Source organism: Pseudomonas sp. ASL7 (assembly GCF_056680375.1).
In genome coordinates, this window is sequence record NZ_CM155279.1 from 3,845,001 (window position 1) to 3,959,190 (window position 114,190).

The window sequence follows — 114,190 nt, forward strand, 5'->3', positions numbered from 1 at the left end:
ATTCTACAGCAGCCTCTGTTGCTGTCAAGCGGTTATTTTCCGAAGCTTTCAAAGTTTCCTTTGTAACTTCAACCACTTGCGCTTTCGATCTCTCGTTAGCGGGAGGCGAATTCTACAGCGTTACTCGCTGCTGTCAACACCTCTTTTTCAACTCCTTTCGCGCTTCGATGACCTGAAGCAACTTGCTGCCGAAAACTGCGTAACTCATTGTTTACCAAGGAGTTTTCCGTTTCGACTGCGCCGGAAGTGGGGCGAATTATAGACGTCTGGAATCTGCCGTCAACCCTTAATTACGCCTTTGTTGCGGAAGGTGTCTTTTTAGCCAATAAACGCGGGATTCGACGGGTAATTGCAGGGATACGCAGTATCAACAGTAATGCCCCGATAGAGGCATAGGCTACCCACTCCTTCAGATCCGCACGCACGATCCACAACATATGCAGTAGTCCAAGCCCGAGAATCAAATAGGCCAGACGGTGGAGCTTCTTCCAACGAACACCTAAACGCCGCTGACTATAGCGATTGGAAGTCGCCGCGAGCGCTAGCAAACATAGAAACCCCAGCGCACCAACGATAATGTATGGGCGTTTGCGCAGCTCGACGCCTAGCTGCGACCAATCAAAGCCAAGAATGAACGCCGTATAACTGCTCAGATGCAAAACGACATAAGCAAAGCACCACAAGCCCAGTTGTCGTCGAACAGCAATCCACCCCGCCCAACCCGTAAGTTTCTGCAACGGCGTCATGCTTAGCGTAACGAGCAAAAGAACCAACGTCCCCAACCCCAACCGGTCAACCAACACCTTGCCCGGATCAGGCCCAAGCGCATTTGCCCAGGCTTGGTACAACCAAAGCAGCGGCCAAACTGCTGCAGAAATGAAAACGCCGATACGCCAGAACGAATACCGCATCAGTAGTTCTTCCGAAGATCGAGACCTGTATATAGAGAAGCGACTTCATCCGAGTAGCCATTGAACATCTGGGTGTCTCGCACATTGGGCTTGAACAGGCCACTCGGCAAACGCCGCTCCCGAGCCTGAGTCCAGCGCGGGTGATCGACTGTCGGATTCACGTTCGCATAAAAGCCATATTCGTCCGCAGCAATACTCTGCCAGGTGGTTTTCGGCTGCTCGCTGACCAGACTGATCCGAACGATGGATTTGACGCTCTTGAAGCCATACTTCCACGGCGCCACCAAACGTAGAGGTGCGCCGTTTTGATTAGGTAATTCTCGCCCGTACATGCCCACCGCAAGAATTGCCAACGGGTTCATCGCCTCATCCAAACGCAGCCCTTCTACATAAGGCCAGTCGATCAAGGCAAAACCGGAGCGTTGCCCCGGCATGGTCTTGGGATCTTGCAGGGTCTCGAAGCGAATAAATTTCGCCTTAGAGGTCGGCTCGACGACATTCAGCAAGGCTGAGACAGGAAATCCGATCCATGGAATGACCATCGACCACGCTTCCACACAACGAAGGCGATAAACCCGCTCCTCCAACTGATAAGGCTTCATGAAGTCCTCCAGTGCGTACCGCCCCGGCTTACCCACTTCCCCATCAATCACCACGCTCCATGGTTCAGTTTTCAGCGCGCCGGCATTGGCCGCCGGATCGCCTTTATCAGTGCCGAACTCATAGAAGTTGTTGTAATGGGTCGCATCGTTGAATGGCGTGATCGCCTCATCCTTGACGTTGACCGCCCCCCATTTGACAGAAGGAAGTTTCTCGGCAAACCAGGAAGGTACGTTGCCAGCCTCGACATCCGCATATCGTGCGGAATCTTCAGCACTGGCCCAACGCGGCAAACTGCTCACAGTCAAACCGGCAACGGCAGCACCGAGTACATGACGGCGAGATAGATAGAAGGATTCAGGCGTGATGTCCGACTCATGACAGTCAGACGCCTTGGGAATTTTGATCAGCATGGCAACTCCGCAGCATTGGAGGACAGTGCACCAATAGACTGCGGAGTATGAGGGAAATCAGGTCACTCGGCGTTTTTACGCCGACGAAGACGTAACAGATATTGAACCGGGCCAGAAGCCGCATACGCGAGGAAAACCAGAAGCAGAATGCGCGGCGGATCACTGAATACGACGGCAAACACCAACACGACAGCCAGGATTGCCACGAAAGGTACGCGCCCTTTCAGATCCAGTTCCTTGAAGCTGTTGTACTTGATGTTACTGACCATCAGCATGCCGGCAGCCGCGACCATCAGTGCGACCAGGAAGGACATCTTGGACCCCTGGATCCCGTAATCGCTGAACGCCCAGACGATACCTGCAACCACGCCAGCAGCAGCCGGACTGGCCAGACCAATGAAGTAACGCTTGTCCGCGGTACCTACCTGAGTATTGAACCGCGCCAGGCGCAATGCCGCGCCAGCGACATAGATGAAAGCAACCATCCAGCCGACTTTGCCCATATCGCCCAAGGCCCAGCCAAATGCCAGCAATGCCGGCGCGACACCAAAGGCGACCATGTCCGACAGCGAATCGTATTCCGCACCGAAGGCGCTCTGGGTATTCGTCATACGGGCAACACGACCATCAAGGCCGTCGAGCACCATGGCGACAAAAATCGCGATGGCGGCAAAAGCAAAATACTTGCTTGCGCCAATTGAATCACCGGCACTCAAGGCGCTTTGTGCGCTCATCGAGTTGATGATGGAGTAAAACCCTGCGAACAGGTTCGCAGTGGTGAACAGATTCGGCAGAAGATAGATACCACGATGCCGGACTTTACGGCCTTCAGCGTCGTGCCCTTCTTCGATATGTTCATCGATGGGCAGCAGACTTTCGGCGTCAGAAGCCTGGTTTGGCTCTTCGGGACGTTCGCTCATGGACATTACCTTGCAACGGGGTGGAAAGTTTCGACAGGTGTCTGGGACGACGGTTCGGCCACAAACGCTGCAGCTTTATACCAGAACGACCGGCCAAACGAAAAAACGCGGCCTAGGCCGCGTCTTCCGTACAAGTGCGTGACTTAGTTTTTGGCTTTGTCGACGATCTTGTTGGCACCGATCCACGGCATCATGGAGCGCAGTTGCTCGCCGATGATTTCGATACCGTGAGCGGCGTTGTTACGACGCTTGGCGGTCATCGAAGGGTAGCCGGTAGCGCCTTCGCTGATGAACATCTTGGCGTATTCGCCGTCCTGAATACGTTTCAGGGCGTTACGCATGGCCTGACGGGACTCGGCGTTAATCACTTCCGGACCTGTCACGTACTCGCCGTACTCAGCGTTGTTGGAGATCGAGTAGTTCATGTTGGCGATACCGCCTTCGTACATGAGGTCAACGATCAGCTTCAGTTCGTGCAGGCATTCGAAGTAGGCCATTTCCGGCGCGTAGCCAGCTTCAACCAGAGTTTCGAAACCGGCTTTAACCAGCTCAACGGTACCGCCGCACAGAACGGCTTGTTCGCCGAACAGGTCGGTTTCGGTCTCGTCCTTGAAGGTGGTTTCGATGATGCCGGTACGACCGCCACCGACGCCAGCTGCGTAGGACAGTGCAACGTTTTTGGCGTTGCCGGAAGCATCCTGATAGATAGCGATCAGGTCAGGAATACCGCCGCCTTTGACGAACTCGGAACGCACGGTGTGACCCGGTGCTTTCGGCGCGATCATGATCACGTCGAGGTCAGAGCGCGGAACGACCTGGTTGTAATGGATCGCGAAGCCGTGGGAGAAGGCCAGAGTGGCGCCTTTCTTGATGTTCGGCTCGATTTCATTTTTGTACAGAGCAGACTGGAACTCATCCGGGGTCAGGATCATGACCAGGTCGGCAGCAGCCACTGCAGAAGCAACGTCGGTCACTTTCAGGCCGTGAGCTTCGGCTTTGGCAACAGTGGCCGAACCTTTACGCAGACCAACCGTAACGTCAACGCCGGAGTCTTTCAGGTTGCACGCTTGAGCGTGGCCTTGGGAACCGTAACCAATGATGGCAACTTTCTTGCCCTGGATGATCGACAGGTCGCAGTCTTTTTCGTAATAAACTTTCATGAAATTCCCCTATATATCCAGGCCGTTCAGGCCATTCGCTAATTTGGTTTAGATGCTGAGTACTTTGTCGCCGCGGGCAATACCGGTTACGCCGCTACGGACGGTTTCCAGAATCGAGGCGGTGCCAATGGACTGAATGAAGCTGTCGAGCTTGTCGCTGGTACCGGTCAGTTGAACGGTATACACGCTAGCGCTGACATCGACGATCTGCCCACGGTAAATATCGGTAGTGCGTTTGATCTCGGCGCGCTGGGCGCCGGTAGCCTTGACCTTGACCAGCATCAGCTCGCGCTCGATGTGAGCACTTTCCGACAGGTCGACCAATTTGACCACTTCGATCAGCTTGTTCAGGTTCTTGGTGATCTGCTCGATGACTTCATCGTGGCCGACAGTGGTCAACGTCAGACGCGACAGAGTCGGGTCTTCGGTTGGCGCCACGGTCAGGCTTTCGATGTTGTAGTTGCGCTGCGAGAACAGGCCGACTACACGAGACAGGGCGCCGGGTTCGTTTTCCAGAAGCAAGGAAATAATGTGCCGCATGATTAAGTACGCTCCGTCTTGCTCAGCCACATATCACGCATGGAGCCGTCTTTGATCTGCATCGGGTAGACGTGCTCGCCGGCATCGACTTTGATGTCGATGAACACCAGGCGATCCTTCATGGCGAATGCCTCTTCCATCATCGGCTTCAAATCCTTCAAGTCCGTGATGCGCATACCGACGTGACCATAGGCCTCGGCCAACTTGACGAAGTCCGGCAACGATTCCATGTAGGAGTGCGAGTGACGTGCGCCGTAGCTCATGTCCTGCCACTGACGGACCATGCCAAGCACGCCGTTATTGAGCAGGATGATCTTTACCGGCAAATCATGCTGCAGGCAAGTCGACAGCTCCTGGATATTCATCTGGATGCTGCCTTCACCGGTCACACACGCCACATCTGCGTCCGGGAAGTTCAGTTTCACGCCCATTGCTGCCGGGAAACCGAAGCCCATCGTGCCCAGGCCACCGGAGTTGATCCAGCGATTCGGCTTGTTGAAGCGGTAGTACTGCGCCGCGAACATTTGGTGCTGCCCAACGTCGGAAGTCACATAGGCATCGCCCTTGGTCACTTCGTGCAGGGTTTCAATCACGGTCTGTGGCTTGATGATGCTGCCGTCACCCTTGTTGTAAGGGAACATGTCACGATCACCGCGCCACTCTTCAACTTGCTTCCACCAGGCAGCAACCGAGTCCTTGTTAGGGGTCTCGCCGATTTCTTTGAAGGTAGCGACCATTTCGGTCAATACACTTTCCACCGGGCCTACGATAGGAACGTCAGCCTTGATGGTCTTGGAGATCGAAGCCGGGTCGATATCGATGTGGATGATCTTGGCGCTTGGGCAGAACTTCGATGCACCGTTGATAACACGGTCATCGAAGCGCGCGCCAACAGCCAGGATCACGTCCGCATGGTGCATCGCCAGGTTGGCGGTGTAGCTGCCGTGCATACCGAGCATGCCGAGGAACTGGCGGTCGCTGCCCGGATAGGCGCCAAGGCCCATCAAGGTATTGGTGACCGGCGCGTTCAGCAGTTGCGCCAATTCGGTCAACGGCGCGGAGCCGTTACCCAGAATGACGCCGCCGCCGGCATAGATGATCGGCCGCTTGGCCGCCAACAGCATTTCCACGGCCTTGCGGATCTGGCCCGAGTGGCCACGAACCGCCGGGCTGTAGGAACGCAGCTTGGCTTTTTTCGGGAAGATGTATTCGAACTTCTCGGCCGGGTTGGTCATGTCTTTTGGAATGTCGACAACGACAGGACCAGGTCGACCGGACTGCGCCAGGTAGAAGGCCTTTTTCATGACTTCCGGGATTTCCGAAGCATGCTTGATCATGAAACTGTGTTTCACGATCGGCCGGGAGATACCGATCATGTCGGTTTCCTGGAACGCATCGGTACCGACCATCATGCTTGGCACTTGGGCGGTCAGGATCACCATTGGGATCGAGTCCATGTACGCCGTGGCAATACCGGTGATGACATTGGTCGCGCCAGGACCGGAAGTCACCAGTACGACGCCAGCCTTGCCGGTGGCACGCGCATAGCCGTCAGCCATATGAGTGGCTGCCTGCTCATGGCGAACGAGGATATGTTGAACAGCTGGTTCTTTGAACAGAGCATCGTAGATATGCAATGCGGCACCGCCCGGGTACCCATAGATATACTTGACGCCTTCGTCACGCAAAAAGCGGACGATCATCTCACCGCCAGATAAAAGCTCCACGTTGTTCACCTCTAAAACGCCAGAATACCGCCCACATAAAAGAGGACGGGTCTTAATAGGTTTACTTCTCAGCAGAGCATGAGCGACGGTGGTCGCCGACTACGTCAGCACTGACTGAGCAAGTATTGGGATCGTCCCAAGTGTTGCGGGCCTTTCCCACCCAGCGCGAGGTAACGCGTTGCGGGTGTAACAGGTCGGCGCGGGTGTGCGCCTCATGATCTGCTGAGTGGGTCTGCTTTTGGCAGTCCCTCTACAGCGGACTTTGGATTCTTCTGTTTCGTCCTCTGCAAGTCAAGTCGTCTATGTGCTTTATTGAAGTAAGCACATGAGAAAGCAAGAAAACCCCCCTAAACATCAACTGTGTTAGCTTCAATTGCGCAACTCATGGCAAGGAAATGACATGCGAAGGCTGTTCATGATCAGTCTGCTCATCAGCCCGTGGTGCATGGCGGGGCAGATTTATAAATGGGTCGACACGCAGGGCGTCACCCACTTCGGCGCACAACCGCCGCAAGACCAGGAAGCGACAACGATGACGATGCCCTCCTCACCTGTCGACAAACCGGCCACGCTGCCACGCAGCAACGCCATCGGTGATCAACAGACCATCGACAACACTGTGAAAAAGCAGGTCGCCGAGCAGCAAGCCCAGCTAAAGGTATTTTGCGAGCAGGCTCGAACAAACCTGGCACAACTGCAGAACAATCCGCGACTACGGGAGGATGTCGATGGTGAGATGCGCCGCCTGACCGACCCGCAACGTCAGGAGCGCACCACCGAAGCACAGAAACGGATTGCGGATAACTGCGTACAACAAAACGGAGTCAGCGGGAGGCAGTGATCAGCAGGTCGAACTCTTTGAGTAGAACCTGCAAGTACCGATCCTTGCCCTGGACATTACGGGCAGCGAAGACCATTTCGGCCATCTCCTGAATCCCGGAGGCATTGGGCAGCGGCAAATCCTGTTCGAGGATCATCTTCATGCGCGGCAGGAAGATCCACTGCAGCCACTGTTCGAAATCCAGCGTATCGACCGAAAACGGCTCGACGCTGGAAAGCGCTTCAGCGGAGGGTGAGACCTCGTCCCACCAGCCCTGAACGCGCAGTTCACGTTCAATCAACAGCAACTGCTCGGCGATCTTCGGAAAACGAGAGTCCATCACAGCGAAACCTTGGCCTTCTGACGGGCCAGCGCAGCACCGGCGGAATCACCTTGTTTCTCGCGTGCCTGGGCGATCAATCCCCACAGGCTGGCTTGAAGATCCGGACGACCATTGGCCAACGTCAGACCACGTTGGGCGAACTGTTCGGCCTGTGCCGCATCGCCTTGCGCCATGCGTACCTGCGCCAGGCGATAGAGCACTTGTGGCTCACGCGGCGCAACCCGCTGAGCGCGCTCGAGGCTGGAAGAAGCACCGTTGAGGTCACCACTGGCCTGTTGTTGCTGAGCGGTGGTCAGCAGTGCCAAAACCGGACCGTCCAGCTGCTCATCCGCAGACAGGCCACCACCGGTATTGGCCGAAGGGATCCCGCTGGGTGTCGACGGCATGCTATAGCTGCCTTGATTGATCGGTGCAGCCTGAACGGGTGACGAGTCGATCGGTGACGTGTCAACCGGACCCGGCGTAATCGGGCCAGGCGTGATCGGCGCAGTGCTGATCGGCGTCGAGGTCACGGCGCCGCCACCCGGAACCATCACCACCACACCGCTATCCCCCTGTGGAATCGCCTGCGTCTGGGCCTGCACGGGACGTTTCACTGTCGTCTGACGGAACCCGCCATTCGTCGAAATCCGCTCACTGTTGGAAACGGCGCTGCCGGAATCTACAACCGGAATCGAACCGCGCTGTACGGTGGAGCAACCGCTGAGCAAAGCCACGGCGGTAACCGCTGGAATCAACCACTTGTTCACTTGAAACCCTCTTTGCTTAATTCAACCAGCCCTTGACCCAATCCATCACCGTTTCACCGGAAGCAGGGCTTGCGCCACCACAAGCGGCGCCGGGAGGCGGTTCACTGCCGCGAATATACGGCATCTGCACGGCGCCTGGGCAGTTGGCCTCAGAACCTTGTCCGGTACGGGAATCGACCCATGCCTGAACAATGTTGTCTGGCTGCGGCATGTCCAGTGGCAGCGGATCGGCCTTGCGCATAAAACTGGTCCAGACCTGTAGCGCACCGGTGGCCCCGGTAAATGGTGTCTTGCCGTTGTCATCGCGACCCAGCCAGACCACGGCCAGCAAATCCTGACTGAAACCTGCGAACCAGCTGTCTCGCGAATCGTTACTGGTACCGGTCTTGCCGGCCAGCGTCAGGGTCTTCGGCAACACGTTATAAACCGAGCTGCCGGTACCTTCACGCATAACCCGCTGCATCGCGCTCTGGATCAGGTAAATGGACGCCGGATCGAAACGCTGCTGAATCTGGAACGGGTAACGCTTGAGCGGCTCACCTTCGGCGGTCAACACGCTACGGATCCCGCGCATTGGCGTATTGAAACCACCGTTGGCGAGCGTCTGGTACATGGTCGCCACTTCAATCGGGGTCATTCCACCGGCCCCCAGCAACATCGACGGGAATGCCGGGAACTCTCGAGTTATGCCCAGGCGCCCCAGCGTCTTCAGGACATTCGGCACGCCCACCGCTAACCCGAGACGGGCGGTCGACAGGTTGTAGGAATGTGCCAGGCCCTGGTAAAGGAAAACGGTGCCATGGGAACGACGATCATAGTTCTGCGGTTTCCAGACCTGACCATCCGCGCCTTTGACCGAAAAAGATTCGTCCGACAGCCAACTGGTCAAGGTGTACTGACTCGGTTTCTCTAGGGCCGTCAGATAAACCGCCGGCTTGATCAACGAACCGACTGGTCGTACAGCATCCAGTGCACGGTTGAATCCGGCATAACTCGCCTGGCGACTGCCGATCATGGCCTGGACTTCGCCGGTTTCCGGGTTGGTCACGACCATGGCTGCTTCGACATCATCGGAGCCTTTGCGTCCGGCCAGACGTTTGAAGGTGTCGTTGACCGACGCTTCGGCTTTCATCTGCAGGATCGGGTCGAAGCTGGTGAAGATACGCAGGCCTTCTTCGGTCAAGTCTTCATCGCGATAGTCTTCGCGCAACTGACGCTTGACCAGGTCGAGGAAGCCCGGGAACGAGCTATCCGCCAGACTGCCACGCGTGGTCACGCCCAACGGCATCTTCTTCGCGGCGTCGACTTGCTCAGGCGTGGCAACGCCCTGCTCTTGCAACACGTCGAGCACCAGGTTACGCCGTTCAAGAGCACGTTCGGGGTAGCGACGCGGATTGTAGGAGGACGGCCCTTTGACCATGCCCACCAGTAACGCGACTTGATGCAGTTTCAGCTCCGACAGCGGCTGACTGAAGAAGAACTGACTGGCCAGGCCGAAACCATGCACCGCACGCTGACCGTCCTGGCCGATGAATACTTCATTGAGGTACGCCTCAAGAATCTCGCGCTTGTCGTAATGCAACTCAAGCAGCAACGCCATCATCGCTTCGGTGAGTTTGCGGGTCAGACTGCGTTCGTTGGTCAGGTAGAAGTTTTTGACCAACTGTTGGGTCAGCGTACTCCCCCCCTGACGCATGCGGCCGGACGAGCCATTGACCCAGATCGCGCGCGCAATCGACTTCGGTGAAACCCCGAAGTGGTGATAGTAGTCGCGGTCTTCGACGGCTATGAGGGTGTCGAGTAAATAAGGCGGCACCTGATCGATCTTGATCAAGATCCGGTCTTCAAGGTTTTTCGGGTACAGGCCACCAATCAGCAGCGGCTCCAGGCGCACGACAGAAAGCTTTGAGCCGTTGGTCGCCGACAGCTCGGCCACGTAGTCGCCGGAGAATCGCACCCGCACCGGTTGCGCTTGCTCCATACCTTCATAAAACTGGAAACCACGGGTGTTGAGGTCAACGGTATTGCCGTTGACCGAGGCGGCGCCGGGGCCGTTGGCCACGCTTTCGCGACGATAGCCAAGGGCATCGAGTTCGGTCAGAAAGTCGTCTTTGCTTAGCTTTTGTCCGACGAACAGCTCGAGCGGGCGCGCATACACCTTGGCCGGGATGGTCCAGCGCTTGCCAGAGAACTTCTCCTGGACGATGGCGTCGAGGTAGACCGCAAATCCGGCGAGCACCACAAGGCCGACCAGACTGAGTTTAAGGGCCCAGCCCAGCCAGGGGCGCAGGCCCTTGGAAGGTGGTTTTTTGGGGGTGCGTGGGGATCGGGTACGAGTCATGGCGGCGGATTATACGCACTTTATTCAGACTCAACAGGCGCCTGCCGAGGTTTGCGTCGGACGGACTTGCAGCCATAATGACGACCTTGAATTTTCCCAGACTATGAAGGATCGCCTGTGAGCCAGTCACTGATCGCTGCCCTGCAAAACCCTGCCCTCTACCCGCATCCTGTGGACGGGTTCCAGGTCATCGAGACCCATATCTCCTGGGTCATCCTCACAGGCCCCTTTGCTTATAAAGTGAAGAAGCCGGTGAATTTCGGCTTTCTCGACTTCACCAGCCTCGACGCTCGCAAGCATTTTTGTGGCGAGGAGCTGCGTCTGAACCAACGTCTGACCCATGATTTGTACCTCGAAGTGTTGCCGATCACCGGTAGCGCCGAGGCACCGCAATTGGGTGGTGATGGCCCGGTCGTTGATTACGCCCTGAAAATGCGTCAGTTCCCACAGAGCCAACTGCTGAGCACATTGCAGGCCAACGGCGAATTAACCACCGCGCACATCGACGAGATGGCCGAACAGATTGCCCGGTTCCACCTCACCGCACCGAAAGTGCCGGCCGATCACGAAGCCGGCACCCCGGACAGCGTGATGGCGCCGGTCCGGCAGAACTTCGACCAGATCCGCCCATTCCTCAGCGACAAGGCCGATCTGCTGCAACTCGATGCGCTGCAAGCCTGGGCCGAAAGCAGCTTTGAACGCCTCAAGCCGCTGTTCGCCCAACGTAAGGCTGACGGCTTCATCCGTGAATGCCATGGCGACATCCATTTGGGTAACGCCACCGTGATCGATGGCAAGGTCGTGATCTTCGACTGCATCGAGTTCAACGAGCCGTTCCGCTTCACCGATGTTTATGCCGACACCGGCTTCCTGGCGATGGACCTGGAAGACCGTGGCCTGAAAAGCCTGGCACGCCGCTTCATCAGCCAATACCTGGAGTTGACCGGTGACTACCAGGGTCTTGAGTTACTGAACTTCTATAAAGCCTACCGCGCACTGGTTCGCGCCAAAGTCAGCCTGTTCAGCATGCCCGCCGAGGCCGACCCGGTGCAACGCGCCACAACCCTGCGCCAGTACCGCAACTACGCCAACCTGGCAGAAAGCTACAGCACCATTCCTTCGCGCTTCATGGCTATCACCCACGGTGTTTCCGCCGTCGGCAAAAGCCACGTTGCCATGCGCCTCGTGGAAGCGCTGGGCGCCATCCGCCTGCGCTCTGACGTAGAACGCAAACGCCTGTTCGGCGAGCAAACCGTCGCGAACGACCCGCAAGCCGGCATCTACAGTGCCGACGCCAGCGCCGCGACCTACACCCGCCTGCATGAAATCGCAGCCGTGATACTGCGCGCGGGCTTCCCGGTAGTAGTCGATGCCACCTACCTCAAACGCGACCAGCGCGACGGCGCAGCGAAAATTGCCGAGGCCACCGGCGCACCGTTCCTGATCCTCGATTGCAATGCACCACAAGCGGTGATCGAGGCTTGGCTGGCCCTGCGTCAGGCAGACAAAAAGGATCCGTCCGATGCCAACCTGGCCGTTATCAAGGCCCAGCAAGCGAATCGTGAAGCGCTGACGCCAGCAGAGATCCTCTGCAGCAAACGTGTGCAGACCAATGAAAGCGGAACCCTCGATACTGTCGTGGCACAGATCCGTCAACGCCTGCCAGGCCTCTAAGAAAGTATTTCAGTCGTGAAGCCTCAGGCGGCTTCACGACTGTCAAATAGTGGCACTATACTGGCGTCATAAAACCAACAGGTGATGCGACATGAGCCAGCCGAAACTTCTCGACACCCCGCTTTATGCCTTGCTGCACAAAGACGACATCACAGGCTTTAACAAGGAACGCCCTGTAGATGGGCCTATCGACATGGTCGGTGGCGACTTCCGTGGGCTGGACCTTCGCGAATTGAATGCTGATGGCGTTGACTTTTCCGATGCCTATTTCCGCTCCGCCGATTTGCGCGGCATCGACTTCAGTCACTCGATTCTGGAAGGCGCAAGCCTGGCTCACGCGCAAATCTCCGGCGCCTACTTTCCGCCAGAGCTGAGTGCCGACGAGATTCTGATGTCGATGAATTTCGGCACACGCCTGCGATATCGCACCCGCTAAAAGCGACCCGTAACGGACAAGTCCGGCGCGCCTGCTCCGCGCTGGACTCTGCGCATTTTTCACCTGAAAGCTGATTCCCGTCCCCTCTGCCTACCCTGTTCATGAACGTTCCCGACGCATCACGGCTTTGCCTCTTAGAAGCGTTTGCGTCGAAACCAACCAAACAATCACGCTTTTCCTACTGATGGCTACACTCCTGAGAAGCTCGCCCACGCTCCGTTCGGCCGTCGCAAGGAGGCTTGATGAATGATGAACTGCAGCACTTGAAGAATCTTGGCAAGACGTCTGCGCAGTGGCTGCATGCCGTGGGCATTCACAGTGCTTCGGACTTGCGTCGCCTGGGGGCGGTGGATGCTTATCGGGCCGTGCGCACGCGCGGGTTTCGAGCATCCAAGGTGTTGTTGTATGCGATCGAAGGCGCGCTGATGGATGTGCATTGGAACGACATCCCCGCCGAGCGCAAGGAAGCCCTGAACAAACAGTTGGACGCTATTTCGTCACGCCACAAGAATTAAACGGGATCGGCTGAACAACCAGATCATTCAGCTCGTTACCCGCAACCAGAGGGTTAAGTCCAATAATTACGGCTTCTGCAGCGAATTGACGGCGCATTTCAAATAAGCCAAAAATCAGCAGTTGACTTGATAATGAGAATCGATATTATTACCGCAACTGGTCGCGAGACTGGTCGATATTTGAAAAGCCCTTGGTTCGGACGCTCAGATATCTCCTCATCAGGCTAATCACGGTTATTTGACCCGGCTCTTGCCGGGTCTTTTTTTGCCCGAGGAAAAGTTATCTTCTTACTTGCCGAACTGCTTGCGCATCTGCGCGCAGTAATCCTGCGCCGGCGTCGAAGGTGTGTACCAAACGTAATCGGCCATGGCTGCCGTGACCTCGCTGCCCTGCTGCGCCAGCATCAACACTGCCGGCGCTTGCGACGCCCCCAGATCCAGCACATGGATCGGCACGCCGACATCTTTTCGCGCATGGTAAGCGCCGGCAAACAGCAAAGAAGGCATGGGGGCCGCGAGCAGACGCTCAGCCATACGCCGATCACGCTGCTGCTGGACCGCCAACATCGCTGGCATTTGTGATTGGGGCAGCAGGCCGCAATGGGACTCACTGACTTGCTTCAGCAATTCGTCCCTGACTGAAGCGCTGTTAGAGCGCGAGCCGCTCAGCGCTGGCGGCTTGGCGTAGACGGTACGGACTTCAAGGGTGTCGAGGTTGGCCGCCAACAGCGGGTACGGCTGAGTCAACGCGAAACGCATGATCGGCCCGTACAAATCCCAGTCCCAACCAGATTGCCAGGCTAATGCACCGGGTAAATCCACCGGTGGTGTCGAAGTGAGACGAACATCATCGACTCGCCGCTGTTGATCCGGCGTGAGCATCTCCAACAGCAGACTGCCTTGGGGTCGCTGCTCAGCCAATGCCTTCAACAACCACAATTGCACTTCATGGTGGTCACGATTGTCATGCTGTTCCCCCACGATCAGCCGCGAAGACTGGGCCAACCGGCCAACCAGTTCCTGTGCCGTCAGTGCCTGCCCGCTGCGCAAGTCCAGAATCTGGCCTGCCACCGGTGGCGGCGCGGACAGGTGCTGGCAAGCACTCAACAACAGCAAGACCAGCATCAAAATCCCTCGCATGGACTCCCCCTCAAAAATTCAGCGGGCGATGATCAGCGGATGCCCGCGCTCCGGGTGCCGCTGTACCAGCACTTCCAGCCCGAACACCGCTTTGAGCGGTTCCGGACGCAACACCTGCTCTGGCGTATCGAGTGCCACCGAACGTCCACCTTCGAGCAACAACAGGCGATCACAATAGCGCGCCGCAAGGTTCAGATCATGCAGGATCACCAGCACTGCCGCGCCACGATCGGCGAACTCGCGCACCGCTTGCAAGGTGATGTGCTGATGCAACGGGTCGAGCATCGACGTCGGTTCATCGAGCAACAACGTCTGCCCCGCCTCACCCGGCCACAACTGCGCAAGCACTCGCGCCAGATGTACCCGCTGACGCTCGCCACCCGACAAGGCCAGATAACTGCGGCCACACAAGTGCCCGGCATCGGCGGCCTGCAATGCAGCCGCGACAATTTCGTCATCGCGGGCTTGACCGCTTTGATAAGGCAAACGGCCCATGCCGACCACTTCTTCCACGCGAAACGCAAAATCCAGCGTCGACACCTGCGGCAACACGGCCAATCGCCGGGCTCGATCTGCCCCGTTCCAACGACTCAACTCGCGCTCATCGAGCCAGACACTGCCTTGATCTGCCTTCAATTCTCCGCACAAGGCACCCAGCAAGGTGCTTTTGCCGGCGCCGTTAGGGCCCAATACGCCAAGGACTTCACCCGGCTTCAGCTCCAGCGTGATACCTGTCAGAACCGTCTTTGTGCCCCGACGGATTTGCAGATTCTGCGTGCGCAACATCAGGCGCGCCTCCGTAGCAACAAAAACAGGAAGAACGGTGCGCCGATAAACGCCGTGACAATCCCGATCGGCAACTCCGCCGGGGCCAGCGCCAGGCGCGCGACCAGATCGGCGAACAACAAGAGACTGGCCCCGGCCAACACCGACGCCGGCAACAACACCCGATGATCGGGGCCCGCCAGCAATCGCACCAAATGAGGCACCACCAGTCCGACAAAACCGATCATTCCCGCTGCCGCCACCGCCGCGCCGACGCCCAGCGCCGTGCAGAACACCAATTCGCGCTTGAGTCCTTCAACGTTGACACCCAGGTGACCGGCCTCCGATTCGCCCAACAACAAGGCGTTCAAGGCCCTGGCCCGGCGCGGCAACCACAGCGCCATACCGGCGGTCACCAGCAACAGCGGCCATAACCGCGAATAGCTGGCACCGTTAAGACTGCCCAGGTTCCAGAACGTCAGTGTGCGAAGCGTCGCGTCATCCGCCAGGTAGGTGAACAGTCCTACCGTCGAACCGGCCAAAGCCGTCAACGCGATACCCGCCAACAGCATGGTCGCGACGTTCGTCTGGCCATTACTGCGCCCCAACCGATAGACCAACGCCGTTACACCCAAGCCGCCGAGAAACGCGCACACCGACAATAAATAAGGTCCGAACGATTCAGGCAAGCCGCCAAACACTGAGCCGCCGACAATCGCAATCGCCGCCCCCAAAGCCGCGCCACTGGAGACGCCCACCAGCCCCGGATCGGCTAGCGGATTACGAAACAACCCCTGCATCGCTACGCCAGACAGCGCCAGCACACCGCCAACCGCCAAACCCAGCAAGGTTCGCGGCAAGCGAATCTGCCCCAGGATCAGTTCAGCCTGCTCCAGCCCGTCGGGCGCAATGGGCAGGCCGACCATGCGCAACGCTGCACGCAAGGTGTCGAGCAACGGCAGGCTGACCGGCCCCAACGCCAACGACAACCAGGTCGCCACCAAACACAGCAGGCTCAGACCAATGAACAACGCACGAGGCTTAACCAGAATGGTCATAGGGCGGTATTGCAATGCGGGTACTCAGGTGCATAAACAGCTTCCTTAAAGGTTTTCCCGCGCATCGAGATGACAGGCCCAGTATCCTTGGTTTCTGACACCTGCTCCCCCGCAGGAAAGAGTGTACATTTGATAATTACTTGCATTTAAACGCCAAGCTCGGACCACGAGCCACGGAACTTGAGGATAGACATGAAGTTGCTTTGTACGGGTGCCGAATTAGCTGATGACAGCAGCCGCGGTTTCGACATCGACGGACAAAAGCTGTTGGCCGTGCGCCGGGGCGGTCAGGTCTATATCTACCTCAACCGCTGCCCGCACCGAGGTGTCGGGCTGGAGTGGACGCCCGACCGGTTTCTTGACCCCAGCAACAGCCTGATCCAGTGCGCGACCCACGGCGCGTTGTTTCTGATCGAGGACGGCGAATGTGTCGCCGGCCCATGCGCCGGGCAATCGCTGACCCGCGTTCCTTGCCACGAAGACGAGCAAGGAATCTGGATCAACCATTAGATCAACACCTCAAGACGCCGATCGACCACCATTTCTTCGTGGCTCAACTGCACGCCATAGGCCAGCACTTCAACGCCGCATGCCACCGCCTCACGCAAGGCTGCCGCGTAAGCTGAGTCGATTTCCTCTGCGGGTCGCACTGCATCGATGCCGCTGAGGTTTACGCAATACAACTGCACGGCGCGAATCCCGCCCCGTGCCAAATGCGCGAGTTCGCGCAAATGCTTGGCCCCGCGCTGCGTGACGGCGTCGGGAAACGCCGCCACCGCTGAAGCATCGAAGCCCAGGGTTACGCTTTTGACTTCTACATAGGCCGGCCCACTCGGGTAGTCGAGACGAAAATCAATGCGGCTGCTTTCCTGACCGTAAGCCACTTCGCGTTTCAACTCGGTAAAGCCGTTCAGCTCAGTGATGACGCCTCCCCGCAGAGCCTCTTCGATCAAGCCGTTGGCACGTCCGGTATTCACGCAAAACAGCCGTCCTTGAGGGGTTTCGCCGACTTCCCAAGTGCCGGGCAATTTGCGCTTGGGGTCATCGGAGCGACTGAACCAGACCTGCCCGCCCTCGACCTGGCAATTGAGCATCGAGCCGGTGTTAGGGCAGTGGATGGTCAGCAACTCGCCGCTAACGGTTTCGATATCGGCGAGAAAACGCTTGTAACGTCGGATCAAGCGACCTTCTTCGAGAGGAGGATGAAAGCGCATCAGCCTTGCCAGCTCTTCAAGCCGCGAGCAATTCTCTCAACGGCTTCCTGCAATCGTGGAAGGCTTTGGGTATAGGCAAAGCGCACGTGATGCCCGGCCTGATAGCGACCGAAGTCCAGGCCCGGGGTAATCGCCACGTGCTCGGTTTCGAGAAAATGTCGGCAGAACGCGAAGGCATCGCCGCCGAACTTGCTGATATCAGCATACAAATAGAACGCGCCTTCCGGTTCCACCGCGATGTTGAATCCCAGCTCACGCAGGGCGGGCAACAGGAAATCCCGACGACGCCCGAACTCGGCCCGACGCTCTTCGAGAATGCTGATCGTCGCGGGCTCGAAACAGGCCAACGCAGCGTGCTGAGCCATGCTCGGGGCGCTTATGTAGAGGTTCTGGGCAAGTTTTTCCAACTCTCCAACCGCCGCCTCCGGGGCCACGAGCCAACCGAGCCGCCACCCGGTCATGCCGAAATACTTAGAGAAACTATTGAGTACAAAAGCGCTGTCATCGACTTCCAGCACGCTGGCCGCCTCGGTGCCGTACGTCAGGCCGTGATAAATCTCGTCCACCACCAAATGGCCGTGGCGCTCCTTGATGGCGCCAGACAGTGCGGCCAATTCGTCGCGGGTCAGAATCGTCCCGGTCGGATTCGCTGGCGACGCCACTAGAGCGCCAACACTGTCGTGATCCCAATGGCGGGCCACCAGGTCCGGGGTCAACTGATAGCGCACGTCCGGACCGACAGGTACAAGCTGCGCCGCGCCTTCGACCAGCCGCAGGAAATGACGATTGCAGGGGTAACCCGGGTCCGCCAGCAGCCAATGTTTGCCGGGGTCCACCAGCAAGGCACTGGCCAGCAGCAACGCGCCAGAACCGCCAGGCGTGATGAGGATGCGCTGCGGATCGATGTTCAACCCATAACGCTGCTGATAGAAGCCCGAAATCGCTTCGCGCAACTCGGGAATGCCACGTGCGGCGGTGTAACGGGTCTTGCCCGCCGTCAGCGCGGCCTGGCCGGCCTGGATGATGGGCTCGGCGGTGGTGAAGTCCGGCTCGCCGATTTCCAGGTGGATCACGTCGTGACCCGCCGCTTGCAATTCATTGGCCCGCGCCAGCAATGCCATGACATGAAATGGTTCGATCGCGCGACTGCGGGCACTGTAGTGCTGGGCCATGGGTCTTCCTTCAACAGGAGAAAAAAGCCGATTCTACCCAAGCGCAGGAACGAGCGAGAACCTAAAGCGGTCAGAGCCGTTATAACCCTGACCACAAACGACTCAAACGAGTGCTCCAGGTTTGACTAAAATCATTAATTGATCAGGTCTCCATCGCCACCAGACAAGGCTTTGCAATCATTTGCAAGCCCCTCGGGCCACTACCTCGACATCCGGGAGTAGCGCGGTCCGATTTGATCTGGTAAGTTCGCCCGCTTGCAGCCGCAGGGCCGGCAGGTGTCGGTGATGGAGCAATCCTGCGCAATGGATTACAAGAGTAGAGGCGGTCTATTTCATGTCCACCCAAGCAAAGCAGCAAAACCAGTCGATCAGCGGCTTCGAACCCTATAAAGAAGTAAAGGGCGAGGAGTACATGGGCAAGCCCATGCGCGCTCACTTCACCAAGATCCTGAACAAGTGGAAACAGGACTTGATGCAGGAAGTCGACCGTACGGTTGATCACATGAAAGACGAAGCGGCCAACTTCCCGGACCCGGCAGACCGTGCCAGCCAGGAAGAAGAATTCAGCCTTGAGCTGCGTGCCCGCGATCGCGAACGCAAGTTGATCAAGAAAATCGACAAGACGCTGCAGCTGATCGAAGACGAAGAGTATGGCTGGTGCGAGTCGTGCGGCGTCGAAATCGGGGTCAAGCGCCTTGAAGCCCGCCCTACCGCCGACATGTGCGTTGACTGCAAGACCCTGGCGGAAATCAAGGAAAAACAAGTCGGCAAGTAACATCGACTTGAACGAAGAACGGAGCGTGCGAACGCTCCGTTTTTGTTTCTGACATTTGCTGATATCTGTTGTGTCTATAAAATCGCCATCACTGTAGGAGCGAGCTTGCTCGCGATGAACCCGAGAACGCCGCGGGGTATCAGGCTTGCAGCGTTATCGTTGACGACCTTCGCGAGCAAGCTCGCTCCTACAGTTGTCTGGCGCAAGCCTGGAAAAAGTAACATTGCCTTCATGACCACCATCGTCTCCCCCACCTACATCGGGCGCTTCGCCCCCACGCCCAGTGGACATCTGCATTTCGGTTCGCTGGTCGCAGCGCTGGCCTCGTACCTCGACGCACGCGCCGTGGGCGGTCGTTGGTTGGTGCGCATGGAAGATCTCGATCCTCCACGGGAAGAGCCCGGCGCTCAGGCGGCTATTCTCAAGGCACTGGAAAGCTATGGTTTCGAGTGGGACGGCGAGATGATTCGCCAGAGCGACCGGCACGATGCCTACGCCGAAGTCCTCAATCGCCTGTTCAATCATGGCCTGGCCTACGCCTGCACCTGTTCGCGCAAACAGCTCGAGCCCTATCACGGCATTTATCCGGGGCTGTGCCGCAATGCCGGTCATGGCACTGAAAACGCGGCGATTCGCCTGCGGGTGCCCGAGCTGGAATACCATTTCATCGACCGGGTCCAGGGCGAGTATCGCCAGCACCTGGGTCGAGAGGTCGGCGATTTCGTGATTCGCCGCCGCGACAGGCTCTACGCCTATCAATTGGCGGTGGTGCTGGACGATGCCTGGCAAGGCATCACTGACATTGTCCGTGGCGCCGACTTGCTCGACTCCACGCCGCGCCAGCTCTACCTGCAAGAATTGCTCGGCCTGCCGCAGCCGCGATATTTGCACATCCCGCTGATTACCCAGCCCGATGGCAACAAGCTCGGTAAATCCTACCGTTCGCCGCCACTGACCGAAGACCAGGCCACGCCTTTGCTGCTGCGCGCATTGCGTGCACTCGGGCAGAATCCGGGCGCCGAACTGACTTACGCAACACCGCAAGAAGTGCTGAACTGGGGCATTGCCCACTGGGATGCGTTGCTGATCCCCCGCACACTGAACCTGCCCGAAGCGCAACTGCAGTGAACATGCTTGCAGTGGCGCGCCCATCCGTTACCATCGCCGCACGTTTTCGGGCACGCGCATAAAAAGAGAGGCCGGGATGTACATCTATCGCTTGGTCCTGCTCCTGGTAGTGGGGATTTACCTGTTCTCCCCGGCCATCATGGATTGGTGGATCGACGCCACTGGCGCCTGGTATCGCCCTTATCTGCTCTGGCTGATTCTGATCGTCGTGACCTTCATCCTGCAGAGCCAAAAAGATGCCGATGAGCTTTAGCCTGACCCAGATGATCCTGATCAGCGCCGCGTACCTGGCGGTGCTGTTCGGCGTAGCCTGGATCAGTGAACGGGGCATGATCCCCCGGGCGATCATTCGCCACCCCCTGACGTACACCCTGTCGCTGGGTGTTTACGCCAGTGCCTGGGCGTTTTACGGCACGGTGGGGCTGGCTTATCAATATGGCTATGGCTTCCTGTCCAGCTACCTCGGGGTTTCCGGGGCATTTCTGCTGGCGCCGGTTTTGCTGTATCCGATTCTGAAGATCACCCGTACGTATCAGCTGTCGTCCCTGGCTGACCTGTTCGCGTTTCGATTCCGCAGCACCTGGGCTGGCGCACTGACCACGATCTTCATGTTGATCGGCGTACTGCCGTTGCTGGCCCTGCAAATTCAAGCCGTCGCCGACTCCATCGGCATTCTCACCCGTGAACCCGTGCAACATCGCGTGGCCCTGAGCTTTTGCGCGCTGATTACACTGTTCACGATTTTCTTCGGTTCCCGCCACATCGCTACCCGCGAGAAACACGAAGGCCTGGTGTTCGCGATTGCCTTCGAATCGGTGATCAAACTGATCGCCATCGGCGGGGTCGGCCTGTATGCCCTTTATGGCGTGTTCGACGGCCCGCAACAGCTGGAAGTCTGGCTGTTGCAAAACCAGACAGCCCTCGCTGCCCTGCACACACCGTTGCAGGAAGGCCCATGGCGCACGCTGTTGCTGGTGTTCTTCGCTTCCGCGATCGTGATGCCGCACATGTACCACATGACGTTCACCGAAAACCTCAACCCGCGCTCGCTGGTCAGTGCGAGCTGGGGCTTGCCGCTGTTCCTGCTGCTGATGAGTCTGGCAGTGCCGCTGATTCTCTGGGCCGGCCTGAAGCTGGGTGCCACCACCAATCCGGAATATTTCACCCTGGGTGTTGGCATCGCCGCCAACAGCAAGGCCCTGGCGCTCTTGGCCTATGTCGGTGGACTGTCGGCAGCCAGCGGCCTGATCATCGTGACCACCCTGGCATTGTCCGGCATGGCGCTGAACCACTTGGTGCTGCCGCTTTATCAGCCCCCGGCCGAAGGCAATATCTACCGCTGGTTGAAGTGGACCCGCCGGGCGCTGATCGTCGCGATCATCATGGCCGGCTACGGCTTCTATCTGCTGCTGGGCGCCGAACAGGATTTGGCTAACCTGGGGATCGTCGCCTTCGTCGCCACCCTGCAATTTTTACCCGGCGTGTTGTCTGTCCTGTATTGGCCGACCGCCAACCGCCGAGGCTTCATCGCCGGGTTGCTGGCGGGGATTCTGGTATGGCTGGTGACCATGCTACTGCCGCTGGTGAGCAATCTGCAGGGCTTCTATATTCCACTGCTGAACATGATCTACGTGCTGGACGACACCAGTTGGCACATGGCGGCGATCGCATCGCTGGCCGCCAACGTGCTGATGTTCACCCTGATCTCGCTGTTCACCAATGCCAGCACCGAAGAAGCCAGCGCCGCCGAAGCCTGCGCAGTGGATAACGTGCGTCGCCCGCAACGCCGCGAATTGCACGCGGCATCGCCACAGGAATTCGCCACGCAACTGGCTAAACCTTTGGGCGCCAAGGCTGCTCAGAAAGAAGTCGAACAGGCCTTGCGTGATCTTTATCTGCCATTCGACGAGCGTCGGCCTTACGCCTTGCGCCGTTTGCGCGACCGGATCGAAGCCAACCTCTCCGGCCTTATGGGGCCGAGCGTGGCCCAGGACATGGTGGAGACGTTCCTGCCGTACAAGGCGGGCGGCGAAAACTACGTGACTGAAGACATCCACTTCATCGAAAGTCGCCTTGAAGACTACCACTCACGCCTCACCGGCCTGGCTGCCGAACTTGACGCCCTGCGCCGCTATCACCGCCAGACCCTGCAGGAATTGCCGATGGGCGTGTGCTCGCTGGCCAAGGATCAGGAAATCCTCATGTGGAACAAAGCCATGGAGGAATTGACCGGAATTGCCGCGCAACGCGTGGTCGGCTCGCGCCTGAGCACCATTGCCGATCCGTGGAAAGAACTGCTGCAAGGTTTCATCAACCTGCCGGACGAACACTTGCACAAACAGCACTTGGCCCTCGATGGCCAGACCCGCTGGCTGAACCTGCACAAAGCAGCGATCGATGAACCGCTTGCACCGGGCAATAGCGGCTTGGTGTTGCTGGTGGAAGACCTGACCGAAACGCAGATGCTCGAAGACAAACTGGTGCACTCCGAGCGGCTGGCCAGCATTGGCCGACTCGCCGCCGGCGTAGCCCATGAAATCGGCAACCCGATCACCGGCATCGCTTGCCTCGCGCAAAACCTGCGCGAAGAGCGCGAAGAAGACAGCGAACTCAAGGAAATCAGCGGACAGATCCTCGAGCAGACAAAACGCGTATCGCGCATCGTTCAATCGCTGATGAGTTTCGCCCACGCGGGCAGTCATCAGCACAGTGATGAGCCCGTCTGTCTGGCGGAGGTGGCCCAGGATGCCATCGGCCTGCTGGCCCTGAACCGACGCAATTTCGAAGTGCAGTTCTACAACCTGTGCGACCCCGATCACTGGGTCGAAGGCGATCCGCAGCGCCTCGCCCAAGTGTTGATCAACCTGCTCTCAAACGCCCGTGATGCCTCGCCTCCCGGCAGTGCAGTGCGCGTCAAAAGCGAAGCCGGCGAGCACACCGTCGACCTGATCGTGGAAGACGAAGGCAGCGGCATTCCGAAGAACATCATGGATAGATTGTTCGAACCTTTCTTCACCACCAAGGACCCCGGCGAAGGCACCGGTCTGGGCCTTGCACTGGTCTATTCCATCGTTGAAGAGCATTATGGACAAATCACCATCGACAGCCCGGCTGATGTTCAAAGCCAACGCGGCACCCGTATCCGGGTGACCTTGCCGCGTCATGTCGAAGCGACGTCCGCTGTGAACTGAGACCGTCGAGAGTATCGAATCAATGCCGCACATTTTGATCGTCGAAGACGAAACAATTATCCGCTCCGCCTTGCGCCGCCTGCTGGAACGTAACCAGTACCAGGTCAGCGAAGCCGGTTCAGTGCAGGAAGCACAAGAACGCTTCACTATTCCCACGTTCGACCTGATCGTCAGCGACCTGCGCCTGCCTGGCGCACCGGGTACCGAGCTGATCAAGCTCGGCCAGGGCACGCCGGTGCTGATCATGACCAGCTACGCAAGCCTGCGTTCTGCCGTCGACTCCATGAAGATGGGCGCGGTGGATTACATCGCCAAGCCTTTCGATCACGACGAAATGCTCCAGGCCGTCGCGCGAATCCTTCGTGACCGGCAATCGGTGCCAGCCAGTGGCGAACCGCTCACTGGCAAAGCGGCCAATGGCGCGGCGAAGCCGGGTGTCGATAACAGCAACGGCGAAATCGGCATCATCGGCTCCTGCCCTCCGATGCAGGACCTGTACAGCAAGATCCGCAAAGTCGCACCGACCGATTCCAATGTCCTGATCCAGGGCGAATCCGGCACCGGTAAAGAGCTGGTGGCGCGCGCCCTGCACAACCTGTCCAAACGCGCCAAGGCGCCGATGATTTCGGTGAACTGCGCGGCCATTCCGGAAAGCCTGATCGAGTCCGAACTGTTCGGCCACGAAAAGGGCGCGTTCACGGGCGCCAGCGCCGGGCGTGCAGGCTTGGTGGAAGCTGCGGACGGCGGCACCTTGTTCCTCGACGAAATCGGCGAACTGCCACTGGAAGCCCAGGCTCGCCTGCTGCGCGTGCTGCAGGAAGGTGAAATTCGCCGGGTCGGCTCGGTTCAGTCGCAGAAAGTCGATGTACGCCTGATTGCCGCCACTCACCGGGACCTCAAGAGCCTGGCGAAGATCGGTCAGTTCCGTGAAGACCTTTATTACCGTCTCCACGTTATCGCCCTGAAACTGCCGGCCTTGCGCGAGCGTGGTGCCGACGTCAACGAAATTGCCAATGCCTTCCTGGCGCGACAAAGCGCGCGGGTGAACCGCACCGACCTGAAGTTTGCCCCGGATGCCGAGCAGGCGATTCGTCATTACACCTGGCCGGGGAACGTTCGTGAGCTGGAGAACGCCGTCGAGCGCGCCGTCATCCTGTGCGAGAGCCCGGAGATTTCCGCCGAGCTGCTGGGTATCGACATCGAACTGAGCGATCTGGAAGACGACGACTTCATCGGCCTGGCGCCGCAACAGGGCACCAACGCCGGCAACACCAGCCATGAACCGACCGAAGACCTGTCGCTGGAAGACTACTTCCAGCACTTCGTACTCGAACATCAGGACCACATGACCGAAACCGAGCTCGCACGCAAACTCGGGGTCAGTCGCAAATGCCTGTGGGAGCGCCGTCAACGCCTGGGCATTCCACGGCGCAAGACCGGGGTGGCCAGCGAGAGCTGAACCGCGCCTGTCTGACCCGTGGGTAACACGTGACATTGTGAAAAAACTGTTACCTCAGCTTTTTCACGTAACAGAAGCCGGGGCTTACGGTAACGAAGCCCCGGCTTTTTTTGGCCCTCAGCAAGGCCAGCAAACGACCTAACCCCTTGTTTTATTGGGGTTTGCAAAAGTTGGCACGCACCCTGCTATATGTTTAGTACAAGAACAATAACAAGCAATGTACAAGACAATAAAAATAAGACGTATCGACTCACGCACAATAAAAACAAGACGGCGAGAGGCGCAGCTAACTGATTCTTTTGGAGAGGCGTTGTATTTGGGGCTTGCCCCACGACCAGGCCGAGAACAACAAAAAACTGTCTTAAGACAGAGCCTGAACTGGTTGGATCGCAAGATCACTGCAGCACAGCGACCAAAGCAATCCGTTTGCTCTTGGCTCCCGATTGGGAGGGTCATGAAGGAAAAGCTTCATGACGTGGGCACTTAACAAAAACAAAAAGCCCGAAACCAATAATAAAAATAGAGCATGCAACTACTTCTTGGGGAGCTTCGGCTCCCCTTGTGGTTTCTGCGGTTCGCAAAACCTGCTTATCTGTAGGAGCGAGCTTGCTCGCGAAAGACGTGAACGATAATGCGTAAAACCAGATGCCCTGCGCTTCCAGTGGTTTTTTCGCGAGCAAGCTCGCTCCTACAGCTTGCGACTCACAGCTCATATCTGCTGTGTCCTACACCATCCCCCGACTAAATGCTAGAATCCCCGCCCATCATGCGGTCATTCTTCGTTATGGCCGAACATTCCTTCAAACAGTGCATCCCATGCTGAAGAAGCTGTTCCAGTCATTCCGTTCTCCCAAGCGTCATACGCAACACATTCGCAGTACGCCTGAAGTGCTCAACAGCGGCCAACATTCGCTGCAAAAGGCACAATTCAGCCGTTATGCGGTGAACATCGTCGAACGCCTGCAGAACGCCGGTTACCAGGCTTATCTGGTGGGCGGTTGCGTGCGCGACATGCTGTTGGGCATCACGCCAAAAGATTTCGACGTCGCCACCAGCGCCACACCTGAACAGGTTCGAGCCGAATTCCGCAACGCGCGGATCATCGGCCGCCGCTTCAAGTTGGTGCACATCCACTTTGGCCGCGAAATCATTGAAGTCGCGACCTTTCGCGCCAATCACCCGCAAAACGATGAAGAGGAAGACAGCAACCAGTCTTCTCGCAACGAGAGTGGGCGCATCCTGCGTGATAACGTCTACGGCACGCTGGAAGAAGACGCGCAACGTCGCGACTTCACCATCAACGCCCTGTATTACGATCCGGTCAGCGAGCGCATTCTCGACTACGCCAACGGCGTGCACGACATCCGCAATCACCTGATCCGGTTGATCGGCGATCCGAAGCAACGTTACCAGGAAGACCCGGTACGGATGTTGCGGGCGGTGCGTTTTGCCGCCAAGCTGAATTTCGGTATCGAAAAGCACAGCGCCCTGCCGATCCGCGAACTGGCACCGATGCTGCGCGAGATCCCATCGGCACGCCTGTTCGAGGAAGTGCTCAAGCTGTTCCTCTCCGGCCATGCCGCAGACACCTTCGAGATGTTGGTGGACCTGCAATTGTTCGATCCGCTGTTCCCGGCCAGTGCCGAGGCGCTGGAATACAACCCGACGTACACCCACACTCTGATCAGCGAAGCCCTGATCAATACTGACTTGCGGATCAAGCAGAACAAACCGGTGACCCCGGCGTTCCTGTTCGCGGCCCTGCTCTGGCCTGCCTTGCCGGCTCGGGTGCTGCGTCTGCAAGAACGCGGCATGCCGCCGATTCCAGCGATGCAGGAAGCGGCGCACGAACTGATTGCCGAACAATGCCAGCGCATTGCGATCCCAAAACGCTTCACCATGCCGATCCGCGAAATCTGGGACATGCAGGAGCGTCTGCCACGCCGCAGCGGCAAGCGTGCCGACCTGTTGCTGGACAACCCACGGTTCCGCGCCGGCTATGACTTCCTGCTGCTGCGCGAAAGCGCGGGCGAGCAGACCGATGGCCTGGGCGAATGGTGGACGGATTACCAGGATGCCAACGACAGCGAGCGTCGCGACATGATCCGCGACCTCAGCGGTAAGGAAGACGGCACTGGCGCGCCACGCAAACGTCGTCGCAGTGGTGGCGCCAAGCGCAAACGCGCAGCCGGCGCACCGAGTGCTACGGGCGAATAATCCATGGAGCGCATCTACATCGGCATGGGCAGCAATCTGGCTGACCCCGCCGAACAATTGCGCAGCGCCGTCGAGGCGCTGGCCCGCTTGCCGCAGACCGAACTGGTCGGGGTTTCCGCGTTTTATCAAAGCGACTCGCTGCTGCCTGGCCAACCGCGCTATACCAACGCGGTCGCTGCGCTCGACAGCACGCTGGCTCCGCTGGAGCTGCTTGATGCATTGCAAGCCATCGAGAACGAACAGGGCCGCGAACGCCTTCAGCGCTGGGGGCCACGCACGCTTGATCTCGATATTGTGTTGTTTGGTGACCGGCTGATCGACGAGCCCCGCCTCAAGGTTCCTCACTACCACCTGCAGGAACGCGCCTTCGTGCTGTATCCGCTGGCCGAACTGGCACCTGTGGAGTTGCGGCTGGCTGATGGTCGCCGCCTGAAGGAATTACTCGCAGCCTGCCCGTTCGTCGGCCTGGAGCGCCTCACTCCGGCTTAACGCAAATCCCCTGTGGGAGCGAGCCTGCTCGCGATAGCGATCTTGCAGTCACCATCATCGTTACATAGCAGACCGCCATCGCGAGCAAGCTCGCTCCCACACAGGGTTTTGTGTCGAACACAAGATCGGCATCTGCTGAAACGCATCAGTTACCCCGGTAACACACCACGCGTAACAATGCGGTAACACACACAATTGACTTCCAGAGGTCTCCTCACGACTATAGGCGTCCCGCTGCCGCCAACACGGCGTTGAAGGGCGCGATCCAGGCCTTAAAAGCGCGACAACAGACCGTGCGCCTGTATTTAACGAAGAATCACGCGCGTTACTCGCAGTAGTTTTCATAGCGCCTGAATGAGGAACTTTTCATGCCAGCCATCACCCTGACCACCCTGCAAGGTATCAAGCAAAAAGGTGAAAAAATCACCATGCTGACCTGCTATGACGCAACCTTCGCCCATGCCTGCAACGAGGCTGGTGTCGAAGTGCTGCTGGTGGGCGACTCTCTCGGCATGGTTTTGCAAGGTCACGACAGCACCCTGCCGGTCACGACCGCTGAGATGGCTTACCACGTGGCAGCCGTCAAACGCGGCAATACTGACGCGTTGATCCTCGCCGACCTTCCGTTCATGGCCTATGCCACCACCGAACAAGCCATGACCAACAGTGCCCTGTTGATGCAGGCCGGTGCGCATATGGTCAAGATTGAAGGCGCACTTTGGCTGGCGGACTCGATCCGCCTGCTGGCCGAGCGCGGTATTCCGGTGTGCGTGCACATGGGCCTGACGCCGCAATCGGTGAACATCCTCGGCGGCTATAAAGTCCAGGGCCGCAATGAAAACCAGGCGCGGCAAATGCGTGCCGACGCAATCTCCCTGGAACAGGCCGGCGCTGCGATGCTGTTGCTCGAGTGCGTGCCCAGCGAACTGGCCGAAGAGATCACCCAGGCGGTAAAAATCCCGGTGATTGGAATCGGCGCCGGCAACGCTACTGACGGCCAGGTACTGGTCTTGCACGACATGCTCGGCCTGTCCATCACCGGGCGCGTACCGAAATTCGTAAAAAACTTCATGGCGGGCCAGGAAAGCATTCACGCGGCTTTGAGTGCCTACGTCACTGAAGTCAAAGCCGCGACTTTCCCAGGCATCGAACACGGATTTTCTGCATGAATACCGTAAAAACCGTACGCGAACTGCGGGCCGCCGTGGCCCGAGCCCGCGGCGAAGGCAAACGCATCGGCTTTGTGCCGACCATGGGCAACCTGCACAGCGGCCACGTCGCGCTGATTACCAAAGCCACCCAACGGGTGGATTTCGTGGTCGCGAGCATTTTCGTCAACCCGCTTCAGTTTGGCGTCGGCGAAGACCTCGACAAGTACCCGCGAACCCTCGCTGCCGATCAGGAGAAACTGCTCCAGGCCGGTTGCCACTTGCTGTTTGCACCATCCGTCGAAGAAATGTACCCCGACGGCATGGCCGGCCAGACCCGCGTCAGCGTGCCGCAACTGTCCGAAGGCCTGTGCGGCGCCAGCCGTCCGGGGCACTTCGAAGGTGTGGCGACGGTGGTCAGCAAGCTGTTCAACATGGTCCAGCCGGACCTGGCGATCTTCGGCCAGAAAGACTTCCAGCAACTGGCCGTGATCCGCGCCCTGGTGCATGACCTCAACATGCCCATCCAGATCATCGGCGAACCGACAGTGCGTGCGCCCGATGGCCTCGCACTGTCGTCGCGCAATGGCTTCCTCAGCGAAGAGCAGCGTGCTGTTGCGCCAGCTGTGTATCGGACTCTCACCCAGATGGCCGATGCCATCAAACAGGGTGAGCGCGATTATCCGGCGTTGATCGGCGCGCAAATCAAGCAGCTTGAAACGGCTGGCTTGCGTCCGGATTACCTGGAAATCCGTCATGCCCTGACATTGCGTCCGGCGACGGCGGAGGATCGGGATCTGGTGATTCTGGTGGCGGCGTTCCTGGGCACCACGCGGTTGATCGACAACCTGCACCTGAATCTCGACACCCCGAGCTAAACATTACAAGACCTTGTGGGAGCGAGACCGGCTTGCCGGCGAAAGCGGTGGATCAGTCGGCATCAATGCTGAATACACACCGCCATCGCGAGCAGGCTCGCTCCTACACTCGACCTGCTTCAGTTTCCACAACTCGATTCGACCTGGGGGAAATACTCATGCACGCCATCATGCTCAAGGCCAAGCTGCATCGCGCCGAAGTCACCCACGCTGTACTTGATTACGAAGGTTCTTGTGCCATCGACGGCGACTGGCTGGACCTGTCCGGCATCCGTGAATACGAACAAATCCAGATCTACAACGTCGACAACGGCGAACGCTTCACCACCTATGCCATTCGTGGCGAAGCAGGCTCGCGGATGATTTCGGTCAATGGTGCAGCCGCGCACAAGGCCAAGGTCGGCGATCGTGTGATCATCTGCGCTTACGCTCACTACAGCGAAGCCGAGCTGCTCAACTTCAAGCCTCGCATGCTCTATATGGCACCGGGTAACGAGTTGAGCCACACCAGCAATGCCATCCCGGTGCAGGTCGCCTGATCTGCACCTGCACCGTTTGTCGGACCGTTCCCTGCTTTATGTATAAAAAAGTACCGGGAACGGGTCAGACAAAGCCAAGACAGATTGCAGTGCGAGGTTTACTGTATTCGCCCTGTGTCATCAAATCGTGTCGACGCAGTTAACCGGACGCCCACCCGCAGCGCTCCGGGATTTTTCGTGTTCAAAAGGCCGTTCAAGTAAAAAGGAAACCCGCAGCGATGGCGTATTACCGCACCCCTCACGATGTGACCGCTCTGCCCGCCTGGCAAGCGTTGAATGACCACCGCCAAGCCATGCAGGATTTCAGCATGCGTGAAGCGTTCAATGCCGATCCGCAGCGCTTTACTCAATTCACTCTCAGCAGTTGCGGCTTGTTCCTCGATTATTCGAAAAACCTGATCAACGCCGAGACCCGCAACTTGCTGGTGGGCCTGGCCAACGAAGTCGACCTCGCGGGCGCGATCAAATCGCTGTTCGAAGGCGAAATCGTCAATTCGTCAGAAGGACGCCCGGCCCTGCACACCGCCCTGCGCCGCCCTGTCGGCGACAAGCTGTCGGTCAACGGCGTCAACGTGATGCCGGAAGTACACAAAGTACTGAACCAGATCACCGACCTTGTAGGCCGAATCCACGATGGCCTGTGGCGTGGTTACAGCGAGAAGCCGATCACTGACGTGGTGAACATCGGCATCGGTGGTTCATTCCTCGGCCCCGAACTGGTCTCCGAAGCACTGCTGTCCTATGCCCAGAAAGGCGTGCGCTGCCATTACCTGGCGAACATCGACGGCAGTGAGTTCCACGAACTGACCATGAAGCTGCGCGCCGAGACCACGCTGTTCATCGTCTCGTCGAAGTCCTTCAATACCCTCGAAACCCTGAAGAATGCCCAGGCCGCTCGTGCCTGGTACCTGGCTCAGGGCGGTTCCGAGGCCGAGCTGTATCGCCACTTCATCGCGGTGTCGAGCAACAATGCTGCGGCCGTGGCCTTTGGTATCCGCGAAGAAAACATCTTCCCGATGTGGGACTGGGTCGGCGGGCGTTACTCGCTGTGGTCGGCCATCGGCCTGCCCATCGCCCTGGCCATCGGCATGTCGAACTTCAAGGAGCTGCTGTCCGGCGCCTACACCATGGACCAGCATTTCCAGAGCGCGCCGTTCGAGCAGAACATGCCGGTGCTGCTGGCCTTGCTCGGCGTCTGGTACGGTAACTTCTGGGGCGCGCAGAGCCACGCGATCCTGCCGTACGACCACTACCTGCGCAACATCACCAAGCACTTGCAACAGCTGGACATGGAGTCCAACGGCAAGAGCGTGCGTCAGGACGGCACGCAGGTTTCCACTGAGACCGGCCCTGTGATCTGGGGCGGCGTGGGTTGCAACGGTCAGCACGCGTATCACCAATTGCTGCACCAGGGCACTCAACTGATCCCGGCCGACTTTATCGTGCCGATTGTCAGCTTCAACCCGGTGTCCGACCACCACCAGTGGCTGTACGCCAACTGCCTGTCCCAAAGCCAGGCGCTGATGCTCGGCAAGACCCGCGCCGAGGCCGAAGCCGAGCTGCGCGACAAGGGCATGAGCGAAGAAGACGTACAGAAACTTGCGCCGCACAAGGTGATCCCGGGCAACCGTCCGAGCAACACCCTGGTGGTCGAGCGCATCAGCCCGCGTCGTCTCGGTGCACTGGTGGCGATGTACGAACATAAAGTCTTCGTGCAAAGCGTGATCTGGGGCATCAATGCCTTCGACCAGTGGGGCGTGGAGTTGGGTAAAGAGCTGGGCAAAGGCGTCTACAACCGCCTGGTCGGCAGCGAAGAAACCCCGGCGGAAGATGCATCCACCCAGGGCCTGATCAACTACTTCCGCGGCCGTCACCGCGGTTAAGTCACTCCGGACCCGATCCCTGTGGGAGCGAGCTTGCTCGCGATGGCGGTTTGTCCTTCAACATTGCTGTTGACTGATACGACGCTATCGCGAGCAAGTCGAATCGTCGCTCCCACATTGGTTCTATGTACACCTTGAACTCAATATTCGCAGGGCGCATCTTTATCCTTGTCGCAAAACCAAGCATAAGGAACCGTCATGTTCGATATCAGCACGTTCCCCAAAGCCGATGCCGTCCGCCGGGCTGCACACTTGAGTCAAGACGACTACCAGCGCCTGTACCGTCAATCCGTCGAGCATCCCAGCACTTTCTGGGCCGAACAGGCGACCCGCTTCCTCGACTGGAGCACGCCGTGGACTACCGTCCAGCGCTATAACCTGAAAACCGGTGAAGCGAGCTGGTTCGCCGGCGGAAAATTGAACGTCAGTTACAACTGCATTGACCGTCACCTGGAACAACGCGGCGATCAAGTCGCCATCATCTGGGAAGGCGACAACCCGGTCGAATCCACCCAAATCACTTACAAAAAACTCCATCACAATGTTTGTCGCCTGGCCAACGTACTCAAAAGCCGTGGCGTGAAAAAAGGTGACCGGGTGTGCATCTACATGCCGATGATCCCCGAAGCCGCCTACGCCATGCTCGCCTGCACACGCATTGGTGCCGTGCATTCGGTCGTGTTTGGCGGTTTTTCCCCGGATTCTCTGCGCGACCGGATCCTCGACGCCGACTGCCGCACCGTAATCACCGCCGATGAAGGCGTGCGCGGCGCAAGATTCGTGTCGCTCAAACAGAACGTCGACAAGGCGCTGCAAAGTTGCCCGGGCGTGAGCACCGTGATCGTGGTCGAACGCACCCAAGGCGAGATTAATTGGGTCGAAGGCCGGGACCTCTGGTATCACCAGGCACTGCGCGACGTCAGTGACGATTGCCCGCCCGAACCGATGGACGCCGAAGATCCGCTGTTCATCCTCTATACCTCAGGCAGCACTGGCAAACCCAAAGGCGTGCTGCACACCACGGGCGGCTATCTGCTGCAAGCGGCGATGACCTTCAAATACGTGCTCGACTACCGCGACGGCGAAGTGTTCTGGTGCACCGCCGACGTCGGCTGGGTCACCGGCCACAGTTACATCGTCTATGGCCCGCTGGCCAATGGCGCGACCACACTGATCTTCGAAGGCGTGCCGAGCTACCCGACCAGTTCGCGCTTCTGGCAAGTGATCGACAAGCACCATGTGAACATTTTCTACACCGCCCCCACCGCTCTGCGTGCCCTGATGCGTGAGGGCGCCGAACCGTTGAAGGAAACCTCTCGCGAGAGCCTCAGGTTGCTCGGCAGTGTCGGTGAGCCCATCAACCCTGAAGCGTGGGATTGGTACTTCAACGTGGTCGGGGAACAGCGATGCCCCATCGTCGACACCTGGTGGCAGACCGAAACCGGCGGCATCATGCTCAGCCCTTTGGTCAGCGCCACAAGGATCAAACCCGGCTGCGCCACCCAGCCGATGTTCGGTGTGCAACCGGTGCTGCTCGACGAGACGGGCAAGGAAATCAAGGGCGCCGGCAGTGGCGTGCTGGCGATAAAATCCAGTTGGCCGGCACAGATCCGTAGTGTCTACGGCGACCCGCAACGGATGATCGACACCTACTTCAAGCCCTACCCCGGCTATTATTTCACCGGTGATGGTGCGCGGCGCGACGAGGATGGTGATTACTGGATCACCGGGCGCATCGATGACGTGATCAACGTCTCCGGGCATCGCATCGGCACCGCCGAAGTGGAAAGCGCCCTGGTGCTCCACGACAGCATCGCCGAGGCCGCTGTGGTCGGTTACCCTCATGACATCAAAGGCCAGGGCATCTACGCCTTCGTCACCCCCATGAACGGCACCGAGCCTGACGACGAATTGAAGAAAGAACTGCTGGCACACGTCAGTAAGGAAATCGGCAGCTTCGCCAAGCCGGACCTGATCCAGTGGGCACCAGCCTTGCCGAAAACCCGTTCGGGCAAGATCATGCGGCGGATTCTGCGCAAGATCGCCTGCAATGAACTGGATAGCTTGGGCGACACCTCGACCCTGGCTGATCCGAGCGTGGTTCAGGGGCTGATCGAAAAACGCCTTAACCAGTAACGTACCGCTGTCTGTAGGAGCAAGCTCGCTCCGGGCGGCGTTCCGACGATGAACTCGGGCGCGCCGCGTATATTCAGGAAACATGCGTTATCGTTAACGCCCATCGCGAGCGAGCTCGCTCCTACAGAGTTGCCATGGAATTTATCCGCACCCGCATCGAAACCCAAATCATGAGCCTGACCGGCCTGTCCCTGGGCAAGCTTGACCTGGAAAACCCCAAGGGCGATCCCGGCCTGTTCGGGCCGGATTCGGTAAGCTGGCAAGTCCACGGCGACTTCAGCAGCATGCTCATCGGCGGCATCAGTGCCCTGATGCTGCAAGCGTTGCACCCACTGGCCCTGGCCGGTGTCTGGGACCATTCGAATTTTCGCGAGGACATGCTCGGCCGGTTGCGCCGCACCGGGCAGTTCATCTCCGGCACAACATTCGGCTCGCGCAAAGATGCCGACTGGCTGATCGAGAAAGTCCGCACCATCCACCTGCAAGTGACCGGCACGGCACCTGATGGCCGGTCCTATGCCGCCAGCGATCCCGAACTGTTGACCTGGGTGCACGTCGCTGAGGTCAGCAACTTCCTCGCCGCGCACCTGCGTTACCGGAATCCGCAGCTGTCGCCGGCCGATCAGGACCGCTACTACGGTGAAATCGCGCTGGTCGCCGAACGTCTCGGCGCTCGCGAAGTGCCTCGCTCACGACAGGAAATATCCGACTACCTTGAGCGCCTTCGTCCACAGTTACTGTGCGACGAACGCAGTCGGGAGGTGTTGCGCCTGTTGTTGAATGCACCGTCCCCCAGCCGTCTGGCCAAGCCATTTGGCGGGTTGATGATGAAGGCCGGAATCGACCTGTTGCCGGACTGGGCCAGTGACATGCTCGGCATCAACCAGAGCCCGCTGCAACGCAAGCTGATCCGCGCCAGCGTTAACCGCAGCGCGCCGATGCTGCGCTGGGCCGTGCGTAACGGTTCGGTGCATCGGGCGAAGCGGCGGATGGGGTTGCTGACCTGAAAAAAGCTTAAGAGCTTCGCGAGCAGGCTCGCTCCCACAAAGTCAGTGCAATACTGTGGGAGCGAGCCTGCTCGCGATAGCAGCACCTCGGTTTAGTGCCAAGCTGTTAAACTCCCGCGCCAAATTCCCTCCTGCAAGGCGCCCAGCATGTCTTCCTTGAATCAGGCGCTGCGCGCCGCCCTTGAACATCGCCAGGACCTGCTTGCCGAACTGCATCAGCAAGGCACCGATTGCTATCGCCTGTTTCATGGCAGCCAGGAAGGCGCCGGTGGCCTGACCATCGACCGCTACGGCCCGCAGCTGCTGGTACAAAGCTTTCACCAGTCCCTGGAGCGTGATGAGCTGCTGCAATTGCACGAGGCAATAAATCAGCATCTGAGCCTCGACACCCTGCTGGTGTACAACGACCGTTCCCGGGGCAACTCACGCATCGACCGCGAAGACACCGTCTACCGCGCTGACGAAGCCGCCCTGCAAGACCTGATCGGTCACGAGTGGGGCCTGAATTACCGGGTTCGCGGCCGCCACCCTGGCCAGGACCCGCTGCTGTTCCTCGACTTGCGCAATACCCGCGGCTGGGTCAAGGATCACAGCCAGAACAAAAGCGTGCTGAACCTGTTCGCCTACACCTGCGGCGTCGGCCTCAGTGCAGCGGCGGGTGGCGCGCGCGAGGTGTGCAATCTGGACTTCGCCGAGGGCAATCTGGCGGTCGGTCGCGAAAACGGCCTGCTCAACCCGCAGCTGCCGACCATGCAGTTCATCCAGTCCGACTACTTCCCGGCGATCCGCCAGTTGGCCGGCCTGCCCATCAGTCAGCGCCGTGGACAGAAACTGCCGAGCTATCAACGTCTGGACCAACGTCAGTACGACCTGGTGCTGCTGGATCCTCCGGCTTGGGCCAAGAGCGCGTTCGGTACTGTCGACTTGCTGCGCGACTACCAGAGCCTGCTGAAACCGGCCCTGCTGACCACCGCCGACAATGGGGTGCTGATCTGCTGCAACAACCTGGCAAAAGTCAGCATGGACGACTGGCGCGAGCAGGTTTTGCGTTGTGCCGAGAAAGCCGGGCGGCCGGTGCGTGAATGGACCGTGATGAAACCGGGTGCCGACTTCCCGTCCATGGACCAGCAGCCGCCGCTGAAAACCCTGATCCTGCAACTCTGAAAAACAACCCCAAAATCAGATTAATCCGATAAAGCCGGATCACTTCGGAACCGGATTCGCGTGCCATACTCCAACGCACTCCGATTCAGACAGATGAAGCCGCACATGCCCAAAGGATTGATTCGCGCTATCGGCGCCTTGTTGACTGCTCTGGCCCTCTACAGCCTGCTGGGATTTCTGATTTTGCCGGGCATCGCTTTGCGGGTTGCCAACCAACAACTGGCCAACTACGCCACGGTGCCCGCCCACATCCAGCGGATCGAACTCAATCCGTTCAGCCTTGAAGTGACGCTGTGGGGCCTGATCATCGGCGAGCCGGGCGAGGAGCAGGTCGGCTTCGAACGCCTGTATGCCAACCTGCAAATCGACAGCCTCTGGACCAAGGCCCTGCACCTGTCCGATATCGAACTGGACAAACCCAAGACCGAAGTTCTCTTTGACAAAGAAGGCAAACTCAACCTGCTTGGTTTGTTCAAACTACCCGCCAGCGAGCCGACCCCGGCCGACCCGAACGCCAAACCGTTCCCGCTGCGTGTAGAGCGGATCAATCTGGCGGGAGGCTCAGTGCATTTCAAGGATGAACGCCCCAGCGAACCCATTGAGTTCCTCTACGACAAACTCGATTTTGAACTGAAAAATCTCAGCACCCTGCCCGACGACAGCGCCGACATGACGCTGGTGGCCAACGGCCCGGGAGGAGGACAGCTCGACTGGAGCGGCAACTTCAGCCTGATCCCGATCGCCTCCGAAGGTAAGGTGAAGATCAGCGACGGCAAAATGAAATCCTTTTGGCCCTACGTGCGCGATGCTTTGCCATTAGAGCTCGAAGATGGCGTCATCAGCCTCAGCACCGACTACAAGCTGAGTCTGGACAAGCAAACCGAACTGCTGCTGAGTAACGTCGCCGTGACCGTGGCGCCCTTCGCGATCAAGGCGCCGGATGGTCGACCGCTGGTGAAACTCGAACGACTGGAAGTCAGCGACACCACGGTGGACCTGACCAGGCAGCAAGTGGTGGTCGGTAAAATCCGCAGCAACAGACTGGAAACCTGGGCGGCCCTCGAAGCCGACGGGCAACTCGACTGGCAAAAACTGTTCGCCAGCCAACCGTCCAAACCAGCTGCCAAGGCCAACGCCGAGCCGGTCAAAACCCCGGCGGCGGCCGACTCACCGAAACAGCCCGCGGCACCGAGCAAGCCTTGGCAGGTGTTGCTCAAAGACGTGCAACTGCGCAATTACCAAGTGCACCTGGCTGACCGCAAGGCACAACCCGCAGTCGCGCTGGAAGTGGGCCCGCTGAACCTGGACCTGCAAAATTTCGACAGCCTCAATGGTTCGCCTTTTAACCTCAAGCTCGATACGGGCCTGGGCAAGCAAGGCAAGATCACGGCAGACGGCGTAGTCAATCTCGCCCCGGTCAGCGCCCAGTTAAAAGTGCAGACCAAGGACATCGACCTGCGGATTGCCCAATCCTACATCACCCCTTTCATTCGCCTCGAATTGCGTAGCGGCATGCTTGGCAGTGATCTGGCGGTCGATCTGAAAAGCACCGAGCCGCTGGCGTTCAGCGTCACCGGCCGCGCCCAGGTCGATCAACTGCATACCCTGGACACCCTTAAAGCCCGCGACTTCCTCAAGTGGCAGCAGTTGGTGCTTGAAGGCCTGAACTATCAGCACGGCGACAGCCTGTCGATCGACAAGGTCAACCTGTTCCAGCCGTATGCGCGCTTCATGATCAACGATGACCGCACCACCAACATCAGTGACTTACTGATTCCGCAAGCCCCCGACACTGGCGCCAAGACTGACGCCGCCAAACCGGACGCGAGCAAGGGCAAGCCTCTGGGTATTCATATCGGTGGCATTGCCATCAACGATGGCTCGGCCAATTTCGCCGACTTCAGCCTGACCCCGAACTTTGCCACCGCTATCCAGCAGCTCAATGGCCAGATCGGTACCATCGACAGCCGTCAGGCAAAACCGGCCAGTGTCGATATCAAGGGCAAAGTCGACCGTTATGCACCGGTGACCATCAAAGGCGCCGTCAACCCGTTCGACCCATTGGCCAGCCTCGACATCGCCACCAGTTTCAAACGCGTTGAACTGACCACCCTGACCCCCTATTCCGGCAAGTTCGCCGGTTACCGCATTCGCAAGGGTCGACTCAATCTCGACGTGCATTACCTGATCACCAAGGGCCAGCTCAAGGCCGAAAACAAAGTGGTGATCGAGCAGTTGCAACTGGGTGAGAAAGTCGACAGTCCGGACGCCGTGAGCCTGCCGTTGAAACTGGCGGTCGCGTTGCTCAAGGACAGCGACGGCAAAATCTCCATCGAATTGCCAGTGACCGGTGACCTGAACAACCCGCAGTTCAGCGTTATGCCTATCATCTGGCAGACCCTGCGCAACCTGATCGTAAAAGCCGTCTCGGCGCCCTTCAAAATGATCGGCGGGCTGGTCAGTGGCGGCGGTTCGGAAGATTTGGGCAGCGTGTCGTTCGCCCCAGGCTCAAGCGATCTGAGCAAGGAAGCTGAAGGCGCACTGAACAAACTGTCCAGTGCGCTCAAGGAACGTCCAGCCTTGCGCCTGGAAATTGAAGGTACTGCTTCCGCCAGCAGCGACGGTCCATTGATTGCCGAGCAACGGCTTGAGCGCGAATACCAATACAACTACTACAAAATGCTCCAGCATCGTGGCGACAAGGTGCCCGCGCAGGCGTCCCAGCTGGCAGTGCCGGATAACGAGAAAGGCCCGCTCCTGGAAGGCATTTACCGCACGCGTCTGGAGACTCAGCCGCCCGCCGAATGGAAGAGTTTGGGCAAGGAAGAACGCGTGGCGAAAATGCGCGCAGACGTGATCAAGTTCTGGAGTTCCAGCGACGTTCTCTTACGCCAGCTGGGACAGGACCGCGCTAGCGCCATCAAGGACTATCTGGTGAGCAAAGGTCAGTTGGCCGATGAACGCGTGTACTTCATCGACGCCAACCTTGGCAAAGCTGAAAGTGACGGCCGGGTCGTTACGCCGATGCATTTGGATGCAGAGTGATAATCAGGCAATTGCTTGGCGACCGGTCCAGCGAAGTTCGCAATTAAATGCCGCGCCAATCCATGTAGGAGCGAGCTTGCTCGCGATGGACTAGAACGCGCCGGGTTGATTCAGAAAGCACGTATTATCGTTAGCCTCCATCGCGAGCAAGCTCGCTCCTACATGGATTGGTGTTGCCCAAAATAGAACAGACCCCGACACGAATGCCGGGGCCTGTAATGGCCAGATTCTTATGGCCTTTCGCATGAACTCTCCAGAGGCAGCAGGTGTATGACTTCGCCCACCTGCCGCGCCTTCTCCCGGTCCAGGCGAGAAGCTTGCCTTACTCGGCTTTCAGGCCGTCAGCGGAGACCGCTTTGACGCCTTTGATTTTTTTGGTGATGTTCACTGCGGTGGTTTTCTGTGCTTCAGTGATAGCGACAGTCGACGACAGCGATACAACACCTTTGTTGGTTTCGACTTTGATGTCGGTACCAGGAATGCCTTTTTCGGTGACCAGGTCACTTTTTACTTTGGTGGTAATCCAGGTGTCGGAAGTAGCTTCCGTGGCCTTGGTCATTTCACCTGCGGCCAATGTCATCGGGCCCTGGGTGGTTTGAGTCTGTGCAAATGCAACGTTGGCCATGGTCAGGGTCAACGCGGTTGCAGTAGCGGCAGCGATAGCGAACTTCTTCATACGAGTAACTCCTGTTTTTCCATAAAGTCTGCTGCGTGTCTTGTCAGCAGGGTTACCAGAGATATTGCGAACGCTGTGCCAACGTTGAAACAACCAATAATTATTTAAAATTCAAATACTTACAAAAACAGGTAATTTTCAGAATCATGCAAAATGCATGACTTGGACATTCTCTACATGCAAGTTGCGGGTTTTGTTGCAGGCCTAAGGCCATGAATTGTCGGGACTTTTCTGACGCTTCGCTTTGTTATAAAAAAAACCGCACCTGAGTGCGGTTTTTTGACAAATCATCCGAATATCAAACGCCCTTACAACCTTTAGGCGCGTAATCCTGCGCAACAGTTGTAGTACATACCCAACCCTTCTCTGGATCGCGATTCAAGGTAATTGCCAATCCCAGTACGGGGCTTGGCGCATTTTCGATCTTGCACGCGATAGAGCCGACCCCTGTAGCCGCCACTCCTGTGACGGTAAAGGTGCAATTGCTGGAAGCAGCAGCACCCGCGGGTGCGATGGTACCGACGGTGGGCACAGTGCCCTCATTCATCAGATCTTCATATGGCACTTTCATCGCCGATATTTCGGCCAGTCCCGCCGTTACCTTGGCCCTGGCCTGATATTTGGAATACATCGGCAACGCAAACGTCGCCAGAATCCCGATGATCGCCACCACGATCAACAGTTCGATAAGCGTAAACCCTTTCTGAGTACTCATAGACAAGCTCCATGCATGAGTCGAAATCTCATGATCTGAATGAACCGCAGCACAGCCCATGCCAAGCCGTGCGCCCCCTGCTGACTCGGCGCAAGACTCACTCCGTGCCCTTTGCTACTCCCAGTATCCGCACTATCTGACACTTTTTGTCACCTCGACCCTGCAGGTTTGGCTCAGCGCCTTGACTAGGCTATAAGTCATGAACGGTCTGCGTCCGGTGATCATGGCCGAAGGCAATTCATTGAAAATCGATACCCAGATGCGCAAGGACGGCTTCAAGGACCTGCGTACTTCAGGCCTGCTCAAGGCGCTGCAAGGCATTACCAGCCTTGAAGAAATCAACCGGGTCACCAAGGACTGAACATGGCGGTCAAAGCAGTAAAAATCAGTGTCTATGCCTGGGAAGGCACGGACCGCAAAGGCTCGAAAATGACCGGCGAACTGAGCGGTCAAAACCCGGCGCTGATCAAGGCGCAACTGCGCAAGCAAGGCATAAACCCTGGCAAGGTGCGTAAAAAATCTTCCTCGATTTTCAGCAAGAGCAAACGCATCAAGGCTCAGGACATTGCTCTGTTCACTCGGCAAATGGCGACCATGATGAAAGCCGGCGTGCCGTTGTTGCAGTCGTTCGACATCATCGGTGAAGGCTTCGATAACCCGGCGATGCGCAAACTGGTAGACGAGCTGAAACAGGAAGTCGCGGCGGGTAACAGCTTCGCTGCCGCCCTGCGCAAAAAACCGCAGTATTTCGATGAGCTGTACTGCAACCTGGTGGATGCCGGCGAACAGGCCGGTGCCCTGGATACCCTGCTGGAACGGGTCGCCACCTACAAGGAAAAGAGCGAAAGCCTCAAGGCCAAGATCAAGAAAGCCATGACCTACCCTCTGGCCGTGGTGTTCGTCGCGATCATTGTGACCGCGATTCTGCTGGTCAAGGTGGTGCCGCAGTTCGAGTCGGTGTTCAAAGGGTTTGGCGCCGAACTGCCGGCTTTCACCGTGATGGTCATCGGCCTGTCGCAATTCATGCAAGCCTGGTGGTGGGCGCTGCTCGGCGGACTCATCGCCGGGATCTTTGGCGTGCGGCACGCCTTCAGAACGTCGCAGGCTTTTCGGGACTGGACGGACACCTGGCTGCTGAAACTGCCGTTGATCGGCACGCTGATGTACAAGTCCGCCGTGGCCCGATATGCCCGCACATTGTCGACTACCTTTGCCGCCGGCGTGCCGCTGGTGGAAGCCCTCGAATCGGTGGCCGGAGCGACTGGTAACATCGTGTTCAAGCGTGCCGTGCTGCGAATCAAGCAGGACGTGTCCACCGGCATGCAGCTGAACTTCTCCATGCGCGCCTCCGGCATCTTCCCGAACATGGCGATTCAGATGACCGCCATTGGCGAAGAATCTGGCGCACTGGACGACATGCTCGACAAGGTCGCGAGTTTCTACGAGGCCGAAGTCGATAATATGGTCGATAACCTCACCAGCCTGATGGAGCCGTTCATCATGGTGGTGCTGGGTGTTATCGTCGGGGGCCTGGTCGTTGCGATGTACCTTCCCATCTTTCAACTCGGCTCAGCGATCTGACATGCCCTTGAACGAAATTCTGGCGCTCTATCCACAAGCCTTCGTCGTCATCGCCTTGGTGGCTGGCCTGCTGATTGGCAGCTTCCTCAATGTCGTGATCTGGCGCCTGCCGAAAATGCTCGATCAGGAATGGCGCCAGCAGGCCAATGACATTCTGGGCTTGCCAACGCAAACCCCGCAGCCAACCTATAACCTGGTGCTGCCCCACTCCCAATGCCCGCACTGTGGCCACCGGATACGCGCCTGGGAAAACATTCCCGTCATCAGTTATGTGTTTCTACGTGGACTCTGTTCAAGTTGCACCACCCCCATCAGTACACGTTACCCGTTGACCGAACTGACCTGCGGGCTGCTGTCAGCGTTTATTGCCTGGCACTTCGGCTTCGGATGGCCGGCCTGTATGGCGCTGGTCCTCAGTTGGGGTCTGTTGGCCATGAGCCTGATCGATGCCGAGCATCAACTGCTACCGGATGTCCTGGTGCTGCCGCTGATTTGGCTGGGACTGATCGTCAACAGTTTCGAGCTGTTCGTGCCTCTGCATGAGGCCTTGTGGGGCGCGATTGCCGGCTACATGACGCTCTGGTCGGTGTTCTGGCTGTTCAAGCTGATCACCGGCAAGGACGGCATGGGTTACGGTGATTTCAAGTTGCTGGCGTTGTTCGGCGCCTGGGGTGGCTGGCAGATTTTGCCGCTGACCATCCTCTTGTCGTCCATCGCAGGCGCGGTTATCGGCTTGATTTTGCTGCGCGTTCGCCATACGAAAACCTCAACACCGATCCCGTTCGGTCCCTATCTGGCGATTGCCGGCTGGATTGCCTTGCTCTGGGGTGGTCAAATAACCGACTTCTATTGGCAGTCTGTCGGTTTGAAATGAATACCCCTGTGGAAAAACCCTGGATTCTCGGCCTCACCGGCGGCATCGGCAGCGGCAAAAGCGCCGCGGCGCAGCACTTCATCGACCTGGGTGTGCACGTGGTGGACGCCGATCACGCCGCTCGTTGGGTGGTGGAACCGGGGCGCCCCGCGCTGGTAAAGATCGCCGAACACTTTGGCCCTGGCGTGCTGCAAGCCGACGGGCAACTGGATCGCGCGGCGCTGCGCAAGCTGATCTTCGAGGTGCCGGATGAACGCCGCTGGCTCGAAGCATTACTGCATCCGCTGATCGGCGAGGAAATCAACCAACATCTGGCGCTGGCAAAATCACCTTATGCGATTCTGGTTTCGCCGCTGCTGATCGAATCCGGGCAATACGCCATGACTCAACGGGTCCTGGTGATTGATGCCCCCGAGCAGTTACAGATCGAGCGCACCCTGCAGCGTGACCAGACCAGCGAACAACAGGTTCAGGCGATTCTCAAGGTGCAATCCAGCCGCCAGGATCGTGTGAGCCATGCCGACGATGTCGTGGTCAACGACCGCGACCTCGCCTGGCTGCACAGCGAGGTCGAACGCCTGCATCACTTTTACCTTACTTTGCGTGGAGGCCAGTCATGAGCCAACCCCCTGTCGTCGAATGCCCAACCTGCGGCGCCCCTGTTGAATGGAGCGCCACCAGCACCTACCGGCCCTTCTGTTCGGACCGCTGCAAACTGATCGACCTGGGCGCCTGGGCGTCTGAAGAACACAAGATTCCGGTCAGCCCGGATGCCGAGGATGAACTGTTCAGCGAAGACTTCGACCCGCGCCACTGATCCATGCAGACGTCGACGATTTCAGGCCTGAGATGGATCAAGACTTGGGATCGTCGTCTTTCCACGGTGCCGAAAGGTAGCGCGTGCGGTTGAATGTCTCCAGCCACTCGGGACTGAATACCACCAGTGCGCTGACGATCATGCCGTTGATAAAGGCCTCCGGAAAAATCAGCAGCCACAGATAACCGATAAAGTCTTCCAGCCAGTACGGCATCTCGAAACGCTCGTCGAACCACAGCAACCACAGCGCCAGCAGCAGACACAGCAAGGCCGATAGCGCCGCCGCCAGGAAACCGGAAACGAAGATATACACAAAGGGATTACGCGGTTGCGCTCGCTCCACCAACATCGCGCAACACTCGGTGACCAGCACCGGCAGCAGGATCAACAGTGATCCATTGACGCCCACGGCAGCCAGATCCTGACGGCCGAGCAGCACCAGGCCCGTCTGCGCAACCAGCCCGCCGACAATCGCCAACGGCCAGTCCAGCAGCAAGGTCACCGCCGTCATGCCGATAAAGTGGTACGAGACGCCTGTATCGAAATCACGTCGTACCAGCCACAGGGTGAACAACGCGAACACCGTGCCGAACAGCAAATGCTGACGCCGGCTGTCGGTGAACAGTTCGACCCAAGGTGCGCGCCAGATGGCCCAGACAATCACAGGTACATAAATCAACCAGCCGACCGTTAATGTCTGCGGTAACAGCAGCTCTGCGCCAATCATGGCCCGGCCTTCTCCAGCGCCTCCCGCAATTGCGCGGCCGTAGCGTATTCATGCTGATCCACCAATTGGCCATCCTTGAGCTGCAACCACAGCACTTTATCCACAGCCCCCGGATAGCGTGGCGCCACACGACCATCACGATCAAGCATCACCCGATAGGAATAGGCGCGCATGGTTGGCACCGCGAACATTTTCGCAACCAGCCGCGGCATGCGCTGAATGTCTGCGACAAATACCGCATGGCGCGCTTCCAGATAGCCTTTTGGCTGGCCTTGAAGCGCGGCATCGACCAACTTGGCGCCATCCATGCTGCGCGCCACCAGTAAGGTCTGCGTGTGGCTGTCGAGGCTGTAGGCCTGATCGAACTGATCAAGTAACGTCCAGGGTGCCAATCGCTCACCGACCTCTAGCGCCTGGACCCACAGGGGCAAAAGACTGAGCAGCAACAGCGGCCAATATTTCACGTTCAACTCCTTGTTCAATCGCTTACGCACAGTGGCTATCAGTCTACACCGCCCGTTCTGACTGCCCAGTGACGACCTTTACCGGTAAACGATTTCAGCTTGTCGCAGTTGAACTTGATGAATAAAGTCTGTCGCTCTGTCGGCGAACCCTCATCATCGCTGGATCATGTTCTAGCCGAACCTGCATCGCGTCGATTACCGCCTCATTTTCCCAGCGTTTCACACGGCGCTCCTTACCCGTCGTACATTGCTTTTGCATTGAGCAGGACTGGCAGCCCGAGAAGTAGTAACAATGCAATAACATGCCGTCTTCCATCGACGAATTCCGCTTGGTCAGTAACTGCCCCGCAGGGCATCGATACTCGTCCGACGCAATGAGATAGATGAAATCCTGTTTGCCGAATCTGCCTTCGCCTTTGCTGCCAGATGTCAGGGATTTCAATGATCAGGCGGCCCCGCCCGCTTCCCACTGGCGGTGCTCCCTACGGCGAGCTGGAAATGGCTTCACCGAGGCGTGTTATCGATGGTCAAGCTCACCCGATTGGCCCGGCAGTACAGCTCGGAGCAGTGGACGGGGCGGCCATACTGGTCGTAGGCGGTTTTGCTGATGCGAAACAACGGCTCGCCGAGTTCGCAGCCCAGCCACTTGGCTTCGGCCTTTGTGGCGGTGTACACGTCTATGACCTTGCGGTCGCTGCGCACGTAGGTCTCGTAGTCTTCATGAAGTAGCTGATAGGTGGAGTGCCCAGGCTGGTAACGCTGGTCAAATTCCGGGTAGCGAGCCAAGGGGATGTAGGAATAGTCGATGAACAGGGGCTCGTCTTCCAGGTACATCACCCGCACCAGCTTGAACAGGCGCCCGCCTTGGGGCACGTCGAGCCGGAGCTGGTAGTCGTCCGCCGGTATCAACTCCTGCTTGATCACCGCTTCGCGGGTGTTCTTGCCCTGTGCAATGCCAAAATCGGTGAAGCCACTGACCGTGAGCAGAGCATTTTCTACCTTGCGTCCTTGCACGAAGGTACCTTTGCCCTGCAACCGGGTGAGTACGCCATCTTTCACCAGGTCGGTGATGGCCTTGCGCACAGTGATGCGACTCACGCTATACAGTTCACACAGTTCGGGCTCGGTGGGGATCTGCCCGTCCACCGGGTACACGCCCTGCTCGATTGCCTCTAGTATCCGCTGGCGGACCACCGCATAGAGGCGCTGGGACGAATTGCGCTGCAAGCCGGGCATGGACCATCCTTGTTGAATAACGAACACGGCAGCCAGTATAAGGGCAGCCGCCTGCGCCGCCAGCTTTTCTCCGCCCGGCGTTTAGCCCCAGGCGCCTTGGCACTGCAAGGTCAATGCCGCGCCGAAGGCACCCTGCTCCATGGCCTGTTGAACGCTAAAGCCACGGGCTACCGCGCATAGAAAGCCGGCAATAAACGCGTCGCCAGCGCCCATGGTGTCGACGATGCCCACGGGTATCGCGCACTGGTGATAAAACTGTTGTCCGTCATAGGCAAGGCTGCCGTCGGCGCCGAGGGTGGCGATCACCGTGCCTGCCCCCATGTTCGTCACTTCGCGCAAGCGGCCTCGCAGCTCAGGGGTGTCCTCGCACGCCGAGGCGAAGGCATAATCCAGGCTTGGTGGCAGCTCGCGCCACAGTGGGCTATCCCATTTGTCGGCGAAGTCAAAACTGATGATTTTACCCCGGGCCTTGAGCGCGGACAGGTAAGGCTCCACATGGCCCCAGATGCCCGCGTGTACCATTTCGAACTGCCCAATCCAGGCCAGATCTTCATCGCTCAGATAAAAAGCGCTCATTACCCCTTCCACATAATCCCCGAGCACGCGATCGCTCCCGCGCAACTCCACAAAGGTTCGCGCGGTGCTGCCGGGCTTGCTATGCATGTGGCTTACGTCCACGCCTTTAGCGGCCAACTCACGGCGCAATTGCTGGCCGTAGGCGTCCTCGCCCACCCAACCGATGTAGGCCGGGCTCACTCCATGGCGGGCACTATGCACAGCAACGTTGACCGCGTTACCCCCGCAAAAACCTCGGCCAAGCGCCGGGTATACGTCAATGCAGTTGTCGCCAACAGTAACCAGGCTTTTCATGACTATTCCCCAAAGTGGAAGATTCAGGGCGACCCAGGCCGCCCTGCCACACTCAGTACTCCACTCGGCCGCCGTAATAGCGGCGGTCGTCAGGGTTGTGGTCTTTATAGATAGAGAGGTAGTAACACAGCCACTCCATCGGCACGAACATCAGAAACGGCGCCAGCCAGGGGTGCAGGCCGTGGCTGATCTCGGCGTAGTCCACTACGATCACCGCATCGGTGTATTGCTTCACAAAGCGGATGGCCCGCTCGGTGGTATGCCGACTCTCATCGGTGCCAAGCAAAAACAGAAACGGCACGCCTGGCTCTACCACTTCCAGCGGGCCGTGACGGAACTCGCCGCTTTCGAACACGCTGCCGTGGGTCCAGGTGAATTCCATCAGGGTGACAATGCCTTCTTTGTAAGCCAACGGCCGCAGGGGGCCAGCGGCCACGGTGTAGATCATCGGCCAAGCCGAGGCGCGCTCGCCCAGCGCCCGGCCTTTTTCTTCCCAGCCACGTACCAGCTCGCCCAATGCGGTAGGCAGTTGCTCAAGCTCTCGGGCGATTCGGGCTACATCCGGGTGCGGGACGGGCTCCAGCCGCCTAATCATTTCCAGCGCCACGGTGTAGCACAGCAGGAGGTGAATCTCCCAGATGCAATCCGCCTCGTAGGCCACTACATGCTCAGCCACTTCCACAATGGGGCTGTCCGCCCGTTTGGTGAAAGCGGCGGTCAAGGCCCCGCGCTCGCCGGCTAGGCGCAAGGCCTGGATTACCTCTTCGGTCTTGCCATAGTCGGACACGCCGATCACCGCGCAGCGCTCATCCAGCCGATGGGGCGTGTTGTCGCAGAACTCCCACCCCGAATAGGCCATGCACTGCAAACCAGAGTAACGGTCCACCAGATGCTTCGCGGTTTGCGCGGCGTTCAGCGGCGAGCCACAGGCCACGAAGTAGAAGCGGTCCACACCACGGGCGAGCATCTGCTCGACAATGGCCTTGACCTTAGGTACATCCACTGCCAGCACTTTCTGGACTTCCTGAACCATGTTCTCGGTTACCAGAAAATCCACCGTGCTTTTATCGATATCCAGCATGTTGTTGTCTCCAGGGGGAATCAGGTCGGTTGTGCTTCCAGGGCGGCAAGGCGCTTGTTGCGTCGTTCCCAGTAGGCGTAGGCAGGCAGGCCTGTAGCGATCACGACAAGCGCGCACACCAGGCCCGGGACGGGTGCCCACACAAATGTGGACGCCACCAGGATCAGGCTCGACGCTAAGGCCAGGAAGGTCATCAGGCCGAAGGCCGGGGTTCGCCACAGGGGGTTGTAGTCGGGCTGGCGACGGCACCAGATGATGGAGCCAAAGGTGAGGGTGTTCTTGAAACACATAACCAGGGTGAAGTAGCCCAGCAAGGCGGTGAGGTCAGAGGCGTAGATGAACACGATACCCAGCGCGCACTGCAGGACGATGGAGTAATCCGGCGTTCGGAAGCGCGGGTGTACATGGGCGAAGCATTTGAAGAAGAGGTTGTCCTTGGCCATGGCGTACTGCAGTCTCGGCTGGTACATCACGCAGCTGGACAGCGAGCCGAGGATCACGATGATTGCCGTGACCGCTACGAATATCCCCGCTACGCCGCCCAAGGCCGGCAGGTAGGTAAGCGCATCGGAAATAGGCGTTTCGGACCCCTGCAGTCGATCGAAGGGCATCATCCCTGTGATAACCAGCGCCAGCAGCGAGTAGAGCACCAGCACCAGCAGGCAAGAGCCAATCAACGCTCGGGGCATGATTTTGCCTGGCTGTTTGATTTCGCCGGTCATGTAGCAGATAGACGCCATCCCGGTGTAGGACCAACTGGTAGCAGAGATGCCGGCCAGTAGCGCCATCAGGCCTGCGCCCATACCCAGGCTGGGCTGAGAAACCGCGGTTGCGGTGAGGTTTGCGCCTTGGATATAGAAAATACCCAGGCCAATGACCAGGGTGAAGGGGATGATCTTGGCCGCGGTGATCAGCGTTTGGAAGGTTGCCCCGCCCTCTACGGAGCGCAGGTGCAACAGCATGAAGCAGAGGATGAGTACAGTGGCAAGCACCTTCCCGAACAACGGGCTCACGGGCAGGATGAAGTTCAGGTTACTCACGATGGCCAGGGCCATGATGGACAGCGAGGGTGCGTCATTGGCCCAGAAGCTGGTCCAACCTGATAGAAAGGCCAAGGGCCGACTGCCCGCCTTTTTCAGGTAGATGTAATCCGCGCCGTTCTCCGGGTACGCCGTGGAGAGCTCGGCGTACACGCACATCTGCGGGATAACAATCAGCCCGCCGATCACAAAGGCGAGGATGGTCAGCAGCGGCGAGCCTGCGGCCTTGGCCACCTCACCCACCGAGACGAAAATACCCGACCCTACAGTGGTGCCCACAGCGATGGCCAACACCGGCCAGAAACCCAGCTTGCGGGCGAGTTCTTTTGAATGACCTTCTGAAACCAGCATATGCCCACCCGATTGTTCTCGTTATTTGGGGGCCGCCCCAGCGGGCGGCGCTGACTGCGCAACACAATGTATAACTTCGATACGCTTGTCACATTGATATGACGATATATAACGTATTGTTTGTGAATGTAGCAGGCAAGTGCAACATCGCAAGTTTTTTTTGCGTTCGGTCAGGGGGTATTCGATGCGTCTGCAGGTTCGACAGCTGGCGCCAGTGTTTTCAGGTCGGTCTCGCCATCGGCTATCAGCCAAAGCGTGCAACGCCTCGAAGAGCATTTCGGGCTTCGCGCGCACTACCCGTTCGTTGGTTTTGAAGACTGAAGGACGTGACCTTTACGAGCGGGCGCTGAGGATTTTGCGTGAGGCAGAAGACATCGACCAAGCTGCGGTAGCCTCACACGCCGAGCCCTCCGGGACATTGAAAGTCACCGCGCCGTTGCCCATCGGTTTGAACATACGGGCTCCTGCACTACCGAGATTTCGGAAGCGGACAAGGCGTTTTACGGCATTTTAAGCGCGGCAACCTTGTTGGGTGCCCCTCCTCAAATGATCTGACGCCAAGGAGGCATCGAGGTAATTCCCTCCTAAGCCCATCGTGCAGAGCACTCGAAATCGCGACAGACTTTTTTCTTTCACGACAGACTTTATTCATAAAGATCACATTTGAACGCTAAGCTTGGGCCTATGGATGACTCAGATTATTTACGCCTGCTGACCATCGCGGCCGAGCAAGCCAACGCGTTCCTTTCCAATGCCCGCAAATGGGAGCGAGAGCGTTGGGTGTGCCAGCGCCTGCTGCAAGGCCTGAACATCCCCTACCGCACCGATGAATTCGCCCCCGCAGGGGAACCGCCAGACGTGTTGTTTCGCGATGCGAATTTCGAAGTTTTTTTCGTGCTCGACGAAGGCCGGCGTCTCAACGATGAATGGAGGGACGAGTTGCAACGCCGGCGCAGCGCGTTTTCCCTGAGTTCGCTGGTGCGCCGCGAAGCCAAGCCCAAGCGCGTTCCGGCCAATGATTTCTTGCTGAGACTGGCACCGACCTTGCGCAAAAAAGCCCACAACTACAAAGAACGCGGTATGGATCTGGGGGAACTGGACATCATCGCCTTCGCCAGCCTCAAGCGCGAAGTGCTGGACCTCAACAGCCATTTCCCGCCGCCTACCGAATACCTGCGCCAGGGCTGGCGGTCGCTGTCGCTGGTCGGGCCGACGTTTGCTCGTGTTTTATTTGCGCATCCCGACGCGCCGGATTTCCTGCGCAGCAACCTGGGGCGCAGCATCGTGTTCGATGTCGGGATCAGTCTGTGAGTCCGTTGCAAGAACTGATTGGCGAAGTACCGCAACAGGGTCGCGTTCGCTGGATCGGCGTGCGCCCGCAATCTCGCTCACACATGATCGAACTGGACGCCGTGGAGGCGCGCCTTGAAGCCGGCCTGACTGGCGATCACGCGCGTCCCGGCGTGCGTAATGCGCGGCAGGTGACGCTGATGCAATGGGAACACCTGGCCGTGATCAACTCGCTGATGGGGAGGCCGGAGGACAAACCGGTATTACCTGAAGATTTGCGGCGCAACCTCGTCATCAGCGGTATCAATCTGTTTAGCCTCAAGGGCCGTCGTTTCAAAATCGGCCAGGCCATTTTCGAAACCACCGGTTGGTGTCAGCCCTGCGCACGCCTCGAAAACAACCTCGGCCCCGGTACCTTTCAGGCCGTTCGCGGACATGGCGGAATCACGGCGCGAGTGTTACAAAGTGGAATCATTCGCCTGGACGACAGGGTGAGCGTCGAGCCAATCCCCACCAGCGGCTATGCTCCGTTCAGCGTGGAATAACACCTGCTTGTAGCTTCTACACATTTTGCAACGTCTACCCCTGACGAGGCCCGATATGACCAGCCGCCTGAACCCCGATGACCAAAAGCATGTCGAAGAGTACCTGCACCTGTCCCAGCACCGAGTTGAGCGCCGGCCTTTCCGGCCGTGGATGCTCCTGGTGGTGGTGTTGGCAGTGACCATTGGTTTGGGCCTGTTGAGCCGACTTATCAGTTACCTGACGCTATGAGCTGCCTCGCGCTCGCTCGGGTAATTGCACCGATTTCTTTTAGCCTTGCGAGATATCCCCATGACTCATCGTATTGTCATCGTTGGCGGCGGCGCCGGCGGCCTGGAGTTGGCTACCCGTCTGGGTAAGACTCTGGGCAAGCGTGGCACGGCCAGTGTAATGCTGGTCGACGCAAACCTGACTCACATCTGGAAACCGCTGTTACACGAAGTGGCGGCCGGGTCGCTGAACTCTTCCGAAGATGAACTCAACTATGTTGCCCAGGCAAAATGGAATCACTTCCAGTTCCAGCTGGGGCGGATGAGCGGGCTTGATCGCGCCCAGAAAAAAATCCAGCTGGCAGCCACTTACGACGAAGCCGGCGTTGAACTGCTGCCGGCCCGTGAACTCGGCTACGACTCCCTGGTGATCGCCGTCGGCAGTACCACCAACGATTTCGGTACTCAGGGCGCGGCGCAGCACTGCCTGTTCCTCGACACCCGCAAACAGGCTGAGCGCTTTCACCAGCAATTGCTCAACCACTATCTGCGCGCCCATGCCGGACAAACCGACAAGGTCGAGCAGATCAGCGTCGCCATTGTCGGCGCGGGTGCCACAGGCGTCGAACTGGCGGCGGAACTGCACAACGCCGCCCATGAACTGGCGGCCTATGGCCTGGACCGGATCAAACCGGAAAACATGCACATCACCCTGATCGAAGCCGGGCCACGGGTGCTGCCAGCCCTGCCGGAACGCATCGGCGGGCCGGTGCATAAAACCCTGGAGAAACTCGGGGTCAACGTCATGACTAATGCCGCCGTCAGTGAAGTGACGACCGACAGCCTGATCACCGCCGATGGCAAAGTAATCAATGCCAGCCTGAAAGTCTGGGCGGCGGGGATTCGGGCGCCGGGTTTCCTCAAGGACATCGATGGCCTGGAAACCAACCGCATCAACCAGCTGCAAGTGTTGCCGACCCTGCAAACCACCCGCGACGAGAACATCTTCGCCTTCGGTGACTGCGCGGCCTGCCCGCAACCGGGCACCGATCGCAATGTGCCGCCACGTGCCCAGGCCGCTCATCAGCAAGCATCGTTGCTGGCCAAATCACTGAAGCTGAAGATCGAAGGCAAGGCGTTGCCGGAGTACAAGTACACCGACTACGGCTCGCTGATTTCGCTGTCGCGCTTTTCAGCTGTGGGTAACTTGATGGGCAACCTGACCGGCAGCGTAATGCTCGAAGGCTGGCTGGCGCGGATGTTTTACGTGTCGCTGTACCGCATGCACCAGATGGCGTTGTATGGCGCGTTTCGTACGGCGATGTTGATGCTCGGCAGCAAGATCGGACGCGGGACTGAGCCACGGCTCAAGCTGCACTAAGGCAAATCTTCTGTGGGAGCGAGCCTGCTCGCGAAGGCGGTGTAACAGTCAACATTGATGTTGAATGTGATGACCTCTTCGCGAGCAGGCTCGCTCCCACAATTTTTTGTTCCTCAACTTGAAGATCTGTGTCTCTGTGTATCCATCCCGGCGATTACGCTCCTTCGCTTACAAACTCCCCCCTTGCGCGACACAGTAGCGATACACCCCGCCCGCTTCGGCTGACGGCGCATTTTCGTGGCGCCCACTATTGAGCGGTTGTGTTGTGCGACCCAGGAGCATGTAAATGTCCCGTGCCACTGCTCTCACCAAGAACACCATTGGCCTGCTCGGCGCCGTCCTGGCAGGCGGCATGACGTTGTCCGGCTCTGTGTTCGCCTCGCAGCCTCTGACTCAGGGCTACCTCCTGGCATCGGCTGAACAGGTCGTGAAAACCCCTGAAGGCAAATGCGGCGAAGGTAAGTGTGGCGATGCGTCGATGGCAAAAACCGACACCGATGGCGACGGCAAAGTATCCCGAGCCGAATTTATGAAAGTCGCGCCGAACGGCGATTTCGACAAGATCGACACCAGCCCCGCCCCTCCATCGAGCAGCGGGGCTTTTTTTCGCCTGACGGATTTGAACCCGCAAGCACTGAACCCTGCCCTCATTTTTCGAAGACAAAAAAAATCCCCGTATCTTTCGATACGAGGATTTTTAATATGGTCGGGGTAAGGGGATTCGAACTCCTGACATCCTGCTCCCAAAGCAGGCGCGCTACCGGACTGCGCTATACCCCGGTAAAAAAAAGGCGACCTTTACAAGTCGCCTTCTTCGATCAGCGCTTTTGGCCTCTGATCTTAAGATTCGATTCCAGCGTTAACTGGTTTCAAAAATGGTGGGTCGTGTGGGATTCGAACCTACGACCAATTGGTTAAAAGCCAACTGCTCTACCAACTGAGCTAACGACCCAAAAATGGTCGGGGTAAGGGGATTCGAACTCCTGACATCCTGCTCCCAAAGCAGGCGCGCTACCGGACTGCGCTATACCCCGGTTTGAAATTGGCTCCGTGACCAGGACTCGAACCTGGGACCCAATGATTAACAGTCATTTGCTCTACCGACTGAGCTATCACGGAACTACATATTTCAATTTACAACTGTGAAGCTTGCTTCACCTCTTCGACCCGTTCGCATCGCTGCGTTCGTGTGTCTGAGGCGCGCTATTCTACAATTTTAAGCACCTCTGTCAACCCCCTAATTTGCATTCAAGTTAATGATTTGCAACTTATTTCAGATTCCTGCTTGGGGAGCAGAAACCCTACCGGGTGACTTACTGCGGGGCGCACTTTACAAGCCTTTTCCTTTCAGTTCAACAGCCTAACGAAAAAAAAGGCCTCGCAATGCGAGGCCTGCTGTTCAGCTATGGGTTGTGTAGGAGCGAGCTTGCTCGCGAAGCACTCCATGACACGGCATTTATTCAGGAAGTGCCCTTTATCGTTAACGACCATCGCGAGCGAGCTCGCTCCTACATACAGAAGATCAGACGAAGACGATTTCGTCGTTCTCCACGATACCTTTGGCGGTATCGCCGGGCATGAAACGACCCGACAGAATCAACTGCGCCAACGGGTTCTCGATCCAGCGCTGGATCGCTCGTTTGAGCGGTCGTGCGCCATACACCGGGTCGTAACCCACCGCGATCAGCTTATCCATGGCCTCAGGGCTGAGTTCCAGTTTCAGCTCGCGTTCGGTCAGACGACTGCGCAGGCGACCCAACTGGATCTCGGTAATGCCGGCGATCTGATCCCGAGCCAACGGCTCGAAGATCACCACTTCGTCGACCCGGTTGATGAACTCCGGACGGAAGTGCGTGGAAATCGCATCCATCACCGCCGCACGCTGCGCTTCACGATCACCGACCAGTTCCTGGATCTGCACCGACCCCAGGTTGGAGGTCATGACAATCACGGTATTTTTGAAATCCACCGTGCGGCCATGGCTGTCGGTCAGTCGGCCATCTTCCAGCACCTGCAACAAGATGTTGAAGACATCTGGGTGGGCCTTCTCGACCTCGTCCAGGAGGATCACCGAATAAGGCTTGCGACGCACCGCCTCGGTGAGGTAACCGCCTTCTTCATAGCCTACGTAGCCCGGTGGCGCACCGATAAGTCGGGCCACGGAATGTTTCTCCATGAACTCGGACATGTCGATCCGCACCATCGCCTCTTCCGTATCAAAGAGGAACTCGGCCAGCGCCTTGCACAGCTCGGTTTTACCGACACCGGTCGGGCCGAGGAACATGAATGAACCGCTCGGACGATTCGGGTCGGACAACCCGGCTCGGGAACGCCGAACCGCGTTGGAAACCGCAACAACTGCTTCGTCCTGACCAATCACACGTTGGTGCAACAGGCTTTCCATCTTCATCAACTTGTCGCGCTCGCCTTCGAGCATTTTCGACACGGGAATACCGGTCCACTTCGAGACGACTTCGGCAATCTCTTCCTCCGTCACCTTGCTGCGCAGCAACTGGTTCTCGCTTTTGCCATGCTGGTCGACCATTTGCAGACTACGCTCCAGGTCCGGGATAACCCCGTATTGCAACTCGGCCATGCGGTTCAGATCGCCTTTGCGGCGAGCAGTTTCCAGTTCCTGGCGGGACTGTTCGATTTTCTGCTGGATCTGCGCGGAGCCCTGAACTTCGGCTTTTTCCGCGTTCCAGATTTCTTCGAGATCCGAGTACTCACGCTCGAGACGAACGATTTCTTCCTGGAGTTTTTCCAGGCGTTTCTTCGCCGCGTCGTCGCTTTCTTTCTTCAGCGCCTGGGATTCCACCTTCAGCTGAATCAGGCGACGCTCCAGACGGTCGAGCACTTCCGGCTTGGAATCGATCTCCATGCGGATACGACTGGCGGCTTCATCGATCAGGTCGATGGCCTTGTCCGGCAACTGACGATCCGTAATGTAGCGATGACTGAGCTTGGCCGCGGCGATGATCGCGCCGTCGGTGATCGCCACCTTGTGGTGAACCTCGTAACGCTCTTTCAGGCCACGCAGGATAGCGATGGTGTCTTCTTCGCTCGGCTCGTCCACCAATACTTTCTGGAAGCGTCGTTCGAGGGCCGCATCCTTCTCTATATATTGGCGGTACTCGTTGAGCGTCGTTGCGCCAACGCAGTGCAGTTCACCGCGAGCCAATGCCGGCTTGAGCATGTTGCCCGCATCCATCGAGCCTTCACCTTTGCCGGCGCCGACCATGGTATGCAATTCGTCGATGAACAGAATGATCTGCCCTTCCTGCTTCGACAGCTCGTTAAGCAAGGATTTCAGGCGTTCTTCGAACTCGCCGCGATACTTGGCACCGGCAATCAGCGACCCCATGTCCAGCGACAACAGCCGTTTGCCTTTCAGGCCATCCGGCACTTCACCGTTAATGATGCGCTGGGCGAGGCCTTCGGCGATGGCGGTTTTACCCACGCCAGGTTCACCGATCAGCACAGGGTTGTTCTTGGTGCGACGCTGCAGGACCTGAATGGTCCGACGAATTTCGTCATCGCGACCGATGACCGGGTCAAGCTTGCCTTCTTCGGCGCGCTTGGTCAGGTCGACGGTGTATTTATCCAGCGCCTGGCGTGATTCCTCGTGGTTGGCGTCATTGACGGCTTCGCCACCACGCAGGTTGTTGATCGCGGTTTCCAGGGCTTTCTTGCTGACGCCCTGGCCGAGCAACAATTTGCCGAGCTTGCTGTTCTCGTCCATAGCGGCGAGCAACACCAGTTCGCTGGAGATGAACTGATCACCCTTCTGCTGGGCCAGACGATCGGCCTGGTTGAGCAGGCGCGCCAGATCCTGCGACATGTTGACGTCGCCGGTCGGGTTCTGGATTTTCGGGAGCTGGTCGAGTTCTTTGGTCAGTTCTTTACGCAAGCTGTTGACGTCAAAGCCCACCTGCATCAACAGGGGTTTGATCGAACCACCCTGTTGTTCAAGCATGGCTTGCATCAAGTGCGCCGGTTCAATGCCGGGATGATCGAGGCCGACGGCCAGGGATTGGGCGTCGGACAAGGCTAACTGCAACTTGCTGGTTAAACGGTCTATACGCATGGGTCACCTTCCTTTTGAGCAGGCCGGACCTATAAACATCCTGAATGAAGAAACCTGCCAGATACCTCATTAGATGTGGTCGATTCTGGGAGATTCAAGCGTCAGGAGGTTGATGCAGATCAGGAAAGTCTAGCTTTCAAGCCAGATAAGGGAGGCAAATCGACCCGTGCGAGGGCTGCGACGGTAGGAAAAGAAGCGCGGATCGGTCACGGTGCAGAAACCGCCACCGTAGACAGCTGTTATACCGCGAGCGGCCAGGCGCAAACGCGCCAGCTTGTAGATATCGGCCATGAACTTGCCGGCATTTTGGCTCGGCACAAAAGCGGTGGCGGCTTCGGGTAATTGCTGGACGAAGGTTTCGCGTACTTCCGGGCCGACTTCAAAGGCTTGGGGGCCAATGGCCGGGCCAAGCCAGACCAACACTTCTTCTGGCGGCACGGCCAGACTGTCGAGAGTGGCCTCCAGCACGCCCGCCGCCAATCCGCGCCAACCCGCGTGGGCCGCCGCGACGCGAGTACCGGCACGGTCGCAAAACAATGCTGGCAGACAATCAGCCGTCATCGACGCGCAGGCAATCCCAGGGGTTGCGGTCCAACTGGCATCAGCGGTATCCACACGGCTTGGGTCTGCATGAGCCACGACAATGCCGTGAACCTGTTGCAGCCAGGCCGGTTGAATAGAGAAATGATCGGTGAGACGACGACGATTTTCGGCCACAGCTTCGGGGCTGTCGTCGACGTGATCGCCGAGATTGAGGCTGTCGAACGGCGCCAGACTGACGCCGCCCGCACGGGTGGTAACGCAGGCTTTCACCCCGGCAGGCGCAGGCCAGTCGGGTATCAGCCAGTCACTCATCCGATGAACGCCTCGCGGTCTTGCTTGAGCAGCGTCAGTAACCAGACGAAGTCGTCGGGCAGTGGCGATTCCCAGCTCATGCGTTTACCGGTCGTCGGGTGATCCAGCTCCAGGAACCGCGCATGCAGCGCCTGACGCGGGAACGCCTTCAACGATTCGATCATGGTCACACTGGCTGCCGGCGGGATACGGAAACGACCGCCATAGGCAGGATCTCCGACCAACGGGAAGTTGATGTGGGCCATGTGCACACGAATCTGGTGCGTACGACCGGTTTCCAGCTTTACCCGCACGTGAGTGTGGGAGCGGAAACGCTCAAGCACGCGGTAATGGCTGACGGCTTGCTTGCCGCCTTCCATCACGGCCATGCGCTGGCGTTGCTGACCATGGCGACCGATCGGCGCGTTGATCTTGCCGCCCGCCGTCACCACGCCGATCACGATGCACTCGTAGATCCGGCTGACGCTGCGGCTCTGCAACTGTGTAACCAGCTGCGTCTGCGCCTGAATGGTCTTGGCCACCACCATCAGACCGGTGGTGTCCTTGTCCAGTCGATGCACGATACCGGCGCGGGGCACATTGATAATGTCCGGCACATGGTGCAGCAAGGCGTTGAGCAAGGTGCCATCGGCGTGGCCGGCAGCCGGGTGAACCACCAGGCCCGCGGGCTTGTTGATCACCAGGATGTCGTCGTCTTCATAGACGATGTCCAGCTCGATGTCTTGAGCGATCCATTCACCCTGAGCTTCCTGCTCGGCAGTCAACTCAAGAATGGCGCCACCATGAACGATGTCTCGCGGGCGGATAACCGCCCCATCCACAGTCAGGCGGCCGTCTTTGATCCAGGCGGAAAGGCGCGAGCGCGAGTGCTCAGCGAATAGTTGTGCGGCGACTTGATCGAGGCGTTGGCCGCCCAATTCGGACGGCACCTCTGCGCGAAGTTCAATTTTATCGGACATGCTCAGACTAGGCGTCGGCACAGCCTTTGGTTTCGGCTGCGCGCTTGTGGTTAAATACGGCGTCTTTTGCCCCGAGGCTATTCAACGGGGCGCCCATCATAACAGGACGGCCCCGCCCAAGACAGCGGCCGTCATAGGGACGCAAGCCGCCATGCAAGTGAAACACCTGCTGCTGATCGCCATCCTCGCATTGACCGCTGCTTGCTCATCGAAGGAAGTCGTAGACGAAAACCTGAGTGAAGTCGAGTTGTACCAGCAGGCTCAGACCGACCTGGACAACAAAAGCTATACCACCGCCATAGCCAAGCTGAAGGCTCTGGAATCGCGTTATCCGTTCGGTCGCTACGCCGATCAGGCTCAACTCGAACTCATCTATGCCAACTATAAGAACACTGAGCCTGAGGCTGCGAAATCCGCTGCCGAGCGTTTCATTCGCTTGCACCCGCAGCACCCGAACGTCGATTACGCCTACTATCTCAAGGGGCTGACGTCTTTCGATCAGGACGTCGGCCTGCTGTCGCGCTTTCTGCCGTTGGACATGACCAAGCGTGACCCGGGTGCCGCTCGTGACTCCTTCAACGAGTTCGCCCAGCTGACCAGCCGCTTCCCAAACAGCCGTTACTCGCCTGACGCCAAGCAGCGCATGATTTACCTGCGTAACCTGCTGGCGGCCTACGAAATTCACGTTGCAGACTACTACCTGACCCGTCAGGCCTATGTCGCTGCCGCGAACCGTGGTCGTTATGTGGTAGAAAACTTCCAGGAAACACCTTCGGTCGGTGACGGCCTGGCGGTAATGGTCGAGTCGTACCAGCGCATGCACCTGGACGAACTGGCCAATACCAGCCTCGAAGCCCTGAAGCTCAATTACCCGAACCACCCGAGCCTGGTGGACGGTCAGTTCAAGCCATCGATGGAAGAAGCCGACAACCGGTCGTGGTTGAGCAAGGCGACTCTGGGCTTGATCGATTCCCGCCCACCGCTGCCGCCGGGCGAAACCCGCGCCAACCAGGACGTGCAGAAGCAGTTCCAGGATGCCAAAGACGCGATTCCAAGCGATCTCAAGCCTAAAGATACAAATGGCGATGTGACCAAAGAGGAAAAGCATGAAACACAAGGCAATAACACTGACCGCTCGTGGTTCAGCCGCCTGACCTTCGGCGTGTTCGACTGACGTGTAGGAGCGAGCTTGCTCCGGGCGGCGTTCCGACGATGGACTCAAGAGCGCCGCGTTTAGCCAGTAAGCACGCGTTATCGTTAACGACCATCGCGGGCAAGCTCGCTCCTACAGTCCCTAAAAAAGGGAGACTCTCGAGTCTCCCTTTTTTATTACTCCGTTTTATTACGCTGTGCGCCTGCCATGTCCTTCGCTAAACTGCCGGTTCATCGGTCATATAGCAGCTGCTCGCCATGCTTGGTAAATTGTTCTGGATTGCCCTGATAGTTGCGGCGATATGGTTCTGGCGCAAGAACAAGCGCCAGGCTTCTGCACCCAAGTCCACTGCCGAACTGGAAGCGGCGCCCATGGTTCGCTGCGCACATTGCGGCGTCCACCTGCCCCGCGACCGCGCGCTGAATCTTCAACAAAAATGGTATTGCAGCCAGGCTCATCTTGAGCAAGGCCCGAGCTCCAGTGATCGCTGAGACGTCCAGTCCCGGCAGCAAACAGGCCCAGCGACTGCTGCGCCTTTATCACCTCTACCGCTTAAGCGTCGGCATCACCCTGGTGTTGTTGATCTCCAGCAACATGGATAACCAGCTGCTGACATATACCAATGACGACCTGCTGCGCAGTGGCAGCTGGTTGTACCTGGTACTGAATATCCTGTTGGTGGTCTTCCTCGAGAACACCCGACGACCGGCGCAACGGGTCGCCCTGTCGCTGGCCGATGTGTTGCTGCTGTGCGGCCTGTTCTATGCCGCGGGCGGTGTGGCCAGCGCCATCGGCAATTTGCTGATCGTGTCGGTGGCCATCAGCAACACCTTGTTGCGAGGCCGCATCGGCCTGCTGATTGCTGCAGTCGGCGCGTTAGGCATCGTCGGCTCGAGCTTTTTCTTGAGCTTCAGCCAACCCACCAGCCCTAACGATTACCTGCAAGCCGGCACCCTTGGCGCTTTGTGCTTTGCGGCGGCGTTGCTGGTGCAAGGCCTGATACGACGCCTGGACGTCAGCGAAACGCTGGCCGAACAACGGGCTAACGAAGTTATCAGCCTCGAAACCCTCAATGCGCTAATTCTCAAACGCATGCGTACCGGCATCCTGGTGCTCGACAACCACCGGCGGGTTCAACTGGCCAACCACAGCGCCTTGACCCTGCTGGGTCGCGGCAGCCTCGAAAACCAGCTGATCGACAACCATTGCCCTGCCCTCGTTGAACGCCTGCAACTGTGGTTCAACAATCCGACACTGCGCCCCCAGAGCCTGAAAATCGCCAGCACGGGTCTGGAGCTGCAACCCAGCTTCATTGCCCTTGACCAAAGACCCCATCACCACACGTTGGTCTTTCTCGAAGACCTTGCCCAGATCGCCCAGCAAGCCCAGCAATTGAAACTTGTCGCCCTTGGCCGCCTGACTGCCAGCATTGCCCATGAGATTCGCAACCCTCTGGGCGCCATCAGTCATGCCGCACAGCTATTGCAGGAGTCAGAGGAACTGAACGGAGCGGACCGACGTCTGACACAAATTGTTCAAGACCACTCCAAGCGCATGAATCGAGTCATCGAAAACGTCCTGCAACTGTCCCGTCGCCAGCAAACCGAGCCACAACGGCTCGATCTGAAGCCGTGCCTGGAACGGTTCGTCGCCGAAACCCGCGAGGGCGTGAGCGAGCGTCAGCAGATTCACCTGCACATCGGTACTGGCGACTTCAAAACCCTGATGGACCCGAACCAGTTGAACCAGATTCTCGACAATCTGTTGCGCAATGCCTGGCGCCACAGCGCGCTGAGCCATGACCAGGCGCAAGCCTGGCTTAAGCTGTTTGTCCACCCGAACAGCCAACTGCCGACCCTGGAGGTTCTGGACAATGGTCCCGGCGTCGCGCCAGACCATCGGGTGTACTTGTTCGAGCCGTTCTTCACCACGAGCCCTCAAGGCACCGGGCTGGGGCTTTATCTGTCCCGTGAGCTGTGCGAAAGCAACCAGGCCCGCCTAGACTTTGAACCACGCCAAGGCGGCGGCTGCTTTCGCATCACCTTTGCTCACGGACGGAAACAAGGTTGAACATGAGCTCACGACAAAAAATCCTGATCGTCGACGACGAACCGGATATCCGCGAACTCCTGGAAATCACCCTGGGACGGATGAAACTCGACACCTTCAGTGCTCGTAACCTTGGCGAAGCCCAAACGCTGCTGAGCCGAGAGACATTCGACCTGTGCCTGACCGACATGCGCCTGCCGGATGGCACCGGCCTGGAGTTGGTGCAACACATCCAGCAACGCTATCCGCACGTACCCGTGGCGATGATTACCGCTTACGGCAGCCTTGAGACGGCGATCAATGCCCTCAAGGCCGGCGCCTTCGACTTTCTGACCAAACCGGTCGATCTCACCCGCCTGCGGAAGCTGGTCACCAGTGCTCTGAGCCTGCCCGCGCCCGCCGGCATCAGTCATGCCATTGATCGTCGGTTGCTGGGTGATTCTTTGCCCATGCGCAGCCTGCGCCAACACATCGACAAACTGGCGCGCAGCCAGGCGCCGGTGTACATCAGCGGCGAATCCGGCAGCGGTAAGGAATTGGTCGCGCGACTGATTCATGAGCAAGGGCCACGCGCCAACCAGCCGTTTATCCCGGTGAACTGCGGGGCAATCCCGTCGGAATTGATGGAAAGCGAGTTTTTTGGCCATCGCAAAGGCAGCTTCACTGGCGCTATCGAAGACAAACCAGGCCTGTTTCAAGCGGCTCATAGCGGCACGTTGTTCCTCGACGAAGTGGCTGATTTACCGCTGGCGATGCAGGTCAAGCTGCTGCGGGCGATTCAGGAAAAAACCATCCGATGTGTCGGCGGGCAACAAGAGATCGTGGTCGATGTGCGCATCCTCTGCGCCACCCACAAAGACCTCGACGCCGAAGTCGCCGCTGAACGCTTTCGCCAGGATTTGTACTATCGCCTGAATGTGATCGAGCTACGCGTTCCGCCTTTGCGCGAACGCCGGGACGACATTGAGCCCTTGGCCAGCCATGTGCTTAAGCGCCTGGCTGCAGGTAGCGGCCAGCCTGCCGCAACACTCCACCCACACGCCCTCGCCGCGCTGAAAAGCTACCGCTTCCCTGGCAATGTGCGGGAACTGGAGAACATGCTCGAAAGGGCTCACACCCTCTGCGAAAACACACAAATCGAAGCCTGCGACCTGCGACTGGCCGAAGGCAACTGTGCCGCCGAAGGCGGTGTGCCAGACCTGACGCAGATCGATAACCTGGAACACTATCTGGAAAACGTCGAACGCAAACTCATCCTTCAGGCCCTGGAAGAAACCCGCTGGAACCGCACGGCGGCGGCTCAGCGGTTGAGTCTTTCATTCAGGTCGATGCGTTATCGACTGAAGAAATTAGGCTTGGATTGAGGGCCCCTTCGCGAGCAGGCTCGCTCCCACAGGGTTTAGTGGCGTGCACAAAATCTGAAAACACCGCCGATCAACTGTGGGAGCGAGCCTGCTCGCGAAGGCGATCTAACCGGCGCCAAATTCCCGCAGCTAGACCCGCCCGGCCGGCGCATACGGAGCAGGATCAATAATCGGCTCACGCCCCAACATCACATCTGCAAACAACTGACACGATGCTGGCGCCAATACCAGCCCATTACGGTAATGCCCGCAATTGAGCCAAAGCCCATTGAATCCCGGCACCCGACCGATATAGGGAATGCCCTCTGGCGAACCTGGTCGTAGCCCGGCCCAATGCCCCACGACCTCGGCATCCGCCAGTGCAGGAATCAACTCCACCGCCGAAGCCTTCAGACTCTCCAGTGCCGAATCGGTCGGCGTCTTGTCGTAGCCTTCATGTTCCAGCGTACTGCCAATCAGAATGTGCCCGTCGCGCCGGGGAATCGCATAACGCCCCTTGGCCAGCACCATACTCGGCAGGAAGTCGGCCGCGCACTTGTAGAGAATCATCTGCCCTTTCACCGGTTCGACCGGCAGGTCCAGTCCCAGGCTTTTGAGCAAATCACCACTCCAGGCGCCCGCGGTCAGGACCACCTGATCACCGTGGATAACCCCCGCCGAAGTCTGAACGCCGACGACTTGATCGCCGTCACGGACAAACCCGCTGACTTCGCACTGCTCATGAATCGTCACGTTCGACAGTGCCAGCAAGGCAGCCTTGAGTGACTTCACCAGCCGCGGATTGCGCACATTGGCCACATCCGCCATGTAGATCGCCCTGGAAAAACCGGCGCCCAGTACCGGGACAGCATCGTGTGCCGCCGAGATATCCACAGCCCGCAGCGGACGGTTCTCCCGCTTGGCCCAGGCCAGCGCTTGGGCCTCATCATCCAGATCCAGCCAGTAAAGGCCTGTGGTGTGAACCTCGGGATCTACACCGGTCGCAGCAAACAGGCGCTCGCCGAGCTGTGGATAAAAGTCCTGGGACCAATGGGCCAGCGCGGTGACCGCTGGGCTGTAACGCCACGGATAAAGCGGCGAAACGATTCCCCCACCGGCCCAGGACGACTCCTGACCCACACTCGAACGATCCAGCAGCACGACGCTCTGCACCTCTGAAGCGAGATTGAATGCCGTCAGCAGGCCAATCACCCCGCCGCCGACAATCACTACTTGCTCTTGCCTGCTCATGTTCTGATCCAACCGATAAATAGACAGAGGCGCAAAGGACGCCCGAAAAATGAAAATCAGCGCCCCCAGCAATCCTTGGTGGTCAGCCCTGCCGTTGCATTGACCATGCTTCTGACGCCGGTGTTGGTGAGGGTGAAATCCCCACACTTGTCAGTCGCCATGGCGCCGGCCTTACGTACGGCGGTCAGCAAAAACGTCTGGTCGGTCAGGGTTGGCGTAATGGTGTAGTAGTCATTGCCGGCGCTCAGGCCGGTAGCACCGGTGTAGACATTCTTGTTCGAATAGAACCGTTCAAGCGTCTGCGCCTGCTCGGAGAGCAGACCGACCACTTCGGCGCGTCGCCCCTTATTCACGTACTCGATGAGGCTTGGGTAACCAATGGTGATGACGATCCCGATGATCGCAATCACGATCATGATTTCGATCAGGGTAAAACCTCGGATGGATCTGCGCATGCCTCAACTCTCACTTACTGTATTTGTCGCCACATGATGCGACGGCTGCCGCCGCCGGATTTTTCCACCAGTGTGCTGATGCCGCCACTGGAATCGTTCACGATCTTGCGGGTCGCACCGTTGACGATAGCGTTCAGGGTCGGGATGTCACCGGTAAATATCACCCCACTGGAAACCATGTCAGTGCTGTCGACCACGGCGTCGCCATTACTGCCCTGCACCGCATAGTTGAGCATCTTACCGCTGAACGCATCCAGTTCGACCAGGCACTGAGGGGTAAGGCTGTTTTTATAGAATGCGTAGCCACCCTTTGAACAGGTCGGCGTACGTTTTACCGTTGGGTCAAATCCGGCGGTATAAATAATGCTGTTCATCCTCCCCGAGTCATCAATCATCAGCATCACGTTCGGCGCAACCGCCGCAACGCTCAACAACGGTGAGTCCGAGGGTGTGAAGGCATACGCCGGCGCCGAGAGGTAAAGCCCCAACAGCGCGCCGCACAACAGCTGCCATAACGTGGCGCGCCTCTCAGTACTTCGCATAAATACTCTCCACCACACTGCGAACGTTGTTGCCCACAATGGCCACCGCTGTAACCCGATAAAGCGTTGCGCAGGTGTTGCTCGGTACATTTACGGCAGTCAGCGTTGTACCGATGTTCTGCACCCCATAGAAGCCACTGCCGGTTGCGATCCAGGTCACCCCCGAGGTGGAATTGAACCCGCCAGCGGTTATCCATGATGATTCTGCCGGTGGCGCGCATTGAGTCGTGCCGCTGCACACCGGCAACGTATAGGTGTCCAGTTGCACCGCACTTTCACCGATGCGCAGCGCGGCTTCGGCGGCCTGAAATGACTGATTGCGCAAGGTCACGCTATTGGCCATTTTTTCCTGCAGGGTCGCGTTCTGCATCGATGAAATGCCAATCAAAGTCAGCAGCAAAAGGAACACCAGACTGACCAGCAGCGCCATGCCGCGCTGGGCGTGGGCCGTCACGGGAAAACAGTTCATCGGCCCTCCTCTCATGGCAAGCGGTTGCGTAAAGCAGCAACCACGTTGAAGGTTTGATCGCGCACCCGTTTGTTCGGGTCAGTGAGCGTCAAGGTCAGCCGCACGCTGCGGATTCGCGCCGGGTCTGATGGGTTGGTGCTGTAGCTGGAAGTAGAGACATCGGTCGCCGAATTGGCGAGACCGAAGCTCACGTTGAAGGCACTGACGTTGTCGACCAACACCGCCGGAATGGGTGTACCGATGCCGACGGCCATCGTCAGCTGATTGTTCTTGAGGCTATACACCAGTCTTCGAATCGGAAACGCCAGTTGTCCCGACGCGGGAACCTGCGCATTGGAATAAGCCGTTGCAGTGTTTCGGCAATCGGACACCACCGTCCAGGTCGGCGTCCCGCCGCCTCCACCGACATCGGCGGTCACCAGGGTCAGTTTGAGTTTGGCGTTGTCCCAACTGATCGGCACTCTCTGGCTGGCACTGAAGCTCCCTCCGGCGCTTGCGTCATTGATCACCCCCAGGCACCCGAACATCCCCACCATGCGGATTTCCTGAATCAGTTTGCTCAGCACAAAACGCGCATCTTCCTGCATGCTGGCCGAGGCGTTCTGACTGACGTAGGTGTTCTTGGCCGCAATGAATATCTGCGCCACGCCCAGAACCACGATCAAGCTCAACGCCAGGGCAATCAATAATTCGATCAGGCCGAAACCTTTGCTGGACTGGTTCACGGCGTCGACACCGGGTCGACGGTAGCGCGACTGGTCAGAACAAAGCTGCGACGGGAATTGGCCGTATTGGCCGCCCTTGAGTCGTCCCAGGTAATGGTGATGGTGTACACCCGCTGATTGAGGGTGACGCTGCCCGTGGCGCTGGTGCCGAGGAGATTGATGATGTTGGAGGTGAAGTCGTAGAGGTCCTGATCCCGGGCGACGCTCAGGTTGCCCGAGGTCGGTGGTGTGACGGTGTAATCGGCACCGGAGTTGGCGCGAATGCGATCCATCATGTCGTAGGCGATAAAACTCGCCTGGCTGGTCATCCGCGAGCTGTCAGTGTACTTCAGCGCATTGAGCTGAATCGCCGCCGCCCCCAACAGCCCAACGCTCAGAATCACCAACGCCACCAAGACTTCGATCAGCGTCATGCCCTCCTGTGCACGCTTGCTCCCTTCCCTCATCCGCAACTTCCACCCAATAGAATTCGTCCGTTAAGACACACATTCAGCGTCCTGCTTTGCGCCCCCAATACATAACTGATCACCACCGCCGTAGACGGTGCCGACAAACCGCCGAGATTGTTGAAATCGATGGCAGTTACGCCTGAGGTTAGTGTCAGAGTCGCGCCGCTGCTCATCGCTGGAACAACCCGCAATACATTGGCCGGTGTGCCAGTACCGGCATAGACCGTCACCTCCCCGGTCCAGACACTGCCGCCAACCGTGGGGCGAACCCGGGTGGTAACGCCGCGATCAATCGCCTCCAGCCGTGCAAAATTCAAACCTCGTTGCAAGTCGCCGATCTCGGTGTCGGCCTTGGTGCTTTGTACCGAGCGGGTGAATGCCGGAACGGCCAGGCTGATCAGGATCAAAAAGACCGCGAGCGTGACCAGCAACTCGATCAGCGTGAAACCTTTTGTACGATGATCCATCAGTGCCCTCCGTAGCCGTCGGCTATACCTGCCTCTACACGCTAAAACTCTCGACCGGCAGATGTTCGCTTGTGTTGTCATTACTCGCGCCAGGATCGCGCAGGTCGCCACGTTCCAAGGAGGGACATGTCATGCGTCAGCAAGGTTTCAGCCTGATCGAACTGCTCATGGGACTGACAATTATCGGGATTGTTCTGCTACTGGTCAGTCCGGCGCTCGCAACGCTCAAGGAAACGAACCATCGCGAGGAGGCGGCGAGGTCTCTTGTCAGTGGCATGCGCAGTGCCAGGAGCGAGGCGATCGCCCGCAATCAGGCCGTCGTCATACACGGGATAAACGAGGACTGGAGCCAGGGCTGGCGGATCATTCTGGATATTAATGGCAAGGGACATGACGACAGCAGCAATCCACTGCTAGTCGAGCGCAGGAGCGGCAATCGGGTGCCGATTTTCGGCAATCAATATGTGAAGACTTCCGTACGATTCAGCCATTTGGGCGAACCGCTGCATGGTGGGTTTCAATCAGGGACGTTGCACATTTGCGCAACCCGCGAACCGGTAAGCGAGTTCCAGGTGGTACTGGCCTCCAACGGCCGCGTCAGCCTGCGCAGCAAAAAAACTGCACAGGCGTTATGCGCGAGAGGAGAAAACTCAGAGCAGCGAACGGACGCGTAGCTCTTTAGGCATGGAGAACGTGATGTTTTCCTCACGACCGGCCAGCTCGTCGGCACCGGTTGCGCCCCAGGCCTGCAACTGTTGGATCACGCCACGCACCAGAACTTCCGGTGCGGAGGCGCCAGCGGTAATGCCGATGCGCTCGACACCTTCGAACCAGCTCTTTTGCAGGTCTTCGGCGCCATCGATCAGATAGGCCGGGGTGGCCATGCGCTCTGCCAGTTCACGTAAGCGATTGGAGTTGGAACTGTTCGGGCTGCCAACCACCAGTACCACGTCGCATTCATCGGCCAGTTGCTTGACGGCGTCCTGACGGTTTTGCGTGGCGTAGCAGATGTCGTCCTTGCGCGGGCCACCGATCGCAGGGAAGCGCATACGCAGCGCGTCGATGACGCGACTTGTATCGTCCATGGACAGGGTGGTCTGGGTCACGAACGCCAGTTTTTCAGGATTGTTCACCTGCAGTGCGGCAACGTCTTTCTCATCTTCGACCAGGTAAATCGCCCCACCATTGCTGGCATCGTACTGGCCCATGGTGCCCTCGACTTCCGGGTGACCGGCATGGCCGATGAGGATGCATTCACGGCCGTCACGGCTGTAGCGAGCAACTTCGATGTGCACCTTGGTCACCAGCGGGCAGGTCGCGTCGAACACTTTCAAGCCACGGCCAGCGGCTTCGGTACGTACCGCCTGGGAAACACCGTGGGCGCTGAAGATCACGATCACATCGTCCGGCACTTGGTCCAGCTCTTCGACGAAAATCGCCCCGCGCGCGCGCAGGTCTTCGACGACAAACTTGTTGTGAACCACTTCGTGGCGCACATAGATCGGCGGCCCGAAGACTTCCAGGGCGCGATTGACGATTTCGATCGCACGGTCCACGCCGGCGCAGAAGCCACGGGGGTTGGCGAGTTTGATTTGCATGCTGTGCCTCGTGTCTTGCCCTGTGTGTAGGAGCGAGCTTGCTCGCGATGGACCAACGGGCACCGTGTTCATCCAGAAAAAACGCGGTGCCCTTGAGACCATCGCGAGCAAGTTCGCTCCTACAATGTTACAGCGATTTGACGTTGATGATCTCGACGTCAAAGGTCAGTGTCTTGCCGGCCAGCGGGTGGTTGAAGTCGATGGTCACTTGCTCGTCATCGAACTCTTTCACCACGCCGGGCAGCTCGGTATTCGCCGCATCGTTGAAAATCACCAGCAAGCCGGGCGACAGTTCCATGTCCTTGAACTGCGAGCGCGGGATGATTTGCACGTTCTGCGGGTTCGGCTGGCCAAAGGCGTTTTCCGGCTGAATCGTCAGCGTACGCTTGTCGCCAGCCTTGAAGCCGAACAGCGCAACTTCGAAACCTGGCAACAGGTTACCGTCGCCAACCTTGAAGGTCGCCGGGGCTTTGTCGAACGTGCTGTCGACGGTGTCGCCGTTCTCCAGGCGCAATGCAAAGTGCAAGGTGACTTCCGTGTTCTGGCGGATGCGTTGCTCAGCCAATACCTGTTCAGTCATGAACGGTTTCTCCGGTCTTCTTACTTTTGAACATGTCCAATGCAAGCATTACAGCACCCACAGTAATCGCACTGTCGGCAAAGTTGAACGCCGGGAAGTACCAGCGGTTCTGCCAATGCACCAGAATGAAATCGATCACATGGCCCAGGGCAATGCGGTCATACAGATTACCCAGCGCGCCGCCGAGCACCAGGGCCAGCGCAATCGCCAGCCAGGTTTCTTTGCGGCCCAGACGCTTGAGCCATACCACTAGCACCGCACTGACCACCACCGCGATCAGGGCAAACAGCCAGCGCTGCCAGCCAGAGCTGTCGGCCAGGAAACTGAACGCCGCGCCCGTGTTGTAGGCCAGGGTCCAGCTGAAGTAATCGGGGATCACCACGATTTGCTGGTACATGCTCAGCGAGCCTTCAAAGTAGAACTTGCTGGCCTGGTCGATGACCAGGACCAGCAAACTCAACCAAAGCCAGCTCAGCCGTCCAAAACGGCCAACGGCATTAGGCATAGTGACGAACCTCGCCAGCGCCGCTGATGTTGTCGACGCACCGACCGCAGATTTCCGGATGCTCCGGGTTCACGCCGACGTCTTCGCGGCAGTGCCAGCAACGGGCGCACTTGGCGTGGCTCGACTTGACCACTTGCAGTTTCAAACCGCTGACTTCGGTGACCACGGCATCGGCCGGAGCCTGCGCGAACGGCGCAACAGCAGCCGTCGAGGTGATCAGCACGAAACGCAGTTCATTACTCAGCTTGGCCAGGTCGGCACTCAGCGCTTCTTCGGCGTACAGCGTCACTTCGGCTTGCAGGTTGCCACCGACGGCCTTGGCCGCGCGCTGGATTTCCATTTCCTTGTTGACCGCGACTTTCACCGCCATGATCCGCTCCCAGTAGGCGCGATCCAGCTCGACGCCTTCCGGCAGTTCGGTCAGGCCTTCGTACCAGGTGTTGAGCATCACGGATTCGTTACGCTCACCCGGCAGGTACTCCCACAACTCGTCGGCAGTGAATGCCAGGATCGGTGCGATCCAGCGCACCAGCGCTTCGCTGATGTGGTACAGCGCGGTTTGTGCCGAACGGCGAGCCTTGCTGTTGGCGCCAGTGGTGTACTGACGGTCCTTGATGATGTCGAGGTAGAAACCGCCCAGCTCCTGCACGCAGAAGTTGTGGATCTTGGAGTAGACGTTCCAGAAACGGTACTCGCCGTAGTGCTCTTGCAGCTCGCGTTGCAGCAGCAGGGTACGGTCCACGGCCCAACGGTCGAGGGCGAGCATTTCTTCCGCCGGCAGGATGTCGGTGGCCGGGTTGAAACCGGTGAGGTTGGAGAGCAGGAAGCGCGCGGTGTTACGGATACGCCGGTAGGCGTCCGCACTGCGTTGCAGGATCTGCTCGGAAACCGCCATTTCACCCGAGTAGTCGGTGGAAGCCACCCACAGACGCATGATGTCGGCGCCCAGGGTGTCGTTGACCTTTTGCGGCGCGATCACGTTGCCCAACGACTTGGACATCTTGCGGCCGGACTCATCGACGGTGAAGCCGTGGGTCAGCAGCTCGCGGTATGGCGCGTGGTTGTCGATGGCGCAACCGGTCAGCAGCGACGAGTGGAACCAGCCACGGTGTTGGTCCGAGCCTTCCAGGTACAGGTCGGCCCGTGGACCGGTCTCGTGGCCCATCGGGTGCGAACCGCGCAGGACGTGCCAGTGCGTGGTGCCCGAGTCGAACCAGACGTCCAGCGTGTCGCTGATCTTGTCGTATTGCGGCGCTTCATCGCCCAGCAGCTCGGCAGCGTCCATCTTGAACCAGGCTTCAATGCCTTCGACTTCGACGCGCTTGGCGACTTCTTCCATCAGCTCGGCGGTCCGTGGGTGCAGCTCACCGCTTTCCTTGTTCAGGAAGAACGGGATCGGCACGCCCCAGTTGCGCTGACGGGAGATGCACCAGTCCGGACGGTTGGCGATCATCGAGTGCAGACGCGCCTGACCCCAGGCCGGGACGAACTTGGTGTCCTCGATGGCTTTGATCGCACGCTTGCGCAGGGTATCGCCGGTCACCGGCTCTTTGTCCATGCCGATGAACCACTGCGCCGTGGCGCGGTAGATCAACGGGGTCTTGTGACGCCAGCAGTGCATGTAGCTGTGTTCGATGGTGGTGGTGTGCAGCAGCGCACCGACTTCGGTCAGTTTGTCGACGATGGCCGGGTTGGCTTTCCAGATGAACTGGCCGCCGAAGAACTCCAGCGAGGTCGCGTAAACGCCGTTGCTTTGTACCGGGTTGAGGATGTCGTCATTGACCATGCCGTATTTCTTGCAGGTCACGAAGTCGTCCACGCCGTAAGCCGGAGAGGAGTGAACCACGCCGGTGCCAGCGCCCAGTTCAACGTATTCGGCCAGATAAACCGGCGACAAGCGATCGTAGAATGGGTGACGGAAGTTGATCAGTTCCAGCGCTTTACCGGTGGTGGTCGCGATGACCGAGCCTTCCAGGCTGTAACGCGCCAGGCACGACTCGACCAGCTCTTCAGCCAGCACCAGCAGTTTGTCGCCGACATCGACCAGGGCGTAGTTGAATTCCGGGTGAACGTTCAGCGCCTGGTTGGCCGGGATGGTCCACGGTGTGGTGGTCCAGATCACGATCGAAGCAGGCTTGCCCAGCGACGGCAGGCCGAAAGCGGCCGCCAGCCTGGCTTCATCGGCAATCGGGAACGCCACGTCGATGGTCGAGGACTTTTTGTTTTCGTACTCGACTTCCGCTTCCGCCAACGCCGAACCACAGTCGAAGCACCAGTTCACAGGCTTCAGGCCCTTGAACACGAAGCCGCCTTTGACGATTTCAGCCAAGGCACGGATTTCACCGGCCTCGTTTTTGAAGTCCATGGTCTTGTACGGGTTGGCGAAGTCACCCAGCACGCCCAGACGGATGAACTCGGATTTCTGGCCTTCGATCTGCTCGGTCGCGTAGGCACGGCACAGTTCGCGGGTCTTGTCCGCGCCCAGGTTCTTGCCGTGGGTCACTTCGACTTTGTGCTCGATCGGCAGACCATGACAGTCCCAGCCCGGAACATAAGGCGCGTCGAAACCCGACAGGGTTTTCGAGCGGATGATCATGTCCTTGAGAATCTTGTTCAGCGCATGACCGATGTGAATCGTGCCGTTGGCGTACGGAGGACCGTCGTGAAGTACGAACTTCGGACGATCCTTGCCAATCTCGCGCAACTTACCGTACAGGCCAATGCTGTCCCAGCGCTGCAGAATCTGCGGTTCGCGCTGAGGCAGGCCGGCCTTCATTGGGAAGGCGGTGTCCGGAAGGTTTAGCGTGGCTTTATAGTCGGTCATTTAAGGCTCTTCATTAGCGATTGGCGCTAGGTGCGACAGGGCACGGGCGGTGGCGACATCCGCATTGATCGCCGTCTTGAGCGCCTCCAGAGAGGCGAAACGCTGCTCTTCACGCAGCTTGTGGTGGAAAACCACCGTCAAACGCCGGTCATACAGATCGCCGGCAAAATCTAAAAGGTGCACTTCGAGGTGGGCTTTGCCATCTCCCTGGACCGTGGGTCGCACGCCAATGTTGGCGACGCCTGGCCAGGTCTTGCCGTCGATGTCGACGTTGACCAGGTAAACCCCGGTCAGCGGCACGCGACGCCGCTTGAGTTGTATGTTGGCGGTTGGCGTACCCAGTTGGCGCGCCAGCTTCTGGCCATGCAGCACCCGTCCGGCAATCCGGAACGGACGACCGAGCAGTCGCTCGGCCAAGGTAAAATCGGCAGCCGCCAGGGCATTGCGGACCTGGGTGCTGCTGACCCGAATACCGTCCAGCTCGACGGTTTGTGCCGCTTCGACGGTAAAGCCCTGAACAATGCCTGCCTGTTGCAGGAAATCGAAATCTCCTGCCCGGTCACAGCCGAAACGGAAGTCGTCACCGACCTCCAGGTGCTGCACGCCGAGGCCGTCCACCAGAATGGTATCGACGAACTCGCTGGCACTGAGCTTGCTCAAGCGCTGATTGAAGGCCAGGCAAAGGACCCGGTCAACACCTTCGACGGCCAGCAGCTGCAGCTTGTCCCGTAGCCGGGCCAGACGAGCAGGCGCCGTGTCCGGAGCGAAGAATTCCCGAGGCTGCGGCTCGAAAATCACCACGCAGCTGGGCACGCCCAACTCGATCGCACGTTCACGCAGACGCGCCAGGATTGCCTGGTGGCCACGGTGAACACCGTCAAAGTTGCCAATAGTGGCGACACAGCCCCGATGCTGGGGGCGCAGATTGTGGAGGCCTCGAACCAGCTGCATAACGCGCTTCTTGCTCATAAAGTGGTCGATTATAACCACACCCGGCGGCCGACGACAGGCAACACCGTAACCAAAGTGATCGAGCCGACAAAACCGCCGGCCCGCCCGTGTTTATCGAGGTAACGACCTCAGCTCAAGGCCTTGCGATTGAAGTCGCGTAACCGGAAGCCCATCAACGCCAGCATACCGAAATATGCCACCACACCTGCGACGACCAAAGCACCCAGACGTAAAAAGCGTTCAGGCATGTGCCCATGATCCCAAGCGGGCATGAAGTGCATCGCACCCAGCAGTACCGCGGACATCACAACAACAGCGACCACCAGTTTGGCGCCGAACTTCGCCCAACCCGGCTGCGGCTGGTACATCTGCTGCTTGCGCAGCTGATAGAACAACAGCCCGGCGTTGATGCAGGCCCCGACGCTGATGGCCAGGGCAAGGCCGGCATGGGCCAGCGGACCAATCAACACCAGGTTGAACAACTGGGTGACGATCAGGGTGAAAATTGCAATTTTTACCGGTGTGCGGATGTTTTGTTGCGCATAAAAGCCCGGCGCCAGCACTTTGATCACGATAATTCCCAACAAACCAACCGAATAAGCGATCAGCGCCCGCTGGGTCATGGACGCATCAAACGCACTGAACTGGCCGTACTGGAACAGCGAAACAGTGAGTGGCTCGGCCAGGATCCCCAATGCCAGTGAGCACGGCAACACCAACACGAAGCACAGGCGCAGGCCCCAATCGAGGATTCGCGAGTACTCATGGCGATCCTTGCTGGCGTAAGTCTTGGCCAGCGTCGGCAGCAGAATCGTGCCCAACGCCACACCGAGCACGCCCGACGGCAACTCCATCAAGCGGTCGGCGTAGTACATCCAGGACACAGAACCGGCCACCAGGAATGAGGCGAAAATGGTGTTGATGATCAGCGAAATCTGACTCACGGACACCCCGAGAATCGCTGGCAGCATCTGTTTCATCACCCGCCAGACGCCGCTGTCGCGCAGATTCAGGCGCGGCAGCACCAGCATGCCGATCTTTTTCAGGTGCGGCAGCTGGTAAAGCAATTGCGCCAGGCCACCCGCCAGAACCGCCCAACCCAGGGCCATGACCGGCGGATCGAAATACGGCGTCAGAAACACCGAAAAGATGATCATGCTGACGTTGAGCAGTGTCGGCACAAAGGCCGGCACCGAGAAGCGGTTGTACGTATTGAGGATCGCACCGGCCAATGAAGACAGGGAGATCAGCAAAATATAAGGGAAAGTCACCCGCAACAAACTGGAGGTCAGCTGGAATTTTTCCGGGGTATTGGTGAACCCAGGTGCCGTGGCCCAGATGACCCACGGCGCAGCGAGCATGCCTAACACGGTGACCAACGCCAGCACCAGCGTCAGCAGACCCGAGACATACGCAATGAACGTTCGCGTCGCCTCCTCACCTTTTTGGCTTTTATATTCGGCAAGAATCGGCACAAATGCCTGGGAGAAGGCCCCCTCGGCGAAAATCCGCCGTAGCAGATTGGGCAGTTTGAAGGCGATAAAGAAGGCGTCGGTCGCCATTCCAGCGCCAAATGTACGCGCGATGAGCGTGTCACGAACGAACCCCAGAACCCGGGAAACCATTGTGATAGAGCTGACGGCGGCCAACGATTTGAGCAGATTCATTGAAAGAGTTTGTGCCTGTCGATAAACAGCAGGCGAACAAAGCGCCTACTTATGCGATACTCCGCGCCGCAGCAGCACAGAGCCAAAGCTCGCGAGTTTACAGGTCAAGCGCCGGAAATAAATATCCCGCCTCTTTATACCTACCACTTAGCGGAACGTCTCAACCGCCCTTGACAAGACATCAACTCATCGGCATGATTCGCGGCCTATTTTGTTTGCTATTTCCTAAAAAGTCTTTCGAGGAGCTCGACGGTGGCCAACACACCTTCCGCCAAAAAACGTGCAAAACAGGCTGAGAAGCGTCGCAGCCACAACGCCAGCCTGCGTTCCATGGTTCGTACCTACATCAAGAATGTAGTTAAAGCCATTGACGCAAAAGACGCTGAAAAAGCTCAAGCTGCTTACGTTCTGGCCGTGCCAGTTATCGACCGTATGGCCGATAAAGGCATCATCCACAAGAACAAGGCTGCTCGTCATAAGAGCCGCCTGAACGGTCACGTCAAGGCTCTGAACCTTGCTGTTGCCGCATAAGCGATAAGCTTGTTAAAAAACCGACCCTAGGGTCGGTTTTTTATTGCCCGCGATTTAATGAAAGCACCGCAAAAAAATGTGGGAGCGAGCCTGCTCGCGAAGGGGTCCTAACATTCAACATCATCGTTGACTGTTACACCGCTTTCGCGAGCAGGCTCGCTCCCACATTTGGATTTTCGCTGGATTACTGAGCGTGCGTCCACGGCAAGATCGGAATTGCCGTCACCGCATTCTGCGGACTGCCTTCGATCAAGCGATCGCTGTACACCAGATACACCAGCGTATTGCGCTTTTTATCGAGGAACCGCACCACCTGCATGGTCTTGAACACCAGCGAAGTGCGCTCCTTGAACACCTCTTCACCATCCTTGAGCTCACCCCTGAAGCTGATCGGCCCGACCTGACGACAGGCGATAGACGCTTCAGCGCGATCTTCAGCCAACCCCAGACCACCCTTCACACCACCCGTCTTGGCTCTCGACAGGTAGCAGGTCACACCATCAACCTTCGGATCATCAAACGCTTCGACAACAATACGGTCGTTCGGGCCGACGAATTTGAACACCGTCGACACCTGACCTATCTCCTCGGCCGAGGCCAGCAGCGGCATCGCCAACAACAAGCCCAACAATCCATTTGCTACGCGCATTCAGGTACTCCTTCAAACCAGAATCAGGTTATCGCGGTGAACCAGCTCCGGCTCCGCCATGTAACCCAACAAACCGACAATCGCCTCTGACGACTGACCGATGATTTTTTGCGCTTCCAGAGCACTGTAATTGGCCAGTCCGCGAGCGATTTCACGACCGTCCGGCGCCACGCACACCACCATTTCGCCGCGACGGAAGCTGCCCTGGACCAGTTTGACGCCGACCGGCAGCAAACTTTTGTTGCCCTGGGACAATGCCGTCACCGCCCCCGCATCCAGCACCAGCGTGCCACGGGTTTGCAGATGCCCGGCCAGCCACTGCTTGCGCGCCGCCAACATGCCGCGCTCCGGCGACAGCAACGTGCCGAGGCGCTCGCCCGCTTTCAGGCGATCCAGCACACGCTCAATGCGCCCGCCAACGATGATTGTATGAGCACCCGAACGAGCCGCCAGACGCGCCGCACGCAATTTGGTCTGCATCCCGCCGCGCCCCAAGGCACCACCGGTACCACCGGCCACCGCATCCAGCGCCGGATCATCGGCCCGCGCTTCGTAAATCAGGTTGGCGTCAGGGTTGTTGCGCGGATCGGCGTCGAACATGCCGTCACGATCTGTAAGAATCACCAGCAAGTCAGCCTCGACGAGGTTCGCCACCAGCGCTGCAAGCGTGTCGTTGTCGCCGAATCGGATTTCGTCGGTGACCACGGTGTCGTTCTCGTTGATCACCGGGATAACCTTCAGCTCAACCAGCGCACGCAAGGTGCTACGAGCATTCAGGTAGCGCTTGCGGTCAGACAAGTCATCATGAGTCAGGAGAATTTGCGCGGTGTGCCGGCCATGCTCGGCAAAGCTCGACTCCCAAGCCTGCACCAGGCCCATCTGACCGATGGCGGCGGCGGCCTGCAACTCGTGCATCGCGCTGGGTCGCACGGTCCACCCCAGACGGCTCATGCCCGCAGCCACAGCCCCGGAGGACACCAGCACCAGCTCGACGCCCGCCTCATGCAAGGCCACCATCTGTTCGACCCAGACACCCATTGCTGCGCGATCCAGGCCCTTGCCGTCCGCCGTCAGCAATGCGCTGCCGATCTTCACAACCCAACGCTGCGCACCTGTCACCTTGCTCCGCATCATCTTCAACCTTAGCTTGAGGACAGAACGACCCAGCGCTGCCCATAACGTTATTCGTGACTACCGATTTCCGGAAACTAAAACGCCGCTCAATTGAGCGGCGCCTTAGAAACCGGCTTGCGGCGATGATAACACCGCTTGTAGGAGCGAGCTTGCTCCGGGCGGCGCTCCGACGAAGGACGCCAACGATGATGCGTATTGGCTGAATCAACGCGGCGCTTTTGAGCCTTTCGCGAGCAATCGAGCGTCGACCGGCTGCTCCTACACAATCAGTCACGCACGTAAATGATTTCCGGACCGTCTTCGTCATCCACGTCTTCTTCGTCCCAATCGTCGTCACCGATGTCATGGACCGACTTCACGCCGCTGCGGCGCAGGGCACGCTGGTCATCCAGCGCCTGCAACTGGGCACGGGCTTCGTCTTCGATGCGCTGATCGAGCTCGGCCAACTCTTCTTTGTAAGCCGGGTCATTCGCCAGACGATCGGCACGATCTTCCATGTAACGCATGATGTCGTGGCACAGACGCTCAGTGCCCAGCTTGGAAATGGCCGAAATCACGTAGACCGGACCGGTCCACTCAAGGCGATCAACGATCTCCTTGACGCGAGCATCGTGCTCTTCTTCAAGGATCTGGTCGCACTTGTTCAACACCAACCAACGATCACGCTCAGCCAGGGACGGGCTGAACTTGGTCAATTCGCTGACGATCACTTCAGCAGCATCCGGAGCACTGGCATCATCCAGCGGCGCCATGTCGACGAGGTGGAGCAGCAAACGGGTACGCGACAAGTGCTTGAGGAAGCGAATCCCCAGGCCCGCGCCATCGGAAGCGCCTTCGATCAGGCCCGGAATGTCCGCAACCACGAAGCTTTTCCAGCGGTCGACCGAGACCACACCCAGGTTCGGCACCAGCGTGGTGAACGGGTAGTCGGCGACTTTCGGCTTGGCAGCCGATACGGAACGAATGAAGGTACTTTTGCCTGCGTTCGGCAAGCCCAGCAGACCCACGTCTGCCAACACCTTCATTTCCAGCTTGAGGTCACGCGCCTCACCCGGCTTACCCGGAGTGGTCTGACGCGGAGCACGGTTGGTACTGGATTTGAAACGGGTGTTGCCCAGACCGTGCCAGCCGCCATGGGCAACCAGCAGACGCTGACCGGCCTTGGTCAGGTCGCCGATGACTTCCTGAGTAGCGGAGTCGATAACAGTCGTGCCGACTGGAACGCGCAGCACCAGCTCCTCACCTTTCTTGCCGGTACAGTCGGTGCTGCCGCCGTTGGAACCGCGCTCGGCATCGAAGTGCCGGGTGTAACGGTAGTCCACCAGGGTGTTGAGATTTTCGTCGGCGACCATGTAGACCGAGCCGCCATCACCACCGTCGCCGCCGTTCGGGCCGCCGTTTTCAATGAATTTTTCGCGACGGAAACTCATGCAACCGTTACCGCCGTCGCCGGCCTTTACTCGAATCGATACTTCATCAACAAACTTCATAACAAAACGCCTCTCGTCATACGGACGAGCCGAAAAACACTAAGACATAAGACTCTTGCAAAAATGAGCGCAGCGACCTCAATCAACGACCGCAAATCCAGCGCTGGAGCCCATTACAAACAGCTTTGCAAGAGACTCACCCCACAAACGAAAAAGCCCCGTCGCGAGACAGGGCTTTTCCAGCAACTACGTAATTATGCCGCGACGACTTCAGTCTTCGGGACAATGCTCACGTAACGGCGGTTGAAAGCGCCTTTTACTTCAAACTTGATCACGCCGTCGATTTTGGCGAACAGAGTGTGATCTTTACCCATGCCAACACCGTAACCGGCGTGGAATTGGGTGCCGCGCTGACGCACGATGATGTTGCCCGGAATGATAACCTGGCCGCCATACATCTTCACGCCAAGGCGTTTGGCTTCTGAGTCGCGACCGTTACGGGTACTACCACCAGCTTTTTTGTGTGCCATGAGTCAATTCTCCTAGTGAGGAATTAGGCTGAAATTAAGCCTGAATACCGGTGATTTTGATCTCGGTGTACCACTGGCGGTGGCCCATACGCTTCATGTGGTGCTTACGACGACGGAACTTGATGATGCGGACTTTATCGTGACGACCTTGGGAGATCACTTCAGCCACAACGGTAGCGCCAGCAACAACTGGAGCGCCGATGTTCACGTCATCGCCATTGGCGACCAACAGAACGCGATCAAAAGTAACGGATTCGCCGGTAGCGATTTCCAGTTTTTCGATCTTCAGGTATTCACCTGGGGCGACCTTGTATTGCTTGCCACCAGTAACAATTACTGCGTACGACATGGTATTTCTCCGATAATCCTGCTCACCCAGCTCTTTATAAGAAGAGGTATTGGCTGGCATGGCTGCATTGGGCTGGAAGGCCTGTTTGCAATTGCGTAAGGCAGGTGCTGCCCAGGAAGTTCAGGGTGCGCGATTGTACGCAAGCTACCGAGGCGATGCAAGAGGCCGTCCATCGCGCCTTGACACCCGCCGACGCGGGTCCTAGCATGCCGCGCAACCCTTCTGGAGCAACTGTCGCTGATGCAACCCCAAGCTTTCTACCGCGCGGTGGCGGACGATTTTAGCGCCGTCGACGGCATCATCAAGAAACAGCTGACTTCCCGAGTGCCGCTGGTTTCGAAAATCGGCGATTACATTACCTCGGCCGGCGGCAAACGCCTGCGCCCTTTATTAGTGTTGCTGTGTGGCAAGGCCTTGGGTCGCGAAGGCGACGACCTGCGCCTGCTGGCCGCGACCATTGAGTTCCTGCACACCGCTACCCTGCTGCACGACGACGTGGTCGACATGTCCGGCATGCGCCGTGGCCGCTCGACCGCCAACGCCATGTGGGGCAACGCGCCAAGTGTCCTCGTAGGCGACTTCCTGTATTCGCGTTCTTTCGAAATGATGGTCGAGCTGGGCTCCATGCCGGTGATGAAGATCCTTTCGCAAGCCACGCGCATCATCGCCGAAGGCGAAGTGTTGCAGCTGTCCAAGGTTCGTGATGCCAGCACCACCGAAGAAACCTATATGGAAGTCATTCGCGGCAAGACCGCGATGCTCTTCGAAGCCTCGACCCACAGTGCTGCAGCCCTCTGCGAAGCCACTGCGGAACAAGCCGAAGCCCTGCGCACCTTTGGTGACCACCTGGGCGTAGCCTTCCAACTGGTCGACGACCTGCTGGACTACAAAGGCGATGCGCAAACCCTGGGCAAGAATGTCGGTGACGATCTGGCCGAAGGCAAACCGACTCTCCCGCTAATCTACACCATGCGCGAAGGTACACCCGAGCAAGCGGCTTTGGTGCGCAAAGCGATCCAGAAAGGCGGAATCGAAGACCTGGAAAGCATCCGCGAAGCCGTGGAGGCCTCGGGCTCACTGGACTACACCGCGCAGCTTGCACGGCAATATGTGGCCCATGCGATCACCTGCCTCGACGTGCTGCCAGCCAGCGAATACCGCGATGCATTGGTAGAGTTGAGCGAATTTGCGGTAGCCCGCACGCACTAAGCTAACTTCTGTAGGAGCGAGCTTGCTCGCGAAGAGCTCAAGGACACCGGGTTTATCCTGGATGTACGCGTTATCGTTAACGTCCTTCGCGAGCAAGCTCGCTCCTACAGGGGTAAAACCCTATATAATGTGCGCTTTTTAGCGATCCTGAATTCAAGGAGCTTTAGTGAGCACGTTGCCACCCTGCCCAAAATGCAATTCCGAATACACCTATGAAGACGGCGCGCAGTTGATCTGCCCCGAGTGCGCCCACGAATGGTCCGCCAGTGGCGAAGCCGACGTGGCGTCCGATGACACCGTGAAAAAAGATTCGGTCGGCAACGTCCTGCAGGACGGCGACACCATCACCGTGATCAAGGACCTCAAGGTCAAAGGCACGTCGCTGGTGGTCAAGGTCGGCACCAAGGTCAAGAACATCCGCCTGTGCGATGGCGACCACGACATCGATTGCAAAATCGACGGCATCGGCCCGATGAAGCTCAAGTCCGAGTTCGTCAGAAAAGTCTGAATCTGCTGTATTCCATCCCGCGCCCGGCGTGGGATGGTGCTTCACCCTCCCCCGCTTCGCCCGGCATTGCCTCGTAATAGCCAAACACAAGTCGTTTTGACCCCACACAATCTTTATCCAGAAAAAACGCGAACCGCCAATAGACCCTTGCTAATTAACGAATAAGAATTATTCTCATTGAAAACCAAATCAATGGAGATGAGACATGACTTATTTGATCGATGCCTGGCTGGACCGTCCACACCCTTACCTCAGGATCCTGCATCGGGAAACCGGGGCAGTCTGTGCGGTGCTTGAAGAAGAAGCCTTGAACGAGCTGCAGGATCAGGGTGATCTGGACGTCAACGGCTTGAGTTCCAGCGAGCCGGTAGTGCTCAAGGAACTGGTGCGCAATCTGTTTCTGTTCTGCTATGCCCGGGCATTGCGCCCGACCAGTGAACTGCACCACAAGATCGACCTATGATAATCACCGTAAAACACTGTAGGAGCGAGCTTGCTCGCGATGGGCGTCAACGATAACGCGGGCATTTTGAATGAGCGCGGTGTCGTTGAGTTCTTCGCGAGCAATCGAGCGTCGACCGGCTGCTCCTACAGGTGATCAGCGGATGTTACAGAACGTCGAGCAATTCGACGTCGAATACCAGAACGCTGTGCGGCGGGATGCTGCCAACGCCTTGAGCGCCGTAAGCCAGTTCGCTCGGCACATACAGACGCCATTTGCTACCGGCGTTCATCAGTTGCAGGGCTTCGGTCCAGCCAGCGATCACGCCGCCAACCGGGAATTCTGCAGGCTGACCACGATCGTAGGAGCTGTCGAAAACAGTGCCGTCGATCAGGGTGCCGTGGTAGTGAGTGCGTACTTGATCTTCACGGGTTGGCTTGGCGCCTTCACCTTGAGTCAGCACTTCGAATTGCAGGCCCGAAGCCAGGGTGGTGATGCCGTCACGCTTGGCGTTTTCAGCCAGGAAGGCCAGGCCTTCACCCGCAGCCGCTTCGGCTTTCGCCGCCGCTTCAGCTTGCATGATTTCGCGAATCACTTTGAAGCTCGCGGACATTTCTTCCTGACCCACACGACTTGGCTTGCCGGCGAAAGCGTCAGTCAGACCTGCCAGGATCGCGTCCAGGCTAACGCCCGGTGGCGGGTTATCGCGCAGTTGGTCGCCCAGCTGACGGCCAATACCGTAGCTGACGCGGGTTTCGTCGGTGGACAGATTTACTTCGGACATGACACTGCTCCGCTGTGCGGACGGCCCAGGAACTTGCCGTGCGTGCACAGCGCGTCCCGGAGCGCCCGGAACCAAAAGGGCCAGCAGACTAGCACAGATGTCATCGCGCTGATGAGAGGCGTCAGCGCTGCCAGACAGAACGGAAGGCGATCGGCACCTTCAGGCTTTCTTCTGCATTGGCAACGAGCCCGCACATTTCGTCATGAACCGAGGTATGCACCAGGTTGAATGGCAAGGTGGGGAAGGCATGAATCACTTCACGCGCATGCTCGACCGAGCGCAGGTGAAACATCTGGCCACGGGCGTCGCTCAAAGGATACGCAGCACCATGCATGCGTGCCTCCAGCAGGTAGATCCCGCCTTCCATGGATATCAGGTTCAGCTCATCGACTTTTCCGGCGATGGCATAAGCACGCAACTCTTCGAAGTTCATATAGGCACCTCATACTGTGTCGAGCCAAGATCCTTACAGGCATAAGCCTCAGCGCATCAAAGTACAAGCCAGAAACGACACCGTCCGTCCGGTTCGAGCAAATCCCCCTGTGGGAGCGAGCCTGCTCGCGATGCCATCACCTCGGTCTGACGATAAACCGCAGTGATGGCATCGCGAGCAGGCTCGCTCCCACAAGGGTTGTGTAGATCAGTGCTTGGTCAGCTTATCCAGATAGCCCATGGCAAACGCCGAGATTACAAAAGTCATGTGAATGATCACGTACCACTTCAGATGCTCTGGATCGACGTTTTTGGCATCCATGAAAATCCGCAGCAGATGGATGGATGAAATCGCCACGATGGACGCGGCCACTTTCATCTTCAATGAAGACGAGTCCATGGTGCCGAGCCAGTTGAGTTTCTCCTTGCTTTCATCGATGTCCAGTTGAGAGACGAAGTTCTCGTACCCGGAAATCATCACCATCACCAGCAAACCACCCACCAGCGCCATGTCGATCAACGACAGGAGCACCAGAATCAGTTCTGACTCGGCCATCGAAAAGACGCCAGGAATGACGTGAAACACTTCCTGGAAGAATTTCAGCGCCAGGGCCAGCAACCCCAGGGACAAGCCAAAGTAGATCGGCGCCAACAGCCAACGGGAGGCGTACATTGTATTTTCGATAAAGCGTTCCATTGAATCTCACAGGTGGGCTGGAAATGGCCGCGAGTATAACAGCGGCCAGTTACCCCCCAGAAACCATCGGTAAATCCGCCACCTGCGCGTGTGTGACAAGGTTTTTCTGCTAGTGTCCAAAGTATTGATAGCTCAGCGACATCGGACAGGAAGACTGGGAATGGATGTGCGATTGCCTTTAATGAGCGCCGGACTTTGCCTGGTCCTGCTGATAAGCGGCTGTTCACCCAGCGACGAGAAGCGCCCGCTCAGCCTTGAGGAAAAAACCGCACAGTTCGAAAAATCCCTGGATGCGATTACGGATCCGAAACTCAAGGATGCCGTGGCCGAACTCGGTGGTTCACTGTTATTGCTCGAACGTGCGCAGCTCAAGCTCGACAGCAAACCAGTGGAAACCGAATACGGTGAAGATGTACTCGCCGTGCTGAAGCACTACCCCACCCCGCAGGCCCTGGTCGACACGTACATCAACGGTCTGTTCGTGCTTCACAAAGACTCCAGCTCTGATTACTTGACCGACCTGGAACCGGTATTCCCCTTCAACTTCAGTATTCCGGCCGCATTTCTGTTTCCCCACGGCCTGGAATGGCAGTCAGTCACCCTGAGCAACAAACGCGTGATTGCGTTCCAGCCGGAATGGTCGGAAACCGATCCAGGCATTCAGCTGAGCCCATCGAGCTCCAACCTGACCAACCCCGACGATCTGACGGTGACCTACCCCTTCATCGACGGCCTGCAGATCGACAAGAAGAGCCAACCACAACCCGTCAGCCTGCAAGGCAAAGTAGAAGTCATTGCCCCGCGCAGACTCTACAGCTTCGACCTGACGAAAAAGGACGTTGGCCAGACTCGCACCAACGACAACCTCAGCGTCACGCTGCTGAAACTTGCAAACAATTACGCCGAAGTCGAATTCAACAACAGTGCACCGCCAGCGCCAGAGGTCAGCGACACGCCGCTGAACCCGCTGGTCGTCCAGGCCAAAGACACCACCGGGCAATTCCTCTCGCGCTCAGGCTCGATCAACGAAACCGCCACCCAAATTGCCTTTTATCAAAATCAACTGGCGAAAATGCAGCAACAGAAGAGCTGGAGCGAAGCGTTCGAAAAGCAGATTGATGAAGAACAGCGCGCCTTTGAAATGCAACAGAACCATCATTACACCAAGGTGTATTTCAATGGACTGATCGACACGCTCGAGGTCAGCGTGCTGGATTTTTCAACCGCCACGGTGACCCGCAAAGACCTGAACCTGCCGATACGGCACTTCGACAGCAACACCACGGAGAAAACCATTCAACCGCTATCGCTGCCGGTAGTGGTGTACGACGATCAGGCCCCGATCTGGCTCAAGGGAGCAACACTGGGTGAGGAGCAACTGAAGAAAAGTGTCAGCATCAGCCAGTCAGTCGATGACCCGAGTGCCGCCCGTATCGAGTTCAATCACCCCAGAAGCTTCAATGATGAGCTGCTCGGCACATCCGTCAACCCTGGCGACAGCCCGGTCAGTTTCTTCACCGAGGACAGCAACGGCAAACGCAATGAGCCTATCGAATTGCCACCAGAGGCTTACCAGATCGATCCACTGCGCAGCACCATTACCTACGACCTGAACCTGTTCCCCGAAGCACCAGCCTACGCGGTAGGCTCCATGCCGCTATTCCTGGCCACGATTGAGAAAAAAACAATCGACGCCCACCAACTGCCCAAGGGCCTGGAACTCAAAGGCAATGCGCTGGTGGCTAATCAAAAGCTGTTCCCCGCCCAGGACTGGCGTTTTTTCGCCAAGGACGACAGCGACAATTACCTAAAGGAAATTCTGTCGGTCAGCCACGATGCCAGCGCCCAAGGCCCGGCCCTGTTCAGCGTGCACTACTTCTACGGGCAGCCCAGCCGACTGGAAGCCTATCAACGAACCGATCTCACCACCGTGCAATATGGTTTCGAGGTCAAACTCGACAAGGCCGATACCTCCCACCTTGCTCAATAGCCGGCTCGGCAATCCGGGCGCGGAATCAGGAGCCGCCGAGTGTGCGGCACCGGCCACCGTTGATTTCCCGCAACTGGGCTTGAAGATGCAGGCACCAGATTTGCGGATCATCGGCCAGCTCATAGCCGTGCAGCGTCAGGCTTTCAACAATAGTGTCAAGAATCGACTCCGCCACGAAAGGACCGTGAAACGGGCCTTGGGCCTTGATGGCTGAAGGTTGTTCGCCGGCCATTCCGGCAGCGAATAGCAAGGTCCACATGCCCGTATCTCCCGCCAATGGGCGGATGGCACATTCGATACGGGTCACTAGGCCCAGGCATTGACGGGTGAGGCAGAGGTTGCGCGACATGGCGGCGACCCTCGGTAGATCCGGTATTCAGCCCCCACGGGAGGACTGTCTCGATCCAGTGATTACTGTCGATATCCTTGAGCTGAGAATAGAGGAAAAGTCTGACTAGCACGTCAACTAAGACCAGAAGGCGCCGAATGGTCATTGTGTGAATGTTGACGCCAGAGTGATGGCACTTTCTACACGCGGCACCGAATACAAATGTGGGAGCGAGCCTGCTCGCGATAGCGGACTTTCAGCCAACAGAACTGTTGAATGTCAGTGCCACATCGCGAGCAGGCTCGCTCCCACAGTGGATCCATGCAACTTCTAATCAAATGTGCGTCAGGCTGACTTGGCTTCGACCAACGCTTCTTGCGCCGCTTCCTTTTCGGCTTCCTTGAGGTCTTCTTCGCTGATCATTTCGGCGATCACCCGCAGACGTTCCACCACCCGCGCGTTGACGCTGCCCTCAGGGAATTGGCCGTTCTCATCCGGCGCCCCCGCCGGCTCGCCGACCAACAGACTCAACGCCTCATCAGCCTGGCGTACCGCGTACACATGAAACTGCCCCGCGCGCACCGCTGCCAGCACCTTCTCGTCCAGCATCAGCGTGGCGACGTTTGCCTGAGGAATGATCGCCCCCTGCTCTCCGGTCAGCCCGCGGGCTTCGCAGAGCCGGAAAAAGCCTTCGATTTTCTCGTTGACCCCACCCACCGCCTGCACTTCCCCGAACTGGTTGATCGAGCCGGTAATCGCAAAGCATTGCTTGAGCGGCGTTTTCGAGAGGGCCGAGATCAACGTACAAGCCTCGCCCAGCGACGCGCTGTCGCCATCGACGTAACCGTAGGACTGCTCCAGAGCAATACTGGCGGAAATCGCCAGCGGGAATTCCTGGGCATAACGGCTGCCCAGATACCCGGTCAGGATCATCACGCCTTTGGAGTGAATCGGCTGGCCGAGGTTGACCTCACGCTCGATGTCGACGATGCCGCTGCCGCCCGGATAAACCGTGGCGGAAATCCGCGCCGGCACACCGAACGCCGAGTCACCGACTTCCAGCACCGTCAGCCCGTTGCACTTGCCGACAGCTGCGCCATCGGTGTCGATCAGGATGATCCCGGCCAGCATGTCATCAAGAATCCGCGCCGAGACGCGCCCGGTGCGGGTGGCCTTGGCCTTGAGCGCACGCTCGATGTGTCCGGCGTCGGTCATTTCGTCGCTTGCCAGGTGGCGAATGAAATCCGCCTCGCTGACCAGTTGGAACAGATCACCGATTCGCGCGGACAAACGTCCCTGATGCTCAGCCAAACGAGCGCTGTAGGTCGCCAGACGCGCCACCGCATCGGCGGTCAGCGGCGCCATGCCTTCTTCGGAGGTCCGGGTTTTGAGCAACTGGGCGAACTGCTCCAGGCTCTCGTCGACCATCGGGATGTCCTCGTCGAAATCCACCAGGACGCGGAACATCTCCTGGAAGTCCGGATCGAGGTCCTGCAGCGTGTAGTAAAGCTGCCGGGCGCCGATGATGACGACTTTGACCTGCAACGGAATGTGTTGCGGCGTCAGTGTCACGGTCGCCAGTCGGCCCAGTTCACCCAGCGGCGATTCCATTTTCAGCTTGCGCGATTGCAAGGAACGCTTGAGCGCATCCCACACGAACGGTTCGCTGAGCATTTTATCCGCTTCAAGGATCAGGAAACCGCCGTTGGCACGGTGCAAGGCACCCGGACGCAGTTGGCGATAGGTGGTGTACAGCGCGCCCTGATCGGTGCTGTATTCGATACGGCCGAACAGGTTTTCATAGGTCGGATGCGGTTCGAACACCACCGGCGCACCGCCACTGGACGAATGCCCCACCATCAGACTCGGCGCGTATTGTTCTTCCAGCATCTTGCGGGCAACGGCGTCAGCCTTGCTGTCGTCGACCAATTGCTCGACAACGGTCTTGAGCAGGTAAACCTGCATCGCTTGCAGGTAGCCGCAGACTGCCGCGTTTTCGGCGTATTTCTCCGACAGTGGCGAGAGCAAAGGCTGCAAGGCCAGCGTGATGGTTTCTTCGTTGAGGTGGCGCAGTTGATTGCTCGACTCGCGCTTCCATTGCGGCAGGCTGGCGAGCTCTTCGTTCAAGCGCTCTTCCAGCCAGGAAATATCCTCGTGGAAACGATCGCGATCCACCTCGGGCAACTGAGCGAATTCCGCTTCGTCCAGCGCCTTGCCTTCGCCCATGGGGGTGAACGCGATGTTGCTGGCGTCGCGGTAAAGCGCAACTTCCTTCTCCAGCGCCAGACGTTCGATCACGTCCAGTGCCTTGTCGTAACGCTGGTTGAAGGCGCGGTCGATCGCACTTTTCTTTTGTTGGTAGGACGGGTGCTCGAACACGGCGGGAAAGGTCGCCAGCAAATTGTCGATCAAACCGTTGATGTCACCGATGAAGGCGCCGGCCGTGCCCGATGGCAATTCCAGGGCGCGAGGTTCGCGAGGTTCATCGAAATTGTTGACGTAGACCCAGTCCGCCGGGGTCTGCAGGCGTTTGCCTTCGGCTTTCAGGTAACGTTTAACGAACGAGAACCGGCCAGTGCCAGGCTCGCCCATGACGAATACGTTGTAACCGGGGCGTGGCATGGCCACACCGAACTGCAAGGCTTCGACCGCACGCTCCTGGCCAAGCACACCGCGAAAGGGCTCCAGATCATTGGTGGTAGAGAAGCTGAACTGTTCAGCGGAAAACGGACGGGTCAGCGCTTCGGGCGCTAGACGCAAGCTGGCAGCAACAGGATCAGGCATCGGGCTTCCTTACATCAGGCGGGGCAGATAGCGGCATTCTGGCGCTGCCACCACCCGACTGGCAAGGCGCGCCTCAAGCCAAAGCTTAGACAAAACGTTATCCCCAAGCGGGCCGGGGCCAAATCAATGATTTCAATGAATGTTTTGCAAAAAATCACGCCCCCCCATGATTGTGCCTAAACTCCAGACTGCGCGGCTGGACTCATAACCGCCCAACTGGCGCCAAAATGGGCCAGCCCCCTGTCCATTGGTATGCACATAAAGAGAACAAAGCTATGAAACGGATTCTTCTCGGTACTCTCTTCACCGTCGCATCTCTAAACGCCATGGCGCAGGCGCCTGGCGGCCCGGATTGCGGCTGGGGCAACATGCTGTTCGAAGGTCAGCGTGGCACCCCGGCTCACTTCCTGGCATCCACCACCAACGGTACTTCCGGCAACGCAACCTTCGGCATGACCTCCGGCACCAACGGCTGCGCAACGAATGCGGCGCTGACCTACGGCGGCAAATCCTGGTTTGCCATGAACGGCATGATGAACGAGCTGTCCGAAGACATGGCTAAAGGTCAGGGCGAAGCGCTAACGACTTATGCTGTGGTATTGGGCGTGGCGCCGGAAGACCGTGCGCATTTCGCTGCGGTGACACACGAGCATTTCCAGCAAATCTTCAACAAGGCTGACGTGACTGCAGACGACGTGCATACCAACACTCTGGCCGTTCTGAAGAACGATCCGCGTCTGGCCAAGTACGCCACTCAAGCTTAAGCTCGACCCGCCCGTTCCTTTCGGGGAGCGGGTTTTTTGTTTTTTGGACCTGCCCCTCTTTGGGTCTTTATTTTTTTCGAATTAAGTTGCCCACTATGCTCAAACGCCTTGCCTGGCTGGCGCTCTGTGTCTGCGCCCCGCTGGCCGCCGCGCCCCACATCGACAATCAACGTTTGCAGCAACTGGCCAATGACCCCTTCTGGATTTCCCTGGGCCACTACGAAACCGCCAAGCTCGGTGGCTGGCGCAGCTACGTCAGTGACAGGAAATTCTTCCTGGCCCCCGACGGTAACGAACACCCGGACCGTGAACTGGCCGCGACCGTGCAGGCGCTGTACGCCCCGGCCAGTGCCGGCGAAAAACACGCCCAATGCGTTTACCCCGCTCGCACACGCTGGCTGAAAGCGCAGCTCAACCTGACCGGTTTACCGACACTGGACTGCGCCGGGTTCAAACAATGGTTCAAGGACGTCTCACCCCACAGCGCGGTGATGATTTTCCCGGCGGCCTACCTGAACAGTCCGTCATCGATGTTTGGCCACACCTTGCTACGCATCGACCAGGCCGATGTGCAGAGCGATCACACCGCCCTGCTCAGTTACGCCATCAACTTCGGTGCGTACATCGAAGGTTCAGACAACAGCATTCTCTATGCCTGGAAAGGCTTGATGGGTGGCTATCCGGGGCTGTTTGCGCTGGTGCCTTACCAGGAAAAACTCTCGGAGTACCGTAGCCTCGAGAACCGGGACCTGTGGGAATACCGGCTAAACCTGACTCAGGCCGAAACCGAACGCATGGTCGAACACGTCTGGGAGCTGAAACAGATCCAGTTCGACTATTTCTTCTTCGACGAAAACTGCTCTTATCGCCTGCTGGAACTGCTGCAAGTGGCCCGTCCGAGCCTGCATCTGACCGAGCAATTTCCACTGACTGCCATTCCTACCGACACGGTCAAAGCCGTGAAGGAAGCCGGACTGGTCGAATCCATTCAGTATCGTCCGTCGCGTGAGCGTGAACTGCTGAGTCGCGCCCAGTCATTGAATCCGGAAGAACAGCAATGGGTACTGAACATCAGCGCCGACCAGAAGCAACTGCAGTCTCCGGCCTTCAAGGCGCAACCGCGCGACCGTCAGGCGCTGATCATCGATGCGGCTTACCGACTTGAACGCTACCGCGCCAATGGCCAGGAACGCGATCCGCAGCGGGCGCAGCGCAGTTTCGAACTGCTGCGAGCTATCAGCCAGAACCCGCCACCGGAGCTGGACATCCCGCAACCCGGCCTGCCCGAAGACGGCCACGAATCCCGCACTTGGCAGGCGGGTATCGGCACCCGGGGCGACAAGGCGTTTGGCGAATATGGCCTGCGCATGGCCTATCACGACCTCAATGACAACGCCGAGAGCTTCCCCCTTGGCGCACAGATCGAAATCCTGCAAATGAAGCTGCGCCAGTACGAAGGCAATCACTGGCAATTCCAGCAACTTGATCTGGCGACCATCCGCTCCCTGACCCCGCGCAATGAGCTGCTACAACCGCTTTCGTGGCAAGTCACCGGCGGGTTGGAGCGCGTGCCGGGCAAGCATGACGACGAAACACTCGTCAGCCACGTCAACGGTGGCGGCGGCGGAACATGGCAACTGGGTGAGGACGTACTTGGCTTTGCCTTGGGCACCGTGCGTGTGGAGCACAATAACGACTTCGCGGGCTTCATCGCCCCGGCGGCCGGTTTCAACAGTGGTGTGCTATGGAGAAACCCTCTGGGCAATTTCAGCCTGGAGACCAAAGGAGATTTCTTCACCAACGGCGAAGTGCGCCGCAGCATGAGCCTGAATCAACAGTGGGAATTGTCGCGCAACCTCGGAGTGCGCCTGAGTGCCCAGCGCGAGTTCAGCCACCTCGCAACACCCGAAAACGAAGTGATGCTGGAGGTGAAGTGGTATCACTACTAGTAGCTCACAAGCACCGCCATCCCTTGTGGGAGCGAGCCCGCTCGCGATGAGGGACTGATATTCAACAAAGGTGTTGGCTGACAGTCCGCCTTCGCGAGCAGGCTCGCTCCCACACGTCGCTGACAGACATCCATCGAAACTTAAAGCCTGCGACCATGGCCCAAACCCTATAACGGGAGAAAACCATGAGTCGCGCTTTCGTCAACGAAGATAACGCCGCCGCGCAAGCCGATCAGCCAGTCGAACGGCAGGTCAGCGCGCAGCCCAACTACGTCACACCCGCAGGCCTTGCCCAGTTGCAGGCGAAAGTCGCCGAAGTGCAACACCTGCTCAATGAACAGAGCGCAAAAGGTGAATTGGCCGACAAGCAGCGCCAGGCCGACCTTGACCGTGACTGGCGGTATTTCAATCAGCGTCTGCAAAGCGCTCAAGTCGTTACGACGGTCTCTTCCACCGATAAAGTGCAGATAGGCAGCTGGGTGACCTTTGCCGATGAACAGGGCACTGAACAGCGCGTGCAGTTAGTGGGCGAGGATCAGGCGGATGCTGCCAGCGGGTTGATCAACTGGAGCTCGCCGTTGGGACGGGCGATGTTGGGCGCGCAGGTGGGTGATGAGGTGGTGTGGAAGCGGCCGGTGGGGGATTTGGTGATTGAAGTTTTGCATATAGAGATCGGGGGATCTTAAGGACGCCATCGCGAGCAGGCTCGCTCCCACAAGGGTTATGTGATTGACACAAATCCAGTGTAGGAGCGAGCCTGCTCGCGAAGGCCGCGCAGCGGTCTATCTAAAACCCATAAAAAAACGGAGCCCTGAAGGCTCCGTTTTTTATCCAGTCAACCTGAAATCAGGCCAGTTTCTTGTGCCGTACACGATGCGGCTGGGCAGCGGCTTCGCCGAGGCGTTTGCGACGATCGGCTTCGTACTCGGTGTAGTTGCCCTCGAAGAACACGGCTTGCGAGTCGTCTTCGTACGCCAGGATGTGCGTCGCGACGCGGTCAAGGAACCACCGATCGTGAGAGATCACAATGGCGGCGCCCGGGAAGTCCAGCAGGGCTTCTTCCAGGGAACGCAGGGTTTCAACGTCGAGGTCGTTGGACGGTTCGTCGAGCAGCAGGACGTTGCCGCCCTCTTTCAGGGTCAGGGCCAGGTGCAAGCGACCGCGCTCACCACCGGACAGGTCCTTGACGAACTTCTGCTGATCGCCACCCTTGAAGTTGAAGCGGCCGACGTAGGTACGCGACGGGATCTCGTAGTTGCCGATGCGGATCTGGTCGGAACCGTCGGAGATTTGCTGGAACACAGTCTTGCTGCCGTCCAGGTCTTCGCGGCTCTGATCGACGCAGGCCAACTGCACGGTTTCGCCGACTTCGATGCTGCCCGAATCCGGCGTTTCCTTGCCCATCAGCATGCGGAACAGGGTCGATTTACCGGCACCGTTACCGCCGATCACGCCAACGATGGCGCCTTTAGGCATGGAGAACGACAGGTTGTCGATCAATACGCGATCGCCGTAGCCCTTGGAGACGTTCTTGAACTCGATGACCTTGTCGCCCAGGCGCGGACCGGCCGGGATGTAGATCTCGTTGGTTTCGCTGCGCTTCTGGAATTCCTGCGATTGCATTTCTTCGAAGCGTTGCAGACGCGCCTTGGATTTGGACTGACGAGCCTTGGCGCCTTTGCGCACCCACTCCAGTTCTTCCTTCATGGCTTTTTCGTGAGCCGACTGCTGCTTGGATTCGGCAGCCAGACGATCGGACTTGGCTTCGAGCCAACCCGAATAGTTGCCCTCGTACGGGATACCGGCGCCACGGTCGAGTTCGAGGATCCAGCCAGCGACGTTGTCCAGGAAGTACCGGTCGTGCGTGATCGCTACCACGGTGCCCGGGAAGTCGTGCAGGAAGTGCTCCAGCCAGGCCACGGAATCGGCGTCCAGGTGGTTGGTCGGTTCGTCGAGCAGCAGCATGTCGGGGGCGGACAGCAGCAGGCGGCACAGGGCCACACGACGCTTTTCACCACCGGACAGGACTGCGACCTTGGCATCCCAGGCTGGCAGACGCAGCGCATCGGCGGCGACTTCCAGTTGGCGGTCCAGGTTGTGACCGTCGCTGGCTTGCAGGATGGCTTCGAGCTTGGCCTGTTCTGCCGCCAGCTTGTCGAAGTCGGCATCTTCATCAGCGTAAGCCGCGTAGACCTCATCCAGGCGCGCCTGGGCGTTCTTGATCACGCTGACCGCTTCCTCGACCACTTCACGCACGGTCTTGGTCGGGTCCAGGATCGGCTCTTGTGGCAGGTAGCCAATGTTCAGGTCCGGCATCGGACGGGCTTCGCCGTCGAACTCGGTGTCGACGCCGGCCATGATTTTCAGCAGCGTGGATTTACCCGAACCGTTGAGGCCGAGCACGCCGATCTTGGCGCCAGGGAAAAAGGACAGCGAAATGTTTTTCAGGATTTCCCGCTTCGGCGGAACAACTTTGCCCAGCCGATGCATGGTGAAGACGTATTGAGCCATGGAGAACCTTGGGTCAGTGACAGATGAATGATTGGAGCGCAGGCGAAGCCCGGCCAGACCGTGCACGTCGTCCGATTGACCGTAATCAATGCGTGCGCGCAAAAAAAGCCTGATTCTAGGAGCTGGAACGCTCCCGCGTAACCGGCAAAGCTACCTTATTGACAGAAGGCAGTCCAGCCGGGCGGGACTGGCACTTTGCCACAACTCAAGGCATGCTAGCCGCCCTTCGGGCGTCCGGCTTATAGTGCACGTCGCGCCAGTCCAGCCCATCCGCAGGATTTCAGTTTGTCTAATGCCACTCCGCCCCTGACCACCAGTGCACCCACTGTCGCAACCGGCTCCCCCCTGCGCGGTACGTTGAAGGGCGCGCTGGCCATGCTTGTGCTGTTGTTGCTCGCACTGCTGTTCTGGCAGCTGCTGGATCAACTGCGCGCCACCCAGAAAAGCCAGCGTCAGTACACCATCGACTACACCGCCGATCTGGCCGCGCAAGTCAGCCTGAACATGACACTCAAAGCGCAAATTGCTCTCAACCTGCTGCCGATCGTCGAGCAACCGCAAAGCGCCGACGAACTGCAGGCGCTGCTGAGCACGTTGCAACAATCGATACCGGAACTGCGCAGCCTCGCCTTGCTCAGCCCATCCGGGAAAATCCTCAGCGACAGCGCCGCCAACAGCGAGGACGCCGACTACCTGAGCGAACTCGTCCGGCGCAGCCACGCTCAGGCCCATTACTTCAGTAATGCCGATGACGGCTCGGTGGTGCACCTGCTGCTGCATCAAGCCAGCGGCAGCACCCGCGGTTACTGGACCTTGCGCCTGACACCGACATTTTTCACCTCCCTGACCCAACAAAATGAAGCTGGCATTCGCCCGCTGTGGCTGGTGGAAAACCGCATCAATCACCAGATCATCAGTCGCGACCAAGGACTGCCCTCGATCAATCCGGGAATGTTGACCCCGGACGATGTGGCCAACAGCGTGCTGACTGTTCCCTTGAGCAACAGTGACTGGCAATTGCGCGGGCTGTTCGACCGACAACTTGTCCTCGAACAACTGCTGCCGGCATTCATCGGCAAATGCCTGCTGGGCCTGGCGTTCTCCCTGTTACCGTTCATCGCTCTGCTGAACATACGCCGCCGGCAACGGCAATTGCACGAAGGGCGTCGGCGCTATCAGGATATTTTCGAAGGCACCGGCGTCGCCCTGTGTGTACTCGACGTCTCCGGGCTTAAAAGCGCCTTCGACAAGGCCCAGGTGCAAAACAACGAGCAATTGCAAGCCTGTCTGCAGAAGCCGGGGCAACGTCAGCCATTACTGCGGGAGCTGCGCGTCACGGAGGTCAACCAGGTTGCGCAGCAACTGCTCAACGTCAATTCCCACGATCAAGCCTGGAAGCTGCTGGTCGGTGGTGGCCCGCTGGACAGCACCGATATCGGCAATCAAATGCTCGAGGCGGTACTCAACCAGCAGAATCAGCTTGAGCTGGAGATCAAACTCCAGGACGCCAATGGCCACGACCAGCACTTGTGGCTGGTGCTGCGCCTGCCGGAAGACCAGGACGACTACAACGCGGTGATCCTGAGCATCACCGACATCACCAGCCGCAAGCTCATCGAGCTATCGTTGCTGGAGCGAGAAGGATTCTGGTCCGATGTGGTGCGCACCGTGCCGGATCACCTCTACGTGCAAGACGTGATCAGCCAGCGGATGATCTTCAGCAACCACCACTTGGGCCAGAGGCTCGGTTACAACCGTACCGAGTTGCACCAGATGGGCGAGTATTTCTGGGAAATCCTCCTGAACCCCGAAGATGCCGATTTCTACCACCGCTCGCGCCAGGAACAGCGACACGCCGGCTACCGGCAGTTGCTCCAGTGCCAGCTGCGTTTCCGGCACCGGGATGGTAAGTGGCGGCATTTCGAGATTCGCGAACAGGCCTTGGCGCGCGACAAGCATGATCAAGTCACGCGGATCATTGGGGTGGCCAAGGACATCACCGAACAAATCGAAGCCAGTGAATCCCTGCGCGACAGCGAGCAGCGCTACCGGATGCTCGCCGAAAGCATCAGCGACGTGATTTTTTCCACCGACAACAAGATGGTGCTCAATTACGTCAGCCCGTCGGTAAAAGCCGTGCTCGGCTACGACGCCGGCTGGATTTTCCAGAACGGCTGGCAATCGACCATTGCCAACCCACAACAGCTGACCGGCATTTACAACCTGATGGACCGGGTCCACAAATCGCTGGATAAGCCCGACCAGCTGGCGCAGTTGCGCAGCCAGGTGCAAACCCAACTGTTTTTATTCGATTGCCTGCGGGCCGATGGACGCAAGATTCCCATTGAACTGCGGCTGGTATTGGTCTGGGACGAGCAAGGTGCATTTGAAGGTGTGCTGGGCGTCGGGCGTGACATTAGCCAGCAACGCAGGGCCGAGAAAGACTTGCGCATGGCGGCGACTGTATTCGAGCACTCGACCTCGGCCATCCTGATTACCGATCCGGCCGGCTATATTGTCCAGGCCAACGAAGCCTTCAGTCGCGTCAGCGGTTATGCGGTAGAACAAGTCCTCGACCAGTTGCCGAGCATGCTGACCGTCGATGACCAACAGGAAGCGCATCTGCACTACGTGCTCAAGCAACTGCATCAGCACAGCACCTGGGAAGGTGAAGTCTGGCTCAAGCGGCGCAATGGCGAGCACTACCCGGCCTGGGTCGGGATTACCGCGGTACTGGACGACGAAGGCGACCTGGCCAGCTACGTAGCTTTCTTCAGCGACATCAGCGAACGCAAGGCCAGTGAGCAGCGAATCCACCGTCTCGCCTACTACGACGCCCTGACTCACCTGCCCAACCGCACACTGTTTCAGGATCGCCTGCACACCGCGCTGCAATCGGCCGAACGGCAGAAGTCCTGGGTCGTGCTGATGTTCCTCGACCTGGACCGCTTCAAGCCGATCAACGACTCCCTGGGCCACGCCGCTGGCGATCGCATGCTCAAGGAAATGGCCACGCGCCTGCTTGGTTGCGTCGCCGATGACGATACCGTGGCACGCATGGGCGGCGATGAGTTCACCCTGCTGCTGCAACCGCGCATCAACCGTGAAATCGCCTTGAACCGGGCGATTCATGTCGCCGAACAGATTCTCGCCAGCCTGGTGAAACCGTTCGTCCTCGAAGGGCGCGAGTTCTTTGTCACGGCCAGTATCGGGATCGCCCTGAGCCCACAGGATGGCAACGAACTCAGCCAGCTGATGAAAAACGCCGACACCGCGATGTATCACGCGAAGGAGCGCGGCAAGAACAATTTCCAGTTCTATCAGGCGGACATGAACGCCAGCGCCCTGGAGCGTCTGGAGCTGGAAAGCGATTTGCGTCACGCCCTGGAACAAGACGAATTCGTTCTGTATTACCAACCGCAGTTCAGCGGTGATGGCAAACGTTTGACCGGCGCCGAAGCCCTGCTGCGCTGGCGCCATCCACGTCGCGGACTGGTGCCGCCGGGGGACTTCATTCCGGTGCTCGAAGAGCTCGGCCTGGTGGTCGATGTCGGCGACTGGGTGATCAGCGAGGCCTGCCGTCAGCTCAAGACCTGGCATCAGAACAAGGTCCGTGTGCCAAAGGTGTCGGTCAACATTTCGGCCCGGCAGTTCTCCGACGGCCAGTTGGGGACCCGGATCGCCACCATCCTCAAGGAAACCGGCCTGCCGCCGGCGTGTCTGGAGCTGGAACTGACAGAAAGTATCCTGATGCGCGAAGTCAGCGAAGCGATGCAGATTCTCGCCGGGCTGAAAAACCTCGGCCTGAGCATCGCGGTTGATGACTTTGGCACCGGCTACTCATCGCTCAACTACCTCAAGCAGTTCCCGATCGACGTGCTGAAAATCGACCGCACCTTTGTCGATGGCCTGCCGTCGGGTGAACAGGATGCGCAGATTGCCCGCGCGATTATCGCCATGGCCCACAGCCTCAATCTGGCGGTGATCGCCGAGGGTGTGGAAACCCAGGAACAGCTCGACTTCCTGCGTGAGCATGGTTGCGATGAGGTCCAGGGCTATCTGTTTGGGCGGCCGATGCCGGCGAGCCGGTTTGAAGCGCAGTTCAGTAATGATGCGCTGTTCATGTTTGACTGAAGTTTTGCGGTGCTGCGGATGGCCCCTTCGCGAGCAAGCTCGCTCCCACAGGGTTTTCTGGTGTACACAAGATTAGTGACCACTGAAAATCCACTGTGGGAGCGAGCTTGCTCGCGATGAGGCCCGCATGATCACCACTGATCCCGTCATGAAGCCCACTTGTCTGCGACATGATGTCCTTTCATATGCCATCTAAAACCCATTGGGTTAGAATGCCCCCCTTTTCTGCCCCGATCCTTGAGGACCGCCATGTTCAGCCGTGATTTGACTATTGCCAAGTACGACGCCGACCTTTTTGCCGCCATGGAGCAAGAAGCTCAGCGCCAGGAAGAACACATCGAGCTGATCGCTTCGGAAAACTACACCAGCCCAGCGGTGATGGAAGCTCAAGGCTCGGTACTGACCAACAAGTACGCCGAAGGCTATCCGGGCAAGCGCTACTACGGTGGTTGCGAGTTCGTCGACGTGGTCGAGCAGCTTGCAATTGATCGAGCAAAAGAACTGTTCGGCGCTGATTACGCCAACGTTCAGCCGCACGCCGGCTCCCAAGCCAACAGCGCCGTTTACCTGGCCCTGCTGCAAGCAGGTGACACCATTCTGGGCATGAGCCTGGCCCACGGCGGTCACCTGACCCACGGTGCCAGTGTTTCGTCCTCGGGCAAACTGTACAACGCCATCCAATACGGCATCGACGCCAATGGCCTGATCGACTACGACGAAGTTGAGCGTCTGGCGGTCGAGCACAAGCCGAAAATGATCGTGGCCGGTTTCTCTGCCTACTCGCAGATCCTGGACTTCCCGCGTTTCCGCGCAATCGCTGACAAGGTCGGCGCCTACCTGTTCGTCGACATGGCTCACGTGGCCGGTCTGGTCGCCGCTGGCGTCTACCCGAACCCGGTGCCTTTCGCTGACGTCGTGACCACCACCACGCACAAGACCCTGCGCGGTCCACGTGGCGGCCTGATCCTGGCTCGCGCCAACGCCGACATCGAGAAGAAACTCAACTCCGCCGTATTCCCGGGCGCCCAGGGTGGCCCACTGGAGCACGTGATCGCCGCTAAAGCGATCTGCTTCAAGGAAGCGCTGCAGCCTGAGTTCAAGACCTACCAGCAACAAGTGGTGAAAAACGCCAAGGCCATGGCCGGCGTGTTCATCGAGCGCGGTTTCGACGTGGTATCGGGCGGTACTGAAAACCACCTGTTCCTGCTGTCGCTGATCAAGCAGGAAATCTCCGGTAAAGACGCTGACGCCGCTCTGGGCAAGGCGTTCATCACCGTGAACAAGAACTCCGTGCCAAACGATCCTCGCTCCCCGTTCGTCACCTCCGGCCTGCGCTTCGGCACTCCGGCTGTGACCACTCGCGGCTTCAAGGAAGCAGAGTGCAAAGAGCTGGCCGGCTGGATCTGCGACATCCTGGCTGATCTGAACAACGAAGCGGTGATCGACGCCGTTCGTGAGAAGGTCAAGGCCATCTGCAAGAAGCTGCCGGTATACGGCGCTTAATCAGCCCGCCAAACCGCAGTCAAAAAAACCGGCCAGAGATGGCCGGTTTTTTTTCGTCCGCGACTCGCCCCGCCCTGTAGGAGCGAGCTCGCTCGCGAAGAGCGAGAGGGCACTGCGATTAAGCAGGCAGCCCCCGTTATCGTTTTACGTCCATCGCGAGCGAGCTCGCTCCTACAGAGACCCGCGCCACTGGTCAGACCGGTCATGCCAATTTTCGTATTTCCACTTGTCATCATAAAAAAATCCAGCGTAGACTGCGCCTGCACTGGACATACCGGTAAGACCACAATAATTAAGTCCTGAATCTGCGGCGCTCCGCGCACAGTTGCCAGGACACCGACCAGGATTCCTCTCATGCTCAGATGGTGCTCGCGTTCAATCTTCCTTCAAGTGGTTCTCGGATTGGTGCTCGGCATCGTCTGCGGGCTGACCCTTCCCGAATACTCCGCCCAGCTCAAACCCCTCGGCGACGGCTTCATCAAGCTAATCAAGATGCTCATTGGCCTGATCGTGTTCTGCGTGGTGGTCAGCGGCATCAGCGGTGCCGGTGACCTGAAGAAGGTCGGACGCATCGGCTTGAAATCGGTGATTTACTTCGAAGTGCTGACCACCATCGCCCTGGTGATCGGGCTGGTGTTCGCGTTCAGCACCGGCATCGGCAGTGGTGCAAATATTCACCTGGATCAGCTATCCACCGCCGACATCGGGGATATTGCCCAGCGCGGTCAACACATGCACACCACCACTCAGTTCCTGATGGACCTGATCCCGACCTCAGTGATCGGCGCCTTTGCCGACAACAACATCTTGCAGGTCCTGCTGTTTTCCGTGTTGTTCGGCAGCGCGCTGACCTGGTGGGCGAAGCGGCTTCCGGCATTTCCCGACTGATCAATGAACTGAGCCACGTGATCTTCCGCATCATGGGCATGATCGTGCGCCTGGCGCCAATTGGCGTGTTCGGCGCCATCGCCTTCACCACCAGCAAATATGGCCTGGATTCGTTGCAGCACCTGGGTAGCCTGGTCGGCCTGTTTTACCTGACCTGCGCGGCGTTCGTGTCGCTGGTTCTCGGCCTGGTAATGCGCCTGTCCGGCTTGCGCATGTGGCCGCTGCTCAAGTACCTGCGCGAAGAACTGCTGATCGTCATGGGCACCGCTTCTTCCGACGCCGTGCTGCCGCAGATCATGCGCAAACTTGAGCATCTGGGCATTGGCAGTTCAACGGTCGGCCTGGTGATTCCGACGGGTTACTCGTTCAATCTGGACGGATTCTCGATCTACCTGACCCTGGCTATTGTGTTCATCGCCAACGCCACCGGCACGCCGCTGGCCATGACCGATCTGCTGACAATCCTGCTGGTTTCCCTGATCACCTCCAAAGGCGCCCACGGCATTCCCGGCTCGGCGCTGGTGATTCTGGCGGCAACACTGACGGCGATCCCGGCGATTCCGGTGGTCGGCCTGGTGTTGGTGCTGGCGGTGGACTGGTTCATGGGCATCGGCCGCGCGCTGACCAATCTGATTGGCAACTGCGTGGCGACCGTGGCCATTGCACGCTGGGAAAAAGACATCGACATCCAGCGCGCGAATAAGGTGCTTTCCGGGCAGCAGGGTTATACCTTCCAGTCGAAAAAACCGGTCGCACCGGCGCATCAGGAATTTTGAATCGTAGGAGCTGCCGAAGGTTGCGATCTTTTGATCCTGCCCTCGCGGCTCCCCAATAACTTTTGAGGCTCATGGAGCGAACAGTGATCACCACATCAACCGTCGTAACTTCAGTGGTAGAAAAACTTCGGGCCGCTTTGGCCCGGGGTCAGTGGCGCTCCGGCGACATGTTGCCGGGGCAGCGTGAACTGGCCGAACAATTGGGTATCAGCCGCCCTAGCCTGCGCGAAGCGGTGATCGTGCTGGAAACCCTGGGCCTGGTGCGTTCGATGCCGGGCAAAGGCGTGGTGGTGCTGGAAGCCAATCTCAGCGACAGCCAACGCCACGACAGCGCGGTGGCCGGCGCGAGCCTGGAAGACGTACTGCAACTGCGCTACACACTTGAGCCGTTCATCGTCGGCTTGGTCGCGCAGTCGATCAGCAGCAAGGAAGTGGGGCAACTGCGCCTGACCCTGATGGACATGCGCGAAGCGCTGGAGGCCAACGACAGCGAAGCCGGCGTGAACGCCTACATCGCGTTCCACGAAGAGTTGTTCACCCTGACGTCCAACCCGATCTTCCAGAGTGTGGTTCAGCAGACCAGCAATGCCCTCAAGCAAAGCGCCGACGTATTGCGCAACTCGCCCGAGCATTTGGCAGAACGCCTTGAGGAAAACGAAGCCGTGGTGCGCGCGATCCGCAGCAAGAATAGCGCCCAGGCCAGCGCCGAAATGCGTCGCCACATTCTTTGCGAAGGCCAACGGATGGGCATCGAATTGAACATCCCGGACGACAACCTCGGCGGTTGAATCCCTTGGAACTGGAGACAGGCCATGAACAGCTTCGCTTCACTGCAGACTCTAACTGCCCTGCCCTTTCCCCCGCCGGTGGAAGATCTCTACTCGCGCATCTTCGACGCCATACTCGAACAGCGCCTCCATGCAGCCAGTCGCTTTACCGAAGAAAGCCTGGCGCGGATGTTCAGCGCGCGACGCAGTGACATTCGTGGCGTACTGACGCGACTGTCCCATCAGCAGATCATTGTTCTGCGCACCCACCATCGCCCCCGAGTCGCCGCGCTTGATACTGACCAGACCCGACAGACGCTGCATGCCCGGCGACTGACCGAGATGACGCTGGTGCGACTGGCCTGTCAGCAGCCTCGCCCGCAAGACTTGAAGCGCCTGCGCGCGTTGATCGATTGCGAGCGCGTATGTACAGAGCGTGGGCCAGCAATCCGGTTGTCGGGGGAGTTTCATTTGCGGTTGGCGGAAATGGCGGGGAATGCGCCGTTAGCGCATTTCCTGGACAGCTTGGTGCCTGTTACTTCGCTGGCAATTGCGCAGTTTGATGCACAAGCGCAGGGCTATTGCGTGTGGCAGGTGCATCAGGAAATTCTGCAGGCTGTGGAGCGCGGGGATTCGGTGATGGCGCAAACATTGCTGAACCGGCATCTGAATCATCTGGAAGAAACGTTGCTGACACAGCGCCAGAATCGCGCTGCCGGCTAGACCCCTTCGCGAGCAGGCTCGCTCCCACATTTTGAAATGCATTTCCTGTGGGAGCGAGCCTGCTCGCGAAGGCGGCATCACACTCGCCGAAAATGTCGGGACTTACTCCACCGCCACCCGCGCAAACCCCTCACGAATCTTATCTTCAGGTAATTCGTCGGCAATAAACACGATCACGCTCTCGCGCGCTTCGTCTTCTGCCCACTCGGTATCCCAATCGAAACCGTAAAGCTTCAGCACCCCCTGAAACACCATGCGCCGTGGCTCGCCCGCTATGTTCAACACACCCTTGTAACGCAACAGTTGCTTGCCATGGTCTTCCAGCAATTCATTCATGAACTCGCTGAGCTTGTCGATATCCAGCGGCTTGCCGGTGCGTAGTACCAGGCTGGAAATACGATCGATGGAAGGCGCCTTGCCCACGGGTCGCAAACTCATGCCGCCACCGAGGTCGGCATTGAGGTTGAAACCGCGAACGTCGAGTAATTCAGCCAGGTCGATCTTGCCGTGGTCGACCACACGGATCGGTGCGCGACGGTTGATACGGGTCAGGCGCTCGCTGAGTGCGGTAAAGGTGGGTTCATCCACCAGATCGCGCTTGCTCACCAGCAAGCGGTCGGCGAAACCGATCTGCGCCTGGGCGATAGTCTGGGTCAGGTGAGTGCCGGCGTGAGCCGCGTCCACCAGAGTGATGATGCCATCGAGGATGTAGCGCTCGCGCAGTTCTTCATCGATGAAGAAGGTTTGCGCCACCGGCGCCGGGTCGGCCAGTCCGGTGCATTCGATCACCAGACGATCAAACGCGATTTCGCCACTGTCCAGGCGTTCAAGCAACAGGTACAGGGCTTTGGTCAAGTCGGTGTGGATGGTGCAGCAGACGCAGCCGTTGGACAGCGTCATCACTTGCACCGGGTCGTCTCCCAACAATTGGGTGTCGATACCGGCGTCGCTGAATTCGTTTTCGATCACGGCGATTTTCAGGCCGTGCTCGGCTTTGAGCAGGTGACGCAACAGCGTGGTCTTGCCAGCGCCGAGGAAGCCGCTGAGGATCGTGACCGGGATGGGAGATAGCAAACCTGATTCTCCTGTTTTCACAAAATCAGAAAAGGAACGCAGAACAAATGTGGGAGCGAGCCTGCTCGCGATAGCGGCGGGTCAGTCAACACGGATGTTGAATGGACTACCGTCATCGCGAGCAGGCTCGCTCCCACAGGGGGGATCACACCAACCCGGTTAACGGGTTAACAGCACTTCGGTCCACCCTTGCCGCCGTAACGAGCTTCCTGACGTTCCCGAAAGAACATCTCGTAACTCATCACCGGTTTGTCCGGGTGTTTGGTTTGCATATGCTCGACGTAATTGTCGTAGTCGGGCATGCCGACCATCAGGCGCGCGGCCTGACCGAGGTATTTGCCGAGGCGACTCAGGTCATTGAACATGCTTGCAATCCTCGATTACGCATCCGGCACGGCGTGGAATGGCGCTTCTTTATCCGTACGTTCCTTGGTGCCCCAGGCGGCGATGCCGATCTTGAGCGCATAGAACAGAATGCTGAAGACCACGAACAGGAACAGCGCCGTCAGCGTGGCGTTGGTGTAGGCGTTGTAGATCACGTGTTGCATCTGCGTGATGTCCTTGGCCGGGGCGAGGATCTGACCGTTGGCCAGTGCATCGCTGTACTTCTTCGCCAGCGACAGGAAACCAACAGCCGGGTTGGCGTCGAACAATTTGATGAAGCCTGCAGTGACGGTGCAGATCAGCAGCCACATGGCAGGCAGCATGGTGACCCAAACGTAGCGCTGGCGTTTCATTTTGATCAGCACGACGGTCGCCAACATCAGCGCGATACCGGCCAGCATCTGGTTGGAGATACCGAACAGCGGCCACAAGGTATTGATCCCGCCCAAGGGGTCGATCACGCCTTGGTATAGCAAGTAACCCCACATCGCCACGCAACCGGCCGTTGCAATCAAGTTGGCAGTCCAGGAGTCGGTGCGTCGCAACGCCGGGACAAAGGAGCCGAGCAAGTCCTGCAGCATGAACCGTCCGGCACGGGTGCCGGCATCCACCGCCGTCAGGATGAACAGCGCTTCGAACAGGATCGCGAAGTGGTACCAGAAGGCCATGGTGTCTTCACCCGGCAGCACGCTGTGCAGGATTTGCGCGATACCGACTGCCAGGGTCGGCGCGCCACCGGCGCGAGCCAGGACGGTGGTTTCACCGATGTCCTTGGCCACCGCTTGCAGGGCTTCCGGCGTAATCGCGAACCCCCAGCTGCTGACTGTTTGCGCGACTTGCATCACGTCACCCCCGACGATCGCCGCCGGGCTGTTCATGGCGAAATACACGCCGGGCTCGATCACCGAAGCGGCAACTATCGCCATGATGGCCACGAAGGATTCCATCAACATGCCGCCGTAACCGATGTAACGGGCATGACCTTCACTGGCCAACAGTTTCGGCGTGGTCCCGGACGCAATCAGCGCGTGGAAACCGGACACCGCACCGCAGGCAATGGTGATAAACAGGAATGGAAACAGACCGCCCTTCCACACCGGCCCGGTGCCATCGATGAACTGGGTCAATGCCGGCATTTTCAGCACCGGCATGGTCACCAGAATACCGATGGCCAATGCCACGATGGTGCCGATCTTGAGGAAGGTCGACAGGTAATCGCGTGGTGCCAGAATCAGCCACACCGGCAGCACGGCCGCCACGAAACCGTAGCCGATCAGCATCCAGGTGATCTGAATCCCGGTGAAACTGAACGCCTTGGCCCAGAACGGATCAGCGGCAATCTGCCCACCCAGCCAGATCGAACCCAGCAGCAACAGCACGCCGACCACGGAGATTTCGCCGATGCGGCCCGGGCGGATGTAGCGCATGTAAATGCCCATGATCATCGCAATCGGGATGGTCGCCATCACCGTGAAAATGCCCCACGGGCTTTCGGCCAGGGCTTTCACGACGATTAGTGCCAGCACCGCGAGGATGATGATCATGATCAGGAAGCAGCCAAACAACGCAATGGTCCCCGGGATGGGGCCCATTTCTTCACGGACCATGTCGCCCAGGGAGCGGCCGTTGCGGCGGGTGGACATGAACAGGACCATGAAGTCCTGGACTGCACCGGCCAGCACCACGCCGGCAATCAGCCACAGCGTACCGGGCAGGTAGCCCATCTGCGCCGCCAATACCGGGCCGACCAGCGGCCCCGCGCCAGCGATGGCGGCGAAGTGGTGTCCGAAGAGCACGTGTTTGTTGGTCGGGACGTAGTCCAGACCGTCATTGTTGAGCACGGCGGGGGTGGCCCGTCGCGGGTCGAGCTGCATCACATTGTTAGCGATAAACAGACTGTAATAGCGATAGGCAACCAGATAGATGGCCACGGCAGCGACCACGATCCACAAGGCGTTGATTGCCTCACCCCGGCGCAATGCCACGACACCCAGGGCGCACGCCCCCACGATTGCCAGCAGCAGCCAGGGCAGATGGCGCAGCAGGCTATTATTGTTTTTCATTTTATGATTCCAGCCAAGGTGGACAAGAAAGACAGCCACCCCGAGTTTAGCGCTCCTGACAGCAAAGACCATACCCCGACATTGGTCTAGAGGCCTGCCAGTGCTGGCAGCTTCGGGCGATGCGGGTCTATAGTCAGCGAACCTTGCCGAGGATTGCGCCATGAGCGACCACCCAGCCGATCGCCGCCGCTTTAAACGTATTGCGTTCGATGCCAAAACCGAGCTGAGTCAGGGGACGCGCACCTGGCCAGTGAAGCTGATCGACTTGTCACTCAAGGGATTGCTGATAGAGCGCCCCGAGCCGTGGCTGGGAAATCGGGAGCAGGACTTTTCCGTCCGCATTCACCTGACCGATGAATCCGATATCACCATGGATGTCCACCTGACCCACGAAGACTACGGCCAGTTGGGGTTCGTTTGCCGCCACATCAGCCTGGAATCCATCGAACGCCTGCGGCGCCTGATCGAGCTCAACCTGGGCGATCCGAAGGAACTTGAACGAGAACTGGGCGCCCTGATCGAAATCTGACGGCCCGACACCATCCCAATGTGGGAGCGAGCTTGCTCGCGATGACGGAGTGTCAGGCGATATTTATGTCGACTGTACGGACGCTATCGCGAGCAAGCTCGCTCCCACAGAGACCAAGTCCAGCCCATAAATTTATTCGAACAATGCGTCGAGGGCCTGTTCCAGGCGCGTTACGGCAATAATCTGCAAGCCTGGCGGCGCCTCTTTCGGCGCATTGCCCTTGGGCACGATGGCGCGCTTGAAGCCGTGCTTGGCGGCTTCTTTCAACCGCTCCTGGCCGCTCGGCACCGGGCGCACCTCACCAGACAAACCGACTTCGCCGAACACCAGCAAGTCATGGGGCAATGGCCGATTGCGCAAACTGGACATGACCGCCGCCATCAGCGCCAGGTCGGATGCCGTTTCCAACACCTTCACCCCACCGACCACATTGAGGAACACGTCCTGATCGTGGGTCGGAATGCCACCGTGACGGTGCAACACCGCCAACAACATCGCCAGTCGATTCTGATCCAGGCCCAGCGTGACTCGGCGCGGGTTGGCCAAGTGACTGTCATCGACCAGTGCCTGGACTTCCACCAGCATCGGCCGGGTCCCTTCCCACGTCGCCATGACCACACTGCCCGGCACTTCTTCCTGAGCACGGGTCAGAAAAATGGCTGACGGGTTGGAGACTTCTTTCAGGCCTTTGTCGGTCATGCCGAACACGCCCAGTTCATTGACGGCGCCGAACCGGTTTTTCACCGCCCGCAGCAGACGCAAGCGACCATCGGACTCACCTTCGAAATACAGCACGGTATCGACCATGTGCTCCAGCACGCGCGGTCCGGCCAACGCACCTTCTTTGGTCACGTGGCCGACGAGGAAAATCGCCGTTCCACTCTGCTTGGCATAACGCACCAGCAATGCCGCACTTTCACGAACCTGGGACACGCCACCCGGTGCCGATTGCAGTTGTTCGGTGAAAATCGTCTGGATCGAGTCGATCACCATCACCTTGGGCTTTTCGACCCGAGCCGTGGCGATAATGGTTTCGATGCAGGTTTCGGTCATCACCCGTAGCTGATCCTGCGGCAATCCGAGACGACGGGCGCGCATGGCCACCTGTTGCTGGGATTCTTCGCCAGTGACATAGAGCGCCGGCATGCTCTTGGCCAGGTTGCACAAGGTTTGCAGAAGAATGGTCGATTTACCGATACCGGGGTCGCCGCCGATCAGCACCACCGAGCCGTCCACCAGTCCGCCACCCAGCACACGATCAAGTTCGCTGGACGCGGTGGAAAAACGTGGGATTTCCTCGACGCTGACTTCGGCCAGGGTCTTGATCTGCGCCTGTTGCCCGGTCCAGCCGGTACGCCCGCTGGGAGGCGCAGCACCGCCGCTCTCGACCATGGTTTCGGTCAGGGTGTTCCAGGCCCCGCACTCGCCGCACTGGCCGGCCCACTTGGGGAAAGTCGAGCCGCACTCGGTGCAGCCATACATGCGCTTGGCCTTGGCCATCTGAACTCCCGGCAAAAACCGCGATGATAACTCAGGTGGACGGGATCAGCGCGACGCGGTGGTGTGGCAGATTTTCTGGCAGCAACTTTACCGAATGAATGAAAGACATTTTAACGGATTGAAACTCGTGAAAACCTGTACAACTTCCCACCCACTTCCAACCCATCTCAATAATTCGACTTCAACCTTGTACAAGCCTTTAATAAATAAAACATGGCTGTACAACTCTACTCCTAACAATCAGATTTTTAATATATACATGCACCTCTCGTCTCTGCGTAAAAGTGATTCATCCCTCTTACACATTGTCGATATTTTTACACCTCTGCCAATTCAAACATTAAATTTTATTCATGTTCCATCTACCCAGCACTGTCAGCGACTTACAGAAACAAAAATAGAAATGCTCATTGAGCAGCCAGCACAAGAGTGATGGGTTTTTTGTAAGCTTTTTACCGGGGACCTGGTCGATAGCGGCAAGCGCCATCAGCTGGTGTTTCGAGCAAGATGCGTTTTGCTGATTTACACTGCGTTCACCAACCTCATCTGTCACAAGGAAATAACCTATGGGCGTGCTCAATGAGTTCAAGGCCTTCGCGGTCAAAGGCAATGTCGTCGACATGGCCGTCGGCATCATCATCGGCGCCGCGTTCGGCAAGATCGTATCGTCGTTCGTCGGCGATGTCGTAATGCCACCCATCGGCCTGCTGATCGGCGGGGTGGACTTCGCTGACCTGGCCATTACGCTCAAGGCCGCCAACGGCAACGTCCCGGCAGTGGTGCTGGCGTACGGCAAATTCATCCAGAGCATGATCGACTTCGTTATTATCGCCTTCGCGATCTTCATGGGCGTCAAAGCCATCAACCGTCTGAAACGCGAAGAAGCCGTCGCCCCCACGTTGCCGCCGGTTCCAACCAAGGAAGAGGAGCTGCTGAGTGAGATCCGCGATCTGTTGAAGGCCCAGAACAACCGGCCATAGCGGAAGAAGAAACGGCGCCTGTAGGAGCGAGCTCGCTCGCGATGATCGCTAACGATAACGCGTGTTTACTGGCTAAACGCGGCGCTCTTGAGTCCATCGCGAGCGAGCTCGCTCCTACAGGCGCCGTTTTATTACCAGTAGTTTTCCACTGCCACTTGCGCGGGGCGACGGCTGAGGCTCAAGTGCATATCGCGCTGTTTGAGCAACTGGCGCGTGTCATCGATCATCTGCGGATTGCCGCAGAGCATGACCCGTGAGTGCTCAGCCGTCAGGGTCACACTGGCTGCCCGCTCCAGCTCGCCACTGTCGATAAGGGCGGTGATTCGGCCACTCATGGCGCCCGGATACTCCTCGCGAGTGACGGTGGCAATGAACTGCAACTTGTGTGCGAACTCCGCCAGATAATCGCGCTGCGCCAGCCCCGCAATCAGCTCCTGATAGGCCAGTTCCCGGGCTTCACGCACGCTGTACACCAGGATGATCCGCTCGAATTTTTCCCAGACCTCGAAGTCCTGCAGAATCGACAGGAACGGCGCCACGCCAGTGCCTGTGGATAACAGCCACAGGTCACGCCCGTCGACAAAGCGATCAAGCGTCAGGTAACCAAAGGCCTGGCGGTCAACCAGCAACGTATCGCCGACTTCCAGACGGCTTAATTCACTGGTGAATTCGCCGCCAGGCACGACGATTGAAAAGAACTCGAGAAACTCGTCATAGGGCGACGACACCATGGAATAGGCGCGCCATACCGTGCTGCCGTCAGCCTTGGTCACACCCAACCGGGCGAATTGCCCGGCACGGAATCGGAAGCCCGGGTCCCTGGTGGTGCGTAGCGTGAACAGGTTCGGGGTCAACGGCCGAACGTCGAGCAAGGTCTGGCGCGTGAATTTTTCTGCGCTGGCGGTCATGGGGTGCTCCGTTGAACTGGCAGCCCTAGTCTCCCCCAAAGCATACGAATTAAACACCGACGATTTGTAGTGACTTTGATAGTAACTCTCAAATACCACTTTCACTAACTGGGTTAACACATAGATTAATAGCGATCACATTAATGCCATCATTCAAAAGTTCTGAAAAAATTAAATCCGCATTAGAACTGAATATTTATTTTTATAAGCTAATAACATCGAAAAATTTAGACACGTTTATCGGAATCATCCTACACTCGCAACGTGCCGGGTCTCGGATCCAAAAACATCCCCGCGTAAATTTACAGATGGAGTTCCTAATGGAGAGGTGGAAGGAATCGCAGCTCAATCAGCTTTCATGTACGACAGATATCAATACTGCCTATCGAATCTCACTCGATTTCGCGAAAAACCTCGGGTTCAAATTTTTCGCCTTTTCAACCACCTGTGCAGCAAAGGCCGGCCCGACGAACACCGTGCGATTCAATAACTACCCGACGGATTACAACACCGAGTATGAACAGAAACAGCACCGCGATATTGATCCGGTAGTGGCTCACTGCAATCAGAGTATGTTGCCGATTGTGTGGAGTGAAGAATTGTTCTCCAAGGTTTCATGGTTATGGGACGCGCTTGAGTACCGAGGCTTGCAGCACGGCTGGTCGCATTCCGTTCATGACGAAGAAAGCGGCTTTTGCAGCATCTTGAGCCTGGCCCGCAGCCATTGCCCGGTTACAGCGCTGGATCTGTATGAAAACCTTGGTTTTTCAATGTTCATGGGCCGGCACCTCCATCGGCTGATGGCGCGGACGTTTCCCAGGCAAACCGTAAAACCGCCTCCACCGCATTTATCACAACGTGAAATCGACGTATTGAAACTGGCAGCGGATGGCAAGACGGCTGGCGAGAGTGCCGTCATCCTCAACGTCACCCCTCGCACCGTTAATTTTCATGTGCAGAAGGCGATTGAAAAATTCAGCGTCAATAACAAGCTTTCGGCCGTCATTGCCGCCGCCAAAGCCGGCTATCTCCCCGAGTGATCAAAAAACCCGCGAGTAATCCAAAAGAAAAAAACGTACCATTTGCAGTCCCTCCTGAGTGAGGTCGTGCCAACCCGCACGATGCAGTCCACTCGGCCGGTTCTGCCCGCGACAACGCCTCTTGGCGGCGGGACACCCCGTTGATTACCAAGAGCCCCCGCCCCCATGCCTTTGCTCGAAACACCCTTCGCCCGCCTCGACCTGATCCGCCAGCCCGAACAGCAGAACGAACCGCTGCAAGCGTTTGATGCCGCAGACGAGTACCTGCTCAATTATCTGGCCGAGCAGCAGCCGTCCATCGAGACTCGGGTGCTGGTGCTCAACGACAGCTTTGGCGCATTGGCCGCCAGCCTGGCCGGCAAGGTTCAGGTGATCAGCAGTGGCGATTCGTTCCTGGCCTTCCAGGGGCTGGAAAAGAATCTGATTCGAAACGGCCAGGCGTTTGATGCCGTGCCGAGCGTACCCGCCAGCGAAGCGTTCGCTGGTCCGTTTGACCGGGTACTGATCCGGGTACCGAAAACCCTGGCCCTGCTGGAAGAGCAACTGATCCGCCTGCAAGGTTGTCTGGCGCCGGGTGCCCAAGTCATCGCCGCCGCCATGATCAAACATTTACCCCGTGCGGCGGGCGACCTGCTGGAGCGATATATCGGCCCGGTGCATGCTTCGCTGGCGGTAAAAAAGGCGCGGCTGCTGATTGCTGACGCTGAATCCAAAACACCTGCGGTATCGCCTTATCCTTCGCGCTATCAACTCGACGCACCTGCAATTGAACTGCTTAACCACGCCAATGTGTTCTGTCGCGAAGGCCTGGATATCGGTACACGCGCGTTTCTGCCGCACTTGCCAAAGAATCTTGGCGCTGCACGGGTCGCGGACCTCGGTTGCGGTAACGGTGTTCTGGCCATCGCCAGCGCATTGCAGAACCCCGAGGCTCACTACACGCTGGTGGACGAGTCGTTCATGGCCGTGCAATCGGCGGCCGAAAACTGGCGCGCTGCGCAGGGTGAACGGGAGGTGATCGTGCGTGCCGGTGATGGCCTGGCTGGCCAGGAACCTCAGTCGCTGGATGTGGTGTTGTGCAACCCACCGTTTCACCAGCAACAAGTTGTCGGCGACTTTCTCGCCTGGCGTATGTTCCAACAGGCGCGCGAGGCGCTGGTGGTCGGCGGTGCCCTGTACATTGTCGGCAACCGTCACCTGGGTTATCACAGCAAGCTTGCGCGGTTGTTCCGCGGCGTCGAACAAGTGGCGGCTACACCCAAGTTCGTGATCCTTAAAGCACGCAAATAACCGGCAAAAAAAACCCTCCGTCGGGAGGGTTCTAAATCCGTGCCGCAAGGCAGCGGGATGGGAATGTCAGTGCGTGGTCAGGCCGGCGGCATTCATGAACATGCGCATCAGGCTCGCGACGATGAACAGCGCTACAACGCTGCCGGTCCAGATCATCACCAGCCAGCCCAGTCGCTGCCAAAGCGGCTTTTTCTCTGCGGCTTCGATTTCCTGCAAGGAATGTTTACCCGCCATCATCGCTATCTCCTCTGCAACGGCACAGGTATCAG

Annotated in this window: 105 protein-coding genes, 4 tRNA genes and 4 pseudogenes; 52 read left to right on the forward strand and 61 right to left on the reverse strand. The window is 58.4% G+C overall.

Annotated features, from left to right (window positions below; all coding sequences use genetic code 11):
• Positions 1-290: 290 nt before the first annotated feature.
• The 6 genes from msrQ to AC1MDT_RS17765 form a co-directional block, all read right to left on the reverse strand.
• Positions 291-911: a protein-methionine-sulfoxide reductase heme-binding subunit MsrQ gene (msrQ, locus tag AC1MDT_RS17740; RefSeq protein WP_480418307.1), complete on the reverse strand. Its 621-nt coding sequence runs from the start codon at positions 909-911 to the stop codon at positions 291-293.
• A complete protein-coding gene (gene msrP / locus AC1MDT_RS17745; RefSeq protein ID WP_480418308.1) occupies positions 911-1,924 on the reverse strand; it encodes a protein-methionine-sulfoxide reductase catalytic subunit MsrP in 1,014 nt (337 codons plus the stop codon). The genes msrQ and msrP overlap by 1 nt, the downstream gene beginning before the upstream one ends.
• 62 nt (positions 1,925-1,986) lie before the next feature.
• On the reverse strand, positions 1,987-2,844 hold the full coding sequence (gene pssA, locus AC1MDT_RS17750) for a CDP-diacylglycerol--serine O-phosphatidyltransferase (protein WP_414907577.1): 858 nt from the start codon (positions 2,842-2,844) through the stop codon (positions 1,987-1,989).
• A gap of 143 nt (positions 2,845-2,987) precedes the next feature.
• Complete coding sequence (ilvC, locus tag AC1MDT_RS17755) at positions 2,988-4,004, reverse strand: ketol-acid reductoisomerase (RefSeq protein ID WP_123404988.1); 1,017 nt, start codon at positions 4,002-4,004, stop codon at positions 2,988-2,990.
• Between the two features lie 48 nt (positions 4,005-4,052).
• Positions 4,053-4,544, reverse strand: coding sequence for an acetolactate synthase small subunit (ilvN, locus tag AC1MDT_RS17760; RefSeq protein WP_003176102.1), 492 nt, complete (start codon positions 4,542-4,544; stop codon positions 4,053-4,055).
• Positions 4,545-4,546: 2 nt separating this feature from the next.
• Entirely contained in the window at positions 4,547-6,271 is a 1,725-nt protein-coding gene (locus AC1MDT_RS17765) for an acetolactate synthase 3 large subunit (protein WP_480418309.1), read from the reverse strand.
• Positions 6,272-6,671: 400 nt separating this feature from the next.
• On the opposite strand from AC1MDT_RS17765, the gene AC1MDT_RS17770 reads away from it, so the two are divergent.
• Positions 6,672-7,112 (forward strand): DUF4124 domain-containing protein, encoded by a 441-nt coding sequence (locus tag AC1MDT_RS17770; protein WP_480418310.1) that lies wholly within the window; start codon positions 6,672-6,674, stop codon positions 7,110-7,112.
• Here the strand turns inward: AC1MDT_RS17770 and AC1MDT_RS17775 are convergent.
• Genes AC1MDT_RS17775 through mrcB form a run of 3 tightly spaced genes read right to left on the reverse strand, consistent with a single transcriptional unit; the run spans position 7,096 to position 10,524 of the window.
• Positions 7,096-7,431 carry a YqcC family protein gene (locus AC1MDT_RS17775; protein WP_480418311.1) on the reverse strand — a complete coding sequence of 112 codons (336 nt, stop codon included), beginning with the start codon at positions 7,429-7,431 and terminating at the stop codon, positions 7,096-7,098. The genes AC1MDT_RS17770 and AC1MDT_RS17775 overlap by 17 nt on opposite strands.
• Positions 7,431-8,183: a tetratricopeptide repeat protein gene (locus AC1MDT_RS17780; RefSeq protein ID WP_480418312.1), complete on the reverse strand. Its 753-nt coding sequence runs from the start codon at positions 8,181-8,183 to the stop codon at positions 7,431-7,433. Before AC1MDT_RS17780 ends, AC1MDT_RS17775 begins: the two co-directional genes overlap by 1 nt.
• A 16-nt stretch (positions 8,184-8,199) precedes the next feature.
• The gene (mrcB, locus tag AC1MDT_RS17785) at positions 8,200-10,524 is read right to left on the reverse strand and encodes a penicillin-binding protein 1B (RefSeq protein WP_480418313.1); all 2,325 of its coding nucleotides are present in this window, start codon (positions 10,522-10,524) and stop codon (positions 8,200-8,202) included.
• A gap of 117 nt (positions 10,525-10,641) precedes the next feature.
• On the opposite strand from mrcB, the gene AC1MDT_RS17790 reads away from it, so the two are divergent.
• From AC1MDT_RS17790 to AC1MDT_RS17800, 3 genes are all read left to right on the forward strand, one after another.
• A complete protein-coding gene (locus AC1MDT_RS17790; protein ID WP_480418314.1) occupies positions 10,642-12,198 on the forward strand; it encodes a bifunctional aminoglycoside phosphotransferase/ATP-binding protein in 1,557 nt (518 codons plus the stop codon).
• 91 nt (positions 12,199-12,289) lie between these two features.
• Positions 12,290-12,634 (forward strand): pentapeptide repeat-containing protein, encoded by a 345-nt coding sequence (locus AC1MDT_RS17795; RefSeq protein ID WP_480418315.1) that lies wholly within the window; start codon positions 12,290-12,292, stop codon positions 12,632-12,634.
• Positions 12,635-12,876: 242 nt separating this feature from the next.
• A complete protein-coding gene (locus AC1MDT_RS17800; RefSeq protein ID WP_009050884.1) occupies positions 12,877-13,149 on the forward strand; it encodes a TfoX/Sxy family protein in 273 nt (90 codons plus the stop codon).
• Between the two features lie 288 nt (positions 13,150-13,437).
• Here the strand turns inward: AC1MDT_RS17800 and AC1MDT_RS17805 are convergent, their stop codons facing one another.
• The 3 genes from AC1MDT_RS17805 to AC1MDT_RS17815 are packed head-to-tail and all read right to left on the reverse strand — an operon-like array spanning position 13,438 to position 16,058.
• Entirely contained in the window at positions 13,438-14,289 is an 852-nt protein-coding gene (locus tag AC1MDT_RS17805; RefSeq protein ID WP_480418316.1) for a ChaN family lipoprotein, read from the reverse strand.
• Positions 14,290-14,307: 18 nt separating this feature from the next.
• Positions 14,308-15,075 (reverse strand): heme ABC transporter ATP-binding protein, encoded by a 768-nt coding sequence (locus AC1MDT_RS17810; protein WP_480418317.1) that lies wholly within the window; start codon positions 15,073-15,075, stop codon positions 14,308-14,310.
• Complete coding sequence (locus AC1MDT_RS17815; RefSeq protein ID WP_480422825.1) at positions 15,075-16,058, reverse strand: FecCD family ABC transporter permease; 984 nt, start codon at positions 16,056-16,058, stop codon at positions 15,075-15,077. The genes AC1MDT_RS17810 and AC1MDT_RS17815 overlap by 1 nt, the downstream gene beginning before the upstream one ends.
• A 246-nt stretch (positions 16,059-16,304) precedes the next feature.
• On the opposite strand from AC1MDT_RS17815, the gene AC1MDT_RS17820 reads away from it, so the two are divergent.
• Positions 16,305-16,622, forward strand: coding sequence for a Rieske (2Fe-2S) protein (locus tag AC1MDT_RS17820; RefSeq protein ID WP_480418318.1), 318 nt, complete (start codon positions 16,305-16,307; stop codon positions 16,620-16,622).
• Here the strand turns inward: AC1MDT_RS17820 and sfsA are convergent.
• Positions 16,619-17,326 carry a DNA/RNA nuclease SfsA gene (gene sfsA / locus AC1MDT_RS17825; protein WP_480418319.1) on the reverse strand — a complete coding sequence of 236 codons (708 nt, stop codon included), beginning with the start codon at positions 17,324-17,326 and terminating at the stop codon, positions 16,619-16,621. The two genes, AC1MDT_RS17820 and sfsA, sit on opposite strands and share 4 nt — an antisense overlap.
• Positions 17,326-18,498 carry a pyridoxal phosphate-dependent aminotransferase gene (locus tag AC1MDT_RS17830; RefSeq protein ID WP_480418320.1) on the reverse strand — a complete coding sequence of 391 codons (1,173 nt, stop codon included), beginning with the start codon at positions 18,496-18,498 and terminating at the stop codon, positions 17,326-17,328. Before AC1MDT_RS17830 ends, sfsA begins: the two co-directional genes overlap by 1 nt.
• A gap of 334 nt (positions 18,499-18,832) precedes the next feature.
• On the opposite strand from AC1MDT_RS17830, the gene dksA reads away from it, so the two are divergent.
• From dksA to AC1MDT_RS17855, 5 genes are all read left to right on the forward strand, one after another.
• Positions 18,833-19,273, forward strand: coding sequence for an RNA polymerase-binding protein DksA (gene dksA / locus AC1MDT_RS17835; protein ID WP_090179905.1), 441 nt, complete (start codon positions 18,833-18,835; stop codon positions 19,271-19,273).
• A gap of 231 nt (positions 19,274-19,504) precedes the next feature.
• Positions 19,505-20,401 (forward strand): tRNA glutamyl-Q(34) synthetase GluQRS, encoded by an 897-nt coding sequence (gene gluQRS, locus AC1MDT_RS17840; RefSeq protein WP_480418321.1) that lies wholly within the window; start codon positions 19,505-19,507, stop codon positions 20,399-20,401.
• A 76-nt stretch (positions 20,402-20,477) separates the two neighbouring features.
• Entirely contained in the window at positions 20,478-20,654 is a 177-nt protein-coding gene (locus tag AC1MDT_RS17845; protein WP_003176118.1) for a hypothetical protein, read from the forward strand.
• The gene (locus AC1MDT_RS17850; RefSeq protein WP_414907590.1) at positions 20,638-23,592 is read left to right on the forward strand and encodes a sensor histidine kinase; all 2,955 of its coding nucleotides are present in this window, start codon (positions 20,638-20,640) and stop codon (positions 23,590-23,592) included. The genes AC1MDT_RS17845 and AC1MDT_RS17850 overlap by 17 nt, the downstream gene beginning before the upstream one ends.
• A 22-nt stretch (positions 23,593-23,614) precedes the next feature.
• The gene (locus AC1MDT_RS17855; RefSeq protein ID WP_480418322.1) at positions 23,615-25,051 is read left to right on the forward strand and encodes a sigma-54-dependent transcriptional regulator; all 1,437 of its coding nucleotides are present in this window, start codon (positions 23,615-23,617) and stop codon (positions 25,049-25,051) included.
• Between the two features lie 452 nt (positions 25,052-25,503).
• Here the strand turns inward: AC1MDT_RS17855 and AC1MDT_RS17860 are convergent, their stop codons facing one another.
• Entirely contained in the window at positions 25,504-25,731 is a 228-nt protein-coding gene (locus tag AC1MDT_RS17860; RefSeq protein WP_480418323.1) for a hypothetical protein, read from the reverse strand.
• 136 nt (positions 25,732-25,867) lie between these two features.
• Here AC1MDT_RS17860 and AC1MDT_RS17865 point away from each other — a divergent pair, with 136 nt between their 5' ends.
• From AC1MDT_RS17865 to AC1MDT_RS17910, 10 genes are all read left to right on the forward strand, one after another.
• Positions 25,868-27,268, forward strand: a complete 1,401-nt coding sequence (locus AC1MDT_RS17865; protein WP_480418324.1) for a polynucleotide adenylyltransferase PcnB — start codon at positions 25,868-25,870, stop codon at positions 27,266-27,268.
• A gap of 3 nt (positions 27,269-27,271) precedes the next feature.
• A complete protein-coding gene (gene folK / locus AC1MDT_RS17870; protein WP_480418325.1) occupies positions 27,272-27,757 on the forward strand; it encodes a 2-amino-4-hydroxy-6-hydroxymethyldihydropteridine diphosphokinase in 486 nt (161 codons plus the stop codon).
• 368 nt (positions 27,758-28,125) lie between these two features.
• The gene (gene panB / locus AC1MDT_RS17875) at positions 28,126-28,926 is read left to right on the forward strand and encodes a 3-methyl-2-oxobutanoate hydroxymethyltransferase (RefSeq protein WP_480418326.1); all 801 of its coding nucleotides are present in this window, start codon (positions 28,126-28,128) and stop codon (positions 28,924-28,926) included.
• Positions 28,923-29,783: a pantoate--beta-alanine ligase gene (gene panC, locus AC1MDT_RS17880; RefSeq protein WP_480418327.1), complete on the forward strand. Its 861-nt coding sequence runs from the start codon at positions 28,923-28,925 to the stop codon at positions 29,781-29,783. The genes panB and panC overlap by 4 nt, the downstream gene beginning before the upstream one ends.
• A 158-nt stretch (positions 29,784-29,941) precedes the next feature.
• Positions 29,942-30,322: an aspartate 1-decarboxylase gene (gene panD, locus AC1MDT_RS17885; protein ID WP_253432033.1), complete on the forward strand. Its 381-nt coding sequence runs from the start codon at positions 29,942-29,944 to the stop codon at positions 30,320-30,322.
• 218 nt (positions 30,323-30,540) lie between these two features.
• The gene (gene pgi, locus AC1MDT_RS17890) at positions 30,541-32,205 is read left to right on the forward strand and encodes a glucose-6-phosphate isomerase (protein WP_480418328.1); all 1,665 of its coding nucleotides are present in this window, start codon (positions 30,541-30,543) and stop codon (positions 32,203-32,205) included.
• A gap of 198 nt (positions 32,206-32,403) precedes the next feature.
• Entirely contained in the window at positions 32,404-34,341 is a 1,938-nt protein-coding gene (acs, locus tag AC1MDT_RS17895) for an acetate--CoA ligase (RefSeq protein ID WP_480418329.1), read from the forward strand.
• Positions 34,342-34,475: 134 nt separating this feature from the next.
• Positions 34,476-35,348: an oxygenase MpaB family protein gene (locus AC1MDT_RS17900; protein ID WP_480418330.1), complete on the forward strand. Its 873-nt coding sequence runs from the start codon at positions 34,476-34,478 to the stop codon at positions 35,346-35,348.
• Between the two features lie 147 nt (positions 35,349-35,495).
• Positions 35,496-36,512 (forward strand): class I SAM-dependent rRNA methyltransferase, encoded by a 1,017-nt coding sequence (locus AC1MDT_RS17905; protein WP_480418331.1) that lies wholly within the window; start codon positions 35,496-35,498, stop codon positions 36,510-36,512.
• 93 nt (positions 36,513-36,605) lie between these two features.
• The gene (locus AC1MDT_RS17910; protein ID WP_480418332.1) at positions 36,606-39,557 is read left to right on the forward strand and encodes a DUF748 domain-containing protein; all 2,952 of its coding nucleotides are present in this window, start codon (positions 36,606-36,608) and stop codon (positions 39,555-39,557) included.
• A 322-nt stretch (positions 39,558-39,879) separates the two neighbouring features.
• Here the strand turns inward: AC1MDT_RS17910 and AC1MDT_RS17915 are convergent, their stop codons facing one another.
• Together AC1MDT_RS17915 and AC1MDT_RS17920 are read right to left on the reverse strand one after the other, a co-directional pair.
• Positions 39,880-40,233 carry a BON domain-containing protein gene (locus tag AC1MDT_RS17915; protein WP_480418333.1) on the reverse strand — a complete coding sequence of 118 codons (354 nt, stop codon included), beginning with the start codon at positions 40,231-40,233 and terminating at the stop codon, positions 39,880-39,882.
• A gap of 298 nt (positions 40,234-40,531) precedes the next feature.
• Positions 40,532-40,948 (reverse strand): pilin, encoded by a 417-nt coding sequence (locus tag AC1MDT_RS17920; protein ID WP_480418334.1) that lies wholly within the window; start codon positions 40,946-40,948, stop codon positions 40,532-40,534.
• Between the two features lie 208 nt (positions 40,949-41,156).
• Here AC1MDT_RS17920 and AC1MDT_RS17925 point away from each other — a divergent pair.
• From AC1MDT_RS17925 to yacG, 5 genes and pseudogenes are all read left to right on the forward strand, one after another.
• Positions 41,157-41,309, forward strand: a pseudogene (locus AC1MDT_RS17925) (hypothetical protein); the annotation flags it as partial.
• Positions 41,310-41,311: 2 nt separating this feature from the next.
• Positions 41,312-42,529, forward strand: coding sequence for a type II secretion system F family protein (locus AC1MDT_RS17930; RefSeq protein ID WP_480418335.1), 1,218 nt, complete (start codon positions 41,312-41,314; stop codon positions 42,527-42,529).
• Between the two features lies 1 nt (position 42,530).
• Positions 42,531-43,403, forward strand: coding sequence for a prepilin peptidase (locus AC1MDT_RS17935; protein WP_480418336.1), 873 nt, complete (start codon positions 42,531-42,533; stop codon positions 43,401-43,403).
• Positions 43,400-44,023 (forward strand): dephospho-CoA kinase, encoded by a 624-nt coding sequence (gene coaE, locus AC1MDT_RS17940; protein WP_480418337.1) that lies wholly within the window; start codon positions 43,400-43,402, stop codon positions 44,021-44,023. The genes AC1MDT_RS17935 and coaE overlap by 4 nt, the downstream gene beginning before the upstream one ends.
• Entirely contained in the window at positions 44,020-44,220 is a 201-nt protein-coding gene (gene yacG, locus AC1MDT_RS17945) for a DNA gyrase inhibitor YacG (protein ID WP_201116331.1), read from the forward strand. Before coaE ends, yacG begins: the two co-directional genes overlap by 4 nt.
• A 37-nt stretch (positions 44,221-44,257) precedes the next feature.
• Here yacG and AC1MDT_RS17950 read toward each other — a convergent pair whose 3' ends face one another.
• From AC1MDT_RS17950 to frlA, 7 genes and pseudogenes are all read right to left on the reverse strand, one after another.
• Positions 44,258-44,947, reverse strand: coding sequence for an energy-coupling factor ABC transporter permease (locus AC1MDT_RS17950; RefSeq protein ID WP_480418338.1), 690 nt, complete (start codon positions 44,945-44,947; stop codon positions 44,258-44,260).
• Positions 44,944-45,411, reverse strand: a complete 468-nt coding sequence (locus AC1MDT_RS17955) for an FAD/FMN-containing dehydrogenase (protein WP_480418339.1) — start codon at positions 45,409-45,411, stop codon at positions 44,944-44,946. The genes AC1MDT_RS17950 and AC1MDT_RS17955 overlap by 4 nt, the downstream gene beginning before the upstream one ends.
• A 133-nt stretch (positions 45,412-45,544) precedes the next feature.
• Positions 45,545-45,850: pseudogene (locus AC1MDT_RS17960) on the reverse strand (IS5/IS1182 family transposase); the annotation flags it as partial.
• A 65-nt stretch (positions 45,851-45,915) separates the two neighbouring features.
• Positions 45,916-46,647, reverse strand: coding sequence for a GntR family transcriptional regulator (locus AC1MDT_RS17965; RefSeq protein ID WP_480418340.1), 732 nt, complete (start codon positions 46,645-46,647; stop codon positions 45,916-45,918).
• An 81-nt stretch (positions 46,648-46,728) separates the two neighbouring features.
• The gene (gene frlD / locus AC1MDT_RS17970) at positions 46,729-47,517 is read right to left on the reverse strand and encodes a fructoselysine 6-kinase (protein ID WP_480418341.1); all 789 of its coding nucleotides are present in this window, start codon (positions 47,515-47,517) and stop codon (positions 46,729-46,731) included.
• A gap of 52 nt (positions 47,518-47,569) precedes the next feature.
• Entirely contained in the window at positions 47,570-48,598 is a 1,029-nt protein-coding gene (frlB, locus tag AC1MDT_RS17975) for a fructoselysine 6-phosphate deglycase (RefSeq protein WP_480418342.1), read from the reverse strand.
• Between the two features lie 20 nt (positions 48,599-48,618).
• Positions 48,619-49,989: a fructoselysine/psicoselysine transporter FrlA gene (frlA, locus tag AC1MDT_RS17980; protein ID WP_480418343.1), complete on the reverse strand. Its 1,371-nt coding sequence runs from the start codon at positions 49,987-49,989 to the stop codon at positions 48,619-48,621.
• Between the two features lie 684 nt (positions 49,990-50,673).
• Here frlA and AC1MDT_RS17985 point away from each other — a divergent pair.
• The 5 genes from AC1MDT_RS17985 (at position 50,674) to AC1MDT_RS18005 (ending at position 54,127) form a co-directional block, all read left to right on the forward strand.
• Positions 50,674-51,300, forward strand: coding sequence for a DUF1780 domain-containing protein (locus AC1MDT_RS17985; protein ID WP_480418344.1), 627 nt, complete (start codon positions 50,674-50,676; stop codon positions 51,298-51,300).
• Positions 51,297-51,824 (forward strand): MOSC domain-containing protein, encoded by a 528-nt coding sequence (locus AC1MDT_RS17990; RefSeq protein WP_480418345.1) that lies wholly within the window; start codon positions 51,297-51,299, stop codon positions 51,822-51,824. Before AC1MDT_RS17985 ends, AC1MDT_RS17990 begins: the two co-directional genes overlap by 4 nt.
• A gap of 55 nt (positions 51,825-51,879) precedes the next feature.
• Complete coding sequence (locus AC1MDT_RS17995) at positions 51,880-52,053, forward strand: DUF3094 domain-containing protein (protein WP_032830895.1); 174 nt, start codon at positions 51,880-51,882, stop codon at positions 52,051-52,053.
• A gap of 60 nt (positions 52,054-52,113) precedes the next feature.
• Positions 52,114-53,412: an NAD(P)/FAD-dependent oxidoreductase gene (locus tag AC1MDT_RS18000; protein ID WP_480418346.1), complete on the forward strand. Its 1,299-nt coding sequence runs from the start codon at positions 52,114-52,116 to the stop codon at positions 53,410-53,412.
• A 286-nt stretch (positions 53,413-53,698) separates the two neighbouring features.
• A complete protein-coding gene (locus tag AC1MDT_RS18005) occupies positions 53,699-54,127 on the forward strand; it encodes an HvfA family oxazolone/thioamide-modified RiPP metallophore (RefSeq protein WP_480418347.1) in 429 nt (142 codons plus the stop codon).
• Here the strand turns inward: AC1MDT_RS18005 and AC1MDT_RS18010 are convergent.
• The 7 genes from AC1MDT_RS18010 to rluD all read right to left on the reverse strand — a co-directional run bounded on the left by AC1MDT_RS18010 (position 54,116) and on the right by rluD (position 59,313).
• Positions 54,116-54,192: transfer RNA gene (locus AC1MDT_RS18010), tRNA-Pro, on the reverse strand. The two genes, AC1MDT_RS18005 and AC1MDT_RS18010, sit on opposite strands and share 12 nt — an antisense overlap.
• A gap of 96 nt (positions 54,193-54,288) precedes the next feature.
• Positions 54,289-54,364, reverse strand: a tRNA-Lys gene (locus AC1MDT_RS18015).
• 5 nt (positions 54,365-54,369) lie between these two features.
• Positions 54,370-54,446 (reverse strand) — tRNA-Pro (locus AC1MDT_RS18020).
• Between the two features lie 9 nt (positions 54,447-54,455).
• Positions 54,456-54,531 (reverse strand) — tRNA-Asn (locus AC1MDT_RS18025).
• Between the two features lie 403 nt (positions 54,532-54,934).
• Positions 54,935-57,499 carry an ATP-dependent chaperone ClpB gene (clpB, locus tag AC1MDT_RS18030; protein WP_480418348.1) on the reverse strand — a complete coding sequence of 855 codons (2,565 nt, stop codon included), beginning with the start codon at positions 57,497-57,499 and terminating at the stop codon, positions 54,935-54,937.
• A gap of 129 nt (positions 57,500-57,628) precedes the next feature.
• Positions 57,629-58,354 carry a peptidoglycan editing factor PgeF gene (gene pgeF, locus AC1MDT_RS18035; RefSeq protein WP_480418349.1) on the reverse strand — a complete coding sequence of 242 codons (726 nt, stop codon included), beginning with the start codon at positions 58,352-58,354 and terminating at the stop codon, positions 57,629-57,631.
• Positions 58,351-59,313, reverse strand: a complete 963-nt coding sequence (gene rluD, locus AC1MDT_RS18040) for a 23S rRNA pseudouridine(1911/1915/1917) synthase RluD (RefSeq protein ID WP_046048807.1) — start codon at positions 59,311-59,313, stop codon at positions 58,351-58,353. The genes pgeF and rluD overlap by 4 nt, the downstream gene beginning before the upstream one ends.
• 151 nt (positions 59,314-59,464) lie before the next feature.
• On the opposite strand from rluD, the gene AC1MDT_RS18045 reads away from it, so the two are divergent.
• The 4 genes from AC1MDT_RS18045 to AC1MDT_RS18060 all read left to right on the forward strand — a co-directional run bounded on the left by AC1MDT_RS18045 (position 59,465) and on the right by AC1MDT_RS18060 (position 63,879).
• Positions 59,465-60,487 (forward strand): outer membrane protein assembly factor BamD, encoded by a 1,023-nt coding sequence (locus AC1MDT_RS18045; protein ID WP_480418350.1) that lies wholly within the window; start codon positions 59,465-59,467, stop codon positions 60,485-60,487.
• Positions 60,488-60,723: 236 nt separating this feature from the next.
• The gene (locus tag AC1MDT_RS18050) at positions 60,724-60,957 is read left to right on the forward strand and encodes a PP0621 family protein (protein ID WP_480418351.1); all 234 of its coding nucleotides are present in this window, start codon (positions 60,724-60,726) and stop codon (positions 60,955-60,957) included.
• Positions 60,947-62,536, forward strand: a complete 1,590-nt coding sequence (locus AC1MDT_RS18055; RefSeq protein WP_480418352.1) for a sensor histidine kinase — start codon at positions 60,947-60,949, stop codon at positions 62,534-62,536. Before AC1MDT_RS18050 ends, AC1MDT_RS18055 begins: the two co-directional genes overlap by 11 nt.
• A gap of 2 nt (positions 62,537-62,538) precedes the next feature.
• On the forward strand, positions 62,539-63,879 hold the full coding sequence (locus AC1MDT_RS18060; protein WP_480418353.1) for a sigma-54-dependent transcriptional regulator: 1,341 nt from the start codon (positions 62,539-62,541) through the stop codon (positions 63,877-63,879).
• Positions 63,880-64,008: 129 nt separating this feature from the next.
• On the opposite strand, the gene thiO is transcribed toward AC1MDT_RS18060, so the two are convergent.
• The 7 genes and pseudogenes from thiO to AC1MDT_RS18095 all read right to left on the reverse strand — a co-directional run bounded on the left by thiO (position 64,009) and on the right by AC1MDT_RS18095 (position 68,216).
• Entirely contained in the window at positions 64,009-65,109 is a 1,101-nt protein-coding gene (thiO, locus tag AC1MDT_RS18065; RefSeq protein ID WP_480418354.1) for a glycine oxidase ThiO, read from the reverse strand.
• A 56-nt stretch (positions 65,110-65,165) separates the two neighbouring features.
• On the reverse strand, positions 65,166-65,564 hold the full coding sequence (locus AC1MDT_RS18070; RefSeq protein WP_480418355.1) for a type IV pilin protein: 399 nt from the start codon (positions 65,562-65,564) through the stop codon (positions 65,166-65,168).
• A gap of 14 nt (positions 65,565-65,578) precedes the next feature.
• Positions 65,579-65,830 (reverse strand): annotated as a pseudogene (locus AC1MDT_RS18075) (pilus assembly protein); the annotation flags it as partial.
• Between the two features lie 262 nt (positions 65,831-66,092).
• A complete protein-coding gene (locus AC1MDT_RS18080; RefSeq protein WP_480418356.1) occupies positions 66,093-66,575 on the reverse strand; it encodes a pilus assembly PilX family protein in 483 nt (160 codons plus the stop codon).
• 11 nt (positions 66,576-66,586) lie between these two features.
• Complete coding sequence (locus AC1MDT_RS18085) at positions 66,587-67,300, reverse strand: PilW family protein (protein ID WP_480418357.1); 714 nt, start codon at positions 67,298-67,300, stop codon at positions 66,587-66,589.
• A complete protein-coding gene (pilV, locus tag AC1MDT_RS18090; protein ID WP_480418358.1) occupies positions 67,297-67,746 on the reverse strand; it encodes a type IV pilus modification protein PilV in 450 nt (149 codons plus the stop codon). Before pilV ends, AC1MDT_RS18085 begins: the two co-directional genes overlap by 4 nt.
• The gene (locus tag AC1MDT_RS18095) at positions 67,743-68,216 is read right to left on the reverse strand and encodes a GspH/FimT family pseudopilin (protein ID WP_480418359.1); all 474 of its coding nucleotides are present in this window, start codon (positions 68,214-68,216) and stop codon (positions 67,743-67,745) included. Before AC1MDT_RS18095 ends, pilV begins: the two co-directional genes overlap by 4 nt.
• A gap of 131 nt (positions 68,217-68,347) precedes the next feature.
• Between AC1MDT_RS18095 and AC1MDT_RS18100 the strand changes: the two genes are divergently transcribed.
• Entirely contained in the window at positions 68,348-68,890 is a 543-nt protein-coding gene (locus AC1MDT_RS18100) for a GspH/FimT family pseudopilin (protein ID WP_480418360.1), read from the forward strand.
• Here the strand turns inward: AC1MDT_RS18100 and ispH are convergent.
• From ispH to murJ, 6 genes are all read right to left on the reverse strand, one after another.
• Complete coding sequence (gene ispH / locus AC1MDT_RS18105; RefSeq protein ID WP_480418361.1) at positions 68,867-69,814, reverse strand: 4-hydroxy-3-methylbut-2-enyl diphosphate reductase; 948 nt, start codon at positions 69,812-69,814, stop codon at positions 68,867-68,869. The two genes, AC1MDT_RS18100 and ispH, sit on opposite strands and share 24 nt — an antisense overlap.
• 127 nt (positions 69,815-69,941) lie before the next feature.
• A complete protein-coding gene (gene fkpB / locus AC1MDT_RS18110; RefSeq protein ID WP_480422826.1) occupies positions 69,942-70,379 on the reverse strand; it encodes an FKBP-type peptidyl-prolyl cis-trans isomerase in 438 nt (145 codons plus the stop codon).
• Positions 70,380-70,386: 7 nt separating this feature from the next.
• Entirely contained in the window at positions 70,387-70,899 is a 513-nt protein-coding gene (gene lspA, locus AC1MDT_RS18115) for a signal peptidase II (protein WP_414907628.1), read from the reverse strand.
• Positions 70,892-73,723 carry an isoleucine--tRNA ligase gene (ileS, locus tag AC1MDT_RS18120; protein ID WP_480418362.1) on the reverse strand — a complete coding sequence of 944 codons (2,832 nt, stop codon included), beginning with the start codon at positions 73,721-73,723 and terminating at the stop codon, positions 70,892-70,894. The genes lspA and ileS overlap by 8 nt, the downstream gene beginning before the upstream one ends.
• Positions 73,724-74,674 (reverse strand): bifunctional riboflavin kinase/FAD synthetase, encoded by a 951-nt coding sequence (gene ribF, locus AC1MDT_RS18125; RefSeq protein ID WP_480418363.1) that lies wholly within the window; start codon positions 74,672-74,674, stop codon positions 73,724-73,726. It lies immediately after the preceding gene.
• A 128-nt stretch (positions 74,675-74,802) separates the two neighbouring features.
• Positions 74,803-76,341, reverse strand: a complete 1,539-nt coding sequence (gene murJ, locus AC1MDT_RS18130) for a murein biosynthesis integral membrane protein MurJ (RefSeq protein WP_480418364.1) — start codon at positions 76,339-76,341, stop codon at positions 74,803-74,805.
• Between the two features lie 252 nt (positions 76,342-76,593).
• Here murJ and rpsT point away from each other — a divergent pair, with 252 nt between their 5' ends.
• Positions 76,594-76,872, forward strand: a complete 279-nt coding sequence (rpsT, locus tag AC1MDT_RS18135) for a 30S ribosomal protein S20 (protein ID WP_008154937.1) — start codon at positions 76,594-76,596, stop codon at positions 76,870-76,872.
• 184 nt (positions 76,873-77,056) lie between these two features.
• On the opposite strand, the gene AC1MDT_RS18140 is transcribed toward rpsT, so the two are convergent.
• The 5 genes from AC1MDT_RS18140 to rplU all read right to left on the reverse strand — a co-directional run bounded on the left by AC1MDT_RS18140 (position 77,057) and on the right by rplU (position 80,964).
• Entirely contained in the window at positions 77,057-77,521 is a 465-nt protein-coding gene (locus AC1MDT_RS18140; RefSeq protein ID WP_480418365.1) for a CreA family protein, read from the reverse strand.
• 12 nt (positions 77,522-77,533) lie between these two features.
• Entirely contained in the window at positions 77,534-78,652 is a 1,119-nt protein-coding gene (gene proB, locus AC1MDT_RS18145) for a glutamate 5-kinase (protein WP_480422827.1), read from the reverse strand.
• Positions 78,653-78,921: 269 nt separating this feature from the next.
• Complete coding sequence (gene cgtA, locus AC1MDT_RS18150) at positions 78,922-80,145, reverse strand: Obg family GTPase CgtA (RefSeq protein ID WP_462016591.1); 1,224 nt, start codon at positions 80,143-80,145, stop codon at positions 78,922-78,924.
• 194 nt (positions 80,146-80,339) lie between these two features.
• The gene (gene rpmA / locus AC1MDT_RS18155; protein ID WP_003215862.1) at positions 80,340-80,615 is read right to left on the reverse strand and encodes a 50S ribosomal protein L27; all 276 of its coding nucleotides are present in this window, start codon (positions 80,613-80,615) and stop codon (positions 80,340-80,342) included.
• A 34-nt stretch (positions 80,616-80,649) separates the two neighbouring features.
• Positions 80,650-80,964 (reverse strand): 50S ribosomal protein L21, encoded by a 315-nt coding sequence (gene rplU / locus AC1MDT_RS18160; RefSeq protein WP_003176051.1) that lies wholly within the window; start codon positions 80,962-80,964, stop codon positions 80,650-80,652.
• Between the two features lie 240 nt (positions 80,965-81,204).
• Here rplU and AC1MDT_RS18165 point away from each other — a divergent pair, with 240 nt between their 5' ends.
• The 3 genes from AC1MDT_RS18165 (at position 81,205) to AC1MDT_RS18175 (ending at position 83,144) form a co-directional block, all read left to right on the forward strand.
• Positions 81,205-82,173: a polyprenyl synthetase family protein gene (locus AC1MDT_RS18165; protein ID WP_414907633.1), complete on the forward strand. Its 969-nt coding sequence runs from the start codon at positions 81,205-81,207 to the stop codon at positions 82,171-82,173.
• A 166-nt stretch (positions 82,174-82,339) separates the two neighbouring features.
• Positions 82,340-82,681, forward strand: a complete 342-nt coding sequence (locus tag AC1MDT_RS18170; protein ID WP_046028563.1) for a zinc ribbon domain-containing protein YjdM — start codon at positions 82,340-82,342, stop codon at positions 82,679-82,681.
• Positions 82,682-82,886: 205 nt separating this feature from the next.
• The gene (locus AC1MDT_RS18175) at positions 82,887-83,144 is read left to right on the forward strand and encodes a PA4570 family protein (RefSeq protein WP_480418366.1); all 258 of its coding nucleotides are present in this window, start codon (positions 82,887-82,889) and stop codon (positions 83,142-83,144) included.
• 145 nt (positions 83,145-83,289) lie between these two features.
• On the opposite strand, the gene bamJ is transcribed toward AC1MDT_RS18175, so the two are convergent.
• The 3 genes from bamJ to AC1MDT_RS18190 form a co-directional block, all read right to left on the reverse strand.
• The gene (gene bamJ, locus AC1MDT_RS18180; RefSeq protein ID WP_109634978.1) at positions 83,290-83,907 is read right to left on the reverse strand and encodes a BamJ family beta-barrel-assembly machinery protein; all 618 of its coding nucleotides are present in this window, start codon (positions 83,905-83,907) and stop codon (positions 83,290-83,292) included.
• Between the two features lie 121 nt (positions 83,908-84,028).
• On the reverse strand, positions 84,029-84,340 hold the full coding sequence (locus AC1MDT_RS18185; RefSeq protein ID WP_480418367.1) for a DUF6482 family protein: 312 nt from the start codon (positions 84,338-84,340) through the stop codon (positions 84,029-84,031).
• Positions 84,341-84,547: 207 nt separating this feature from the next.
• Entirely contained in the window at positions 84,548-85,036 is a 489-nt protein-coding gene (locus AC1MDT_RS18190; RefSeq protein WP_414907637.1) for a TIGR00645 family protein, read from the reverse strand.
• Positions 85,037-85,196: 160 nt separating this feature from the next.
• Between AC1MDT_RS18190 and AC1MDT_RS18195 the strand changes: the two genes are divergently transcribed.
• Positions 85,197-87,026 carry a hypothetical protein gene (locus tag AC1MDT_RS18195; RefSeq protein WP_480418368.1) on the forward strand — a complete coding sequence of 610 codons (1,830 nt, stop codon included), beginning with the start codon at positions 85,197-85,199 and terminating at the stop codon, positions 87,024-87,026.
• A gap of 25 nt (positions 87,027-87,051) precedes the next feature.
• Here the strand turns inward: AC1MDT_RS18195 and AC1MDT_RS18200 are convergent, their stop codons facing one another.
• Together AC1MDT_RS18200 and AC1MDT_RS18205 are read right to left on the reverse strand one after the other, a co-directional pair.
• Positions 87,052-87,375, reverse strand: a complete 324-nt coding sequence (locus AC1MDT_RS18200; protein WP_414907639.1) for a PA4575 family protein — start codon at positions 87,373-87,375, stop codon at positions 87,052-87,054.
• A 324-nt stretch (positions 87,376-87,699) separates the two neighbouring features.
• Positions 87,700-90,138 carry a Lon protease family protein gene (locus AC1MDT_RS18205; protein ID WP_480418369.1) on the reverse strand — a complete coding sequence of 813 codons (2,439 nt, stop codon included), beginning with the start codon at positions 90,136-90,138 and terminating at the stop codon, positions 87,700-87,702.
• A gap of 275 nt (positions 90,139-90,413) precedes the next feature.
• Between AC1MDT_RS18205 and AC1MDT_RS18210 the strand changes: the two genes are divergently transcribed.
• From AC1MDT_RS18210 to AC1MDT_RS18220, 3 genes are all read left to right on the forward strand, one after another.
• Positions 90,414-90,902, forward strand: a complete 489-nt coding sequence (locus AC1MDT_RS18210) for a DUF3015 domain-containing protein (protein WP_480418370.1) — start codon at positions 90,414-90,416, stop codon at positions 90,900-90,902.
• Between the two features lie 95 nt (positions 90,903-90,997).
• On the forward strand, positions 90,998-92,851 hold the full coding sequence (locus AC1MDT_RS18215) for an Lnb N-terminal periplasmic domain-containing protein (protein WP_480418371.1): 1,854 nt from the start codon (positions 90,998-91,000) through the stop codon (positions 92,849-92,851).
• Between the two features lie 185 nt (positions 92,852-93,036).
• Complete coding sequence (locus AC1MDT_RS18220; RefSeq protein ID WP_480418372.1) at positions 93,037-93,537, forward strand: GreA/GreB family elongation factor; 501 nt, start codon at positions 93,037-93,039, stop codon at positions 93,535-93,537.
• A gap of 160 nt (positions 93,538-93,697) precedes the next feature.
• On the opposite strand, the gene ettA is transcribed toward AC1MDT_RS18220, so the two are convergent.
• Complete coding sequence (gene ettA, locus AC1MDT_RS18225) at positions 93,698-95,362, reverse strand: energy-dependent translational throttle protein EttA (RefSeq protein ID WP_414909685.1); 1,665 nt, start codon at positions 95,360-95,362, stop codon at positions 93,698-93,700.
• 285 nt (positions 95,363-95,647) lie between these two features.
• Here ettA and AC1MDT_RS18230 point away from each other — a divergent pair, with 285 nt between their 5' ends.
• The 5 genes and pseudogenes from AC1MDT_RS18230 (at position 95,648) to AC1MDT_RS18250 (ending at position 104,153) form a co-directional block, all read left to right on the forward strand.
• A complete protein-coding gene (locus AC1MDT_RS18230) occupies positions 95,648-99,496 on the forward strand; it encodes a sensor domain-containing protein (RefSeq protein WP_480418373.1) in 3,849 nt (1,282 codons plus the stop codon).
• Between the two features lie 249 nt (positions 99,497-99,745).
• Positions 99,746-100,999, forward strand: a complete 1,254-nt coding sequence (gene glyA, locus AC1MDT_RS18235) for a serine hydroxymethyltransferase (protein ID WP_201116261.1) — start codon at positions 99,746-99,748, stop codon at positions 100,997-100,999.
• 354 nt (positions 101,000-101,353) lie between these two features.
• Positions 101,354-102,663, forward strand: a pseudogene (locus tag AC1MDT_RS18240) (C4-dicarboxylate transporter DctA).
• A gap of 83 nt (positions 102,664-102,746) precedes the next feature.
• The gene (locus tag AC1MDT_RS18245; protein ID WP_480418374.1) at positions 102,747-103,451 is read left to right on the forward strand and encodes a FadR/GntR family transcriptional regulator; all 705 of its coding nucleotides are present in this window, start codon (positions 102,747-102,749) and stop codon (positions 103,449-103,451) included.
• Positions 103,452-103,475: 24 nt separating this feature from the next.
• Positions 103,476-104,153, forward strand: coding sequence for a GntR family transcriptional regulator (locus AC1MDT_RS18250; protein ID WP_480418375.1), 678 nt, complete (start codon positions 103,476-103,478; stop codon positions 104,151-104,153).
• A 102-nt stretch (positions 104,154-104,255) separates the two neighbouring features.
• Here AC1MDT_RS18250 and yjiA read toward each other — a convergent pair whose 3' ends face one another.
• The 3 genes from yjiA to AC1MDT_RS18265 form a co-directional block, all read right to left on the reverse strand.
• Positions 104,256-105,227: a GTPase gene (yjiA, locus tag AC1MDT_RS18255; RefSeq protein ID WP_480418376.1), complete on the reverse strand. Its 972-nt coding sequence runs from the start codon at positions 105,225-105,227 to the stop codon at positions 104,256-104,258.
• A gap of 167 nt (positions 105,228-105,394) precedes the next feature.
• Positions 105,395-105,592 carry a YbdD/YjiX family protein gene (locus AC1MDT_RS18260; protein ID WP_007895266.1) on the reverse strand — a complete coding sequence of 66 codons (198 nt, stop codon included), beginning with the start codon at positions 105,590-105,592 and terminating at the stop codon, positions 105,395-105,397.
• Positions 105,593-105,607: 15 nt separating this feature from the next.
• Complete coding sequence (locus AC1MDT_RS18265) at positions 105,608-107,674, reverse strand: carbon starvation CstA family protein (RefSeq protein ID WP_480418377.1); 2,067 nt, start codon at positions 107,672-107,674, stop codon at positions 105,608-105,610.
• A gap of 160 nt (positions 107,675-107,834) precedes the next feature.
• Between AC1MDT_RS18265 and AC1MDT_RS18270 the strand changes: the two genes are divergently transcribed.
• Positions 107,835-108,203, forward strand: coding sequence for a PilZ domain-containing protein (locus AC1MDT_RS18270; RefSeq protein ID WP_480418378.1), 369 nt, complete (start codon positions 107,835-107,837; stop codon positions 108,201-108,203).
• A 132-nt stretch (positions 108,204-108,335) separates the two neighbouring features.
• On the opposite strand, the gene radA is transcribed toward AC1MDT_RS18270, so the two are convergent.
• On the reverse strand, positions 108,336-109,703 hold the full coding sequence (gene radA, locus AC1MDT_RS18275) for a DNA repair protein RadA (protein ID WP_140669448.1): 1,368 nt from the start codon (positions 109,701-109,703) through the stop codon (positions 108,336-108,338).
• A 566-nt stretch (positions 109,704-110,269) separates the two neighbouring features.
• On the opposite strand from radA, the gene mscL reads away from it, so the two are divergent.
• Complete coding sequence (gene mscL / locus AC1MDT_RS18280) at positions 110,270-110,683, forward strand: large-conductance mechanosensitive channel protein MscL (protein WP_480418379.1); 414 nt, start codon at positions 110,270-110,272, stop codon at positions 110,681-110,683.
• A 131-nt stretch (positions 110,684-110,814) separates the two neighbouring features.
• On the opposite strand, the gene AC1MDT_RS18285 is transcribed toward mscL, so the two are convergent.
• Positions 110,815-111,591 carry a ferredoxin--NADP reductase gene (locus tag AC1MDT_RS18285; protein ID WP_480418380.1) on the reverse strand — a complete coding sequence of 259 codons (777 nt, stop codon included), beginning with the start codon at positions 111,589-111,591 and terminating at the stop codon, positions 110,815-110,817.
• Positions 111,592-111,911: 320 nt separating this feature from the next.
• On the opposite strand from AC1MDT_RS18285, the gene AC1MDT_RS18290 reads away from it, so the two are divergent.
• Both AC1MDT_RS18290 and AC1MDT_RS18295 read left to right on the forward strand, forming a co-directional pair.
• Positions 111,912-112,631: an autoinducer binding domain-containing protein gene (locus AC1MDT_RS18290; RefSeq protein ID WP_480418381.1), complete on the forward strand. Its 720-nt coding sequence runs from the start codon at positions 111,912-111,914 to the stop codon at positions 112,629-112,631.
• Positions 112,632-112,796: 165 nt separating this feature from the next.
• Positions 112,797-113,921 carry a methyltransferase gene (locus tag AC1MDT_RS18295; protein WP_480418382.1) on the forward strand — a complete coding sequence of 375 codons (1,125 nt, stop codon included), beginning with the start codon at positions 112,797-112,799 and terminating at the stop codon, positions 113,919-113,921.
• 66 nt (positions 113,922-113,987) lie between these two features.
• On the opposite strand, the gene AC1MDT_RS18300 is transcribed toward AC1MDT_RS18295, so the two are convergent.
• A complete protein-coding gene (locus AC1MDT_RS18300; RefSeq protein ID WP_201116518.1) occupies positions 113,988-114,155 on the reverse strand; it encodes a DUF2474 domain-containing protein in 168 nt (55 codons plus the stop codon).
• Between the last annotated feature and the right edge of the window lie 35 nt (positions 114,156-114,190).

Excerpts from the sequence above, each read along its gene's own strand:
- AC1MDT_RS17915 (WP_480418333.1), bottom strand. The coding sequence starts at position 40,233 with ATGAAGAAGTTCGCTATCGCTGCCGCTACTGCAACCGCGTTGACCCTG.
- pilV (WP_480418358.1), bottom strand. The coding sequence starts at position 67,746 with ATGAGGGAAGGGAGCAAGCGTGCACAGGAGGGCATGACGCTGATCGAA.
- AC1MDT_RS18000 (WP_480418346.1), top strand. The coding sequence starts at position 52,114 with ATGACTCATCGTATTGTCATCGTTGGCGGCGGCGCCGGCGGCCTGGAG.
- AC1MDT_RS17820 (WP_480418318.1), top strand. The coding sequence starts at position 16,305 with ATGAAGTTGCTTTGTACGGGTGCCGAATTAGCTGATGACAGCAGCCGC.
- AC1MDT_RS17800 (WP_009050884.1), top strand. The coding sequence starts at position 12,877 with ATGAATGATGAACTGCAGCACTTGAAGAATCTTGGCAAGACGTCTGCG.
- AC1MDT_RS17985 (WP_480418344.1), top strand. The coding sequence starts at position 50,674 with ATGGATGACTCAGATTATTTACGCCTGCTGACCATCGCGGCCGAGCAA.
- sfsA (WP_480418319.1), bottom strand. The coding sequence starts at position 17,326 with ATGCGCTTTCATCCTCCTCTCGAAGAAGGTCGCTTGATCCGACGTTAC.
- panB (WP_480418326.1), top strand. The coding sequence starts at position 28,126 with ATGCCAGCCATCACCCTGACCACCCTGCAAGGTATCAAGCAAAAAGGT.
- pgi (WP_480418328.1), top strand. The coding sequence starts at position 30,541 with ATGGCGTATTACCGCACCCCTCACGATGTGACCGCTCTGCCCGCCTGG.
- AC1MDT_RS18220 (WP_480418372.1), top strand. The coding sequence starts at position 93,037 with ATGAGTCGCGCTTTCGTCAACGAAGATAACGCCGCCGCGCAAGCCGAT.
- AC1MDT_RS18290 (WP_480418381.1), top strand. The coding sequence starts at position 111,912 with ATGGAGAGGTGGAAGGAATCGCAGCTCAATCAGCTTTCATGTACGACA.
- msrP (WP_480418308.1), bottom strand. The coding sequence starts at position 1,924 with ATGCTGATCAAAATTCCCAAGGCGTCTGACTGTCATGAGTCGGACATC.
- AC1MDT_RS18285 (WP_480418380.1), bottom strand. The coding sequence starts at position 111,591 with ATGACCGCCAGCGCAGAAAAATTCACGCGCCAGACCTTGCTCGACGTT.
- frlA (WP_480418343.1), bottom strand. The coding sequence starts at position 49,989 with ATGCTGGTTTCAGAAGGTCATTCAAAAGAACTCGCCCGCAAGCTGGGT.
- AC1MDT_RS18185 (WP_480418367.1), bottom strand. The coding sequence starts at position 84,340 with ATGAACTTCGAAGAGTTGCGTGCTTATGCCATCGCCGGAAAAGTCGAT.
- AC1MDT_RS17950 (WP_480418338.1), bottom strand. The coding sequence starts at position 44,947 with ATGATTGGCGCAGAGCTGCTGTTACCGCAGACATTAACGGTCGGCTGG.
- rplU (WP_003176051.1), bottom strand. The coding sequence starts at position 80,964 with ATGTCGTACGCAGTAATTGTTACTGGTGGCAAGCAATACAAGGTCGCC.
- frlB (WP_480418342.1), bottom strand. The coding sequence starts at position 48,598 with ATGCTGGATATCGATAAAAGCACGGTGGATTTTCTGGTAACCGAGAAC.
- AC1MDT_RS18200 (WP_414907639.1), bottom strand. The coding sequence starts at position 87,375 with ATGTCGCGCAACCTCTGCCTCACCCGTCAATGCCTGGGCCTAGTGACC.
- AC1MDT_RS18050 (WP_480418351.1), top strand. The coding sequence starts at position 60,724 with ATGCTTGGTAAATTGTTCTGGATTGCCCTGATAGTTGCGGCGATATGG.
- ilvN (WP_003176102.1), bottom strand. The coding sequence starts at position 4,544 with ATGCGGCACATTATTTCCTTGCTTCTGGAAAACGAACCCGGCGCCCTG.
- AC1MDT_RS17855 (WP_480418322.1), top strand. The coding sequence starts at position 23,615 with ATGCCGCACATTTTGATCGTCGAAGACGAAACAATTATCCGCTCCGCC.
- coaE (WP_480418337.1), top strand. The coding sequence starts at position 43,400 with ATGAATACCCCTGTGGAAAAACCCTGGATTCTCGGCCTCACCGGCGGC.
- AC1MDT_RS18215 (WP_480418371.1), top strand. The coding sequence starts at position 90,998 with ATGCTCAAACGCCTTGCCTGGCTGGCGCTCTGTGTCTGCGCCCCGCTG.
- AC1MDT_RS17830 (WP_480418320.1), bottom strand. The coding sequence starts at position 18,498 with ATGGCCCAGCACTACAGTGCCCGCAGTCGCGCGATCGAACCATTTCAT.
- AC1MDT_RS18005 (WP_480418347.1), top strand. The coding sequence starts at position 53,699 with ATGTCCCGTGCCACTGCTCTCACCAAGAACACCATTGGCCTGCTCGGC.
- AC1MDT_RS17905 (WP_480418331.1), top strand. The coding sequence starts at position 35,496 with ATGTCTTCCTTGAATCAGGCGCTGCGCGCCGCCCTTGAACATCGCCAG.
- folK (WP_480418325.1), top strand. The coding sequence starts at position 27,272 with ATGGAGCGCATCTACATCGGCATGGGCAGCAATCTGGCTGACCCCGCC.
- rluD (WP_046048807.1), bottom strand. The coding sequence starts at position 59,313 with ATGTCCGATAAAATTGAACTTCGCGCAGAGGTGCCGTCCGAATTGGGC.
- AC1MDT_RS17865 (WP_480418324.1), top strand. The coding sequence starts at position 25,868 with ATGCTGAAGAAGCTGTTCCAGTCATTCCGTTCTCCCAAGCGTCATACG.
- AC1MDT_RS17775 (WP_480418311.1), bottom strand. The coding sequence starts at position 7,431 with ATGGACTCTCGTTTTCCGAAGATCGCCGAGCAGTTGCTGTTGATTGAA.
- radA (WP_140669448.1), bottom strand. The coding sequence starts at position 109,703 with ATGGCCAAGGCCAAGCGCATGTATGGCTGCACCGAGTGCGGCTCGACT.
- cgtA (WP_462016591.1), bottom strand. The coding sequence starts at position 80,145 with ATGAAGTTTGTTGATGAAGTATCGATTCGAGTAAAGGCCGGCGACGGC.
- AC1MDT_RS18265 (WP_480418377.1), bottom strand. The coding sequence starts at position 107,674 with ATGAAAAACAATAATAGCCTGCTGCGCCATCTGCCCTGGCTGCTGCTG.
- AC1MDT_RS18270 (WP_480418378.1), top strand. The coding sequence starts at position 107,835 with ATGAGCGACCACCCAGCCGATCGCCGCCGCTTTAAACGTATTGCGTTC.
- glyA (WP_201116261.1), top strand. The coding sequence starts at position 99,746 with ATGTTCAGCCGTGATTTGACTATTGCCAAGTACGACGCCGACCTTTTT.
- AC1MDT_RS17910 (WP_480418332.1), top strand. The coding sequence starts at position 36,606 with ATGAAGCCGCACATGCCCAAAGGATTGATTCGCGCTATCGGCGCCTTG.
- gluQRS (WP_480418321.1), top strand. The coding sequence starts at position 19,505 with ATGACCACCATCGTCTCCCCCACCTACATCGGGCGCTTCGCCCCCACG.
- rpmA (WP_003215862.1), bottom strand. The coding sequence starts at position 80,615 with ATGGCACACAAAAAAGCTGGTGGTAGTACCCGTAACGGTCGCGACTCA.
- AC1MDT_RS18165 (WP_414907633.1), top strand. The coding sequence starts at position 81,205 with ATGCAACCCCAAGCTTTCTACCGCGCGGTGGCGGACGATTTTAGCGCC.
- AC1MDT_RS18045 (WP_480418350.1), top strand. The coding sequence starts at position 59,465 with ATGCAAGTGAAACACCTGCTGCTGATCGCCATCCTCGCATTGACCGCT.
- AC1MDT_RS17935 (WP_480418336.1), top strand. The coding sequence starts at position 42,531 with ATGCCCTTGAACGAAATTCTGGCGCTCTATCCACAAGCCTTCGTCGTC.
- dksA (WP_090179905.1), top strand. The coding sequence starts at position 18,833 with ATGTCCACCCAAGCAAAGCAGCAAAACCAGTCGATCAGCGGCTTCGAA.
- AC1MDT_RS18260 (WP_007895266.1), bottom strand. The coding sequence starts at position 105,592 with ATGTTCAATGACCTGAGTCGCCTCGGCAAATACCTCGGTCAGGCCGCG.
- pgeF (WP_480418349.1), bottom strand. The coding sequence starts at position 58,354 with ATGAGTGACTGGCTGATACCCGACTGGCCTGCGCCTGCCGGGGTGAAA.
- AC1MDT_RS17965 (WP_480418340.1), bottom strand. The coding sequence starts at position 46,647 with ATGCCCGGCTTGCAGCGCAATTCGTCCCAGCGCCTCTATGCGGTGGTC.
- AC1MDT_RS18175 (WP_480418366.1), top strand. The coding sequence starts at position 82,887 with ATGACTTATTTGATCGATGCCTGGCTGGACCGTCCACACCCTTACCTC.
- acs (WP_480418329.1), top strand. The coding sequence starts at position 32,404 with ATGTTCGATATCAGCACGTTCCCCAAAGCCGATGCCGTCCGCCGGGCT.
- proB (WP_480422827.1), bottom strand. The coding sequence starts at position 78,652 with ATGCGGAGCAAGGTGACAGGTGCGCAGCGTTGGGTTGTGAAGATCGGC.
- AC1MDT_RS18205 (WP_480418369.1), bottom strand. The coding sequence starts at position 90,138 with ATGCCTGATCCTGTTGCTGCCAGCTTGCGTCTAGCGCCCGAAGCGCTG.
- murJ (WP_480418364.1), bottom strand. The coding sequence starts at position 76,341 with ATGAATCTGCTCAAATCGTTGGCCGCCGTCAGCTCTATCACAATGGTT.
- AC1MDT_RS18210 (WP_480418370.1), top strand. The coding sequence starts at position 90,414 with ATGAAACGGATTCTTCTCGGTACTCTCTTCACCGTCGCATCTCTAAAC.
- AC1MDT_RS18295 (WP_480418382.1), top strand. The coding sequence starts at position 112,797 with ATGCCTTTGCTCGAAACACCCTTCGCCCGCCTCGACCTGATCCGCCAG.
- AC1MDT_RS17845 (WP_003176118.1), top strand. The coding sequence starts at position 20,478 with ATGTACATCTATCGCTTGGTCCTGCTCCTGGTAGTGGGGATTTACCTG.
- panD (WP_253432033.1), top strand. The coding sequence starts at position 29,942 with ATGCACGCCATCATGCTCAAGGCCAAGCTGCATCGCGCCGAAGTCACC.
- AC1MDT_RS18190 (WP_414907637.1), bottom strand. The coding sequence starts at position 85,036 with ATGGAACGCTTTATCGAAAATACAATGTACGCCTCCCGTTGGCTGTTG.
- panC (WP_480418327.1), top strand. The coding sequence starts at position 28,923 with ATGAATACCGTAAAAACCGTACGCGAACTGCGGGCCGCCGTGGCCCGA.
- ileS (WP_480418362.1), bottom strand. The coding sequence starts at position 73,723 with ATGACCGACTATAAAGCCACGCTAAACCTTCCGGACACCGCCTTCCCA.
- ilvC (WP_123404988.1), bottom strand. The coding sequence starts at position 4,004 with ATGAAAGTTTATTACGAAAAAGACTGCGACCTGTCGATCATCCAGGGC.
- mscL (WP_480418379.1), top strand. The coding sequence starts at position 110,270 with ATGGGCGTGCTCAATGAGTTCAAGGCCTTCGCGGTCAAAGGCAATGTC.
- AC1MDT_RS18195 (WP_480418368.1), top strand. The coding sequence starts at position 85,197 with ATGGATGTGCGATTGCCTTTAATGAGCGCCGGACTTTGCCTGGTCCTG.
- AC1MDT_RS18095 (WP_480418359.1), bottom strand. The coding sequence starts at position 68,216 with ATGGATCATCGTACAAAAGGTTTCACGCTGATCGAGTTGCTGGTCACG.
- ispH (WP_480418361.1), bottom strand. The coding sequence starts at position 69,814 with ATGCAAATCAAACTCGCCAACCCCCGTGGCTTCTGCGCCGGCGTGGAC.
- AC1MDT_RS18070 (WP_480418355.1), bottom strand. The coding sequence starts at position 65,564 with ATGCGCAGATCCATCCGAGGTTTTACCCTGATCGAAATCATGATCGTG.
- AC1MDT_RS17995 (WP_032830895.1), top strand. The coding sequence starts at position 51,880 with ATGACCAGCCGCCTGAACCCCGATGACCAAAAGCATGTCGAAGAGTAC.
- msrQ (WP_480418307.1), bottom strand. The coding sequence starts at position 911 with ATGCGGTATTCGTTCTGGCGTATCGGCGTTTTCATTTCTGCAGCAGTT.
- yacG (WP_201116331.1), top strand. The coding sequence starts at position 44,020 with ATGAGCCAACCCCCTGTCGTCGAATGCCCAACCTGCGGCGCCCCTGTT.
- AC1MDT_RS18250 (WP_480418375.1), top strand. The coding sequence starts at position 103,476 with ATGAACAGCTTCGCTTCACTGCAGACTCTAACTGCCCTGCCCTTTCCC.
- AC1MDT_RS18140 (WP_480418365.1), bottom strand. The coding sequence starts at position 77,521 with ATGCGCGTAGCAAATGGATTGTTGGGCTTGTTGTTGGCGATGCCGCTG.
- AC1MDT_RS17850 (WP_414907590.1), top strand. The coding sequence starts at position 20,638 with ATGCCGATGAGCTTTAGCCTGACCCAGATGATCCTGATCAGCGCCGCG.
- frlD (WP_480418341.1), bottom strand. The coding sequence starts at position 47,517 with ATGAAAAGCCTGGTTACTGTTGGCGACAACTGCATTGACGTATACCCG.
- pssA (WP_414907577.1), bottom strand. The coding sequence starts at position 2,844 with ATGAGCGAACGTCCCGAAGAGCCAAACCAGGCTTCTGACGCCGAAAGT.
- AC1MDT_RS17805 (WP_480418316.1), bottom strand. The coding sequence starts at position 14,289 with ATGCGAGGGATTTTGATGCTGGTCTTGCTGTTGTTGAGTGCTTGCCAG.
- AC1MDT_RS18100 (WP_480418360.1), top strand. The coding sequence starts at position 68,348 with ATGCGTCAGCAAGGTTTCAGCCTGATCGAACTGCTCATGGGACTGACA.
- ettA (WP_414909685.1), bottom strand. The coding sequence starts at position 95,362 with ATGGCTCAATACGTCTTCACCATGCATCGGCTGGGCAAAGTTGTTCCG.
- AC1MDT_RS17930 (WP_480418335.1), top strand. The coding sequence starts at position 41,312 with ATGGCGGTCAAAGCAGTAAAAATCAGTGTCTATGCCTGGGAAGGCACG.
- mrcB (WP_480418313.1), bottom strand. The coding sequence starts at position 10,524 with ATGACTCGTACCCGATCCCCACGCACCCCCAAAAAACCACCTTCCAAG.
- ribF (WP_480418363.1), bottom strand. The coding sequence starts at position 74,674 with ATGCAGCTGGTTCGAGGCCTCCACAATCTGCGCCCCCAGCATCGGGGC.
- bamJ (WP_109634978.1), bottom strand. The coding sequence starts at position 83,907 with ATGTCCGAAGTAAATCTGTCCACCGACGAAACCCGCGTCAGCTACGGT.
- AC1MDT_RS18060 (WP_480418353.1), top strand. The coding sequence starts at position 62,539 with ATGAGCTCACGACAAAAAATCCTGATCGTCGACGACGAACCGGATATC.
- lspA (WP_414907628.1), bottom strand. The coding sequence starts at position 70,899 with ATGCCTAATGCCGTTGGCCGTTTTGGACGGCTGAGCTGGCTTTGGTTG.
- clpB (WP_480418348.1), bottom strand. The coding sequence starts at position 57,499 with ATGCGTATAGACCGTTTAACCAGCAAGTTGCAGTTAGCCTTGTCCGAC.
- thiO (WP_480418354.1), bottom strand. The coding sequence starts at position 65,109 with ATGAGCAGGCAAGAGCAAGTAGTGATTGTCGGCGGCGGGGTGATTGGC.
- AC1MDT_RS18300 (WP_201116518.1), bottom strand. The coding sequence starts at position 114,155 with ATGGCGGGTAAACATTCCTTGCAGGAAATCGAAGCCGCAGAGAAAAAG.
- AC1MDT_RS17900 (WP_480418330.1), top strand. The coding sequence starts at position 34,476 with ATGGAATTTATCCGCACCCGCATCGAAACCCAAATCATGAGCCTGACC.
- AC1MDT_RS18080 (WP_480418356.1), bottom strand. The coding sequence starts at position 66,575 with ATGAACTGTTTTCCCGTGACGGCCCACGCCCAGCGCGGCATGGCGCTG.
- AC1MDT_RS17770 (WP_480418310.1), top strand. The coding sequence starts at position 6,672 with ATGCGAAGGCTGTTCATGATCAGTCTGCTCATCAGCCCGTGGTGCATG.
- AC1MDT_RS17920 (WP_480418334.1), bottom strand. The coding sequence starts at position 40,948 with ATGAGTACTCAGAAAGGGTTTACGCTTATCGAACTGTTGATCGTGGTG.
- AC1MDT_RS17795 (WP_480418315.1), top strand. The coding sequence starts at position 12,290 with ATGAGCCAGCCGAAACTTCTCGACACCCCGCTTTATGCCTTGCTGCAC.
- AC1MDT_RS17810 (WP_480418317.1), bottom strand. The coding sequence starts at position 15,075 with ATGTTGCGCACGCAGAATCTGCAAATCCGTCGGGGCACAAAGACGGTT.